Origin of the sequence: Synechococcus sp. CCY 0621 (genome assembly GCF_019038465.1) — a bacterium.
Taxonomy (GTDB): domain Bacteria; phylum Cyanobacteriota; class Cyanobacteriia; order PCC-6307; family Cyanobiaceae; genus Cyanobium.
This window is the reverse complement of sequence record NZ_JAFKRH010000014.1, coordinates 55,089-165,696: the sequence shown is the minus strand read 5'-3', so window position 1 is coordinate 165,696 and position 110,608 is coordinate 55,089. Positions and strand designations below refer to the sequence as shown.

Genomic DNA, 110,608 nt, shown 5'->3' with positions numbered 1-110,608 from the left:
GCCAGCTGCGCAACCTGGGGCAGAAATGGGCCTTCGAGCCCCTGCGCATCCGCCAGGTTCCCGGCGGCGCCGACTACCAGCGCTGCGAGGAGGCCGGCACCGACCTGGGCCAGCTGCTCACCAAGGCCAAGACCATCGCAGCGATGAAGTCCATCGATGGGGATCTGGACAAGGCCCTGGGGCGCCTCAGCGGCGGCCTCTACATCGTCACGGCTCGCCAGGACGACGAGGCCGGCAGCCGCAGCAGCGCCATGGTGGCCAGCTGGGTGAGCCAGGCGAGTTTCGACCCTCCGGGGCTCACGGTGGCCGTCGCCAAGGACCGGGCCATCGAAGCCCTGATGCAGGTGGACGATCGCTTCGTGCTCAACGTGCTGCGGGAGGACAACCACCAGCCGCTGCTGCGCCATTTCCTGCGCCGTTTCCCACCGGGGGCCGACCGCTTCGCCGGGGTGTCCATCCTCGAGGGCGTGGCCGCCGGCGGCCCTGTGCTGGGGGATGCCCTGGCCTACCTGGGCTGCCGTGTGACCCAGCGCATGGAAGGCCCTGACCACTGGATCATCTACGCGGTGGTGGAAGAGGGCAATGTGGCTGACACCACAGCCGCCACGGCCGTGCATCACCGCAAAGTGGGCAACCACTACTGATGACCACCTCCCCATCCGCGTCCGATCGGCGCGTCATCACCCTGCCGGTCGAACCCGGCCTGCTCTGCCTGCGCGGCCTCAGCCCGCGCCGCCTGCGTTTCGAAGTCGAGTACGGCCTCGAGCGGGGCACCACCGCCAACAGCTTCCTCTTCCAGCAGGACGCCTCCGGCGGCGCCCCGGTGCTGGTCCATCCACCGGGGGCCTCCTTCGCCACCCCCTTCCTGGAGCAGCTGGCCCTGCTGGTGCCGGCCGACGCGCCCCTCAAGGTGGTGGTGGGACACGTCAACCCCAACCGGGTCGCCCTGCTGAAGCAGCTGGCGACGGGCTGGCCGGAAACGGTGCTGGTGGCCTCCAATCCCGGCGCCCAGGTACTCGCCGAACTCTGGGAGCAGCAGCGGCCCGGCCAGGCCAGTGAAGCCACCCCAGCCGACCCGGTGCCCCTGCCGACGATCGAGGTGGTCAAGCAGGAGACCAGCCGCACCCTCGCTGACGGCCATGTCCTCACCCTGCTTCCCACCCCCACCCCCCGCTGGCCCGGCGGCCTGATCGCCTTCGAGTCCACCACTGGGCTGCTGATGAGCGGCAAGTTCTTCGCCGCCCACCTCTGCACCGAGGACTTCGCCGAGGCGAACCGCACCAGCACCGAGGAGGACCGCCGCTATTACTTCGACTGCCTGATGGCGCCGATGGCCCGCCAGGTGGAGACGGTCGTCGACCGGCTCGACGAACTGCCGATCCGCACGATCGCCCCGGGCCACGGCCCGGCCATCGCCCAGAGCTGGCGCAGCCTGCTGGCCGACTACCGCCGCTGGGGGGAGAGCCAGGAGCGGGCCAGCCTGTCGGTGGCCCTGCTGTATGCGAGCGCTTACGGCAACACCGCCGCCATCGCCGACGCCCTCTCCCAGGGGGTGGCCCGCAGTGGCGTTCGAGTCGAGAGCATCAACTGTGAATTCGCACCCGCCGAGCAGTTGCTGGAGGCGATCCACTCCTGCGACGCCCTGCTGATCGGCTCCCCCACCCTCGGGGGCCATGCGCCGACACCGATCGTCTCGGCCCTCGGCACCGTGCTGGCCGAGGGGGATCGGGCCAAACCGGTGGGGGTGTTCGGCAGCTTCGGCTGGAGCGGTGAGGCCATCGACCTGCTTGAAGGCAAACTTCGCGACGGAGGCTTCCAGTTCGCCTTCGATCCGATCCGGATCAAGTTCAGTCCCGATCTGGCCACCCTGCGCACCCTGGAGGAAACCGGCACCGCCCTGGGCCGTCGCCTGCGGAGCCAGCATCGCCAGGCCCAGCGGCGCAGCACCGGCGGAGGCCTGAGCGAGAGCCGCACCAACCCGGCGATCCAGGCCCTCGGCCGGGTGGTGGGTGCCCTGTGCGTGGTGCTGGCCCGCAAAGGGGATGGGCCTGAGGCCATCGGTGGAGCGATGGTGGCCAGCTGGGTCAGCCAGGCCAGCTTCAGCCCCCCAGGCTTCACCGTGGCCGTGGCCAAGGACCGGGCGATCGAGAGCCTGCTGCACGTGGGTGACGCCTTCACCCTCAACGTGCTGGCGGCCGGGAAGGAAAGCGGACCGATGAAACAGTTTCTTCAACCCTTCCCCCCGGGGGCCGATCGCCTGGCGGGCCTGGAGCTTGAAGCCACTCCCAGCGGACAACCGCTGCTTCAGGAAGCCCTCGCCTGGTTGGAGGCCCGTGTCAGCCAACGGATGGAATGCGGCGACCACTGGCTGCTCTACGCCGAGGCCCTCAGCGGCGACCTGCTGGATCCGGCCGCCACGACCGCCGTGCACCAGCGCCGCAGCGGCGCCAGCTACTGAGCTGGCGGCCTAGGCCGCGTGGGGCGGCGTGGGCGAGCCGCCGCCCGCCTGGAAGGGCAGCACGAGGGTGGCCCAGTGGTCGGGCCGCTCGGGGCGACTGCGGCGGGCCCGGCGCACCCCGAAGGGCACCCGCACCACGTTGGTGCCATCCACCCGTTGGCTGGCCTCCGGCAGACCGGGCACAAGGGCGCCCGGGCCCGGCTCACCACCTGAGTTGTCGTTGCCGTTCATGAACCCCATGAAAATGAAAGGCTTTTGCCATCGCCGCGAAGGGATGGCACAGCAATGATGCGCCATGGCGGGGGGAAAAGGTACCGGCGGAACACTCAGGCGGCCAGTTCGGGGATTGCCACCTCTTCCACGCTCGGACAGGTGCAGACGAGGTTCCGATCGCCGAAGGCGTTGTCGATGCGGGCGACCGCCGGCCAGAACTTGGCCTGCCGCTGGCTCTCCCCGGCGGGGAAGGCGGCCTCACTGCGGCTGTAGGAGCGATCCCAGTCGTCGGCGGTGACCGCCGCCAGTGTGTGGGGCGCCTGTTTGAGCGGGTTGTCGAGGGGGTCGGCGGCGCCGGTCTCGATCGCCCAGGCCTCGCGGCGGATCCCCTCCATGGCTGCGCAGAAGCGGTCGATCTCCGCCAGCGACTCGCTCTCGGTGGGCTCCACCATCACCGTGCCGGCCACGGGCCAGCTGACGGTGGGGGCATGGAAGCCGTAGTCCATCAGCCGCTTGGCCAGATCGTCCACCTCCAGGCCGCAGCTGCGCTTGAGGGGCCGCAGGTCGAGGATGCACTCGTGTGCCACCCGGCCGCCCCGGCCCCGGTAGAGCACCGGGAAGTGGGGCTCAAGACGCTCGGCGATCAGGTTGGCCGCCAGCAGGGCCACCTGGCTGGCGGTGCGCAGGCCCGAGCCGCCCATCATGCGGATGTACATCCAGCTGATCGGCAGGATGCCGGCACTGCCCAGGGGCGCCGCCGACACCGGGCCGATGGCCTGATCCCCCGCCCCGCTGGCGCTCGCCGCAGCCAGGGGGTGGGAGGGCAGGAAGGGCACCAGGTGGGCCGCCACGCCGATCGGCCCCACCCCGGGACCACCGCCGCCGTGGGGGATGCAGAAGGTCTTGTGGAGGTTGAGGTGGCAGACGTCGGCGCCGTAGAGGCCGGGCTTGCAGAGGCCCACCTGGGCGTTGAGGTTGGCCCCATCCAGATACACCTGGCCGCCATGGTCGTGAACGACCTGGCAGATGCGGCGGATGCCGGTCTCGAACACCCCGTGGGTGGAGGGGTAGGTGACCATCAGGGCCGCCAGGTCGGCGGCGTGGGCGACGGCCTTGGCCTCCAGGTCGGCGATGTCGATGTTGCCCTGGGCGTCGCAGGCCACCGCCACCACCCGCATCCCGGCCATCACGGCGCTGGCCGGATTGGTGCCGTGGGCGCTGGTGGGGATCAGGCACACCTGGCGATGGCCCTCGCCCCGGCTGCGGTGCCAGGCCCGGATCACCATCAGACCGGCGTACTCCCCCTGGGAGCCGGCGTTCGGCTGCAGGGACACCCCGGCAAAACCGGTGATCGCCCCCAGCCAGGCCTCCAGATCGGCCACCAGGGCTGCGTAGCCGGCGGTCTGGTCGGCGGGGGCGAAGGGATGGATCTGGCCGAAGGCCGGCCAGCTCACCGGCGCCAGTTCGGCGGCGGCATTCAGCTTCATGGTGCAGCTGCCCAGGGGGATCATCCCGTGGACCAGCGACAGGTCCTTGCTCACCAGGCGCTGGATGTAGCGCAGCAGTTCGGTCTCGCTGCGATAGCGGTGGAACACCTCCTGACGCAGCCAGGGGCGCTGGCGCAGGGGCACGCCATCGAGCAGCTCCGCCAGGGGCCGGGCCTCGAAGGTGGAAAGGCCGGCCCGCAGGGCCGCCTGGGCCGCAGCAGCAGCGGTGGCCTCCGGCGCCAGGGCGCCCACCAGGGCGGCCAGCTCCTCGGCCGTGGAGAGTTCATCGAGGCAGATGGCCAGGGCGTCCTGGCCGTCGTCGCCGCGGACGCCGCAGCGGAGGTTGAAGCCGGCGGCCACGGCCCGCTGGCGCAGGGCGGGGGCTGCAGCGGTGCGCACCACCACGGTGTCGAAGCCGGCGCCCGGATCGGCCGGCAGGCCCAGGGCGTCCAGGGCCAGCACCAGGCCCTGGCGCAGGACGAGAAGGCGACGGGCGATGGCCTCGAGGCCATCGGGGCCGTGGTGGACCGCATAGAAACTCGCCATCACCGCGAGCAGCACCTGGGCGGTGCAGATGTTGCTGGTGGCCTTGTCGCGACGGATGTGCTGCTCCCGCGTCTGGAGGGCCAGCCGCAGCGCCGGGTTCCCCTCCGCATCCTTCGACTGGCCCACCAAACGGCCTGGGATCTGGCGCTTGAAGTCCTCCCGGGTGGCGAAGAAGGCGGCGTGGGGCCCGCCGAACCCCATCGGCACCCCATAGCGCTGCAGGCTGCCGACGGCGATGTCGGCGCCCAGCTCACCCACCGGGGCCAGCAGGGCCTGGGCCAGGGGATCCACGGCCACCGTGCTGATCACGGCGCCGGAGCGGGCCGCCGCCAGCAGCGGAGCGGGATCCCAGAGCCGGCCCTCGACGCCGGGCAGCTGCAGCAGCAGGCCGAAGACGTCCTCGCCCAGCGCCGGATCGGCAGCGGCGCTGAGGGCCTCGGCCTCGAACGTCTCGATCACGATCCCCAGGGGCTCGGCCCGGGTGTGGAGCACGGCGAGGGTCTGGGGCAGGACGGCCCGGTCGACCAGGAAGCGGCGGGCGCCGCGGCGCGTCGTGACCGCCGCCGCCATCGCCATCGCCTCGGCGGCGGCGGTGGCCTCATCCAGCAGGGAGGCGTTGGCGATCGGCAGCCCCGTCAGCTCGCTGACCAGGGTCTGAAAGTTGAGCAGGGCCTCCAGCCGCCCCTGGGCGATCTCCGCCTGGTAAGGGGTGTAGGCGGTGTACCAGCAGGGGTTTTCCAGCACATGGCGCTGGATCAGGGCCGGCGTCGCCGTGCCGTGGTAGCCGAGGCCGATGAGGCTGCGCAGCACCTGGTTGCGGGAGGCGAGCGCCCCCAGCTCCTTGAGGGCCTGGGCCTCCGGGCAGGGGAGCGGCAGGCCGACCGCAGCCTCCTCCGCCGTCAGCAGGATGTCGGCGGGAACGACCTCGGCCGCCAGCTGATCGAGGGAACCGAGGCCGAGCTCCGCCAGCATCCGTTGCTGATCCTCGGAATCCGGACCCAGATGCCGGACCAGGAAGGAGGCGGACACGGGCGTTCGGGCTGGAGGTGGCGGGATCCTAAGGACAATCAGCCCGCCTGCACCTTGGCCCCGTAGGTGGCGGCATCCATCAGCTCGTCGAGCTCGCCGGGGGCCCCCAGCCGCACCAGCAGCAGCCAGCCCTCCCCGTAGGGATCGTTCTGGAGCTCCTCGGGGCTGGCCAGCACCGCCTCGTTGCGGGCCTCCACCGTGCCGCTCACAGGGGCCATCAGATCCTCCACCGCCTTGACCGATTCGACGCTGCCGAAGCTGGTGCCCCGCGCCAGGGCGGCCCCCACCGCCGGCAGCTCGACGAAGACGATGTCCCCCAGCTGATCGACGGCGAAGGAACTGATCCCGAGCCGCACCAGGTCACCCTCCGGGCGCACGTATTCGTGGCTCTCGGAGTAGCGGCAGTCGTCGGGGAAGGAGTGCGCCAAGGCCGGTGCGATGCGGAGAAGCGGTCTTCAGTCTGACCGAGCGGCGGAGACCGGAGCCTCCCCCGCGTGCCCAACGTCCGCCACTTTCCCCAGGGCGGCCAAGGCGCGCTCCAGGGCCAGGGCCACGTGGCCGTGGTGGGTACCGCCCTGGGCATAGAGCACGAACGGCTCCCGCAGCGGGCCATCGGCGGAGAACTCGCTGGTGCTGCCGTCGATGAACGTGCCGCCCGCCATGACCAGATCACTGGCGTAGCCGGGCATGGGGGCCGGCACCGGATCCAGGTAGGCCCCCACAGGAGACAGCTGCTGGAACGCCCGGCACACGGCGATCAGCCGATCGGGATGGCCGAGCCGCACCGCCTGGATCACGTCGCTGCGTTCGGCACCGGGGGCGGGGTTCACCGGATAGCCAAGGCCGCTGAACACCTCAGCCACCAAGTCAGCGCCGATCAGGGCCTCGGACACCATCTGGGGGGCCAGGAACAATCCCTGGAACAGCAGCCGGTACTGATCGAACCCCGTGCCCCCCTCGCTGCCGATGCCCGGGGCGGTGAGGCGGCAGCAGGCCATCTCCACCAGCTCCCGGCAGCCGGCCACGTAGCCCCCCGTTGGCGCGATGGTGCCGCCGAGGTTCTTGATCAGGGATCCGGCGATCAGGTCGGCCCCCACGGCGGTGGGTTCCTGCTCCTGCACCAGCTCGCCGTAGCAGTTGTCGACGAAGCAGACGCAGTCGGGCTGAAGCGCCTTGACCCGTTCACAGAGGCGCCCGATGCTGGCCACCGACAGGGAGGGGCGCCAGCTGTAGCCACAGCTGCGCTGGATCAGCACCATCCGCGTCTGGGGGGCGAGCGCGTCCTCCAGGGCCGCTTCGTCCACCCGGCCGTCGGCGGTGAGGGCCAGCTCGTCGTAGCGGATGCCGAACTCGGCCAGGGACCCCTGGCCCTGCCCCCGCAGGCCGATCACTTCCTCGAGGGTGTCGTAGGGGCGGCCAGTGAGCGCCAGCAGCCGGTCCCCCGGCCGCAGCACCCCGAACAGGGCGGCGGTGATGGCATGGGTGCCGCTGACGAACTGCAGCCGTACAGCGGCGGCTTCGGCCTGCAGCACCCGCGCGAAGACCCGGTCCAGCACCTCCCGGCCCAGGTCGCCGTGGCCATAGCCGCTGACCGAGGCGAAGTGGTGCACCCCCAGGCGTTCGGCGGCGAAGGCCTCCAGCACCCGGCCCAACCGGGGCCGCACGGCGGCCGTGCGGCGGGCCGCCACCGGGGCGAGCCGTTCGAGGGCGGCGGCCACCGTGTCGGCAGGGCTGGAGCCGTCGCGCAGACCTGGAAGAACGTCCCCCAAGGGCTGACAATCGGCGGGGTCCACTCTGCCATCGCTGCCGTGGGCCAGGATGGGGGCCGGACTCTCAGCCCACAGCCCCCTTCCACCGGAGAAACGTTTGGTCGCACGATCCGAAGCCTTCCGATCAGGCCAGAGCGCCGAAACCGTGCGCGTCCCCCGGCAGGAATCCAGCCACTCGCGCAAGAAAGCCCAACTGCTGGCGGCCATGGAAGGGCCGAGGCCGCCCCTGCCAGCGACCCAGCGCAAATTCAAGAGCGGCACCACCGGCTTCATGCTGGCCATCCATGTAGGGGCGGTCTTCGCCCTGCTGCCGCGCTTCTGGAGCCTGCAGGGGGTGATCGTGCTGGCAGTTTTGTACTGGGCCACGGTGCTGGGGGTGACCCTGGGGTTGCACCGACTGGTGGCGCACCGGGGCTTCGAAGCCCCCCGCTGGGTGGAGCGGCTGCTGGTGCTGATGGGCACCCTGGCCTGCCAGAGCGGCCCGATCGAATGGGTGGGCCTGCACCGCCACCACCACCTCTTCTCCGACCAGCCCAACGATCACCACGACGCGGCCCGGGGTCTCTGGTGGGCCCACAGCGAGTGGATGCTGCACAAGATCCCAGCCCTCACCGAGATCCATCGCTTCACCGGCGACATGGAGAAGGATCCCTTCTACCGCTGGCTGGATCGCTGGTTTTTGCTGCTGCAACTGCCCCTGGGGGCCGCCCTCTACTGGTACGGCAACTGGGCGAACATTCCTGGAGGCGGCCTGGGGCTGGTGCTCTGGGGCATCCCCCTGCGCCTGGTGCTGGTGTATCACGTCACCTGGCTGGTGAACTCCGCCACCCACGCCTTCGGCTACCGCAACTTCGACTGCCCCGACCGCTCCCGCAACTGCTGGTGGGTGGCCCTGCTGACCTTCGGTGAGGGCTGGCACAACAACCACCACGCCTACCCCCACTCGGCTCGCCACGGGCTGCGCTGGTTCGAGTTCGACATCACCTGGCAGCACATCCGCGCCCTGCGGGCCCTGGGCCTGGCCAGACGCGTCCGCATCGCCCCCGTGTTCGGCCACCGCGGCGACGCTCCCGCCAGCGCCTGATCAGAGCTCCGCAGGGATCGCCGCCCCGATCTCCCTGCGGATGGCGGCCGCCAGATCGTCCGGGGCCTGCTCGGCGCCTTCCCCCTGCAGCCGCAGGGCCCGCTGCCGCAGCAGCTCCAGAAAACGGTCTGGGCCGAGCTCTTCCTCCCCCGCCGCCCCCAGGGCCGCCAGGGTGCGGCGCAGCTCCGGCAGCTCGGCGTCGAGTTCCACCGCCGTGTAGTCGCGCTGCCCGGCGATCACCTCGGCGAACCGTTCCCGGCGCTGGCGCTTGGCCACCGGATAGGCCGCCATCAGCCGGTCGCGGCAGTGGCGCCAGGGCCGGCCGGCGGTGAGCAGCTGGGCCAGGGCGGCGCTGAGTCCACCGGCCTCGGCGTCGGCGATGCGCAGGTCGAAACTGGCCGGCGGCTGGGAGAGGCCCACGAACACCTCAAGCAGGGCCCCGGGCCCCAGCACCCGCTGGTGCTCATCGCGCACCGGCAGGGCTGAACTGCAGAGGGCTTCGAAGAGCTCGGGGTGGGCCGCCAGCAGCGTGCGCGCAGACTCCGGCTCCAGCCGGCCCCCGGGGGCCTGGGCATCGAGCCAGAGGTTCACGCTCCCCAGGGCCAGGAACACCTCCGGGCCGGGGGAGGCCAGCTTGCCGTTGCGCAGCATCGAGAGCTGGGAGTTGTGCACCCGTCCCAGGTCGAGGGCCTCGGCCAGCATCGGCAGCACCCGGTGCGACCAGCCGTTGCGCTCGTGCCAGACCCGGATCAGATGGGCGAAGGCAATGCGGCCAGATACGAGTTCGTCTCGATACCCCACTCGATCTGGATTCGTATTGCTACCATCTTAATCACTCATCAGGAGCCCGGTCCTTCATGGCCGTCACCCCCCTCTCCCGCCCCAGCATCAAGCCAGGCGCCCCATCCGGCAGCCAAACACGCCACACCCGCCGCCCGGCCAGCATCAACCAGGGGGCCGACGCCCTGGTCCGGGCCAGGGGACTGCACGAGCCTCGCCGTGGCGAACCCCGCGGCGTCTCCCCCAAGGGCAACCGCTGGGGCACGATCGGCTACATGGCCGTGCTCCACATCCTGGCGGTGGTGGCCCTGCTGCCCCGCTTCTGGAGCCCCGGGGCCGTCGCCGCTCTGGTGGTGATGTATTGGGTCACCGCCTGCCTGGGCGTCACGATCGGCTACCACCGCCTGCTCTGTCACCGCTCCTTCCGGGTGCCCCGCTGGCTGGAGCGCTTCTTCGCCACCTGCGGCGCCCTCAGCGCCCAGCACGGCCCGATCGACTGGGTCGGTCTGCACCGCCACCACCACAAGTTTTCCGATACGGACGCTGATCACCACGACAGCAACAAGGGCTTCTGGTGGTCCCACATGGCCTGGATGTTCAACGAAATCCCCGCCATGGGGGCGGTGCCCCGCCTCACCGGCGACCTGGCCGCCGACCCCTACTACCGCTGGCTGAACACGCGTTTCCTGCTGCTTCAGGTGCCCCTGGGCCTGTTGCTGTTCTGGATCGGCTCCGTCACCGGTGCCGGCGGCTGGGCCCTGGTGCTGTGGGGCATCCCCCTGCGCCTGGTGATCGTTTATCACTGCACCTGGCTGGTGAACTCCGCCACCCACATGTGGGGAGAGTCCGTCCACGACAGCGGCGACAAGTCGAAGAACAACCCCTGGGTGGCGGCGCTGACCTTCGGTGAGGGCTGGCACAACAACCACCACGCCTACCCCCATTCCGCCCGCCATGGCTTCGGCCCCCGCCAGTTCGACCTCACCTGGCAGCACATCCGACTGATGCGGGCCCTGGGCCTGGCCACCCGGGTCCGCCTGCCCCGCGCCGCAGCCCCCGCCGGGTCCGTGTCGTAGGCTTGCCGATCGGATTTCAGATGGCTCAGCCGGGGCGTTGTCATGGTCAAGAAGCGTGTGCAGGTGGTCCTGAGCGAGGACATCCTTTCCCTGGGCAAGAACGGGGATCTGGTGGATGTGGCTCCTGGCTACGCCCGTAACTACCTCCTGCCCACCGGCAAGGCCCTGGCCGTCACCGCCGCGGTGCTGCGTCAGGTGGAGCACCGGCGGGCCAAGGAGGCCGAGCGCCAGGCGGCCCTCAAAGCGGAGGCCGTGGCCTTCCGCACCGCCCTTGACACCATCGGTCGCTTCACCGTCAAGAAGCAGACCGGCGGCGATGACGTCCTGTTCGGCACCGTCACCAACGGCGACGTGGCCGAGGCCATTGAGGCGGCCACCAAGAAGGAGGTCGACCGCCGCGTCATCACCGTTCCCGAGATCCACCGCACCGGCTCCTACAAGGTGCAGATCAAGCTGCACCCCGAGGTCGTCGCCGACGTCAACCTGGAAGTGGTCAGCTACTGATCAGCCAGCAGCGAACCGATTTTTTCCGCTCCGGACGCCAGAGTGATCTTCCTCAATGGCGCCCGATCCCGACCGATCCGGCCTTCTGTTCCGTGAGTCGCGTTCTGGAGTCCCGTCCATGGTGAGCGTGCCCCTGGCTGGATCCGATCCCCCCAGCCCCGACGGGCCGAAGCCAGCAGCCCGGCGAGCCGAACAGGCTGGTTTTGAGGCCCTGCCCGATTCAGTCCCGCCCCAGAACCTGGAGGCGGAGGAATCGGTCCTCGGCGGCATCCTGCTGGATCCCGATGCCATCGGCCGCATCGCCGACGTGCTGCGTCCCGAGGCGTTCTATCTCGGCGCTCACCGCGAGATCTACCGCACCGCCCTGATGCTGCACAGCCAGGGCAAGCCCACCGACCTCACGGCCATGGCGGCCTGGCTGGCCGACACCGGCCAGCTGGAGAAGGTGGGCGGCAGCGCCCGGCTGGTCGAGTTGGTGGAGCGCACCCTCTCCACCGCCTCCATCGACCAGGTGGCCCGCCTGGTGATGGACAAGCACCTGCGCCGGCAGCTGATTCGCTCCGCCAACGATGTGATCCGCCTGGGCTTCGACCAGAGCATCCCCATGGAGCAGGTGCTCGATGAGGCCGAGCAGAAGATTTTCGCCATCAGCCAGGAGAAGCCCACCTCCGGCCTCACCCCCACCGCCGAGATCCTCACCAGCACCTTCAACGAGATCGAGAGCCGCTCCCTGGGCACCGCCGTCGCCGGCATCCCGGTCAACTTCTACGACCTCGACGCCATCACCCAGGGCCTGCAGCGCAGCGACCTGATCATCGTGGCCGGGCGTCCTGCCATGGGCAAGACCTCGATCGTGCTCAACATCGCCAAGAACGTGGCCCAGCTGCACCAGCTGCCGGTCTGCGTGTTCAGCCTGGAGATGAGCAAGGAACAGCTCACCTACCGCCTGCTCTCGATGGAGGTGGGCATCGAGAGCGGCCGCCTGCGAACCGGCCGCCTGCAGCAGGAGGAGTGGCCCCTGCTCGGCCAGGGTATCAACAGCCTCGGCCAGCTGCCCTTATTCATCGACGACAAGCCCAATTCGGGCGTGCTCGAGATGCGCTCGCTCTGCCGGCGCCTGATGGCCGAAACCGGCAAGGAGCTCGGCCTGATCGTGATCGATTACCTGCAGCTGATGGAGGGCACTACCCCCGACAACCGCGTCCAGGAACTCTCCCGCATCACCCGGGGCCTCAAGGGCATGGCCCGTGAGCTGCACGTGCCCGTGGTCGCCCTCTCCCAGCTCAGCCGGGGCGTGGAGTCGCGCACCAACAAGCGCCCGATGCTCAGCGACCTGCGGGAATCGGGCTCGATCGAGCAGGACGCCGACCTGGTGCTGATGATCTACCGCGATGAGTACTACAACCCCGAAACCGCCGACCGCGGCATCACCGAAGTCATCGTCACCAAGCACCGCAACGGCCCCGTCGGCACCGTCAAGCTGCTGTTTGAGCCTCAGTTCACACGTTTCCGCAATCTTGCTGCATAGGGATACCCGCCGTATCCCGGCAGGGAAAAGCCCCCTAGGGTTGATGGGGGCTGTTCCAGTGGAAAGGTCTGGTGGAGATCATCTAATGGACATATCCGTGCAGCATCATTCCTTCTGGTTTTACGTTTTCGCCTTCTTCGCCATCATTCTGGCGCGCTATCTCGCCATGGCCGGCTTCGCCCACTGGCTTCTCTACCAGCGTCAGGAGGCCCGGGTCTCCGTTTTCAATGACATCCAGCTGTCCATCCTCTCCGCCGCCATCTTCTCCCTGGCCACCGCCCTGGTGATGACGTTGCAGGAGCAGGGTCTGACCCGTCTGCATGGCCAGATCCATTCCGACACCTGGTGGAGCCTGCCGCTCAGTTATGTGGCCGTGCTGGTGCTGCAGGATGCCTATTTCTACGCCACCCACCGGCTGTTCCACCAGCCGAAACTCTTCCCCTTGTTTCACCGGGGCCACCACCGATCACGCCAGCCCACACCCTGGACTTCCTTCGCCTTCGACCCCCTCGAAGCCGTCGTTCAGGCCCTGTTCCTGATCGCCGTTGTGCTGGTGATTCCCCTGCATTTCGCCACCCTGCTGGCTGTGCTCACCACGATGACGGTGTGGGCCGTGGTCAACCACCTGGGCCTGGAGGTGCTGCCGCTGAGCTTTCCCCACCACTGGCTGGGGCGCTGGGTGATCGGCCCCGCCCACCACTCCCTGCACCACCGGCGCCACGGCCATCATTTCGGGCTCTATTTCACCTTCTGGGACCGGGTGTTCGGCACCGAAGATCCCGCCTACGCCGCCTCTCTGCAGCCACCGGCGTCCATGCCGGCTCACCCAGGCTGATCAGGCGCCTCGCCACCCCCACCGGCCCCTGCCACGCCATACATTCAAGGGATGGCCCTGAGCGCAGCCCCCACCGAACGTTTCGACCTGATCGTGGTCGGCGGCGGCCATGCGGGCTGCGAGGCGGCCCTCACCGCCGCCCGGCTCGGGGTGTCCACCGCCCTGTTCACGCTCAACCTCGACCGCATCGCCTGGCAGCCCTGCAACCCGGCCGTGGGCGGTCCGGCCAAGAGCCAGCTGGTGCATGAGGTGGATGCCCTTGGCGGAGTCATTGGCCGGCTGGCCGATGCCACCGCCCTGCAGAAACGGCTGCTCAACGCCAGCCGCGGCCCTGCCGTCTGGGCGCTGCGGGCCCAGACCGACAAGCGCCAGTACGCCCGCCAGATGCTGCAGCTGCTGCAGCACACCCCCAACCTGGCCCTGCGTGAAGCCATGGTGACGGGGCTGGAAGTGGAAGGGGATCCCAACGATCCCGCCGGGGCACGGGTGATCGGCGTGAGCACCTACTTCGGCAGCGTCTATGCCGCCGGCGCCGTGATCCTTACCACCGGCACCTTCCTGGGCGGGCGCATCTGGGTGGGCAACCGTTCGATGGCGGCGGGCCGGGCCGGCGAACAACCGGCCGAAGGCCTCACCGAAGCCCTGGAGGCGCTGGGGTTCCGCACCGACCGGCTCAAGACCGGCACCCCCGCCCGCGTCGACCGGCGCAGCGTGGCCCTCGACCGGCTCGAGGAGCAGCCCAGCGACGCCGCCGATCGCTTCTTCAGCTTCGATCCCATCGCCCGGGTGAGCGGCGAGCAGATGGCCTGCCACATCACCCGCACCACGGCGGCCACCCACCAGCTGATCCGCGACAACCTGCACCTCACCCCCATCTACGGGGGCTTCATCGACAGCAAGGGGCCCCGCTACTGCCCGTCGATCGAGGACAAGATCGTGCGCTTCGCCGACAAGGACAGCCACCAGATCTTCCTGGAACCGGAAGGGCGCGACACGCCCGAGCTGTATGTCCAGGGCTTCTCCACCGGCCTGCCCGAATCCCTGCAGCTGGCCCTGCTGCGCACCCTGCCCGGGCTGGAGACCTGCGTGATGCTGCGCCCCGCCTATGCCGTCGACTACGACATCCTGCCGGCCACCCAGCTGGAGCCGACCCTGGAGACCAAACGGGTGCGGGGCCTGTTCTCGGCCGGTCAGCTCAACGGCACCACCGGCTACGAGGAGGCCGCCGCCCAGGGGCTGGTGGCCGGGTTGAACGCCGCCCGGCTGTTGGGGGGCCAGGACCCTGTGCATTTCCCCCGGGAGGGCAGCTACATCGGCACCCTGGTGGACGACCTGGTGACCCAGGATCTGAAGGAGCCCTATCGGGTGCTGACCAGCCGCAGCGAGTACCGGCTGGTGCTGCGCGGTGACAACGCCGATCGCCGCCTCACCCCCCTCGGCCACCAGCTGGGCCTGATCGATGAACGGCGCTGGCGCCTGTTCGAACAGAAGCAGGCCGGCATGGATGCCGAAAAGCGACGCCTGGAGACGGTGCGGCTCAAGGCCACCGATCCGGCCGCCAGTGCCGTGGCCGCCCTCACCGGCGCCGGCATCAACGGCTCCATCACCCTGGCTGACCTGCTGCGCCGGCCGGGCCTGCACGGCGAGGACCTGGTGCGGCTGGGGCTCTGTGACCCGGATCTGCCGACCGACGTGCGCGATGGCGCCGAGATCGACATCAAGTACAGCGGCTACCTGGCCCGCCAGGAACAGCAGATCGAGCGGGTCCGGCGCCAGCTCGGCCGGGCCATCCCCGCCGGCATCGCCTACGCCGGCATCGGCACCCTCTCGGCGGAGGCCCGCGAGAAGCTGACGGCCATCCAGCCCCGCAGCCTCGGGCAGGCCTCCCGGATTCCCGGCGTCAGTCCCGCCGATGTCAACGCCCTGCTGCTCTGGCTGGAACTGGAGCGGCGCCGGGAGCCACCGGGCCCTCGTCAGACCGCGGAACCATCGTTACAGTGACGCACGCCTTCGCCGAGGACTGCACGTGAGCCCCTCCCCTCGGCGCCCCCTGCGCGGCATCCCCACCTCCCGTGCCTACTGGGAGCTGAAGGCCGAGCAGATGATGAACCGGGTCTTCGACCCCGAGGCCACCATTGATCTCGATGTGGCGGCCCAGGCCGAGCCGCCCCCACCACTGCCGGTGGCCACCCCCATTCGACGGCTGCGGGGCCGCCCGGCCACTGCATCCCCTTCAGCGGCCCCCGCCCCGACCCGGCCCGACCGCCACACCCTGCTGCTGACGGCAATGGGCGGGGTCTGCATGATCAGCGTGGCCAGCTCGGTGCTGTATCTGACCCATTCCAGCCGCATGCAGCAGGCCCTCACCCAGGAGCGCAGCCTGTTGCTGGTGGAACGCTTACGCAGCCTCGGGCCGGCCAATCCGGCCCCACTCGGGGCCGTGGCTGGCACCAACCTGGTCAGCGGCGGGCAGCCCATGCTGCCCCTCTCTGGCGACCAGCTCCCGCCTCCACCGGAAGAACCCTGGATCGAGCAGCTGTCCCAGCTGCCCCAGCAGGAAGGGGCGAGGGCTCCGATCCTGCGGGTGCCGGTGAGCCCGAAACTGGCCGCCGCAGCCCCCCCCGCCAGCGGCGGCGGAACCTACCCCGAGCGCAGCGCCGCCCCGGTCGGTGGGGGCGGCCCCGTGCCGGAGCTGGTCGGTGTCGTGGGCTCCGCGGGACGCCCTGCCTCGGCGATCTTCCAGATGGGGGGAAGTTCCACCAGCGTCAACACCGGAGAAGCGATCGGTGGCAGCGGCTGGCGCCTCCGCTCCGCCGATGGCGATACCGCCCTGATCGAGCGCGGCGGCGAGGTCCGGCGCATCTCGATCAGTAACGGCTACTGACCCGAACAGCGACTGACCCGAGCCCCAGCCCGCCATGACCCCTGACTCCGGCGGCCTGTGGCCCTCTCCCGGCTTTCTGTGGCAGGCCAGCGCCGCCGAACGCCAGGAGCTCCCTGCCGGCCGGGAGCTCACCGGTCCCTGGAAGCTGCTGCTGCTCGGTGACGGCAGCCCGACCCGGCACCTGCAGCTGCTTACGGGCCTTCCGGTGGAGGTCGAACTGATCGCGATGGCCTCCGAACCGGGGGGATCGCCAGGGGCTCCGGCGGAGGTGGCCCAGCTGGCCGAGCCCCTGCTGCGGCGACAGGTATGGCTCACCTGTGGGCCCCAGGCCCTGGGCTGGGCGGAGAGCTGGTGGAACCAGGCCGAGGCGGAGGCCCATCTGCAGGATCGCCGTCTGCCGATCTGGCGCAGCCTCTCGGCCGGACGGGCGGAGCTGTACCGGGAGGTGGATGGTTTCGGCCAGGTGCAGGAACCCTGGCTGAGGGAGCGTTTCGGCTGCGATGGCCCCTTCTGGAGCCGCCACTACCGCTTCTTTCGCCAGGGGAGGGAACTCACCGTGATCAGGGAGGTGTTCTCCCCGGCGCTGGAGCGCTGGCTGGGCCCGGCCGAAACCTGAATTGTTCGTAAAGTCTCATCAATTCGGTAACACCATGTGGCGGTTTCCTGTTGACGAATTGACGCTTCAGGGGTCACGGGCAGGATTCGGTTACTCGATTCCGTCTCCATGTCCGCCCGCCACAGCGCCCAGACCCCGCCGGGAGGCGACTGGCTCACCCTCACCGAATTGGGCCGCCGCTACGGCGTCTCTGCCGTCCACACCGGGAAACTGCTGGTTGCCTCCGGCCTGCGCCGCAGCAGCGGCGAGCCCACCCCCGAAGCCCTGGCGGCCGGCCTGGCCATGCGCCCCCAGCCCGGCCATCACCACTCCAGCCTCTGGCTGCGTCAGGGATGTGCCCCCCACCTGGAACGGCTGGGCCTGGTGCCCCAGGCCCAGCGCACGATGGTGAGCCTCTGGGCGGATCTGCTCAGTGCTCTTCAGAACGGCTCACCGTCGATCAGCATCTCCGCGGAGGAGATGGCCGATGACGTTCCCAGCGACCTGGTGAAGCCGGTCAACAGGGAATTGCGTCAGAGGGGCTGCAGCTTCCGGGTCAACCCGAAGCTCAGGACAACCGCAGTCCCTGGGCCTGCTTGCTCGCCTGCTCGAGCATCTGACGCAGCCGGTCCTCGTCGGTCGTGCTGAGGTTGGTGCGCAGCAGCTTGGCGTGGGGGGCGTGAACCCTCAGGCGCTCGATCAGCCGATCGGGGGTGGCATCACGCAGCAGCAGGCAGAGAGCCGCACTGCCGGGGGGCAGTGTTTCTCCCACCTCGCGCATGAAGCCGTCATTGATACCCAGATCGGACAGGGAGCCTGAAGCGGCCCCCAGACCCGCCCCCACGGCGGCCCCAAGCAGGGGGTTGAGGAACAGCAGGCCCACGAGGGTGCCCCAGAAGCCACCGCCGAGGGCACCCGCTTTGGTGAGGTTGAGCGACTGGTGCAGGCGGACCTTGCCGTCCGGCTCCGCTTCCACCACGACCGCATCCTCCAGGGCGATCAGTTCCTCCTTCTGGATCTCCACCAATTGACGCCGGACCTGGTCCGCTTCCGCCACGGACGGGAACCCAACAACCACCAGGCTGCTCATGGCCGACATGATCTCAATGACGAGGTATTCCTAACCCACTCCGGCCCGAACTGGCGGTGTCCATGGCTCAGGCACGTCGGCGGCTGGAGCGCGGCAGGGGCCGGCCGTCGGCTGGTGGGTTGGCCACAACTTCCGGCGGGGCGGAACGCTCGCCGCCCGGCGGACGTTGCCACCGGGGCAGGGTGAAGCTGGCGTCATCGGGCCAGTCGCCATCATCGGTGCTGGCGGTAGACGTGCTGGGACGGGGTTCAGGAGCCGGCGGCTGGGACGGGGCGGATCCGGACCGGCCGCGGCGCGAAACGGCCTCCAGCCCCTGGCGGCGCGGAGGGCCCGGAGGGGCGGGCTGCTGCTGCGGAGGCGGCGGTACAGGCGTGGTGCGTTCGGACTCCTGCCACGGTTCGCGCCAGTCGTCCCCGTCATCGAGAAGCCAGTCGAGTCGCCCCTCCACCCAGCGGCCGAGCTCGTCCATGCGGGGCCGCAGCGGGGGGCGGCGGTCGGCACTGCGTGGCGCCGGTCGGCCGCCAGGCCGTGAGCCCGCCACCCCCTCGACGAACTGGCGCCCAGCCGTCACCCAGCGGTCGACCCGTTGATCCAGCGGGTCGGTGCCGCCCCTTGGCCGCCGGGACGGTTCTCGCTCACGCGACTCTCGTTCTCGGGGATCACGGTCTCTGGAATCCCGTTCGTGGCCGTAGCCCTGATCCGTCGTAGGCATCAAACCATTTTAACGTCGCCGACCGGAGAGCCAGTGCTCCCGACCCATCCCCACCAGGGCAATGGTGAAGCCGCCCCATTCCAGGGTCCACAGAAACGTTGCCATCGGCCCCAACACCTGCGGCGAACCTAGGCGGTGTTGGGCTCGAACACCAGCAGACAACTCGCATCCCAGCGGCCGCCATGGAGGCGCTCGCAGCAGTGGCGGCAGGCCAGGCCCTGCCGGCGGCGCTGGTAGGGCGTCCGACTGCCGCAACACGGGCAGCAGGCGATCCAGCGGCTGGCAACCACCGGCAAGGGGTAGCGGTGCCGCAGGCTCACCTCAAAACCATCCTGGGCCTGGTTGATCGCCGCCATCCGGGCCCGGAAGTGGGGGCCATGCACCTCCCGCACCACCAGCACCCGATCCACCCAGGCGTGGATCATCTCGTGGCAGAGGGTGCCCAGGGTGGCCTGCCGCGGCAACGGTTCCAGCAGGGGCCGGGAGAGAACGATCTCGCAGAGGTCACGCCCCCGCCGGTAGAAACCGGCGGTGCGGGTGAGGCGGCCGTCGCTCCAGCGCACATCGACCAGCGGCCTGTCGTCGCGGGTGAGCTGGCCGTCGAAGTGTTCGCGATTGAGCCGGTGGAACAGGGGCAGCAGCGGTTCCAGGGGCATCGGCCCATTCTGGTGGGGTCGTCCGTCAGACTCTGCAACGCTGCGAACGGATGGGAACACCATGGACTGGGGACTGGCCCGCGACATCGGCACCAAGCTCCTGCTGGCGGGAGCCGGTGGCTTGCTTCTGTACTGGACCATCTCGGCGGTCCGGCTGGTGCTCAGCGCCCGGGGCATCAATCCGCTGATCAAGCAGTTCTTCACCCAGGTGGCCTCCGGCCAGGTGGACGGGGCCTACCTGCTCACCACCCGCAACTATCGCTCCCACGTCAACCGCCAGCAGTTCATCCGCTTCCTGGCCGGGCTGCAGCTCAACAAGTACCGCAACCTCAAGTCAGGCCGGCCGCGGCTGCAGGAGGGCCAGGTGATCCTGACGGTCAAGCTCAAGACCGACGGCAAGGAGGAACTCCCCCTCGACTTCACCTTCGTGAAGGTGGAGGAGGCCTGGCGGGTGGATCGCATCACCCGGCTGGCGGCCGCCTGAGCCGTGGCCCAAGCCCGGGCAGAAGAACTGCGGCGCCTGCTCAACCGCGCTGCCCATGCCTACTACGTGCTCGATGCTCCGGTCATGGAGGATCCGGTCTATGACCGGCTCTACCGGGAGCTGGTGGGCCTCGAGCAGGCCGATCCCGCCCTGATCCAGCCCGACAGCCCCACCCGCCGGGTGGGGGGAGCCCCGGCCGAAGGCTTCACGAGCGTGGCCCACAGGGTTCCCCTGCTGAGCCTCGACAACGCCTTTTCGCACGGGGACCTGGACGTCTGGTACGGCCGCCTGCTGAAGGTGCTCGACCGCGAACCCCAGGAGGGCGCACCGGCGCCGGCCCTGCCGATGGTGGGCGAACTCAAGATCGACGGCAACGCCCTGGCCCTCAGCTACGAGCAGGGGGTGCTGGTAAAGGCCGCCACCCGGGGGGACGGGGAGCGGGGCGAGGAGATCACCGCCAACGTGCGCACGATCCGCAGCGTGCCCCTGCGGCTGGAGCTGGCGTTGCCGCCGGCCTGGGTGGAGGTGCGCGGTGAGGCCTTCATCCCCGAAGCCACCTTCGCCGCCATCAACGCCGAGCGCGCCGAACGGGGCGAATCGCCCTTCGCCAACCCGCGCAACGCCTGTGCCGGCACCCTGCGCCAGCTGGATCCAAAGGTGGTGGCCGCGCGGGGCCTGTCGTTCTTCGCGTACACCCTGCACCTGCCCGGTGACTGGCAGGCCGGGCCCCGCAGCCAGTGGCAGGCCCTTGACTGGCTCAAGGAGGCTGGTTTCCGCGTCAATCCCCACTGCGCCCTCTGCCCCGACCTGGCGGCGGTGAAGGCCTTCTGTGACCACTGGGAGCAGGAGCGCCGCGGCCTGCCCTACGCCACCGATGGGGTGGTGGTGAAACTCGACGACCTGCGGCTGCAGGAGGAGGCGGGTTTCACCCAGAAGGCCCCCCGCTGGGCGATCGCCCTCAAGTACGCGGCCGAAGAGGCCCCCAGCCGCCTGCTGCGCCTCACCTGCCAGGTGGGCCGCACGGGGGTTGTCACCCCGGTGGCGGAGTTCGAGCCGGTACCCCTGGCTGGTACCAGCGTCAGTCGCGCCACGCTCCACAATGCCGATCGCCTGGCGGAGCTGGATCTCTGCGCCGGCGACACGATCGTGGTGCGCAAGGCCGGCGAGATCATTCCCGAGGTGGTGCGGGTGCTCCACGAGCTGCGGCCGGCGGGGGCCACCCGTCTGGTACTGCCCCCCATCTGCCCGGAGTGCGGCTCGGCGCTGGTGCGGGAGGAGGGGGAGGCGGCCACCCGCTGCGTCAACAACGGCTGCCCCGCCATCCTGCGGGGCTCCCTGCGCCACTGGGTGAGCAAAGGCGCCATGGACGTGGACGGCCTGGGAATCAAGTTGATCGAGCAGCTGGTGGACCGGGGCCTGGTGGCATCGATCCCCGACCTCTACCGCCTTGATGCCGCCCTGCTGGCCAGCCTGGAGCGGATGGGGGAGACCTCGGCCGCCAAGTTGGTGGCCGCCCTGGAGGCCTCCAAGCAGCAGCCCTGGCACCGGCAGCTCTACGGCCTCGGCATCCACCACGTGGGGGAAGTCAACGCCAAGGCCCTGGCCAGGGCCTTCCTCAGCGCGGCCGAGCTGGAGGCCGCCGCCCTTGCCGACGAAGACGGCGAGGGCCCCGATCCGCTCACGGCGGTCTTCGGCATCGGCCCCGAGATCGCCCAGTCCCTGCGGCAGTGGTTCGCCACCCCAGCCAACCGGGCGCTGCTGGAGCAGCTGGCGGTGCTGGGCTTCTCCCTGGCCGCAGCGCCGGCACAGGACGGGGGCGGAGGGCCGCCGACGCCCACACCCCTGGCGGGGCTGACCTTCGTGCTCACCGGCACCCTGCCCAGCCTGAGCCGCTCCGCCGCGCAGGCCCTGATCGAGGCCGCCGGGGGGAAGGTGAGCGGTTCGGTGAGCCGCAAGACCAGCCACGTGGTGGCGGGCGAGGAAGCCGGCAGCAAGCTCACCAAGGCCCAGGAGCTGGGGGTGAGCGTGCTGGATGAGGAGGGTCTCAGGGCGTTGCTGGGGACCGATCCGGTCTGAATGGTTTCCGCTCTTCCGGCGTCCCCGCCGTCATCAGTGGCCCGAGTGGAAGGGCTCGTCTGCCGTTGGGCCATGCGACGACGGCAACGGATCCTGTTCGTCGTCGTGGGCACAGAGCTGGAACGCAGCGCAACCGCCACTGATACAACTGGAATCGCAAGTTGAGCCCCAGAATGCCTGCGTGAAAGCCGATCCTGTGGCCGTCGCCCACCCCTTAGACCACGACATCAGTCTCGATCCGCCCGTGCGCCCCTCCAGGCCACCGGTGCTGTTGGAGGTGGAGCCGCTGCCTGAAATCCCAGGGGGACTGCGTCGCCAGCTCGCCCGTCACCAGTTGCTGCTGCCCCTGCTGCGCCAGTCGGTGATCGCCACCGCCGTGGCCAAGGTGACCCTGGCGGAGGAGGAGCGCCAGCAGGCCCAGCAGGCCTGGGGCGCCAGCCATGGCCTCCGCTCCGCCGAGGATCTGAAGAACCACCTGCAGCGGCACGAACTCTCGGAAGCCGACGTGCTCTGGCAAGCGGAGCTCCCCACCAGGATCGAACGCCACTGCCAGGAGCATTTCCTGCACCGCGCGGAGCAGCGTTACCTGGCCCGCAAGAACCAGCTCGATCAGGTGATCTACAGCCTGCTGCGGGTGGAGGACGGGGCCCTGGCCCGCGAGCTCTACCTGCGCATCGCCGAGGGGGAAGCCGATTTCGCCGAACTGGCAGCCACCTACGCCAAGGGGCCCGAACGCTCCACGCGCGGGGTGGTGGGTCCGGTGCCGTTGCTGCAGGCCCACCCCTCCCTCGCCGAATTGCTGCGCACCAGCCGCCCGGGGCAGCTGCATCCCCCCCTGCGCATCGACCGCTGGTGGCTGGTGGTGCGCCTGGAAACCCTCCGCTCGGCCAGCTTCGACGACGAGATGCAGAAGCGGATGGCCCGGGAGCTTTTTGAGGAATGGGTGGACCAGGAAGTGACCCTGCAACTGCGTCCGGGGCAGGGGCAATGACCTCCACCGTCCCCGGACGCACCGACTGGCTCACCCTGGCGCCCTTTGTCGGCCTTTCCGCCGCCGGCAGGGAGCGACTGCTGGCGGAAGCCCGCCCCTGCCGGTTCAGCGTCGGCGAAGACCTCAGCAACGCCGGCAGCATCGGCGATCGCGTCCTTGTGCTGCACGAGGGTGAGGCCCGACTGCTGGCGGAACGGGACGGACGGCCGTTCACCCTGGAGCGGCTGGGGCCCGGCGCCATCGTGGGGCTGGTGTCCCTGTTGCGCGCTGAGGGGATCGAAGCGGTGAGCGCCGCCTCCGACCTTCTGGCAACGGCGATTCCGGACACGCTGATGCTCGAGCTGCTTCTGGCCGAGGACGGTCTGCGGCAGTGGTGTGGCCGCCACCTCTGGACCGCCGAACTGCACCAGCTGCTGTTGCAACGGGAGGGGGCCACCGCGGGCCGCTTCGATCCGGCCCTCTGGCGGGAGAAGCTTGAGCGTCTGCGCCTGCGGGCCCGGGGCGTGCTTCCCACCAGTGACGGGCCCATCGCCCTGCAGGACGGCGACGAACTGCTCCTCGCCAGCGCCAACGTCCCCGACCTGGCCATCGGCTCGGTGCTGGCGGCGGCAGAGGCCCTGCCCCAGCCCCGTCCCCCCCTGCCCCTGCGGCTGCTGGCCCTGGCCCCCGCACCCGCCGTGGCGCCCAGCCCGGACATCACACAGGCAGGCCAGGCCATCGTCCCCATCGAGGCCGTCGCCGGCGGCCAGGCCCAGCCCAGCAGCCTCGATCTGGGTCAGGACCGGGCCGACCGCCACCTGGTCCTTGTGCGGGGCAACGGACCACTGGAGGAGACCCTGGCCTGCTTCCAGATGCTCGGCAAGCTGCTGGAGCTGCCCTACCGCCGTGACGCGGTGGACAAGATCCTGCGCGACAAGATGCGCCGCGGCCAGCCGCCGGATCTGCAGCTCTGCGGCCAGATCGCCGCCATGCTCGGCCTGCTGGTCACCGGCGCCAGGGTGCCGGCGGCCTCGGCCACCCGGCTGATCACCCCCTGCCTGGTGCCCTGGAAGGAGGGCTTCGCCGTCGCCACCGCCAGCAACGCCGCCGGCCTGCGGCTGGCCTCCCCGGCGGAGGGCTGGGTGCAGCTCAGCCCGGCCCAGATCGCCGAGCAGTACCCGGAGGGGCTGGAGCTGCTGCTGCTGGAGCGCAGCATCGACACCCCGGAGCAGACCTTCGGCCCGGGCTGGTTCTGGCCGGCCCTGAAGCGCTACCGGGGCATGCTGCTCCAGGTGCTGCTGGCCTCGTTCGTGGTCCAGCTGTTCAGCCTGGCCAACCCCCTGCTGATCCAGGTGATCATCGACAAGGTGATCTCCCAGCGCAGCCTCGACACGCTGCAGATCCTGGGGATGGCCCTGGTGGTGGTCACCCTGATGGAGGGGGTGATCGGCTCGTTGCGCACCTTCCTGTTCACCGACACCACCAACCGCATCGACCTGCGCCTCGGTGCCGAGGTGATCGATCACCTGCTGCGCCTGCCGCTCGGCTATTTCGATAAGCGTCCCGTCGGAGAGCTGGGCACCCGCATCGCCGAGCTGGAGAAGATCCGCAACTTCCTCACCGGTCAGGCGCTGATCACCCTGCTGGATGCGGCCTTCTCGGTGATCTACATCATCGTGATGGCGATCTACAGCTGGCTGCTGACCCTGATCGCCCTGGCGGTGCTGCCCATCCAGGTGGGGCTCACCCTGCTCGGGGCTCCCCTGTTCCGGCGCCAGTACCGCCAGGCGGCTGAGGAGAACGCCCGCACCCAGAGCCACCTGGTGGAGGTGCTCACCGGCATCCAGACGGTCAAGGCCCAGAACGTCGAGATGGTGAGCCGCTGGAAATGGCAGGAGCTCTACGCCAAATACATCTCCCGCACCTTCGAGAAGACGATCACCGGCACCTTCCTCAACGAGACCAGCTCGGTGCTCCAGAAGCTCTCCCAGCTGCTGGTGCTCTGGGTGGGGGCCACCATGGTGCTCAAGGGGGAGCTCACCCTGGGCCAGCTGATCGCCTTCCGGATCATCAGCGGCTATGTCACCCAGCCCCTGCTTCGCCTCTCCTCGATCTGGCAGAACATTCAGGAGTTGCGGGTGTCGTTCGAGCGCCTCGCCGACGTGGTCGACACCCCGGAGGAATCAAGCGAAGCCGATCGCGGCCACATTCCCTTGCCGCCAGTCAAAGGCGACGTGGTCTTCGAGAACGTCAGCTTCCGCTTCAACCCCGGCGGACCGGAAGTCCTCACCAACGTCAGCCTGCACGTTCCCCCCGGCACCTTCACCGGGATCGTGGGCCAGAGCGGCAGCGGCAAGAGCACCCTGATGAAGCTGCTGCCGCGGCTCTATTCCCCCACGAAGGGGCGCATCCTCGTGGACGGCTACGACATCGACAAGGTGGAGCTCTATTCCCTGCGCCGCCAGATCGGCATCGTGCCCCAGGACCCCCTGCTCTTCTCCGGCACCATCAGCGAGAACATCGCCCTGACCAATCCGGAGGCCCCCAGCGACGCCATCGTCGAGGCCGCCCGCATCGCCGGCGCCCATGACTTCATCATGGAGCTCTCCGCCGGTTACAGCACCCCCCTGGGGGAGCGCGGCGCCTCCCTCTCCGGAGGCCAGCGCCAGCGCATCGCCATCGCCCGCACCCTGCTGAGCCAGCCCCAGCTGCTGGTGATGGATGAGGCCACCAGCGCCCTCGACTACGACACGGAACGCCAGGTGTGCGACAACCTGCGGGAGGCGATGAGCCAGAGCACCGTGTTCTTCATCACCCACCGGCTCTCCACCATCCGCCGCGCCGATCTGATCGTGATGATGCACCAGGGCGCCATCGTCGAGACCGGCAGCCATGAGGAACTGATGGCCCTGAAGGGCCGCTATTTCGCGCTCTATCGCCAACAGGAGGCAGGCTGATGGTTCCCCCTACCCCAGGCAGCCTGCTGCGCCGGGCCCAGAACAGCCTCGAGCGCAGCATCCACACCGACAGCGACGACGTGGTGCTGCAGCAGTCGCGCTTCTGGGCCCGCTCGATCACCTGGACCCTGATGGGGGTCACCCTGTTCGGCCTCGGCTGGCTGGCCTTCGCCCAGACCGAGGAGATCGTCACCGCCCCGGGCAAGCTCGAGCCCCTGGGGGTGGTGAAGGACATCCAGATGCCGGTGGGCGGCGTGGTGGAGGAAGTGATGGTGAAGGAGGGCGAGCGGGTGAAGAAGGGCCAGGTGCTGCTGCGCCTCGACACCGAGACCACCCTCGACCGCCAGGCCAGCATGGAGCAGACGATCCGGTACAAGCAGCAGCAGCTGCGGCTCAAGCAGGTGGAGCTCGACCGCTACCTGCAGTTCAATGACACCGAGCAGCGGGTGCTGCGCCAGAGCCTGGTGCTGGAGAAGGACGTGCTCGGCCGCCTCGAGACCCTCAACAAGGAGGGCGCCACCGCCGAGCTTCAGTACCTCTCCCAGCGCAACAAGGTGCAGGAGGTGGAGGGCAAGCTCCAGGAGGGCCAGGTGGACCGGCTGCGCCAGCAGGCGATCCTGCAGCAGGGCATCCGCGAAATCCAGAGCGAGCTGGCCGACCTGCGCAGCAAGCTGACCGAGCTCAACGTCAACATCCGCTACCAGGTCATCCGGGCCCCGGAAGCCGGCGTGGTGTTCGAGCTCAAGCCCCGCTCCAGGGGTTTCGTGGCCCAGACCAGCGAGCCGGTGATGAAGGTGGTGCCCTTCGACAAACTGGAGGCACGGGTGGAGGTGCCCAGCCGGGAGATCGGTTTCGTCACGGTGGGCAAGGCCGCCGACATCAGCATCGATTCGTTCCCGGCCACCGATTTCGGTGTGCTGCAGGGCACCGTGCGGCGCATCGGCTCCGATGCCCTGCCCCCGGACCAGATGAACAACTTCTACCGCTTTCCGGTGGACATCCGGCTCAACTCCCAGCAGCTCAAGCTCAAGAGCGGCAAGGTGCTGCCCCTGCAGGTGGGCATGTCGCTCACGGCCAACGTCAAGCTGCGCAAGGTGACCTACCTGCAGCTGCTGCTGAGCGACTTCAAGGACAAGGCTGACGCCCTGCGGCAGATCTGAGCCGCTCCATGGCGAGGTAGTGGTCGGGGATGATGCGCGTGCGCAACCCCACCAGGGGCTCGAGCCACGGCAACAGCAGCCCGTCGAGGCCGCGGTTCACCAACCAGCCGGCCACACGGAAAGCCCGCCGCCAGCGGGCCTGCGGGGCGATCAGATGCAGGGCGCGCTGGTGCACCGGCCCATCGATGCAGACCAGCCAGGCCGGATCCATCCCCGCCTGCGCCATCGCCACCTCGAAGCTGCGGCGGCTGTGGAAGCTGATGTGCTGGCCGTTGCCGAAGGCGTAGTACCACCAGTCGGGAGCAGGAATCTCCCCCGCCTGGCGCATCAGGGTGGAGAAGACGAACAGGGGCGTGGCGCCCACCTCGTCACGCAGGAATCCGGGGGTGCCGGGCACATGTTCGATCACCTCGAAGGCGGTCTTGCAGCCGATCGGGCCATCGCCCGGGGGCTCGCAGAAGGGGCGGATCAGTTCCATGGCCGCATAGGCGTCGGTGCCGTGGAAATCGAAGCCGTGGTCGCGCAGCAGGCGCGGCAGCATGCCCAGGCCGGTGCCCAGGTCGCAGCCCGGCTCGCTGGGGCCAAAGCGACCCAGCCGGCCGATCACCAGCAGCAGCCGCAGCAGGCGCGAGGCGTGCAGGTTGCGGTCGACATAGCCGGTGTCGCCGTAGAAGGACTCCTCGTAGGCCACATCCAGCCAGGTGGGATCGGCCAGGAACAGGAAGTCGCAGCTGCCGCAATGGACGAGTTCCGCCGCCACCCGGGCCTTGCTCACCCGCTCCCGTCGCACCAGGGTCAGGCTGCTTCCGCCGCAGTTGGGGCAAGCGCCGGCGGAGGGGCTAGGGAGAGTCTCGGCCGTCACCATCGCTGGCCTGCATCGCAACGTGGGAGGCTACCCCGCGTTCCTCCAGGGCCAGCCGCACCTGGCGGCTCACCAGCAGCACCGCCGCCACGGTGGCGGCCACCCCCAGCAGGCGCAGGGCCCAGGTGACGCCATCGGCCGGGCCGGCCAGCAGCGCCGCAAAGCGGCTGGGATCGCCGGCCGCCGCCCCCAGGGAACAGAAGAGCACGGTGCCGGGGAGGATGCCGATCAGGCCAATCGAATAGTCCCGCAGGCTCACCTCACTGAGGCCGTAGGCCAGGTTGAGCAGGCTGAAGGGAAAAGCCGGCGACAGACGGGTGAGCAGCACCAGCACCAGGCCCTGGCGGCAGACCGCCCGCTCCACCGCCAGCAGCCGCGGCGCCCTGGCCAGGCGGCGTCGGGCCCAGCCCCGCCAGCGACCGCGCCCCAGCAGGAACACCGCCTGGGCCCCGAGGCAGGCCCCGGCGAACACCAGCACGCTGCCCCAGAGCGGGCCGTAGAGCACCCCGGCCAGCATCGACGCCCACACCCCCGGCAGCAGCAGGGTGACCCAGAGGGCATAGAGGGGCACGAAGGCCACGGCCCCGACGGGGGAGCGCAGCCAGGGCAGCAGGTGGTCCGGCAGCCAGAGCGGGTCCATGCAGCCACCGTATCGACCCTGCCTACGCTTGGGTCTGCTGCCCGTGCTGCCATGGCTGACCCCTCGGAGCTGGCCCAGCAGGTCGCCCGGGGGGCCCTGTTCCGCGGGCGCCATTGCATCACCGGCGACGGCGAGCCCCTGGAGGCCGCCGTGGGCGGCACGGTGCTCCCGGCGGGCGGTGGCAGCACGGTGGGCTGGCAGCTGTGCCGCAGCCACCAGGAACTGGTCCAGTCACTGCACGGCGGCAGCTCGCTGGGGATCGGCCTGGGCCCCCTGCAGCTGCTGCAGGCCAAGCAGGCGTTCCGCGACTCCCTGAAGACCACCGCCTTCAGCCTCTCGCTGGTGGTCTGGGCCCGCCAGGTGGCCGCAGCGCTGGAGGTGGACCAGACCCACCTGCTGGACGGACTCGCCGTGCCGGCAGACTCCGCCGCGCTGGAGGCCTTCGTGGCCCTGCACGGGGATGGTTTCGTGGCGGCGGCGGAGGTGGGCGGGGAGTGCCACGGGGTGTTCACCTTCTACGCCCAGTCGCGGGAGCAGGCGCGGATGGTGGAGCGGCAGATCAGGGCGGGACTGGGCCTCGGCGGACTGTCCCTGAACCCCGCCCTGGTGGAGACCGTGACGGCGGTCGCCCGCACGGCTGCGGTGAATGTGGGCTTCCGGGTGCAGGTGATCGGCAGCCGGGCCCAGCCACCGGCCGAGGCCGCCTCCCTGATCCCCTTCGCCCGCGACTTCGCCGGGCTCCCCCTGGATCAGCCCGCCCTGATCGGCTTGCGAACCAGGGGCTACGAGAGCGTGCCCGCCATCGGCGCCGCCTTCGAGGCGGTGGCCGCCAACCGGCGGCTGTTCAGCGGCGACGCCTCAAGCGACGGCCTGCTGGAGCGTCGCGAGCGGGTGGTGGAACTGATCCACCAGATGGACTGGGTGGCGGACACTTACAGGCTCTATGCCGTGGCGGCGGACCCGAGGCTGGCCATCCAGCGCGCTGTTGCCACAGCTGACCTGGCGGCCCTCGACGCCTGCCGGGGCGCCTACGCCGCCGCTCCCACCGCTCCCCTGGAGCCACCGCCGCTGCCGTCCCTGGCCGCAGGCAGCCCCGAGCTGAACGTGACCCTGGGCGAGGAGCCGCCGATGGGGGGCGACGGCGGCGCCCCCTTCGCTTTCCCCGGACGGGCCGAGGCGATTCGCCAGCGGCAGCATCTGGTGGAGGTGGGGCTGCGCACCGGCTCGCGGGTGGATCAGATCCGGTTGCGTTATGCCGGCGAGGGGGATCCACGCGAGGCGGAGGTCCACGGGGGCGGTGGCGGCGGCGACCGGGGCCGCCTGGAGCTGGGACAGGGCGTGGTGATCCGCCGCATCGAAGCCCTCAGCGGCAGCCGCGTCGACCGCCTGTTCCTCACCAGCAGCGACGGCCAGCGGATCGGCGGGGGTGGCGAAGCCGGTGATCGCCCACTCGACTGGACAGTGCCGGCCGACAGCGTGGTGCTGGGTTTCAGCGGTCGCAGCGGCCGGGAACTCGATGGCCTGCGGGCCGTGGTGGCCCGTTTCGGGCCCCTGATCTGGCAGCCGCTGGAGGCGGAAGCCGAGGGGCCCTGAAGGCCAATCGATCAGATCAGCGGAACGGTCTGCCGGATCAGGTCGATCTGGCCACCCTCCACCAGGTAGCCGGAACCGTTGATGTTGCCGCCACCAAGGCTGTGGGCCTGGACGTTGGCCAGGAACATGCCGCCGGGGGCGGTTCCGTAGATCGTCGAGACATCAATGATCCCCGAAGATTCCCAGTTGCCGACACCGTTGCTGTTGGCGTCGGTGACCACACCGGGCTGGCTCTGGCCGTAGGCGGTGGGGACGGCGGTGCGGTCGATCTGGGCCCAGCGCAGGGCTTCGCCGGTGGAGCTGCCGGTGATCGGATCAATCGCCAACTTCCAGATCGAGGCTTCCTGGGTACCGAAGTTGCCGAGGGAGGTGTCGGTGCCGCCGCCGTTGGCCCGGTCCTCCTGGATGTAGGCATGGCCATCGGCGCTGATGGTCATGTTGTCGGGATTGCGCAGACCGGTGGTGGGATCCACCAGCAGGTCGCCGTCGTAGACGACCTTGAGCACCGAGTCGCCAGGACCGGAGATCAGGCCATTGCTGCCGAAGGCCTCACCGAAATCCAGGGTGTAGACGTTGCCGTACAGATCACCTTTGTTGAAATCAGTGGTGCCGGTGGAGACGAACACCGCCTGCTGACCGTTGAGCGGGTTGACCTCACCGTCCTCGATCCGGCTCAGCTGCAGGGCACCGGCGCCCACTGCCAGCTGGCGAAGCGCCGGAGCGCCCAGTTGGGTGTAGTTGCCATTGAGGCTGGCCAGGTCGACCCAGGAGCCATCGATGGCCGTGTTGAGGCCGTTGGCCTGGGTGAAAGCCCGCAGGTCGGAGGAGTCGGGGCCAGCGCTCACCCCGTCCTCGGCGAGAGCCGTGGTCACGTAGGTGTAGAGCGTGCCCTGGTTCTGGGCCAGGCCGTTGCGCTCCAGGAAGCTGGCGTCAGCGGCTGAGCTCTTGGTGCCGACCCACAGGTAAAGGGGCGCCTTGGCATCGTCGAACAACAACACGGACACGGTGTCCACACTGCCCGTATCGATGATCGTGGCGGATTCCCAGGTGCCCTTGCCAAAGCCCACCACCTCATGGATGGCACGGCCGTCGACATCGAGAGCGAAGAAGGAACCACCGTCACCGCTGAATTCCTCTTCGCCCACGAGATAGATACGGTCGGCGAAGCCGATACCAGCACCGAAGCTGTTCGCTTCCACCAGATTGGCCGCACAGAACCGCTTGAAGCCCGCGGCACCCAGATCGGCAGCCTGATCAATCGCAGCGTCGGCGCCGTCGAGGTGGATGCTGTCGTAAGCCAGACCACCTCTGAGCACTTTGCTCTGGTAGCCGTTGGAAGCGTCATCATCGACGTCCTTGTCGATCACCAGGCTGCTGACGCGAGCACCGGTGAGCCCACCTTCAACACCCGGCAGAAGATAGCCATAGCCGCGATCAGCACCCAGCTCACTGTTAACCAGCAGGGTGAAGGTGCCGTCGCCATTGTCGTAAGCACCCTGGCCATCAAAGATGCCCGTGGGAGCGAAGACGCTGTCGCCGGGGTTCAGCCCGTTGGTGAACTCGCCATTGGTGATCAGGCTGGTGATCGAAAGCTCGGGACCACCAACCACATCCTTGAGCATGGTGGAGGTGAAGGTGCCGGCACCGGCCACCGGAGGAGCAGCGATCAGGGCCTCGAGATCGAACACGTTGAGGGTGTTCGACACCTCGTTGGACACGATCAGCTGGGACCGGCCGGTGGGACTCTGCTTGGCGTCCACCACGTGCAGCCCCTCCGGGGAGATGCTGCCGGCGATCACGGTGCTGGTGACGAAGCTCACCGCGGCTGGATCGGTGACATCGAACACCGCCAGCATCGAGCTGCTGGTGCGCTCCATGCTGACGATGGCGTAGCTGCGGCCCTTCATCTGGGCCACCACCACGCCCTCGGGCTCAACTCCCTTGTCATCACTGCGGCCGTCGGCATACATGCCGGCGGCCACGGCAATGGTCTGCAGGCTGTTGCCGCTGTCCCAGAGCAGGGCGCCGGTGTCAGCGTCGAAAAGGCTGATGCTGCGGCCACCGAAGGTGGTGATGCGATCGGGGCTGCCGGCCGTGGCGTCGTCCGTCAGCCGCCTGACCCGATTGGCGTTGCCGGAGCCGCGCGCCTCATCGGTGTAGGTGACAACGACATCAGGGGCTGTTCCCTGGGTGTACTCGCGGCCATCGCCTTCGTTGGCCGTGACGAAGTAGTCCTTGCCCTTGACGCTGTAGGCAGCAATGCCATCAGCCATGCGCAGACCTTCGTAGTTCTGGCCCAGCAGGGGCCTGAACAGGCTGGTGCTGCCGGTGGGGTTGTCCCGATCGGTCAGGTCGACGAGCTGGTTCTTGAAATCAACCGCGCCGAGGGCAAAGATCGTCTCAATCGCGTTGGTCTTGAGGTTGACCTTGGCAACGCCGTTGTTCTCCTGCAGGGTCACATAGGCATAGTTGCCCAGGATCGAGACGTACTCCGGCTCGATGTCGGTGGCCTGGGTGGTGCCGGCAGGGCCAGAGATTCGGAGGCCCGCGGGCAGGGTGAGTCCGGCGAAATCAAGCTCGGTGTAGGAGAACCTGAGATTCGCCTGACCCTTGATGTCGATGATGCCGATGCTTCCGACAGGATCCTTGCCGCCCGCGACGCCGTAGCCCGTGATCGGTTCGCCCTCGTTGGCGATCACCAACTTGGTGCCCTTGTCGTTGAAGGCGATCGAGTCGGGCAGGTAGCCGACCTGAACGTCCTGCAGGAAGGTCAGACCGCCCTCCGCACCCACGCGGTAGAAACGAATCACCCCCTTGCCGCCGTTGCTGCTGTAGTCGCTGGGGGAAAGGGCCACCGCCAGCAGATTGCCGAAACTGGCCACCGACTGGGAGTTGTAGCCCGTCAGCGTCACCCGTTCTTCCAGGGTGATCGCTGACGGATCGGTGGCGTTGGTCACCTGCAGGGTGCCGCCACCCCCACTGGAGACCACAAACATCTGACCACGGATGCTCACGGTGGTGGAGATTTCGCTCTGGAACTGCTCGCCCGGGGTCGCCTGGGGAGACAGGTCCAGACTTCCCAGCAAGGGTTGGGCCGGCGCCGGCTCAGGCCGACCGGGGAACGCCTTGCGGTTGGCCACCGCCGCTGCCGCAGGACCCACGTACGGCTGACTGCTGGCGGTTAGCTCTTCAGGCAGGATCCATTTGTTGGCGGGACCCTTGGCTTTGCTGGAGGCAACCATGGAGGCGGAGGAATGTTCACTGCAAACAACCATCACCCAGACCCCCCACCACCTCGGTTAAGGATTGGGTTGGGAATCGGCGAACAACACCGTCCAACGTGATCCCGGATACGGGAAGGTCACGTGTGAAATCAAGGAAATCTGGTATGGCTGATGACCTCCGTTCCATCAGGCGATGTCGCCGGGGGCCATGGCGCCTCAGTCCCCCAGATCCACCAGCCGCTGCCGCGCCAGGGCCGCCTGAGCCTCGGCTTCGGCCAGGTTGGCCTGGCACTCGGCCACCACCTCCGGCGGCGCCTTGCCGGCGAAGTTGGGGTTGGCGAGGCGGCCGGCCAGGCCGCTGATCTCCTTGGTGGCCTTGGCGATGTCCTTCTCCAGGCGGGCGCGCAGGGCGTCGAGGTCGACCAGGCCCTCCAGGGGCAGCAGCACCTGCAGCTCGCCGCTCACCGCCGCCAGGGCCCGGGCCGCCGGCCGGGCCGCCGCCGCTGCCGGATCCAGCACGGTCACGCTCTCCGCCTTGGTGAGGGTGGTGATGTCGTCGCTGCCCTCCCGCAGCACCGCCGCCAGCTCCTGGCGGCCGGTGATGAACAGCACCGGCGCCCCCTGGGAGGGCTTGAGGCCCGCCACGGCCCGCAGGTTGCGCACCACCCGGGTCGCCTCGATCAGCTCGGCGAACGAAGCCTCCAGAGCTTGATCGAGGGCGGCGCTGTCGGCCGCCGGCCAGGGCTGCAGGGCCAGGAAGGTGCCCTCGGGGGTGCCGGTGAGCCCATGCCAGAGCTCCTCACTCAGGTGGGGCATCAGCGGGTGCAGCAGCACCAGCAGCTCCGCCAGCACCTTGGCCAGCACCTGCCGGGCGACGCGCTGGTCGGCCAGCACCTCGGCGGTGAGGGGCTCTCCTTCGGCGGCGGGACGCGGGTTGAGGCGCCGCTTGAGCAGCTCGATCGTCCAGTCGCAGACCTCGTTCCAGGCGAACTCGTACAGCCCCTTGGCGGCTTCCCCCAGGCCGTAGCTGGCGTAGCGCTCGGCCGTCTCGCGCTTCACCCGCTCCAGCCGCGACAGGATCCAGCGGTCGGCGAGCTGCAGGTGCGCCGGATCCGGGGCGCCCAGGCTGGCAGGCGTTTCACCGCCCAGGTTCATCAGGGCGAAGCGGGTGGCGTTCCAGAGCTTGTTGGCGAAGTTGCGCGCCGCCTCCACCGTGGCGGAGCTGCCGTCGTTGCGGTCGTAGTCGAGGCGGATGTCCTGGCCGGCGCCAGCCACCTCCCGCACCAGGGCGAAGCGCAGGGCATCGGCGCCGTAGCGCTCGATCAGCGGCAGCGGATCGATGCCGTTGCCGGCGCTCTTGCTCATCTTGCGGTTGTTCTCGTCCCGCACCAGGCCGTGGATCATCACGTCGGCGAAGGGCATCCAGGCCTTGCCGGCGCCGAGGGGCTGCATGGCGCCGGCCAGCATCGTCATGCGGGCCACCCAGAAGAAGATGATGTCGAAGCCCGTCACCAGCACGCTGGTGGGGTACCAGCGGGCCAGATCGGCGGCCTCCGTCTCGGGCCAGCCCAGGGTGGAGAAGGGCCACAGGCCACTGGAGAACCAGGTGTCGAGCACGTCCGGGTCCTGCTCCAGCTGCAGCGCCCGGCCCGCGGCCCGGGACGCCGCGCCGTGGGCCGCTTCTGCCTTGGCGGCGGCCTGGGCGGCATCGCGGGCGACCACGTAGGGCGTGGCCTCGGTGATCACGCCACCGGTTTCACTCACCACGAACCAGGCGGGGATGCGGTGGCCCCACCACAGCTGGCGGCTGATGCACCAGTCGCGGATGTCGGTGAGCCAGTCGCGGTAGACCTTCTCCCAGCGCTCCGGCACGAAGCGGGGCGCGCCACCATTGAGGGCCTCCCGGCAGCGGGCGGCCAGAGGCTCAGCACGCACGAACCACTGGGTGGAAAGCAGCGGCTCCACCGGCACCTTGCCGCGGTCGGAGAAGGGGACGCTGTGGCGGTGGGGCTCCACTTTCACCAGGAAGCCCTCGGCCTCCATCGCCGCCACCACCGCCTTGCGGGCCTCGAAGCGGTCCAGGCCGGCGAAGCGCCCCGCCGCCGCGTTCATGCTGCCGTCCTTGGCCATCACCGTGATCAGGGGCAGGCCGTGGCGGCTGCCGATGGCGAAGTCGTTGGGGTCGTGGGCGGGGGTCACCTTGACGCACCCCGTTCCGAAGGCCGGATCCACGTGCTCATCCGCCACGATCGGGATCTGCCGTCCCACCAGGGGCAGGGTGATCGTCTGCCCCACCAGGGCGGCGTAGCGGGGGTCGGTGGGATGCACCGCCACGCCGGTGTCGCCCAGCAACGTTTCGGGGCGGGTGGTGGCCACCACCAGGTGGTCGGTGCCATCGGCCGCCGCGCCGCCGCTGAGGGGATAGCGGAAGTGCCAGAGGTGGCCGTCGAGCTCCTTCATCTCCACCTCCAGATCGCTCACCGCCGATCCCGAGGCCGGGCACCAGTTCACCAGGTACTCGCCGCGGTAGATCAGCCCCTGCTCGTGCAGGCGCACGAAGGCCTCCACCACCGCCGCGCTCAGGCCCGGATCGAGGGTGAAGCGCTCCCGGCGCCAATCCACCGAATACCCCAGCCGGCGCAGCTGGCCCACGATCGTGCCGCCGCTCTCCCCCTTCCAGGCCCAGGCCCGCTCCAGGAAGGCGTCGCGGCCCAGATCATCCTTGCTGCCGCCCTCGGCCTTGATCTGCTTCTCCAGGATCGTCTGCACCGCGATCGAGGCGTGGTCGGTGCCGGGCAGACACAGCACGTTCCTGCCCTGCAGGCGCTGGAAGCGCACGATCGTGTCGATCAGGGCCGTCTCGAAGCCGTGGCCCATGTGCAGGCTGCCGGTCACGTTCGGCGGTGGAATCACCACCGCGAAAGGCTCACCACCGGCGCCGGGATCGGGGTGGAAGGCGCCGGCCTCCTCCCAGGCCGCCTGCCAGCGTGCCTCGGTGGCGGCCGGGTCATAGGTCTTGGGGAGGGCGCCGTCGGGGCTGGGGGCGGCTGAGGCCTCGATCACGGCAGGCGGGGGAAGATCTGCCCATGCTCGCAAAGGGGGCGGGTTCACCCTGCCTCCAGCCCCGACGTCATTCCTGCCACTGGGAGCAAGGCGGCACCACTGCTGGACTCGATCGCCGATGGCGTCAGTCCAGGGTCGTGGGGGAGGAAGACCTCCTGGCCAAAGACGTTCTGCACCACGAACAACAGCACGAAGCCGATCACCGCCGCGATCAGTGGCGTGGTGACCCAGCCGGAAGCGATCCCGCCAAGAACCCCCCAGCGAATCTGGCGCACCCCCTTGAACCCCTGCAGCAGGCCGATGCCGAGCACCGAACCGACCACTGCCTGCGATCCCGACACCGGCAACAGCGGAATCGTTGGCAGGCCCAGACTCGCCAGCAGGCTCTCCAGCGCCGTGGAGGAGAAGAGGAACAGCACTAACGAATGGGACACGACCACCACGAAGGCAGCCAGCGGCGAGAGGGCCAATAGGCCGTCGCCCACAGTCATCATCACGCGTCGTGAGTAGGTATACACGCCCACGGCCACGGCGATGGCGCCGATCAGAAACAGCTGCTCCACTGACGAAACACTGAAGCGTCCAACGGTGAGGTCACGGAAGGGTGAGGCCTCCACGAAGAAGCCCATCACATTGCCGATGCCGTTGGCGCCGATCGCATAGGAGCCGAAGATGCCCGCCAGGATCAGACCGGTGCGGGTGTTGCGATCGAGGCAGAGCAAGTGGGGCTGACTGAGGCGGATCCACTCCACCAGCAGCTTGTAAAGCAGCATCGCGAAGATCGCCCCGAGCACCGGTGAGATCACCCAGGTGGCCATGATCCGGCGCAGGGTGCCCAGGTCGGTGGGGGAGCCGCTGAACAGGTTCCAGCCAATGATCGAACCCACCACCGCCTGGCTGGTGGAGGCCGGCAGGCCCACCTTGCTCATCCAGGCCACCGTGACCGCGGCCGCCAGGGCGGCCGTGAAGGCGCCCGGCAGGGCGTTGATGGCGCCCAGCTGTCCCAGTCCCTCGGCTGCGCCGGTGCCGCTGGTGACCGCGCCGATGATCACGAACACGCTGCAAAGGAAAGCGGCGGTGGAGAAGCGGATCATCCGTGTAGCCACGGCGGTGCCAAAGGCGTTGGAAGCGTCGTTCGCCCCCATCGACCAGCCGAGGAACAGACCGCTAGAGAGGAAAATCAGAGTAACGATCAGGGACACCGTGGAAGCTCCTGCTCAGAGCGAGCGCTTGATCGCGAAGATCGAAAGGTCGTCGCCGATGTTCTCCGCCTTGTCAGCCAGGGAGTTGATCATGGCCACGGCCTCACGCAGCTGGGAACGTTGCTCAAAGCTGAGTTCGGTGGCAAAAATCCTGCGCTTGGTCCGCCAGGCGAGCTTGTCGGTTTCATCCTCGAACACCCGCACTTCGTTGATGTGGTCACGCACAGCAGCCGGCGTACGGAAGAACATGCGGGCCGCCACCACCACGGCCTGCACGCAGCGGATCGCCATGGCGGTGAGATCGGCGAAATCCTGACCGAATTCCGGCAGGCCGCGCGGCTGAACGATCATCAGCTCCTGGAAGTTGTCGCCCATCTCGTCGAGCAGTTCGAACAGGCTGCCGAGCAAGCTCAGCACGTCGCCGCGGGCATCGGGCAGCAGCATCTCGGTGTAGAGCATCGTGACGATCGTGCGCCTCAGTTCACTGCAGCTGCGCTTGATCTCAATGATCTGATTCAGCTTCTCCAGGCAGATCTCCGGCCCTTCACTGGTGGTGAGATAGGCCTTGATCCCGATCTCGACGACGATCACACCCTCGGAGATCTTGTCGAGAAACTCATCGATCAGGCCAACCAGAAACCTGGTTTTACCGAATAGCGGTGGGGTTTCGCTGGACACTGGCCTCACCCTCAAACGCGCCTTGCGCCCTTGCACAGTAGGGGGCGTGGATCACCGCCTGCACGCCTGCTGAAGGTTCGTTGCAACCTCAGCCTGCGGCACGGCAGTCGCCGGGTGACGCCGGACAAGCCAATCCCGCACCGGCAGTTGCCCGATGGGCTCAAAGCGGGATCGATCTTCGTGGCCCTGGGCTCACGTGCCGAGGATGTTGATGGCCCTGGCCGCGATCACGGCGATGGTCAGCAGGGAGATGGAGCTTTCGAGCATCATCAGCAGCATGGCCCGGGCGCTGAGTGGGATGGCCCCGGTGGGGCTGAAGGCGGTCGCCGTCGAAAAGCCCAGGAACAGGTAGTCGATGAACGTGGGGCGCCAGTCCGGGCGGACGGCATCGGGCACCCCCTCCTGGGGAAAGAACCAGTCCGCGCGGATGGGCAGACGATTGAGCCTCGCCTCGGGGCCACCGCGATCGACATGCCAGAACGCCAGAGAGAAGGTGACCACGTTGGAGACCCAGATCGCGACCCCGGAGGCGAGCAGCTCAATGGCAGTGAGCTGTCCTCGGCCAAACAGCATCTCCTGAATCAGTACAGCCAGATTCGCCAGCGTGATGCCGCCCACGGCAGCAACGAAGAGCCAGGTGGTGACGCGCTCGATGCGCAACCAGCTGCGGCGGCCGGCCGTCAGTCCAACGGCCAGCATCGGGATCAGAACGGTGGCGAAGAGGATAACGTCGAAGCCGTAGGGAAAGAGCCGGAACCGGCTCGGCAGCCCCCTCTCCAGCACCCAGAGGATGACCACCGCGAGCGCGGCGGACCAGCGCAGTTCGATGCGCAGGGATTTGACGGACTTGCTCTGGGTCATGCCGACTACTGCCGCGCCAGGATCATGCGCATCTTCTCTTCCTGCGACTCCACAGATGTGCCGGTCACATCCACCATCGCCCGCTTCACCGTCCCGGCGAAGGCGAAGGGTGGCTTGTAATCGGGCATGGTGGGTGAACCAGGATCGGCGCCCACCGCCGCCCCCGCCGCCAGGCCCAGGCTCAGGGGAATCGTGACCGGCAGATGGCCCTCACCCACGGCCTGGCCATCCACGAACAGCTTGATCGCCGCTGGGGTGCCCTTGCCGTTGGCGATGTCGGCCGGACCCGTGGGGGTGAACTCCACGCTGAAGATGTGATGGCCGCTGGGAATCGACGCCGTGGACGTGATGCGGAAGTGACTGTCGGCCACATAGTTGTAGCCGTAGGTGAGAAGGCCGTTCTGCACATAGAACGCAAAACCACCGTCGTTGCCCCCCATGCTGAACAGCACCCCATCGGCTCCGCCTTCGGGCACCAGGGCCTCCACCGAGATCGAGTGGGACCGGTTCATCACCCTGGGGGCCGCGTTGGTGGGCACCACCTGGGTGCCGGGGTAATAGACGTAGCGCTGTCGATCGGCGGCGATCTGGGGCCGCTCCACCCCGAAACGCTGGGTGCCGCGGCTGTCGATCGGCAGCACGTTGTACTTGCCGGCCTCCACGTACCACATGCCGATCATGGCGATGAGGCGGTCGCGCTCGCTGGCGGCCAGGTCGTTGGTTTCAGCGAAATCCTCCTCGAGGTTGTAGAGCTCCCAGCCGTGGGCGTCGAGCTGGATCAGCTGGTCGTAGGAGATGGGATCGCCGAACCTGCGGCCCGATTCGCTGAAGGAAGTGCCCGGCCAGGGGCAGACCGCACGCCAGCCCTGGTGATACAGGGAGCGATGGCCGAACATCTCGAAGTACTGGGTGATGTGCTTGCTCGCCGCAGTGGCCTCGTCGAACGAGGAGACCAGGCTGAAGCCCTCGATCGGGCTCTGGGTCACCCCCCGGATGGTGGTGGGCGCCTCGATCCCCAGGGCATCGAGCACGGTGGGCACCATGTCGATCGCATGGGCGTACTGGCTGCGGATCTCCCCCCTGGCGTTGATGCCTTTCGGCCAGCTCACGATGAAGGGATCGCTGGTGCCGCCCCGGTAGGTCTCGCGCTTCCAGCGGCGGAAGGGGGTGTTGCCGGCATGGGTCCAGCCCCAGGGGTAGTGGTTGAAGTACTTCGGTCCGCCGATGTCGTCGATGGCGGCCAGGTTCTGCTCCAGGTTTTCCGGCACGTTGTTGAAGAACTTGCCCTCGTTCACCGATCCGGTGGGTCCGCCCTCGGAGCTGGCGCCGTTGTCGGAGATCACCATGATCAGGGTGTTCTCGTATTCGCCCAACTCCTTGAGGAACGCGATCAGCTCGCCGATGTAGTGGTCGGTGTGCTCCAGAAAGCCGGCGAACACCTCCATCATGCGGGCATACAACCGGCGCTCATCGTCCGAGAGAGAGGCCCAGTCCTGCACGTCGGGATCGTGGCGGGAGAGAGTGGTGTTCGGGGGAATGAGACCCAGCGCCTTCTGGCGGGCGAACGTCTGCTCGCGGTAGGCGTCCCAGCCGTCGTCGAATTGACCCTTGTATTTGTCGGCCCATTGCTTCGGCACATGGTGGGGCGCATGCATGGCGCCGGTGCAGAAGTACATGAAGAAGGGCTTGTTCGGCGCCACCTGCTTGGCATCGGCGATCATCGCCTTCGCCTTCTCCACCAGATCCGGCGTGAGGTGATAGCCCTGCTCAGGAGTTGTCTCAGGTTCCACCTGGGTGTTGTCGCGCACCAGCTCGGGGTAGTACTGGTGCGTGTCACCGCCGAGGAAGCCGTAGAAGCGCTCAAAACCCCTTCCCAGGGGCCAGCGGTCGTAGGGTCCGGCGGCGGAGGTGGCCTCCGCAGGCGTGAGGTGCCACTTACCCACGGCATAGGTGTTGTAGCCCTTCTGCAGCAGAATCTCGGAGAGGAAGCCGTTCTCGAACGGGATGTAGCCGTTGGAGCCTGGGTAGCCCATTGACCCCTCGGTGATGCAGGCCAGCCCGTTGGAATGGTGGTTGCGCCCCGTGAGCATGCAGGAGCGTGACGGCGAGCAGAGCGCCGTGGTGTGCATGTTGCTGTAGCGCAGCCCATCGGCCGCCAGGGCATCCAGATGCGGCGTGGCGATCGGACTGCCGTAGCAGCCGAGCTGCCCGAAGCCCGTGTCGTCCAGAACGATGTACAGCACGTTCGGCGCACCCTCCTTCGCCCGGTTGGGCTCGGGCCAGGCCGGGGTCGACACATCGGCGGTGCGGCCGATCACACCGGGGAAGGCGGTGCCGGGCTTGTATTCGTTGAGGGGCATCGGGGACGTCGCAGCGGCAGTGGTCTTGTTGAGAACGCTAATCAGAGCCTTCTGGGCTAGCCCATGGCCCGCGAAATCGTTGTAAACGTCCTCCCGAGCTGCCATCTCAGCCGGCCACGTGTCTCGTCACCTCGTCGGAAGGGGGGCGTGCGGCATGCGAATGGCACAGCAAGAAGCCTTCGGATCGATGTTGTGGTCATCGCCAGGTTGACCCTGGTGTTGGCGATCAGAATGCGGATCCGATGGCGAGTATTTCGTGGCCCGCACAAGGATTCGGGCCTGGAATGATCTGAACCTCTTGCTGCGAACTTCACCGCCTCCACATGGTGGTCCTGCCAGTGGAATTCGGGCCAGCCGGGTCATGAATGTGGGCGAGGTTCTCGGCAGGCGCAGGGGGGAGGCGCGGGTCGTGGGCCCGTGGTCGCAAAACGCCGCTCCCCCTAGCCTCCAGCCATGGGCGATGGCTGGGAATCACGGCTGGAGCGCTGGCGGCAGGCGGGCCTGATCGACCCCGCAGGCGCCGAGGCCATCCGGGCCTGGGAACGGGCCCAACCCAGCCCCCAACGGCTGCGGGTCCCTGTACTGGTGGCCGTCGCCCTGGGGGGCGTGCTGGTGGCCGCCGGTCTGCTGCTGTTCGTCTCCACCCACTGGGAGGCCCTTGCGCCGGCGCAGCGTTTCGCGCTGCTTCTGGCCCTGGTGGTGGGACTGCACGGGGGCGCCGCCGCTGTGGAGGAACGCTTCCCGCCCCTGGCCGTGACCCTGCACGGGGTGGGCACCGTCACCCTGGGGGCCGGCATCTTCCTGGCCGGCCAACTGTTCCACCTGGAAGCCCACTGGCCCCTGGGGCTGCTGCTTTGGGGCCTGGGCGCTGGCCTGGGCTGGGGATTGCTGCGCCAGTGGCCCCAGCTGGCGCTGCTGGCCCTGGTGGGGCCGGCCTGGCTGATCAGCGAATGGCTGATGGCCGTTAATGGAACCACCCAGGGACTCCAGGGGGGATCCGGGGATCCAACGGCTGTGGCGGCGCCGGTGGCGGGCCTGCTGCTGCTCAGCCTCTCCTATCTGGGGGCGCCGACAGGACCAGGTCCCACCGCGCCGGCGCGACGGGTGCTGCTCTGGCTGGGTGGGCTGGGCCTGCTGCCGGCGGGCCTGCTCTGGCACCTGTTCACCCACTGGGCTCCGGGCACGCCGCCCCCGCCCCTGCCCCTGCTGCTGTCGCTCTGCGGCTGGGCCGTGGCCCTGGGCACCCCCCTGCTGCTGGGCCTGCGCCTGCGGGGGCGGCGCGCCTGGCCGCTGGGGGTGGCGATCGGCTGGCTGCTGCCGGGGTTGGCGATGGCCTGGGGGAGCCATCAGGACGCCGGTGTGTTCACCTACCTCTGGTGGGCCGTCGGCGGCCTGTTGCTCGTGGCCTGGGGAGTGATGGATGGCCGCTCCGAGCGGGTCAACTTCGGCGCTGCCCTGATCGCCATTGACGTGCTGACCTTCTACGTCTCCCAGGTGATGGACAGCCTGGGCCGCTCCGCCAGCCTGATCGGCCTGGGGGTGCTGTTCCTCGGCGGCGGCTGGGGACTGGAGCTGCTGCGCCGCCGGTTCGTGGCCCGCGCCCTGGGCAGGGGGACCCCATGATCCCCGGGCCGGGGCGGGGCCTGCTGGTGGGCCTGCTGCAGGGCGGCCTGCTGCTGATCCTGGGGGGCCAGCTGCTGCTGGATCGGGCCACCCGGCCCCGGGGCTGGATCCTTACCGAACCGGTGGATCCCCATCTGCCGATCCGGGGGCGTTACGTGAACCTGGGCCTGCTGGTGCCTGCCCCCGAGGTGCCGGCCGGCCAGGCCAGGCCCTGGTCGGGCGAACGGGTGGTGCTGTCCTCCGAGGCGGGGCAGGTGCGGGCGACCCTGACCACGGATGCCACCCCCCGCTCCCGGAGCCTTGCGGCGTCACCGCAGGGCGAACGCTGGCGGCTGGGGCCATCGGTGGCCTTCTTCATTCCGCCCGGGGTGGCGGATCCCTCCCGCCGCCCGCCGAGCGAGCAACTGTGGGTGGAGGTGACCCTGCCGGCGCAGGGTCCTCCCCGGCCGATCCGGCTGGGGGTGAAGCGGGGCGACGGACCCATCACCCCCCTGGTGCCGCGCTGAAGCGACCCAGGCCGTCTGCCGCTTCAGCGCATCAGAGCCAGCTCCCCAGGGAAGGGGGTGTGGCGCAGCAGCGCATCGAGGCCGAGCTGCTCGCGCCAGGTGGCAATGGGTGTCGACCAGCCCTCCTCCCAGCGCATCGCCAGCAACCGGGGGCCGAGGCGTCGGGCCACCTCCAGGCCGAAGCGGATGCCATCCCAGATCAGGGCGTCCTCCTCGGGCGCCAGGAAGCCATGGACCATCCAGGCCGAGAGCACGGCGACCGACCCCGGCTGGCGCAGGGCGGAGGCGTAGTAGGCCGAGCCGCTGGCCTCGCCGGCCACATCGGACGGAATCGCCAGAACCACGTGGTGGAGATCATGGGTGGCCCGCAACCGCAGCTGCAGGTAGCTCCCCGGGCCGTCCATCTGGCTGGTGTCCGGCGGCGGGACAGCGTGCAGACCCAGGCGATCGAAGCGCTCCTGGTGGAGCCGGCCCAGGCTGCCGGCAGGCAGTTGCCGCAGCTCCTCGCCCCCTGGCCAGGGACCCCAGTACTGCTCCTCCGCCAGGGCCCGAAGCTCGGTGTCCTTCAGCAGTTGCTCCCTGCCCAGTTCGCCGAGGGGCGAAGCCGTCAGCAGATCCAGCATCGGCAGGGCGTGGGTGAGGGTGTGCTGCGGATCGCGAGCCGTCTCCAGAACCCCCACGGCCGTGCGCAGGGCCCGGTGACGCAGGGCGGGATCGATCTTCATCGCAGAGACGGGCCAACAGCTGGACGTGGGGCCATTCTCCCCATTTCTGCCCGCCTAACCTCCGGCCATGGCCACCGCCCCGCCGCTGGAATTCCTGCCTCCCCAGCTCGATGGCCGGGTGCTGGCGGTGGGGAGGCTGGTGCTGCCGCTCTGGCTGCGGTGGCGCTGCCGGATCGATGCGGTGGAGGTCGAGGGCATGGCGTCGCTCGTGGAGGCGATGCGCTCCTTCCAGGCCAGGGAGAGCCGGCTGCTGCTCGCCTTCCGGCACCCCAGCCTCGATGACCCCCTCAGCATGGCCCAGCTGCTGTGGGTGGAGCTGGCGAGGGCCGGGCTGCGGCAGGGCCTGAACTTCGATCCGGCCCCCACCGGCCAGTTCCTGTTCGACCGCGGCATCCCCCTCTGGGCCGGGCCGGCGATGGGCTGGCTGTTCACCCACCTGGGGGGCGCCTCGATCCAGCGGAGCAAGCTGGATCTGCCGGCCCTGCGCACGGCCAGGCGCCTGCTGCTGGACGGCCCCCACCCCTTCGCCCTGGCGCCGGAAGGGGCCACCAATGGCCACAACGAGTTGCTCAGCCCCCTGGAGCCCGGCACCGCCCAGCTCGCCTTCTGGACGGCGGCCGACCTCGCCGACGCCGGCCGTCACGAACGCATGGACCTGCTGCCGATCGGGCTGCAGTACAGCTACAACACACCGATCTGGGGGGCGATCGAGGCGCTGCTGTGTCGCCTGGAGGAGGGGGCAGGACTGGCTCCCGATCCCAGCCACGACCTGGCCGCCGCCCGGCTGCTGGAGCGGCTGGTGCGGCTCGGGGAGCGCATGCTCGAGCAGATGGAGGCCTTCTACCGCGACAAGGTGCACCTCTGCCTGCCGGACGGGGACGTCCCGGGGGCGGAGGCCGCCACCACCCCCTTCGGGCCCCGGCTGCAGCGGTTGATGGATCTGGCCCTGCGGCGGGTGGAGCTGTCCTTCGGGCTGCAACCCAGCGGCAGCCTCACCGACCGCTGCCGGCGCCTGGAGCAGGCGGGCTGGGATCGGCTCTACCCTCCCCAGCCAGCCAACGCAGCGCCCCTGAGCCCCCTGGCCCAGGGCCTGGCCGACCGGCTGGCGGCGGAAACCGAGGCGCAGCTGTGGCACATGCGCGTGGTGGAGTCGTTTGTTGCCGTGAGCGGCAGCTATGTGGGCGAGCGGCCCAGCCAGGAGCGCTTCGCCGACACGCTGCTGCTGCTCTGGGACACCCAGTGCCGGATCCAGGGCCAGACCGCCAACCAGCGCCCACGGCTGGGCCGGCTGCGGGCGCGGATCAGCATCGACGCACCGATCGTGGTGGACGATCGCATGGCGGACTACCGCCGTGATCGCCGCCAGGCGGTGCAGGCGCTCACCGAGGAGCTGGCCCTCCGGCTGCAGCGGCTGATCGTGCCCTCGGCGCTGGGGTAAGCCTCAAGCGGCGGCAAGACGGGCCACGTAGGCATCCAGCGAACCGACATTGATCCAGCCGGTGGCGATGGTCTTGGTGTGGCTCTGGCTGATGCGGCCCCGATGCAGGTGGGACAGGCTGGCGGGAAAGATCGCCAGCTTCCCCTTGACCGCCTCGACGTGGTGGTCCTGCCAGTGGAATTCGGTGCCGCCGTCCGGCACCGTGTTGAGGTAGAGAATCCAGGCCAGCACCCTGCGGATGGGCTCGGTGGCCTCGTCGCTGGTGTTCCAGTCGCAGTGCCAGCTGTAGAACCCCTCCCCTGGCGCGTAGCGCTGCAGGTTGAAGATCGGATTGACGAACAGGGAACGCTCCGGACAGCAGGAGAGGAACAGGGGGCGCTCGGCCAGGTAGCGCTTCAGGCCAGCGGACACACCCCGCATGATCACGTCCGCCAGGCCCTGGGCCTCGGGGTCGGAGCGGTCGAGCCACACCAGGCTGATGTCGGTGGAGATCTTGCCGGGATCGCCCTCGGCGTCGCCGCCCGGTTCGGCACCGAAGGAGAAGGCGACCCCGCGCCGCTGCAGGTCGGTGCGGCGGTCGAAGAAGGCCATCGCCGCATCGGCCAGGGCCACGTAGCCGGGATCCTCGAAGCTGCCGATCAGCCGCATCCGCGCCCGGGACCACAGGGACATGGAACCTAGAACGGAGGCCCGAAGACCACCGGAGGTGTCCTCGGTGTCTTGACGGGGCCCGCGGGATCGGCAGAGTGCCGCCAGACGCCTCCCCCAGACCGTCCTGCCCATGACGCCGTCGCCGCGGAAACCCCAATCCCCCCAGCGCCAGCTCCAACCTGGCCATGGGCTTCTGGGCCTGGCCCTGGGGGCCTGGGCCGGCGCCGTCCTGCTGGCCGCGGGCGCCCCCTCCGACGCAGCTCCGTACCGGGTCCGGACCCTGGCGACGGGGCTGGAGAATCCGCGGGGGCTGACGATCGCGCCGAACGGCAACCTCGTGCTCAGCGAAGCGGGCCGGGGCGGCAGCGGCCCCTGCCTCGTCGCCGGGAGCCGCAACACCCTCTGCTACGGCACCACCGGGGCCGTGGGCCTGTTCGACCGCTCCACCAACATCTATTCCAGGGCGCTCACCAACCTGCCATCCCTGGCGGTCCAGTCCTCCCCCCTGTTCCCCGAGGGAACGGGCCTGGCGGACCTCGCCTTCAACGGATCCGGCCAGCTCTTCGGCGTCTTCGGCTTCGGTGCCAACCCCACCCTGATCTCTGGCGCGGGCAGCTCCCTCTTCGGAAAGACGGTCGCCATCGACCTGGCCACCGGCAGCCTGACGCCCCTGGCCGACATCGCCGGTTTCGAAGCGGCCCAGAACCCCGACGGCAAGGATCTCAACAGCAACCCCTTCGCCCTGGTGGTGCGCGGGGACGACACCTACGTCACCGATTCCGGCGGCAACAGCCTGGTGAAGGCCGACGGCGCCAACCAGGTGTCGCTGGTGAACGTGTTCCCGGAGGAGCTCGTCACCTCCGCCCAGGCCGTGCCCACCGGCATGACCATCGGCCCCGACGGGGCGCTGTACATCACCCAGCTGTCCGGCTTTCCCTTCGCCCCCGGGAGCGCCGATGTCTTCCGCTACGACTTCATCAACCCGGTGACGACGTTCGCCGGGGGCTTCAGCAACCTGATCGACATCGCCGCCGGACCGGATGATTCGCTTTACCTGCTCCAGTACAGCGATGACTTTTTTGGCCCCCCGTCGGGCAGCATCCTGAAGCTGGGCCTTGATGGCAGCATCCGCACGATCTTCGACGACCTGGTCAGCCCCACGGGGCTGGCGGTCGGACGCGACGGCACGATCTACGTGGCCAACGATGGCGACGGGGTGAACGGCCAGCTGCTCGCCCTCACCCCGGTGCCGACGCCCGGCCCCCTGCCCCTGCTCGGCCTCGGCGTCGCCTTTGCCCAGTCCCGCCGCCTGCGGCGTCGCTGCGGAGTCTTCAGCCGTTCCCTGACTGCCATGGCACCGCCAGCAGCGCCTCCAGCGACTGCCACAGACGACGATCAGGCGTCACCCGTGCACTGAGGCCGACGGCCTGGAGGGCGGCGGCCCCCCGCTCCGGAGCGATGGACCCCGCCGGACCGAAGTCGACGTCGCGACCGGCGTCCAACGGCAGCAGCAGCACCTGCTGCTCGGCCGGATCGGCCATCACCCGCAGGTTCAGCTCGGGCAGCTCCCGCTCGAAGAACAGCCGCCGCATCCGGGCCGTGAGCGCCGGACCCAGGGCAGCCGCGAAGGCCTCCAGGGCCCGGGCCTCGCCGGAGCAGCCACAACTGAGGGCCAGCCAGATCATCAGCTTGGCCCAGCTCTCGGCCGTCCACAGGGGCGGGAAGCTCTCGCGATGGCCGCGCACCAGCTCGGCGATGGCGAAGTCGAACAGGGTGCCCTGCAGGGAGGCCACCGATGGCAGGGGTTCCTGATCCATCCCTCCATCCTGACGGCCAGGCGGCAAACTGCACAAGCAACGTCCGTCCCTGGAGACGCCCGATGGCCCTCGATCTGAATGATCCTGAGCTCGAGTTCGCCGATCTCGTCACCGCCTACCAGAGCTGGGTGATGGCCGTGATCAACGACGAGAAGCTGGGGGGCGAGAAACTCCTCACCGACGACATCGCCGACGACGCCCTGAACGCGATGCGTTTCCTGCCGGATGTGGTGACCAGCGCGATCGAGACGACCCTGGCGCGGGTCTACGACGTGGACCCCGACGAACTCGCCGAGCTGCTCTACCCGGAGGACTGATCCATAACGGCAGGGGTGCCCGCCGCAGCGAACACCCCTAGCCTCCCGGTGTGATTCCCTTCTGCCGCCGCTCCTCCTCCCCACCTGCTCAGGCCCCGTCCGGTCAGGGGCGTTGGCCGGTGGCCATCCAAGTGATCGCCGCAGGGCTTCTCCTCCCGTTGGTGACCGTCCTGGGGGGGTGCCGGGGCCAGCGCCTGCAGCCCATGCTCCGCCCCCTTGAGGGCACGCTGTACATCGCCGTCGGGGTCAGCCAGGAGGCCCTGGACACCGAACTGCAGAAGGAAGTACGGGAACGCACGGCCCTGCTGCAGGCCTCGTTCCGCACCCTGCAGCCGCGGGTTCGGCTCCAGGTGGAAACCTTTAACGAGGAAAGGCTGCGCAATGAACTCCTTGTCCGCAACCGGACGGGCCTGAGCCCCGACCTGCTGCTGGTGAACGAGTCCACGGCCCAGGAGCTGGCCCGGGAACGGCTGATCAGCACCGTGTCCTTCCCGGCCACGGTTCTGGATCAGCTGGATGCAGGCTCCGTGAGGCGGGTGCGGCGCTCGGATGGAACCCTGACGGGCCTCCCCCTGGAGCTGCAGCCCCTGGTGGCCTGCTTCGATCGGCGCAGCGTCAAGCGCAGCCCCGCCACCCTCAGCGAGCTATTGGCGTTCAGTGCCAAGGGAATGGAGGTGGGGCTATCTCTCGATGCGGTGAGCCTGGTCTGGACCCTGGGCCCGCTTGGGGCGATCGACGCCGTGGGAAACCTGCTGGCCGGCGCACCGGCGACCCCGGCGATGCGGACCAGCCTGAATGGCTGGCTGCAGTGGTTGCGCGCGGCGGACCTGCAACAACACGTCACCGTTTACCCCACCGAGACGGAACTGCTGAAGGAGCTGATGGTGGGGACCCTCGACTGGATTCCCTGCCGCAGCATCAACATCACCCGGCTCCGGTCGCGCCTGGGCAGGAACCTGGGCGTGTCCCCCCTGCCCTCCGGCCCCTTCGGCGCCGCCAGCCCGATCACCCGGGAGCGGGTGCTCGCCTTCGGGGTCAACTCCAGTCCGGACCAGCGCCAGCTGGCCCTGGCCCTGGCCCGATTCGCCATCAGTCCGCTGCACCAGCGAGACATGGTCCTGCGCAATCAGTACGTGCTGCCGGTGAACCGGAACGTGGCTCCTCCGGTGAGCAGTTCCTCCGTGGTGGCCGCGATGGTGGAGGGGCGACAACAATCGATTCAGAGCTCGACACTTCGCCTGGAGGGGAAGACCAGCAAAAGCCAGAGGGACGCCTGGCAGGCGCTGCTCACCCGCTTCCTGTTTGATGACCTGAGCCAGCAGGACGCCCTCAAGGGCCTGATCCAGCTGCTGGGAAGCGAGAGGTCCAGATGAACCTGCTGCTCCTGGAGATCGTCGGCTGGTTCGGCTACCTGCAGCGCATCGAGGTGCGCGTCCAGGTGATCCTGCTGCTGCTCGTGTTCCTCGGCCAGGGCCCCCTGGGCCGGCGGCTGGCCCGCCGGTTTCCCCCGGCAGGGCGTCCGAAGGTGATGATCCCCAGCCTGCTGGGCCTGCTGTCGCTGGCCCTTGGGCTGGGCGGCCAGCCTTACGGGCTGCTGTTGCTGGGGCTGTTGCTGTACCTCGGCTGGCTGGGCCTGGGAGGGGTGCGCCTGCTGCTGGGCCGCTTCATCCAGCCCCAGCAGATGCAACTGCTCGAAACCCGGCTGATCCGCCCGGCGTATCTCCTGGTCGCCGTACTGCTGGTGATCCGGGTGTTCGACAACCCCCAGGATCTGGCCCTGATCCCCATCGGCGAATGGTTCGGCTCGGAAGTGACCCTGGGCAGCTTTTTGCTGGCGGTGGTGATCCTGTATGTGCTGGCCATGGGGACGGGACCGCCGGCCCAGGGGATGGCCTGGCTGGTGCAGCGCAGCGTGGGCATCAGCAACGGCAGCCGCCGCGCCCTGGCCCTGATGATTCGTTATGCGGCAGTGGCTTTCGGAATCGTCTGGGCCCTCGATCACGTGGGATTCAACCGCACGGCGATCCTGGCGGTGGCCGGCGGCCTCTCGGTGGGCCTGGGCTTCGGCATCAAGGAAGTCTTCTCCAATTTCGTCAGTGGTTTGTGGCTGCTGTTCGAGGGATCGGTGCGGCCCGGTGAGGTGCTGTTCATCGATGGTGATCCGTGCGAAGTGCGCAGCCTCGGCCTGCGCGCCGCCGTGCTCTGGCGCGACCGTGATAATGCCGAGCTGGTGATCCCGAACCAGACGTTCTTCACCAGCACCACCGTGACCTACACGGGCAGCGACACGCTGCGGCGCAGCCAGGTGCTGGTGAGCGCGGCCTACCACCATGATCCGGAGGAGGTGATCGCCCTGCTGGAGGCGACGGCCCGCAGCCAGAAACGCATTCTTCCCAACCCGGCGCCCAAGGGCCTGTTGCTCCGCTACGGCGATTCCTCCATCGACTACGCCCTGCGCTTCTGGATCGCCAATCCGATGGATAACGTCTCCATCTGCAGCGAAGTCCAGGCCGGCATCTGGCGGGCCTTCCGGGACCGGGACATCGAGATCCCCTTTCCCCAGCAGGTGCAGTATCGGGTGGAGGGTCCACCGAAGAGCTGACGGGGATGGCGGACTCAAGGTTAGCCCGCGCGGCCGGATTGCGTCCCTACGGCCATGGCCACCGATCGGTGGGGAGAGTACAGCCGCCGACACGAGAGCGGCGGCAATGCATAGGGACGGAGGGCGCGGAGAGCCGCACCTGGGCCAACTGGCGATCGCAGGCCCAAGTTGTACAATTTCACCCAATACCAACCGCCATTGCATCATGCTCAAAGGTGCCGATCTGCTCGCCAAGGTGAAAGAGCTCGGAGACGCTTCAAAATCGGATCTGGTGCGCAGCTGCGGCTACGTGAGCACCAAGAAGGACGGCAATGAAAGGCTGAACTTCACGGCTTTCTACGAAGCGCTTCTCGATGCCAAGGGGATCAACCTCGGCGACGGCGTAGGCAAGGCCGCCACCAAGGCCGGCCGCAAACTCGGCTATACCGCCAAGGTTCAGTTCAACGGCAACCTGCTGGTGGGCAAGGCCTACACCGCCATGCTGGGCCTCGAGCCGGGCGACGAGTTCGAGATCAAGCTGGGTCGCAAGGCGATTCGCCTGGTGCCGGTGGGCGGCTCCGACGACGACGAGTGAACCGATCGTGAACGGCAGCTGGCCTGTGAAGGAATGTTCAGACCTGCGCTGTAGCCGTTACTGCTGATCTAGAACGATCTTGTGGAGCAGGGAGACCGATCAACTCCCCACTGCTTTCGCAATGTAACCCCCTTGGGCCCGCCCCGAGGGGGTTACGCATTTGTAGGGACAGAACGACCGCCATGTGACTTGGAATGCACACCAAGGGGGTTCTCGTCAATCATTCTGCAACTTTCTGTTACGTTTAGGGCTGATGCGTGGTCTGACCCATGCCTTACCCCACCCCCCATTCCTCCGCAGCTCCCCACCCTGGCGGCTTCGTACAGCTGAGCAGTCGCCAGGGCGGCACCTACCAGGTCATCAGCATCGACGAAGAAACCGACAGCTGCTGGGTGCGGCGCTGGCCCCTGACCCGTCACGGATCCCCCGCCTTCTCCGTGGCCCTGCCGGACCTCCGCCCCCTGCAGACGACGGGCCGCTGAACCTTTTCCCCTTGCCCTGAAACGGAGCACTCCCATGATCCCGATGGGTTTCGTCGTCACCTCACGCCTGTTCTGTCGGGCCGGTCGCCTGGTGCTGCTGGCGGCTTCCCTGGCTCTGGTCGGCGAGGCCCTGGCCCACGCTGCCTCCTGACGGCAGGGGAGCCCGGGCAGCCTGGGTACCCTGGGCCGATGGCCGTGGACATGACGGAGGGATCGACCCTGGTGGACCTGCTGCAGCTGCCGTTCATGCAGCGGGCGCTTCTCGGCGGGCTGTTGAGCGGCGCCCTCGGCGGGGTGCTGGGAAGTTTTGCTGTGCTGCGCCAGCTCTCCTTCTTCAGTGACGCCCTGGGCCATTCCGCCCTGCTCGGCATCACGCTGGGAATCCTGCTGGGCATCGATCCCACCCTGGTGCTGATCCCCTTTGCGGTGCTCTTCGCCCTGATGACGAACCAGCTGGTGCAACGCAGCCGCCTGCCGGCGGATGCCCTGCTGAACATCGTCTACTCCTCATCGCTGGCCATGGCCGTGGTGGCCCTGAGCCTGCTGCGGGTCTACAAGGGCGGCATCCAGCAGCTGCTCTTCGGCGACATCCTGGGGGTCACCTGGCTCGACCTCGGCCTGATCGGGCTCCTGCTTGTCGTCACCACCGGCTACCTCACCCTCACCCGGCGCGACCAGGTGCTGCTCACCCTCGACGAACCCCTGGCCCGTTCCCGAGGGGTCGCGGTCTCCGTGCACCGGCTGCTGTTCCTGATCCTGCTGGCCGTGGTGGTGGCCATCTCCGTCAAGGCCGTGGGGGTGCTGCTGATCAGCGCCTTCGTGGTCATCCCCGCCTGCGCCTCGCGGCTGGTGAGCCGCCGCTTCGACACCTATGTGGTGCTGGCCGCCGGGCTGGGGGCCGCCTGCGCCGTGCTGGGCCTGCTGCTCTCGGCCGCCTTCGCCCTGCCGTCGGGCCCGAGCGTGGTGATCGCCCAGCTGGTGGGCTTCCTTACCGCCCTGGCGCTGGCTCCATGGCGGGGAATGGCGGCGCCAGGTGGCCGGTCTTGACCCAGATCAGGCAACCGCTGTGGCTGAAGGGGGCATGGCGGCTGCCGGGCGGGTTGCGTAGCCAGGTGCCCGCCGGATAGGCACCCTGCTCGTCTTCGAACACCCCGTCGAGCACGAAGATCTCCTCGCCCCCGGAATGGGCGTGGAGAGGGAAGCGGGTGTCCGGCTGCCAGCGCACCAGGGCCACCTGTTCGGTCCCGAAGCCGTGCAGGGGCAGCACGGTCAGTCCAGCGACCAGGCCAGGCACGAAGACAGAGCGCCGGGTGTCGATCACGACCCGTGTCTGGTCGGCCGGATCCATCTGCCGCAGTTTCACCAGGATGGTGCATCCGGCCGCACTGAAGGGGGCATGGGCGGAGCCGACCGGGTTGCGCACGTAGGTGCCCGGGCCGTAGTCGCCGTGCTCATCGGAAAAGACACCTTCAAGCACAAGGAACTCTTCGCCGCCGCCGTGGTGATGGGGGGAAAAGCTGCTGGCGGGGGCGTAGCGGACCAGCGAGGTGGCCCGGGCGACCTCGCCGCCGTCGCGATCCAGCAGGCGCCGCTCCACCCCGGCCAGGGGGGAGGGGAGCCAGGGCAGCATGTTGCTGTCGACGACGGCCCGTTGGCCCAGATCGGCATGCACGTCCGTAGAGAAGGGAAAGACGGCCATGGATCAGATCGAACTGGTGAGCACCATGGGTCCCCTGGGGACCGTGCCGGTGGGGTCGCCCTCGACGCTGATGCTGACACCGCTGGCCTCGCTGGTGGGCGACAGGGGGATGGGCATGGCCACCTGGCCGCGGGCGTTGGGCACGAAATGGACGCATCCCACGGTCTGTCCCTTCACGGTGGCCCAGAGCCGGTAGGTGTGATGGGGCGGCAACGCCGGCAGGTCGGTGAGCTTGAGCAGGTTGTGGGTGCGGTTGCCGGTGACCAGCACCTCCCCCGAGGCCGTCTGGCCAGGCTGCACCGCCTGCAGGGGCAACATCCGGCGTTCACCGGGCAGGCCGGGTGGCGGCAACTGCCGCTGCAGGTCTGCCAGTTGCTGGCGGGTCTGGTAGAGCTCACCGCCCAGCAGCAGCAAGCCGACGGCCAGCAGGGAGGGGCCCAGCCAACGCCGCCACTGACCCAGCTGGGGGCGGGGTTGCAGCAGTCGCCGGCGCAGGGCGGCGGGAGGCTCCGCCGTGGCCGGCAGCGCCAGCGGCAGCAATTCCAGGGTGGTGCTGAACTCCTCCAGGCGCAGGCGTAGCTCGGGCCGCTGCCGCAGCAGCACGGCCAGCTGCTCCCGCTCGGCTTCTTCCAGGTCTCCCAGGGCATGGCCTGCCAGGAGGGCGTCGATGCGGTCGGCGTCGGCGGGGATGGTGTCGGGTGTCATGGCTGGTCGGGCGAGTCGTGGAGCAGGGCGCGCAGGCGGATCAGCCCCTGGCGGGCGCGGGTCTTGACGGTGCCGAGGGGCAGTTTCAGCAGGGCACCGATCGCGGACTGGCTCAGGCCTTCGTAGTAGGCCATCTCCAGCACCTGGCGCTGGTTGGCGGGGATGGCCGCGAGGGCGCCCCGCACCCTCTCCGCCAGATCCTCGGCCTCAGCGCTGTCATGGGGCGTGGCCACGGCCGCTGGGAACAGGTGCTGTGACCAGCGTTGCACCAGCTGCCAGCGGTTGGCGCGCTGGTTGAGGCGGTTGATGGCCATCGAGCGCGTCAGCAGCAGCAGGTAGGCGAGCACCGGCCCCCGGGCCGGGTCGTAACGCCCCTGCTGCCAATAGCGCAGGAAGACGTCATGGGTGAGGTCTTCGGCTTCGTGGCTGGAGCGGCACAGGCGCAGGGCCAGGCGGTACACCGGAGCGCTGCAGGTGTCGTACAGCTCCGCCAGATCGCCGCCATCGTCGGACGGGCCCTGGAGGGCCCCCCGCTGGGGCGAACGGCGGGGGGGAGCGTCGGCGTCGGAGGGTGTCACGACCGGGGGGGCATTCGGCGGGGTTGCCGTTCTTCGGATACCGGCGAGGGATCCGATCGGATGGGGCGGGGCCAGCGACTGACGCCCACACCGGCCAGCACCAGGGCCGCGCCGCCCAGCACCGGGCCGCCCAGGGGCTCCCCCAGCAGCAGGGCGGCGCTGAGGACCGCCACCACCAGGGCCAGGGAGCCCCAGAGGGAGACGACCGCCACGCTGCAGCGGCGGTAGGCCTGGCGCAGGGCCAGTTCCCGGCCCAGGGACAGGGTGATGGCATAGAGCCCGATCACACCCACCACCCACCAGAGACGCAACAGCAGGAAGTGGTGCGGGCCGAACAGCACCAGCGCGATGGCGCCGAACACCAGGGCGCTCAGCAGGGTGGGGGCCCCGACGGCCACCGCCGCCGGCCAGCGGTGGCGGGCAACGCTGCGGCCGCTGACGGCCGAGCCGGCGAAGGCCAGCACCCCCACCAGGGCCCAGGCGATGCCGGTGGCGTCATCCATCCGGCCGCTGGCCATCGCCATGGCCGCCTGCGGCAGCAGCAGACCGGCGCCGATCAAGGCCAGGCTGAGCCAGAAGCCAGGGGGCAGGGCCTCCCCCAGCAGCCAGCGTGCCAGCAGGGCCGAGACGGGCAGCACCAGGGCAAACAGCAGGGTCTGACTGATCACCGACAGGGATTCCAGGGCGAAGTAATAGGCCACGGGCCCGAGGAACAGGCCCAGGCCGCCATGGAGGGCCAGCAGGCGCCGGTCGGCGGGGCCCAGCCGAGCCAGATCGGCGATCAGGGTGCGCCGTCCAGGCAGCAGGGACGCCAGGGCGACCGTGAGCTGGGCCAGGAAGAACACGTTGCAGAAACTGATCGGGTTCTCGCCCTGCACCGGATTCGCCAGGCCATGGTCCTGCAGCCCCTTGAGCACGGTGGCATCCAGCCCCCGCAGCAGCACATAGAGCAACAGCGGCAGCTGACCCGGGATTGGCCACAGTGTCCTGCCCATCGGAATCGGCACCGTCATCTGCCCAGGATGGAGCGCTCCTACTGTTCTGGGCGTCGGCATCGGGTTGTTTTGCGCCTCCCCACCGTCCTGAGCCAGCTGTCGCGGCCGGCGCACAGAACGCTCGACCACCAGCGCAGCCCCTGGACCAGCCTCTGGCGCCAGCCGGTGTCGATGGCGATGCGGATGCCCTGGCCGGTGTTCTTTCTGGCGATGACGCTGATCTACCTGGCGGAGGTGCTGGTCTTCGCCCTGGCGTTTCAGCTGGATCCCGGCCATGTGCAGGCCGACGGCGTGGTGGGGGTGCCGGATGGCGGCATCTTCGCGCTGCAGAACCTGTTCAGCGCCAGCTTCCAGTCCGCCATGGTCAGCTCCCCTTACACCCTGGGCCTGGCGGCGGGCCAGCGAATGGTCGCCATCCTGACCACCGCCATGGTCACGGGACTGTTCTTCCTGCGCTTCACCCAGGTCGATTCGCCCCTGCGATTCAGTCGGCAGCTGTGCCTCAGCGGCTGGCCCGATGGTCACCTCAGTTGTCGCTTCGTCACCGCCGACCCCAGCTACTGGCTGAAGGTGACCTACGCCATGGTCCTGTTCGTGGATGAGGAGATCGAGCCCGGGGTGTGCCAGCGACGCATCCATCCGCTGCCCCTGCTCAACGCCGCCACACCCCAGCTGCATCTGACGGCCGTGCTGAGCCACCGGCTGACGCCGGACAGCCCCCTGCTCCAACTTGGGCTCGACGCCATCGCCAGGGCCAGTGGGGCCGTGATGGTGCTGGTGGAGGGCTCCGACGAGGTGACCGGATCGTCCCTTCTCCAGGTTCACCACTACCGGTTGGAGGACATTCTCCGGGGCCGTACCTTCGCCGATCTGGTTTCCGCGGACAGCCAGGGGCGGCGCCGGGTGGATTTCGGGGCCCTTGACCGCACCGTGCCGATCGGCTGAGAGAACCCCCAGTCCAATCCGATCCAGCGGCTCACGGGTAACTCGTGGTGAACGGGGGCCGTGCCGCTTCGCTGCCCGGTCCCCTGACTCGCCACTCTCGCCACACCCCCGATGTCACGCTCCTCCAGGGCACTCCTCCGCACCGGCGCCCTCACCGTGGTCGCGGCCGCAGCGCTCTTCGGTGTTGCCCTCCACGCTGCACCGCTCCAGAGCCCCCTGCTCGCCCAGATGTCCCCCACCATGGGCGGACCATCCAAGGGAATGGGGATGGCCATGGCCAAAGGCAGCTTCCGCAAGGCAGAGGCACCCGTGAGCGGTGGCTTCACCATCAGCGAGGAAGGCGGCAAGAAGGTGCTCACCCTCAGCGGCGACTTCAAGACCAACGACATGGCGCCTGATCTCTGGGTGGCCTTCAGCCCCTCCGCCGCGCCCCTGGCCATGAGCAAGGCCCCAGCCTTTCCCCTCAAGCCCGGCAGCTACACGCTGCTCTCGAAGCTGAAATCCAGCAAGGGGGCCCAGAGCTACGTGATCCCCGCTTCGATCGATCTCAAGGCGCAGAAATCGGTGCTGATCTGGTGCCAGAAGTTCAACGCCACGATGGCCTGGTCTCCCCTGAAGCCCTGAGCAGCGGATGGACGCCGTCTCACCCAGGCCAAGCACCCCCTGGCGGCCTTCGAAGGGGGAGTCCCCCGGCTGGGACGATTGCTGCATGTGCTGGTCGGCACGGTGGTGGCGCTGGCCACGCTTTGGCGGGTGAAGCGGCCCCTCTACCGAGTCAGCTTCATCCTCTTTGGTGGGCCAGCGACAACCCCCTCGATCCGGTCTCCTGGCAGTCGCACTTCTGGGGTGGCATCGGTCTGGTCGGCCTGATCCTGTTCTCGGTGGCTACCGGCCCGAGATCCACCGGCACCTGCGCTGGCGGCGGCTGCACATCAGCGCCATCGCCCTGACGGCGCTTGTGTTCCTTGCCCAGGGACTCACCCGGCCCAGGGATCTGCTGGAGATGCCGCTGAGCTGGCGGAAACCCACCGTCCACGCCTGTGACGCCAGGGCGATGCTCGGCTCGGCCCTCGCTCCAGCGGTGGCTCCCGCTGCCCCTTGAGGGCATCGCGACTGACCCCACGGGCCACGGTCATTCCTTTTCCCCTCCCACCATGGTCCTGCCCCTTCTGGCCTATCTCGCGGGCCTGCTGACCATCCTCAGCCCCTGCATCATGCCGGTGCTGCCCTTCCTGTTCAGCCGGGTGGGGCATTCCTTCCGGCGCAGCGCTCTGCCCCTTCTGGCCGGCATGGCACTGACCTTCGCCGCCACGGCAAGCCTGGCGGCCGTGGGCGGCGGCTGGGTGGTGCAGGCCCACCAGTGGGGGCGGATGGCAGCCCTGGCCGCGCTGGCCCTGTTCGGGCTCGCGCTGCTGTGGCCAGCCCTGGCGGATGTCCTCAGCCAGCCGCTCGTGAAGCTGGGCGCCGGGCTGTCCCGGCGCTCCGATCAGGCCCAACAGCGGGGCGAGGCCGTCGGCGCCTCGGCCCTGCTGGGGGTGGCGGTGGGGCTGCTCTGGGCCCCGTGCGCAGGGCCCATCCTGGGGCTGATCCTCACCGGAGCGGTCCTGCAGGCTGGCAGCGCCGGCACCGCCCTGCTGTTGCTGACCTACGGCCTGGGTGCTGCCACCTCCCTGGCGGTCGCCCTCCTGGCCGGCGATCGACTGGCCGCGGCCCTGAAGCGCACACGCGGGGCCAGCCTCTGGATGCGGCGCGGGCTGGGGGCCGCCGCGTTGGCGGCGGTGGGGGTGAGCGCCCTGGGTCTGGAGCAGGCCTCCTTCGCCGGCTGGACCCTGGCCGACACCAACCGGCTCGAGCAGGCCCTGCTCACCCGGATCCCGGCCGCTGATCCCGGCGTGGCGAGCGCTCCAGCCATCAGCCGCCTGCCGGTGCTGGGCACGCTGCCGCCCTTTCCGAAGCGGGCCACCTGGCTGAATTCGCCGCCCCTCAGCCGCGACCAGCTCTGGGGGAAGGTGGTGCTGGTGGACATCTGGACCTACTCCTGCATCAACTGCCTGCGCACCCTGCCCCACGTGCGGGCCTGGGCCAGCAAGTACAGGAACCATGGCCTGGTGGTGATCGGCGTTCACACGCCGGAGTTCGCCTTCGAGCGTGACCTCGGCAACGTACGCGCGGCCGTCCGCCGGTTGGGCCTCACCTATCCGGTGGTGATCGATAACGATTTCGCCATCTGGAAGTCCTTCCGGAACACCTACTGGCCTTCGTTTTATTTCATCGATGGCCAGGGCCGCATCCGGCATACGCATTTCGGCGAAGGCGCCTACGACACCTCCGAACGCACCATCCAGGAGCTGCTGCGCGAAGCCGGCCAGAAGGACGTGCCCACCGGACTGGTGCGGCCCTGAGGGCCAGGCTCGTGCTCAGAGCCCTGCGAACCACTCATAACCCTTGTCCTCCCAGGTGCCCAGCCGTTCACCCAGGCTGGTCATCAGTTCGAGGCCGGTGACCCACTTGCTCTGCTTGTAGCCGAGCTTGATGGGGCTGGCGAGGCGCACAGGAGCGCCGTTGGCCACCGGCAGCGGTGCTCCGTTCATGTGGGTGGCGAGCAGGGTCTGGGGGTGCAGCGCGGAGGCCAGATCCCAGGTTTCAAAGTACTGATCGGCCGATCGAATCGCCAGATAGGCACCCAGGGGAGAGGGGCCGGCCAGGGCCAGCACATCGGCCAGCCGCGGTCCGGACCAGGCCACGATCGCCGCCCAGCCCTCCACGCAGACGTGGCGGATGACGCACTCCTGCTGGGGCAGCGCGGCCAGGGCCGCCAGATCCAGCTGTAACGGACGGCTCACCACCCCGTTCACGGCCAGCCGGTAGCTGCCAGGCGCCATTTCGGGCGTGCCGTTGAAGCTATTGATCAGCAGGGCAGCGGGCTCCACCTGGCTGCGACGGAACTCGGGCAATCTGCGCTTCCCCTGCAGCAGCGCCTCGATCCGTTCGTTCAGTGGCTGGGTGGCCTCCCCCACCGTCTCGCTCCAGCCGTTGAGGGCACAGCCCCCGAGCAGCAGGGAGGAACCGCCGCCGAGCAGCAGGCCCAGGGACCGGCGGCGACTCAGGGGGTCGGAGGGATCAGCCATCTCAGTGGAACATTCTTCAGAGGAGCCGCGTCAGAGGAACATCGCCCGCAGCAGCCGCAGGCCTCCCACCCGCCAGGAGAGCACCACGTGCGCCACCAGCAGCAGGGCGATGGCGGGGATGGTGGCCAGGTGGCACACCCGCAGCGTCTGCCAACTGGAGTGACCTACCGGCTCGGCGAAGGCGAACAGTGACACCAGCCACCCCAACTGGGCCGGTTTGTACATGGCCAGTCCTGTGATCAGGCTGAAGGCCAGCACGATCAGCATCAGGGTGTAGGTGATCCGGTGGCTGGCCAGGCGCCGCCTGGGGGGGCTGACGCTGGCGCGCAGGGTGACCAGATCGCCTCTGCCGGCGAGGCGCCGATGGCGCCGGCGCAGCAACAGGCCGATCCAGAGCCCCACGTTGGCGGCATACAGACCCATGACAGCGAAGTGCCAGTCGCGGCCACCGGCCAGCCAGCCGCCAAGGGTGAACAGTTCCGGTACGGTGGCTCCCTCCCGACCGCCGAAGACCGGATTGGCGTTGTAGATCTCCAGCCCGCTGGTGGCCATCAGCAGGAGCAGCAGCAGGTTGAAGCCATGGAAGGCCCGCGTCCACAGGGGGCTGGGGCCTCGGGCAGGGGAGGGGGTCGTGGCGATCACTGACGGACAGGTGCAGGATCCATCGCCAGTGTGATGGATGTCTTGGTGACCGCTGCCACACGGTTGGCAGAGGCGGATCGCGACAATGATCCAGACGTCTATGCCCCGGTGGCCTGAGATGACCCTCCGGGCCAATCCGTCGACAGCCGAAGGCCGACCCCCTCCTGTAACCAGGATGGATTCGCCTGCTGCTCGGCGCTGGCTGGGGCAACTGCGGGCCTCGCTGCAGGGCGAGCGGGAGCGCGGCAGGGCCTACCAGCCGACGTTTACCCGCCACCACCTGACCTTCTCCTGGCTGGGGGCCCTGCTCTCGCTCGGCCTCCTCGGTGGCCTCAGCGCCTGGAGCGGCTACCTGCTGATGGCCGCTCCGCTGGGGGCCTCCTCAGTGCTGCTGTTCGGCCATCCCCGCAGTCCCCTGGCCCAGCCCCGCAACATCGTGCTGGGCAACGGAGTGGCGGGGGTGATCGCCTGGCTGGTGGTGAGCGGCGGCTGGGACGGCGTCTGGGGGGTGGCCCTGGCGGTGGGACTCACGATCGTGGTGGGACAGCGGTGCCGCTGCCTGCATCCGCCCGCCGGCGGCGTGGCCTTCCTCGGGGTGTTCCTCAAGGCGGGCATGGGATTCGTCCTGTTCCCGGTGCTGTCCGGATCCGTGCTGCTGGTGCTGCTGGCCTGGCTGTTCAGCCGAGGGGTGAAAGGCGCCTCCACCTACCCGGTGCACTGGCTCTGAGCAGGGGGGTCAAGGCCATGGTTAACCATGGAGGCGGCAACAGCGCCGCAGCGGACAAGCCTCAGGCGGTCTGAAGCTGATCCAGCTGCTGCTGGAGGCGTTGCTTCATGCGGTGCTGCACCAGGTTGCAGAGCTCCTCCACCAGCTCGGTGTCGGCCCGGTAGATGAGCCGGACCCCGTCCCGGTCGCAGGTCACCAGGCCAGCCCGCTGCAGCTGGGACAGCTGGCGGCTGATGTGGGACTGGCTGAAGCCGGTGGCCTCGATCAGATAGGCGACATCGGCCGAACCCTGGCGCAGATGGCAGAGCAGCTGGAGCCGGGCCGGTTCACTCAGCAGGCGGAAGAACTGGCTGAACTCCTCCAGCAGTTCGGGACTGGGAATGGAACCGGGGCCGGCAACGACCATGGCAGAAGGGTATGTCGCTAGAGGAATTATGCAGGGTTTCCCGAGCCGTGGCCCAAGCCAGATCGGTTCCGCAACGGAGCTGGCCGCTGCGGGACGCTGCATCGCAGCCGCATCCACTCTTTAGTCGTTGTATGCGTGTATGGTCATAGCAGCCAGCCCAGCTTGTTTCGATGGCGTCCGTCCCTCCGTTTCCGCTTGACGCCGCCGCCGGCGGGGCACAACTGCTGTTCCGCCAGCTCTTCGACGCCGAAACCGGCACCTTCACCTACCTTCTGGCCGATGTGCCCTCCGGCGAAGGGGTGCTGATCGATCCGGTGTACGAACAACACCCCCGCGATCTCTCCCTGGCGCGGGAACTGGGCATCGATCTGGTGGCCTGTCTCGACACCCACGCCCATGCCGACCACGTGACCGGCAGCTGGCGGATGCACCAGGCCACCAGCTGCGCCATCGGCCTGGCCGCCGCGGCCCGCGCCAGGAACGTGACCCTGCCCCTGGCCCATGGCGAGCGGGTGCGCTTCGGCGGCCGCCATCTGGAAGTGCGCGCCACCCCGGGGCACACCGATAGCTGCCTCACGTTCGTGCTCGACGACCGGAGCCTGGCCTTCACCGGCGACGCCCTGCTGGTGCGGGGCTGCGGCCGCTGCGATTTCCAGCAGGGCAATGCCCACACCCTCTTCCGCTCGATCACCGAGCAGATCCTCTCGCTGCCGGACCGGTGTCAGCTCTACCCAGCGCACGATTACAGCGGTCGCCAGGTGAGCTCGGTCGCCGAAGAGAAGGCCTACAACGCCAGGCTCGGCGGTGGTGCCGACGAGCGGGACTTCGTGGGCTACATGGAGAACCTGCACCTGCCCCATCCCCATCGGATCGCCGAGGCCCTGCCGGCCAACCTGCGCTCGGGCAGGCCCAGCGACGCTGACCACAGCCAAGAGGACGACTGGGGACCGGTCGAACGCAGTTACGCGGGCCTGCCGGAGGTGGCAGCCGCCTGGGTGGCCGCGCACCGCGACCAGCTGACCCTGGTGGATGTGCGCTCCGAGGCCGAGGTGCTCGGGCCCGATGGGCAGGTGCCGGGCTGCCTGGCCATCCCCCTGCCGGAGCTGGCAGCCCGCGCCGCCGAGATCCCTACAGGCAAGCCCGTGGTGGTGCTGTGCCATTCCGGCAGCCGCTCGGCCCTGGCCACCCAGGAGCTGCTGAAGCGGGGCCACAACCCCGTAGCCAACCTGCGCGGCGGCCTGCGGGGCTGGCAGGCCGAGGGCCTGCCGCTGGAGGTGCCGACCCCGACCCCCACCTGAGCCCGCAACACCCCCTTCCCCATTCACTCCCCCACCGTCAGAAGCATGACCACCACCACCCCGCGACGCTTTTCCCCCCGCGACCTCGCCGACCACCGGCAGGCCGTGCCGCTGACGCTGATCGACGTTCGCGAACCGATGGAATACGCCTCCGGGCACATCGCCGGCAGCCACAACATCCCCCTGTCACGGCTGGGCAGTGAGACCCTGCCGGAGGGCCCGCTGGTGCTGCTGTGCCAGAGCGGCAGCCGCAGCAGCCAGGGACTGACCAACCTGCTGCGCCGCGGCCATCCCCAACCCCTGGCGGAACTGGAAGGGGGCTTCGGGGCCTGGCAGGAAGCCGGCCTGCCCGTGCAACGGCACGCCAGGGCGCCACTGCCGCTGATGCGCCAGGTGCAGATCGTCGCCGGCGGCCTGGTGCTGGTGGGAGTGCTGCTCAGCCAGACCGTGGCGCCGGGCTGGATCTGGCTGAGCGGCTTGGTGGGAGCCGGCCTCAGCTTCGCCGGGATCAGCGGCTTCTGCGGCATGGCCCGCCTGCTGGCCGTGATGCCCTGGAACCGGGTGCATCCTTGAGTGCCGCCGTTCTGCTGCTGATGGCCGGTGGGGGTGCCCTGATCGGCTTCCTGCTGGCGGTGCTCGGGGCCGGCGGCTCGATCCTGCTGCTGCCCCTGCTGATCAGCGGCGCCGGGCTGCCCACCCGGGAAGCGGTGCCGCTCTCGCTGCTGGCGGTGACCCTGCTGGCGGTGGCCAACGCCGGCCCTTATCTTCGGCGGCGCCAGGTGGCGCCCCGGCCCGCCCTGCTCCTGGGGGTGCCGGCCCTGGCGGGCAGCTGGCTCGGAGGCACGTTGGTGAAGCACGGCCTGATCCCCGAGTCTGTGCAGCTGGCGGTGTTCGCCGCCGCCGCCCTGGTGGCGGCCTGGCTGCTCTCGCGGCGCCCCACCGGCACGCCGACCGCCCGGGCGCCCCGGTCGGGGGGATCGCCGCTGGCCCTGGCGGGCCAGGGGGTGCTGGTGGGCCTGCTGACCGGCATCGCCGGCGTCGGCGGCGGCTTCGCCATCGTGCCCTCCCTGGTGCTGCTGGCCGGGCTGCCGATGCCCCTGGCCAGCGGCACCAGCCTGGTGCTGATTGCCACCAACAGCCTCGTGGCCCTGGCCGCCCTGGGGCACTGGCCCACGGCAGGCCTGCCGCTGCTCGGCCCCCTGGTGGTGGGTGGGCTGGCGGGGGCGATCGGCGGCCAGGCCCTGGCCCCGCACCTGTCGGATCGTCACCTGCGCCAGGGCTTCGCCGCCCTGCTGGTCGGTTCGGCCCTGCTCACGGGCGCTGAAGCCCTCCAACGTCAAAACAACTCCATCTCCTCCCCCCACACCGTCCCGCAGCAGCGATGACCAAGCTCCTGTTCCAGTTCCGCCTGCAGAGCCGCCACGGGGCCGTCGGCGATGCCCTCAGCGTCGACTTCCGCGATGGCGAGCTTGAGCCCTGGCAGCCGCTGGAGCCCAGCCTGCAGACCCCCGGCTTTCGGCTGTACCTGCTGTCGCTGCTGCTCTGCCAGCACCACTACCTGGTGGCCAACGCCCAGGAGCGGCACCTGCCCCTGGCGGCGGTGGACGGACGGCTCAACGTGACCGCCTCCGCCGGCTGGATGGTCGAGTCGGTGAGTGGCACGTTCGAGGTGCGGCTGGAGGCGGCCGAAGGCGCGGTGACGCCCGAGCTGGATGCGCCCACCCTGGCCTTTCTGGAGCGGCGCATGAAGGTCTGTCCGGTGTCGCGGAATCTGCCCGGTACGGTGACCAAATCGATCGTGGTGCAAGCGGCGCGATGATCCGGGCTTACGAGCCGGCCGACTGGCCAGGGGTGTGGGCGGTGCTGGAGCCGGTGTTCCGGGCCGGCGAGACCTTCCCCCACGACCCGGCCATCGACAGCGACGCCGCCCGTCAGGCCTGGGTGGGGGCCGTCGCCGCCACCTTCGTGGCCACCGATGCGGACGGCGCCATCCTGGGCACCTACTACCTGCGCCCCAACCAGCCGTGCCTGGGCGCCCACGTGGCCAATGCCGGCTATGTGGTGGCCGAGGCCGCCCGGGGCCGGGGGGTGGGCCATACCCTCTGCCGCCACTCCCAGGAGGAGGCCCGGCGGCGGGGCTTCACGGCGATGCAGTTCAATCTGGTGGTGAGCACCAACACCGCCGGCGTGGCGGCCTGGAGCCGCAACGGCTTCCGCACCATCGGCCGGCTGCCCGGGGCCTTCCGCCATCCCCGCCTGGGGGAGGTGGATGCCCTGGTGATGTTCAAGACGCTGGCCTGAGCTCAGGGGGACGGGTGCTCCGCGCAGGGCATCCAGAGGGAGCCCATGGCGTGGGCCCCTTCGCAGCCGAGTTCCTTCGCCTTCCTCAGGGCCTCCTCGCGGCTGGGGTAGGCGTAGAGGTTCGGCTGGCCCTGGCCTGAGCTGTGGTTGTGGTGATGGTGCACCTGGCCGCTCGGGCTCCCCAGCCGGTAGGGGCCCATCCCCTCCATCCCCACCCACCAGACGCCCATCACGTTCACCCCGGCGATCAGGATGCCCATGCCGACGACGGAGGCATTGATCACCCCCATCGCCACCGCCCCCAGGCTCAGCACCCCCATCGGCACGACGCCGATGCTGATCACCCCCATGGGGACGATGCCGATCGAGATGATGCCCAAAGGGGCGATGCCGATGGCCACGATCTTCGGCCGGCCACCGCAGGCTGAGGGGCTCATCGCAGGAGGGGTGCCGCCGGAGGGAGGGGTTTCCGGCGCGACTGGGTCAGGCATCAGTGGGAGCCGTGGCCGGACGTCCCGCCTTGGGTTTCGCCATGGGTGGCACAGGGCATCCACTGGTTGCCCATCTTGTGGGCCCCGGTGCAGTTGAAGTGCTTGGCGGCAGCCTCGGCTTCAGCCTTGGTGGCGAACACCGCCTTCTGGGCGCCAGGGGCGGGCTGCTGGGCCAGGGCGGGGGCGCTGCCGAGGGCGGCCAGGAGGCCGGCGGCGGCCAGGTGGACGAGGGGCGGCCGAAGGCGCGACACGGCGGCTCCTGAAACGACAATCATTCTGGCAGTGCTGATCTCAGGGGGCGGGTTGCCGCTTCCCTGGCGCCGGTGGCCGGTTTCCAGGCCCCGTAGTCCCGCACAGCGTGGATGATCAGCACATGGTCCAAGGGAGTTCACGCCCGGCGGACCGCAGGGATCAGGCGCCTGCCGCAGAGGACAGCGCCAAAGCCGAACAAATACATCAGCAGGCTGTAGACCGCCGCCGGCACCGCCATGTCGGGGTTGTTGAGCAGGCCGGCGGTGATGGCGATCGCCAGGGTTCCGTTCTGAATCCCCACTTCGATCGCGATGCACACTTGCTGGGCCAGCGGCAGCCGGAACAGCTTTCCAGCCAGGAAGCCCCCCAGCATGGCCAGCACGTTGAGCAGGGCGATGGCCAGTCCCATCTGCGCCAGAAACCCCGGCAACTTGGGGGCTTCGCGGATGAACAGCAGCAGGATGATCAGCGCCAGCAGGCCCCCGGCCAGCCGGCCCATCTGCTTCTCCAGGCGTCGGGCTGGCCCGGGGAAGCGATGGCGGATGGCCATGCCGATGGCCGTCGGCAGCAGGGTGATCAGCACGATCTGCAGCATGGTGGTGCCGATCGGCAGGGTGATCGCGGCCCCTTCCCCCAGGAAATGCTGGAGGGCCAGGTTGGTGAACAGCGGAATCGTGACCACCGTGACGATGCTGCTCGCGGCCGTCAGGGTCACCGACAGGGCCACATCCCCCCGGGCCAGGTAGGTCATCAGGTTCGAAGACGGCCCGCCCGGGCAGACGGCCACGACCACCAGTCCCACCGCCATCGCCGGCTCCATGGGCACCACCAGGGCGATCAGGCCCCCCAGCAGCGGTAACCCAAGGGTCTGGCAGACGGTGCCCACCGCGACCGCCCTGGGGTAGCGCGTGATGCGCTGGAAGTCTTCGGGCTGCAGGCTGAGGCCCATGCCGAGCATGACGATGGCCAACGCCAGAGGCAGCAGGACCACCGTGAAAACGCTGCTCTGCATCAGCGGCTAGCCATGGCCTGAATCACCGTCGCCATGATTCTCACCCGCACCCAGCGGGGCACGGCGCCAGGATCGGCTGCATCAACGACCTGGCAGCGCGTAATGCAGCTCGGCCAGACCCGAACCGATCTGGCGCACCGACAGCAACCGCCAGGGTGGGTTGGTCACCCGACGGGGGAAGAGCGGCTTGCCCTGGCCAAGGGTGACCGAACCAATCTGGATGATGGCCTCATCCAGCAACCCGGCATCATGAAACTGGACGGCCAGTGCCCCGCCGCCGGCAATCCAGATGTTCTTCCCAGCCGCCACCTCCACCATCGTTCGGTGGACGTCCTGGACGCTGCCCTGAACGAAACGAAGATCGGCGCCCTCGATCGGTGGCAGGTCGCGATGGGTGAACACCCAGGTGGGCTGGGTGAAGGGCCAGGCGGAACCCGAATCCTCCACAACTTTGTCGGAATGGTGCAGCATCCATTCATACGTTGAGGCTCCCATGGCAATCGCACCAACCTGGGCAATGAAGGCCGGATAGCCCGCTTCCTTGACATCGCCCAGAGGGAACAGCCACTCCAAGGAGTCGTCTTCGGTGGCGACGAAGCCATCCAGGCTGGAGGCGGTGTAGTACTGCGTCGTCATGGCGGTCGTGAGACGCTGGTGGGCTGAGAATGCCTGACGCTAGGAGCTCGCGGGGGCCATCGCTCTCCGCGGAAGAGGTAACAGCGTGCTTGCCGCCCCCTGAACGACCCGCCACGGCAGACGGTGAAGCACGTCAGCAACACTCAGAAGGGCGCCGTCAAAGCCTTCTTGAACGTTCCAGTCCCGTCACCGGATAACGCCTTGGCATCGGGGTCAAGAATCAGCACCGGCGCACAGGGTGTCAGGTCAAACCACTCAAGGCTCACCCAAAGCACATTGGGGCTGGTTGTGAGCTCAAAGAAGTAGCACTTGTCGACGAGATTCATCACCGTGCGGTACTCCGTTTTGTCACGACCAAAGCCCTTGCAGGGCGCACCAAAGGGAACGGACACATGGCGGATGATGGCCAATAGTCCTGCAACAGCTTCCCGCTCGCTTTTTGGTTCAGGCAGCAACGCTGCAAAATAGGCTGCCCGCTGGAAGCGATCCGATGGCTTCACATTGCCAGGCAGGGGAGTGTCGCTGCTGGGTTTGGGAAAGTCCTGCTGCTTCACGAGCGCGATCTGCTGCTCGTCGGTGGGATCGTTCGTCAGGATTGGGTCGTCACGGCCGTGGTGCACCACCCGTTGTCCTTGACCCATGGGCCTCCACCATCACCACCTGCACCGTGCCGAGCAACGCCAGTGCCTCCTTGACCGTGGCGGCGCTAGCGAGCAGAAATTGCGCCCATAGTCCTGCCTGCAGCCCGGTCTTGGCTGGCTCCTAGTCATGAAAAACGGCAGTCCAGTCACGCTTCATGTCCACAACCAGCCAGCCGCAACCTGGAGCCTCCTTGAGGGCATTGACCAGCCTGCCAGTGCTTTTCGTCACGGCGTCGTAGGCATATTCGCGCTCACCATCGGTGTGGTGGACAAGCAGACCGAAGCTCGGTCGCGGATTGTTGATCGTGGTGTATTGCAACATCGCAAGGTCGCCATCGCTATTGCCGCAACAAAGAATCGGCCGCCTGCCGATGAACTGGTGAATCATCACTGGCTTGCCTTCCTTGTCGTTCACGAACAACTGATCGAGGGTTTTTGTCAGCACTGGCCCGCCATCACGGAGCTCAAACGTCGTCCGTGCCGTTGAACCCAGCACCTGCTCCGGGGGGATGCCGTAAACACGCTCCGCCCAGACGCGCATGAAATCCGTGCCACCACCAGAAACAATGAAGTTCTTGAAACCATTGGCCCGTAGATGGCGCAGCAGCTCCTGCATCGGCAGATAGGTGAGATCCACATAGGGCCTGCCGTAGCGCGGGTGGGTGGCCGAGGTGAACCAGGCTTCGACAGCAGCGTGGAACTCACCGATCGTCATCCCGGCATGGGTGAGTGCCAGGACCTGCATCAGACCTTCAAAGCGACGCCCTTTCAGGAGTGTTTCAACATCGCCGGCCAACGCGGCCTGGACCATGGGATCCAAGCCAAGTGCGGGTTCTTTCAGAACGCGACGACTTAATTGGTCGATGGAAAAGCAGCTTGGAACGGCATCGGATTCTCCGGCCAGAGCGTGCCATCGTTGTCATGGACTGCGATGCGTTCAGCCCTTGGAACGAAGCTGCCAGAGCCCTCCTCTGTCACCTTGGCGATGAACGCCAGCAGCCGTTGCTTGGTGGGGCCGTTGTTCCAGGAAGGCAGGGGATCAGCCGCTGAAGTGGCCATCAAGCGATCGTTGTGCAACAACATCATGAATGACTAGCATCCACTGCTGGTGTCGACCACGTAGTGCATTGTTGACACCGTGGGACAGTGCCAACCATTCAGGCCGATCGTGGCCTGCAAGATCCGACTCTTGATTGCAGCCCATCTGCAAATCCTCAGCCAGCCCATTCACCTCTTTAAGAGACTGGTTCTTCGTCCTCTAAGGCTACCCATACGTTGATCCCAGCGGCTCCATGGGCAAGGCCACCGTCTGGCTTCCCCCGCGTGCTCTGGAAGGGCAGGGAGCCATACCCGCCTAGCGTGAGAGGCCATGACCCAATCTCTGGTATTGCTGGCGAGTGAGTCGCGCCACGAGGCGCTGCTCGAGTGGCTTGATCGACAGGCCCTCGCTGTCGCCGGCTTTCCCCTGATCGCCACCACCGAACTGGCCGGGCGGCTCCAGGGCGATCCGCGCACATCTCACCTAACGGTCACGGCATTTGAGCCGCTCGCCGAGGGAGGCGACATCCGTCTGGCCGCCCGCGTGCTCGCCGGTGGCGTGGATCTGGTGCTGGCCTTCCTCGATCCGGAGGCGCCGCCGGGCACACCGCCCGACGCCCGGCTGCTGCTGCGCGCCTGTGATCTGGCCTCGGTCCCCCTGGCGCTCAGTTCCGCGACGGCCGATCTGCTGATGCGAGGCCTGGCCCACGGCCGGGCGGCCTACCTGATCTTCAATCCCGTGGCCGGCCAAGGGGATCCGAATGCCGACCTGGCCCTGATCCGTTCGATCCTCGAACCCCAGTTCCTCGTCACGGTGCTGCTCACCCGAGAAGGCGTTGACCCAGCCGAGCAGACCCGGGAACTGGTTGATCTGCTGCAGTCTCGCCCCGCCTCCGATGCCGACAACGTGATGATCGTGGCTTCGGGGGGAGATGGCACCGTCTCGGCGGTGGCAGGGGCGGTGGCAGGGACCGGCATTCCCCTGGGCGTGATCCCCCGTGGCACGGCCAACGCCTTCGCTTCGGCGCTCGGCATCCCCACCGACCTGCTCGGCGCCTGCGACACCATCCTGGCCGGCCACACCCTCGTCGTGGACACAGCCCTTTGCAACGATGTGCCCATGACCCTGCTGGCGGGGCTGGGCTTCGAGGCCGGAATGGTGGACCGGGCCACACGCGAGCTCAAGACGATGCTCGGTCCGCTCGCCTACGTGCTCGCCGGAGCGCAGCAGCTCGCGACCCAACAGCCGTTCCAGGCCCGCTTCGAGATCGACGGCCTCGTCACCGAGGTGCAGGCGGCCGCCATCACCGTGGCCAACGTGGCCCCACCCACCTCCGTTTTGGCCCAGGGCTTCGGGCGGGTGATCCCCGACGACGGCCTGCTGGAGATCACCATCGCCTCGCCCACCACGCGGCTGCAGGGACTCAATGCCCTCGCCTCTCTGCTGACATCCGCCGTGGTGCAATCGCCTGCCAACCACCCTGATCTGATCTGCCTGCGGGCCAGAGAGATCACGATCACCACCGATCCGCCCCAGAAGCTGGTGATCGATGGAGAGATGCTCGAGGCTGAAACCGTGACCTTCACCTGCGTGCCAGGTTCCCTCACGGTGTTCGCGCCGATGCCGCCACCGTGAACGGGGCCCCATGAACCTGGCCTCCGAAGCGGGGATCACCACCAAGATCCAGCGCATGGCTGAACGGGTGCGCTGGGGCCATCCGGAGCTCATCCGCCGCCGCATCGATCCCTGCCGCCTGGCCATCGAGGGGGATCCGATGACACCCGAAGCCTTTTCTTTCCTCGTGCTGGGCGACAGCGGCACCGGGCTGCATCGTCGCCACAGTCCCCAGCGGCGGGTGGCGGAGCAACTGCTCGCCCATGGCACGGACGCCCGTTTCCTGCTCCACACCGGCGACGTCGTCTACCAGGTGGGCTCCAGCGAGCAGTACCCGGATAACTTCATCCGTCCTTACCGCGAATGGATCGTGGGCGGTGAGGACTGGCGCCGGCTGCGCTACGACCAGCTGGTCTTTCGGGTGCCCTTCCTGCCGGTGGCCGGCAACCACGACTACTACGACCTCCCTGTGCCGCTTGGGCTGCTCGCCGGCCTGACGGGGCCGCCACGGCGACTGCTGCGTGCCTGGCTGGATCTGGATGTGGGCTGGCACGGCTCCTTCGTGGGTCAGGCCTGGGCACGTGCTTTCCTCGACGTGCTCAGCGCCGTGCCGGAGTCCGACCTGGGCGAGCATCTGAGCTGCACCCGCACAGCGACGGTCGATGGGGCCAGCTGCCTGCTCTACCGGCCCGGCCGTTTCACCCGTCTGCCCCACCGCTATTACACCTTCCGTTGGGCCGGGGTCGACGTCTTCGCCCTCGACTCCAACACCTTCAACCACCCGTTGCCGGCCGGCACCGACGACGGGGAGCTGCAACGGCGCCGCGAGCAACTCGACGCCGAACATTCGGATCTGCTGCGCTCCCTCAGCCCCTTGAGCAACGACGAGGACGCCCGCACGGATCGGGCCACCCTGGCCGAGCAGATCGATGAACAGATCCGTGACATCGACAAGCAGCTCGCCAGCAGCGCCTCCGCCCGTGCCGGACGGACAACCCCGGTCGACGAAGCCCAGCTCGACTGGCTGACCGAAGCCCTGATCGCCTCCTGGCGCAACCCTGAGGTGCGGGGGCGGATGCTGATGCTGCACCATCCCCCCTACGTCACCGAAGTCAGCAAGTGGGACCAGGGCCAGACCAGGGCCGTCCGCACCCAACTGCGCCGCGTACTCGATCGGGTCGCCGCCGCCCTCGGCGATCTGCCGGCCGGCCGGCCCCTGCTTGATCTGGCCTTGAGCGGCCATGCCCACTGCCTGGAGGTGCTCGACACCGGTGACACCGGCCACGGCGACGCCCATATCCCCTGGGCGATCTGCGGGGGCAGCGGCTACAGCCTGCGCCGCCAGAGGCCTGAGGGGCCCGAGCTGCTGGAGGGTCCACCCGGTGCCCAGCGTGTCGTGGCCCGCTCACGCCTCTTCCTCGGCCGCAGCGGCCGGGGTTCCAGGCTGCGTCGCGCTTACTCCGCACTGCGGGTGGAGGTGGCGGCCGGCACCCCCCTGCAGCTCACGCTTGTACCGCTGGTGGCGGAGAAGGCGGAGGGGGAATGGCGGCCCTACTGCGGGGCCGGCATCACGCTGTAGAACGGCTCACGCTTGCCCCGCCCCCATGGACCCCAGCGCGGATCTCTCCGGCCATTTCCTCCAGCTCGCCTGCGGCAACTGGGTCACCCAGATGCTGCATGTGGCCGCCGAACTGGCCGTCGCCGACCATCTGGCGGCTGCCGGGCCAGAGGGTCTGGCGGCGGAGGAGCTCGCCGACCGCTGCGGCGCCGATGGCGAGTCCCTGTTCCGGCTGCTGCGGGGCCTGGCGAGCCTGGGTGTGTTCGCCGAGAGCGAGAGCCAGCCGCGCCGCTTCGTGCTCACCCCCCTGGCGGAGCTGCTGCGCAGCGACCACCCCGGCTCCCTGCGCCAGTTCGTACGCATGCTCGGTGGTGAGCACTACGACGCCTGGTCCGACCTGCTCCACAGCGTCCGCAGCGGCGAAAGCGCCTTCCACCACCGTTTCGGCGAACCCGTCTTCGCCTGGTACGGCCACAACCCCGGGCGCGGCGCCATCTTCGACGGCGCCATGACCGACTTCTCCCGTGTCGAGACCGAGGCACTGCTGGCGACCTGGGATTTCAGCGCCTCCAGCCACCTGATCGACGTAGGCGGCGGCCGCGGTGGACTGCTGCAGACGCTGCTGCGCCACCACGGCCACCTGCGCGGCACCCTCTTCGACCAGCCGGCGGTGGTGGCGCCGGTGACGGTGCCGCCGGAGCTGGAGGGGCGCTTCAGCGTCGCCGGCGGCGATTTCTTCGCCCAGGTGCCGGCCGGCGGCGACACCTACCTGCTCAAGCACATCCTCCACGACTGGGGCGATGACGCCTGCCTGACGATCCTGGGCCACATCCGCGCCGGCCTGGCCCCCGGCGGGCGGCTGCTGATCCTCGAGCAAGTGATCCCCCCGGGGAACGATCCGGCCCCGGGCAAGCTGCTCGATCTGAACATGCTCGTGATGACCGAGGGCGGCCGGGAACGCACTCCCGCGGCGTACGCCGAACTGCTGGAGCGTGCCGGCCTACGGCTGGCGGGGATCCACCCGACGCCGTCACCGGTCACGGTGGTGGAGGCGGTGGCGGCCTGATCACAATGGGGGACCTGCTGCGCTCCGGCCTTGAGCCTCTCCATCGCCCTGCTCACGGTCTCCGACAGCCGCAGCCTCGCCGACGACCCCTCCGGCGATGCCCTGCAGCAGCGGCTGGAGGCGGCCGGCCACCGGCTGGCGGAGCGCAGCCTGGTGCCCGACGACCGCTACCGCATCCGGGCCGAACTGAGCCGCTGGATCGCCGACCCCGCCGTCCAGGTGGTGATCAGCTCCGGCGGCACCGGCCTCACCGGCCGCGACGGCACCCCCGAGGCCGTTGCGCCCCTGCTCGACAAGACCATCGAGGGCTTCGGCGAGCTGTTCCGGGTGCTCTCCTTCGAGACGATCGGCACCAGCACCCTGCAGAGCCGGGCCCTGGCCGGGGTGGCCAACGGCACGGTGGTATTCGTGTTGCCCGGCTCCCTCGATGCGGTCTGCACCGCCTGGGACCGGCTGATCCGCGCCCAGCTCGACGCGACCACCCGCCCCTGCAACCTGGTGCAACTGCTGCCGCGGCTGACGGAAACCTGATGCGGGCCTGCCTGCGGCGGCGGCGGCCCTGGCTGCTGGGGGGCCTGGCCCTTCTGCTGAGCGCCCTGCTGGGGTTGCCGGCCTGGTCAGGCATCAGCCCTGTTCCTGCCGCCGGTTCCGCGGCGGCGCCTGCCGCCCGGGAAGGCACCGGCCAGCGGTTTTCCGCGGGCAGCTACGAGCAGGCCAAGGTGCGGATCCTGGGGATCCCCGCCCTCACGGTGGCGGCGCCGGTGGTGGGTGATCAGGGCGACGCGCCCGATGCCAGCCGGCGTGCCTTGGTGATCGAGGGCAATCTCGACCTCCTCTACGACCCCACCACCCTGTGCAGCGACGGCGAGTGGATCGCGGAGGGAATCCTGCTGCAGGTGCTTGGCGCTCCCCAGGACCGGGCCTGCGTGAATTCCCCCCTCCAGGAACGTCGCCAGCGCAATCCCGCCGTGGCGGTGAACCGCCGCCGCCTGCCCGGCGGCGAGGTGGTGCTGGAGGCGGTGGTACCGGAGCGCAGCGAGCCGCTGCCGCTGCTCACGGTGACCTACGCCGATGCGGCCCTCAACGGCACCAACGCCTGGGATCTGGCGGAACGCTGGCGGCGGCGTCTTGAGAGCCGCCTGCTCTATGCGCGCCAGGCGACGGGGCCGGAAGCCATCACCCGGCGCTGGCGCACCCTTGTGGCGCTCCAGCTGGTGGTGCTCGCTTTCACGGTTCTCACCTTCTGGCTCTGGCGGCGCAACCGCCGGCGGCTTTCCAGCGCACCCTCCCGCCATCACCGGCACCTGCTCGGTCAGCTGCTGCTGGTGCTGGTGCTGGTCGAGCTCACGGCGTTGGTGGCCCTGGGGGTGATGGCCGTGCCCGGGAAGGTGCCCCTGGGCCTGGAGCTTCTCTTCCAGCCGTTGCTGGGGGGCCTCAAGTTCCTGATCCTCGGTGCGGTGGCCCTGCTGGGCCGCTCGCTGGCCACCTTCCTGCTCAACCAGTGGGCCGACGGCGCCAGGGTGGCAGTGGAGGAGCAGGCCCGGCGGGAGCAGCGCCACCGCAGCCTGGTGCGGGTGACCCACCGCCTGATCGATCTGGCCAGCCTGATCCTGGCGGGGCTCTGGATCCTGATCGACATCCCCGGGGTGCGGCAGGCCTCGGCGTCCCTGCTGCTGGCCGGTGGCGCCCTGCTGGGCGGCCTGGCGATCGTGTTCCAGGGGCTCCTGCGGGACTTCGCCGCCGGCCTCGCCGTGCTCATCGAAGATCGCTACGCCATCGGCGACTGGGTAGAGATCGGCGGTCTCGCCGGCGACGTGGTGGACGTGGGCGTCCTCAGCACCCAGCTGCGCTGCCTGGATCAGCGGGTGGCGGTGATCCAGAACAGCGCCTTCGACCGGGTGGTGAACCACACCAAACTGCATTCCGGCATGGAGGTGACGCTGCTGGTCTCGCACCGCTGCACCGCCATCGATCGGGCGCTGGCGGTGGTGGCCGAGGAGCTCGAAGCCTTTCGCGTCGATGCCAACTGGGGGCCGCGCCTGCTGGCGCCGCCCCTGCTGCGGGGCGTCAGTGCCACCGGTCCGCTCGGCATCACCGTGAGCATCCTGCTGACCACCGTCGCCGGCGAGCAGTGGGCCTGCTCCCGCGAGCTGAGAAGGCGGCTGGTGGCCCGCTTTCAGCAGGAGGGGATTCCCCTGGCCGATGGCCTCGAACTGGCCGGCAGGTCCTGATCAGGGTCGCGCCTGGCCGCGCGGATCGCGCCACAGCAGCAGACCCTGGGTGCGGACGGTGTGAAAATCGCTCGCCCGGCCATCCCCCCGGCCGGTGAGGCCCCCGTCTGGCGCAGCGATCACCGTGCCATCTTCATCGAAGAGCACGCTGTACTGATCACAGCACTGGGGGGGCAGGTAGTAGACCAACCGGCCCCGGTACAGGTAGCGCCACACCGTCTGCGGGGGGTTGCCCATCGGCTGGGTCTTCAACTGCCGGATCAGCCGCTGGAGCCACGGCGGCCGGGGCGCCGGGGCCGAGGCGGTGGGGGCGGCAGGGGTGTGGGGTTCCGCCAGTGTGTCGGATCCGATCAGGGCGGTGGCGGCAACAACCGCTGCACAGGCCGCCCCAAGCAGCGCCCGCCCCCGAGCCAGCCGTGGCGACGCCGCTGGGCTCCTTCTAAGGCTGGGGTTTGGCATTGCTGCCAAGGCTACGCTGAACCAGCCGAGGAAAAGTTCATGGCTTCATCGATAGCGAAGCATGAGACTTTCATCCGCCAGGCCATCGAACTCTCTCGCAAAGCTGCCCTGGAGTACGGCACCGGCGGGGCCTTCGGAGCGGTGATCGTCCGGGATGGCGTGGTCATCTCCCAGGGGATGAACCGCGTCGTGGCGAGCCACGATCCCACCTGGCACGGCGAGATGGAGGCGATCCGGCTGGCCTGCATCACCCTGCAGAGCTTCAAGCTGCCCGGCTGCATCCTCTACACCTCCGCCGAACCCTGTCCGATGTGCATGGCCACCTGCTACTGGGCGGGCATCGAGGCGGTGTACTACGCCGCCACGGTGGAGGACGCCTTCGAATACGGGGATTTCGACGATCGTCCGATCTACGAGCAGCTGGCCCTGCCGAAGGAGCAGCGCTCGATCCGGCTCACCCAGATCCTCAGGGAGGAGGCGGTGGAGGTGTGGAAGGAGTACCAGGCCAAGCCCGACCGGGTCCGCTACTGAGACCCCCGCGGCTCAGAGGGGAAGGGGGAGGATGAGGGGGCTCAGGTGCTGGTGGCGGACAGGGAGCGGAACAGCAGCAGCATCAGCCAGGCTCGCCAGGATCGCCGTCAGCGTGAGCCGCTGGCCACGCCGGCTGCTGGTGCCCTCCAGCCACGGCCGGCACAGCCGGCTCACCCAGGGCACCAGCCACCAGCCGGTGACGGCCACGCTGCAGACATTGGCCAGCAGCAGGCCGCTGGGACCATCCAGCGGCAGGGGCCGGAGCAGCACCAGCAGGTTCACCTTCCACACGGGCACCCGGCGGCGCACCGCTTCCCCCAGCCAGCGGGCATAGCCGTCCCAGTCGCCGTCCCCGGCGTAGCGGTAGCCGCCGCGCTCGGCCGGGCTGAGCAGGTTCCGCCGCTCCGGGCTGTCCATCCAGCCCAGGAAATCGACCAGGCTGGCGAAGGTCAGCGCCGATTCGTAGAGCAGCTCGCCGTTGTCGGCCTGGCCCAGGGACGTGGGCAGGCTTTCCTCAACGAAGCCCGGGTAGCCACGGGCCGCGGTCCGCAGCCGTTCCTCCAGCTCCAGGAAGCCGGTTCGGGCCGCCGGCGGGACGCGATGCAGGAACCGGTAGTGGAAGCGTGGGTCCGGCAGGTCGGGACTGGATCGCGTCGGAGGCATCGCAGCGGCACCGGGGCCGGCTCACCTTGGGGCATCCTCCGGGGGAGTGCCACGCCCGCGGGCGACCCATCAGGCCGCCCGCAACCAGCGGTGCCGGGCCCGGTCGCTGAGGTCCTCGCCGGCCAGGGTGAGCAGGGCGTAGACCGCCACCAGCGCCAGCAGCTGGTCCCAGGCAAAGGAGCTGAGGCTCTCCAGCAGCTGGCTGCCCAGCCCGGTCGCCCCCACCAGCCCCACCACCACCGATTCCCGCAGGATCACATCGGCCCGGTAGGCGCCGTAGGCCAGGTAGGGCCGGGCCAGGGCGCTGAAGCGGCCGTAGAGCAGGGCCAGCCGCGGCCCGCTGCCGCCGCAGGCCATGGCCTCCTCAGCGGCCGGGTCGGTGGCGTCGACACTCTCCAGCAACAGCCGCCCCAGCACCCCCAGGTTGTGGAAGCCCAGGGCCAGGGCGGCGGTGATCACCCCTGGCTGCAGCACGAACAGCAGAAGCAGGGCCGTCAGCGGCGGCGGCCACAGGCGCCCCAGGGCCCAGAGCAGCCGCAGCCCCTGCCGGGCCCAGCCCACCGGCGCCACGACGAGCAGCAGCAGCGGCGCCAGCCCCACCGCTAGGCAGGCCGCCAGGACGGTGAGCAGCAGGGTGCCCCCCACCAGCCGCGGCCAGGGCAGGGCCGCGGTGGTGGCCCAGTCGCCGCCGCCCAGGCCGGGCAGCGGCTGCCAGTTGAGCAGGGCCGCCGGGTCCACCCCCAGGCCGCGGCCCACCAGGGCGCAGAGGGGCAGCAGGGCCGCCAGGGCCAGCAGCATCTCGCGGCTGCGCTCGCCCACCCCGCGCCGGGCCAGCACGAACCGGCCGGGTACCAGCCAGCGCCGCCGCAGCAGGCTGATGCCCGCCTCCAGGGCGAGCATCACCGCCAGCAGCAGCCACAGGCCGCTCCAGAGTTCATGGAACTGCAGCGACTGCAGCGTCAGCTTGAGGTCGGTGCCGAGGCCCCCAAGGCCAAACACCCCCAGCAGGGTGGCGCTGCGCAGGGCGCACTCCAGGCGGTAGCCGCCGTAGCTGAGCACCCCCGGCAGCAGGGCGGGCCCCAGGGCCGTGAGCAGGGCCGCCGGCGCCGGGGCGCCCGCCGCCCGCAGGGCCTCCAGGCCGGTGGTGGGCAAGGCATCGAGCAGGTCGGACAGCACCCGGGCCACCAGGGCGCCGAAGGGCAGGGCGATCGCCAGCACCGCCACCGCCGGCTGCAGCCCCACCAGCTGGAGCAGCAGCAGCCCCCAGATCAGCTCATGGATCGCCCGGGGCAGGGCCAGCAGGCGGCGGATCAGCTCCGCCGGCACGCCGCTGCCCGTCAGGGTGCGCCACACGGTGCGGGAGCTAGCCACGCCCAGCAGCAGGCCGAGCACCAGGCTGCCGGCCCAGCCCAGCAGGGCCATGCCGACCGTCACCCCCAGCCCCTTCAGCAGCGAGGCGAGCACCACCGGATCCAGCGAGGGGGTCACCGCCGCCAGCGCGAAGCTGCCGATCAGCTCCCAGCCACCCCCGTGCAGCAGCGGCGGCAGCAGGACGGCCAGGGGCACCAGCACCAGGGCCGGCAGCAGCATCAGCAACGGCGCCGCCGGTTTCAAGGTGTCTCGCAAGGCGGGGTACCCCCGTAGAGGTCCGCCAGCAGGGCCTCGCTGACCTGCCCCACCGGCCCGTCGAACAGCACCCGGCCGTCCTTGAGGCCCACGGCCCGATCGAAGCCGTCGAGCAGGTCGGGCCGGTGCAGGCTCAGCAGCAGGGCCCGGGGGGCCGCCGCCTGAGCCAGCAGCAGGGCCAGCAACTCGCCGGCCAGGCGCGGATCGAGGCTGGCCAGGGGTTCATCGGCCAGCAGCAGGGTGGGCTCCTGGCGCAGCAGGCGGGCCATCGCCACCCGCTGGCGCTGACCGCCGGAGAGGGCCGTCACCGGTTGCTCCAGCAGGGCCGGATCCAGATCCATGGCCCGCAGGGCCGCCGCGCAGGCGTCGGTATCCAGCGGCAGCAGCAGGTTGAGCAGGGCCCGGGGCCAGCCCCAGCGGGCCAGGCGGGCGGCGTTGAGGTTCTGCTGGACGGTCAGCTCCTCGATCAGGCGCAGGTCCTGCCAGAGGGTGCCGATGCGGGCCTGCTGGCGCCGCCGGCCGCGGCGGGAGCGGGCTGGGGCCTGCCCTTCCCAGAGCACCGTGCCCGCCGCCGGCGCCAGCAGGCCGTTGGCCACCGCCAGCAGGGTGCTCTTGCCGGCGCCGCTGGCCCCCAGCAGCGCCACCCGCTCCCCGGGGCCCAGGCTCAGATCGACGTCCTCCAGCCGGGGCCGCTCGCGGCCGCGGACACAAATGCCCCGCAGCGCGAGCACGGCAGTGGGGGGGCCGGCGGCCATGGGAGACGTCAACAGCAAAGGCTCGATCCAGATTGCCAGTCGTCAGGCCTTGGCCCCTTGGTGCGTCAGGCCCGGGGGAACCCCAGCAGAATCAACCCATCGCCCCCCCGCACCCGCCGCCACCGATGACCTCCTCCAGCGGATCCAGGCCCTCGCTCCTCGATGGCATCGCCCGGGTGCTGCTCTGCCTGGTGTTTCTCCACGCGGTGATCGGCAAGCTGACGGGCTTCGCCGGCGTGGCCGGGATGATGGCCGGCCGGGGCCTGCCGATCGCGCCGGTGCTGCTGGCGGCAGCCATGGTGCTGATGGCCGTGGGTTCGGTGCTGGTGATCAGCGGCGTCCGGGTGCGGCTCGGGGCGATCCTGCTGCTGCTGTTCCTGGTGCCCACCACCTTGATCTTCCACAACGATGTGAGTGACCCCCAGGAGCGGATCGCGCTGTTGAAGAACCTCTCGATCATGGGGGGCCTGCTGCTGGTGGCCGAACGGCGCCCCTGAACGGTCCAAACCGCGACCACACGCGACGCCGTGGCCAGCCTGGGCGAGCATGGCCGGGCGGCATCCTGCTCCGGCCTCCCGGTCCGTTTCCATGATCTTCGCGTCGGCCCGCGCCTACATCCTTCTGTCGGTGGCGGCGGCGGTGGCCACCATCGTGCTCAAGACCGCCGCCTGGCGCTACACCGGCTCGGTGGGCCTGCTCTCGGATGCGATGGAATCCGGGGTGAATCTGGTGGCGGCCCTGGGGGCCTTCTGGGCCCTCAGCCTGGCGGCCAAGCCGGCCGACCGCACCCACCACTACGGCCACTTCAAGGCCGAGTACTTCTCCAGCGGCCTGGAGAGTGTGCTGATCGTGCTGGCGGCCCTGGCGATCATCCACGCCGCCGTGGGGCGGCTGCAGGCTCCTGAGCCCCTGGAGCAGCTGGGGCTGGGCATGGCCCTCTCCCTGGTGGCCACCCTGCTCAACGGCGTGGTGGCCTGGGTGCTGCTGAGGGCCTCCCGCCACTTCCACTCGATCACCCTGCGGGCCGACGCCCACCATCTGTTCACCGACGTCTGGACCTCCGCCGGCGTGCTGCTGGGCATCGGCCTGGTGAAGCTCACCGGCCTGACGATCCTCGACCCGCTGATCGCCATCGCCGTGGCGCTCAACATCACCCTCACCGGCTGGAATCTGCTGCGGGAGACGGCCACCGGCCTGCTCGACCGCTCGCTGCCCATCGACGAACAGGAGAAGCTGGAGGCGCTGCTGGCCTCCCATGAATCGGAGGAGATCCGCTTCCATGCCCTGCGCACCCGGGTGGCGGGTTCGCGCCGCTTCGTCGCCCTGCACGTGCTGGTGCCGGGCCGCTGGACCGTGCAGGCCGGCCATGACCTCTGCGAGCGGCTGGAAGAGGAGATCGCCGTCGCCTTGCCCCGCAGCGATGTGCTGACCCACCTGGAGCCGATCGAGGACCCCAGGGCCTGGGAGGACCAGGGGTTCCGCTGGGAGGAGGGCTGAGCCCCATACGATCCAGCCAGCCGTCGCACCACCACCCCGTCCCCATGGCCACCGTTCTGATCACCGGCACCAACCGCGGCATCGGCCTGGAGTACTGCCGCCAGCTCCAGGCCAGGGGCGACACGGTGGTGGCGGTCTGCCGCACCCCGTCGCCGGAGCTGGAGAGCCTGGGGGTCCGCATCGAGGCGGGGATCGACCTCACCGACGAGGCCGCCATCGACGCCCTGGTGGAACGGCTCGGCCCGCTTTCCATCGACGTGCTGATCCTCAACGCCGGCCTGCTGGAGAGCACCAGCCTGGACAACCTCGATGTCGAGAGCCTGCGGCGCCAGTTCGAGGTGAACGCCATCGCCCCCCTGCGGCTCACCCAGGCCCTGCTGGGCCATCTGAGCCAGGGCTCCAAGGTGATCCTGATGACCAGCCGCATGGGCTCGATCGACGACAACAGTTCCGGCGGCGCCTACGGCTACCGGATGTCGAAGGTGGCGCTCTGCATGGCCGGCAAGTCCCTGGCCATCGACCTGCGCCCCCGCGGCATCGCGGTGGCCCTGCTCCACCCCGGCCTGGTGCGCACCCGCATGACGGGCTTCAGTACGCAGGCCATCACCCCCGAGGAGTCCGTGCGCGGCCTGCTGGCCCGCATCGACGCCCTCAGCCTGGAGACGAGCGGCACCTTCTGGCACGCCAACGGCCAGCTGCTGCCCTGGTGAGGCCCTACGGCAGGGCCAGCTGCAGCTGCAGGGGCTGCCCCGCCCGCCGCAGGGTGAGGCCCAGGGGCCGGCCCACGGGGTGCGCGGCCACCCGCTCGATCACCTGACGGGCATTGCTCACCGGCTGGCCGTCGATCGCCGTGATCCCATCGCCGACCCGCAGGCCGGAGCGCTCCGCCAGCGAGCCGGGGGCCACCTGGCGGATCTCCACCCGGCCGGCGTGGGTTTCCAGGTACACCCCCAGCCGCAGGCCCGCCGGCGGTGGCGTCACCACCCCGTACACCGCCGTCGCCAGAGCCGGCTGCAGCACCGCGCAGTCGAGGTTGTCCTCCCAGGGCAGCAGCCAGGCCGCCTCCACCAGGCCCAGGGCCCGCAGCTGATGGGGCACGCCGTGGCCGCCGGCCAGGTGGCCGTTGCCGATCAGGGCCACCACCGGGGCCCCGGGGCGCCGGCGGCGCTGCTCGGCGATGGCCTCGGCCATGGCCCGGTCCCACAGCAGCTGGCTTTCCACGAAGCGGCCGAAGGAGGGATCCTCCAGCCCCGGCATCCCCTGGCCCTTGCTGGGCAGGAAGGGATGGTGTTGCCAGAGCCGGTGCAGCTGGGCCCGGTAGGCCGCACTGGCCGGGGCCGGTCGCCCCACCCCCTCCCGCTCGCTGGCGGGCACCGCCGCGAACCCCTCGGCCCGCACCCGCCGCACCAGCCGGCGCTCCACGTTCAGGGCCAGCAGCGGCACGCGCCGGTCGCGGGCGAAGCGCAGGATCGGCAGGTAGAGGTCGGCGTCGTAGCCCCAGATGGCCGGCCAGTCGAGGGCGTCGAGGAAGGCGCGCTCCTCCAGGGTCCCGGCCACCCAGCGGTCGAGCACCGGCTGCAGCCGGCGCGGCACCATCTCCAGGCCGAGGCTGAGGCCGGGGCTGCGCTCCTGCAGCGCCTGGAGCGTGGCCAGCTGCCAGCGGTGGTGGGCGGCGCTGTCGTGGCGCTCCCCCAGCAGCACCACCGGACGCCGGGCCAGGCGATCGAGCAGCTCGCTCGCCGCCACCGTGCGGGGACCGGCGGCGCTGGGCTCCACCCAGGCGCCCGCGGGCACACAGGCGCTGGCGGCCGCGGCCCCAGGCGCCCCCAGCAGGGCGGCCAGGCCCAGGGCCAGCCCGGCGGCCCCGGTGCTGCGGCGGTGCCAGCGGCCGAGGGGGATCAGCGGATCTTGCCGATCTGACGGCCCACCTTCTCGATGGGGCTGTAGGCCGCCGCATTGGCGGGGATGAACCGCTGGGCGCCGAACAACGCCAGCACCTCCTTCTGCCTGGGGTTGGTGGGGCGCCAGCTGAGGATCGCCGACCTCATCTTGGCGGTGAAGCCCTTGCCGAAGCGCTTGTCGAGATCGGGCTGGGCAATCCAGTGGTAGTTGGGATAGCCGGGGGTTTTCCAGATCGGCACCACCTTGGCGCGGTTGACCTTGCCCTCGCTGAGGCTGCTGCGCCAGACCTCTTCGCTGACGGCGCCGGCCTGGTAGGCGCCGCTCTGCACCAGGGCGATCGTGGCGTCGTGGCTGCTGCTGAAGCCGGGGGCACCGCCGGCGAAGTCGCTCAGCTTGACCCCGGCCTGATTCAGATAGAACTGGGGCATCAGGCGGCCGGAGGTGGAACTCTCCGAGCCGAAGGTGAAGCGCTTGCCCTTCAGCTCCGCCAGCCCCTTGACGTTGCTGATCGGCTTGAGGCCGCTGCTGGTGTTGGCGATGAAGACGCTCTGGAACGACGCGTCGATGTCGCGCTGGGCGATCACCACGGCGCCGGGCTTCTGCAGGCGCGCCTGCACCCCGGTGAGGCTGCCGAACCAGACCAGATCCAGGCCACCGGTGCGGAACGCGGTGACGGCGGCGGCATAGTCGACCACCGGCACGTAGACCACCTTCACCCCCAGCTGACGGCTGAGTTCATTGGCCACCAGCGGGTAGAGCCGGTTGAGCGTCTCGGGCTTCTGGTCGGGGATGGCTCCGATGCGCAGCACCTTCTGGCTCTGCTGGGCCGCCGCCGGAGCCAGCAGGCCGGGAAGGGGGGCGGCGGGGGGCGCCAGCAGCGGCAGCAGCGCCAGCGACACCCCCATCAGGGCGGCGCTGGCGGTGGAGCGGATCCGGAGATGCATCGGGAAGGGCTAGGGGTGTCGGCCGTTGCTCCACTATGGCCATCAGGTGGGTGCCGACCCCCGGCCTTCGTCATCGCCAGACGCCCCCGTCCCTGCCGCGAGCCCCATGGCGCCCTGCCTTCCCATCGATGCCTTCCTGACGGCAGGCGGCGCGGTGCTCGACGTGCGCACGCCGGCCGAGTTCCGCCAGGGCCACATCCCCGGGGCCGCCAACCTGCCCCTGTTCAGTGACGCGGAACGGGCCGAGGTGGGCACCCTCTACAAGCAGCAGGGCCGCCAGGCCGCCGTGCAGCGGGGCCTGGCCCTGGTGGGTCCACGGATGGAAGCCCTGGCCGCCGAACTGCTGGCCTGGAGAGAACGCTCGGCCGGGGCGCCCCTGCGGCTGCACTGCTGGCGCGGCGGCATGCGTTCGGGCAGTGTCGCCTGGCTGGCCCAGCAGCTGGAGCTGCCGGTGCTGCTGCTGGAGGGGGGCTACAAGAGCTACCGGCGCTGGGTGCTGGAGCTGTTCGAGCGGCCCTGGCCCGTGCGGCTGTTGGGGGGACGCACCGGCAGCGGCAAGACCGAGCTGCTGCTGGCCCTGCAGGGGCTGGGGGCGGCGGTGGTGGATCTGGAGGGGCTGGCGCACCACCGCGGCAGCAGCTTCGGCGGGCTCGGGCTGCCGGAGCAGCCCAGCAGCGAGCACTACGAGAACCGACTGGCCGCCGCCCTGGCCCCCCTGGCCGGGGCGGAACAGATCTGGCTGGAGGCCGAGAGCGCCATGGTGGGCCGCTGCCGCATTCCCGCCGGCCTGTGGCGCCAGATGAAGGCCGCGCCGGTGCTGGCGGTGGAGCGGCCCCTGCAGGAGCGGGTGGCCCATCTGGTGGCGATCTACGGAGCCCAGGATCCCCTCGCCCTGGCGGAGGCCACCCGGCGGATCGCCAAACGGCTGGGACCCCAGCGCACCGCCCTGGCCCTCGAAGCGATCGAGCAGGGCGACTGGGCCACCGCCTGCCGGCAGATGCTCGACTACTACGACCGCTGCTACGACCACGACCTCGATGGCCATGTCTGTTCGGCGGTGGATCTCGGCGGTCTGGCGGCGCCGGAGGCCGCCCGCGAACTGATCAGCCGGGGGCTGGTGACGTTGCAGCAGCCCCCCTCCAGCTAGACCACCCGCCCGATCACCGCCGCCGCCCCGAAGCCGGCGGCTGGCAAGGCCGCCAGGACCGCGGGCGCCGCCGCCGCCGGCAGCGCCGCCAGCAGCGGTCCGCAGGTCTGGGGATCGATCAGCAGCCCCGCCAGGGCGGCCGATGCCGCGAGCCGCACGGGACCCTCCAGCAGGGCCAGGGCGGCGGCGTTGGCGGGGGCCAGGGTGCTGGCGTAACCCCGCTCCAGCAGCTCCAGGGCGCCGTCATAGGCGGGGATGGCGGCGGCCTCAAGTTCCACCGCCACCCCCGCGCCGCTGGCCGCCAGCATCTCGCCGAGGTGGCCCAGCAGGCCGAAGCCGGTGATGTCGGTGCAGGCGCGGCAGCCGTGGGCGGCCAGCAGCGGCACCAGGGGCGCCTGGCTGCGCTGCATCGCCCCCAGCAGCGCCTCGATCCAGGCGGGCGCGGCGGCGCCGGCCATGGCGGCGGCGAACAGCACCCCGCTGCCCAGGGGCCGGCTCAGCAGCAGGACATCGCCAGGGCGCAGCGGCCCCTTGCCCCAGTGGGCCGCCGGCGCCACGCGGCCGTTCACGGTCAGGGCCAGGGCGAGCCCCGCCCCGTCGCGACCCTCCAGGGTGTGGCCGCCGACCAGGGCGGCCCCGAGGGGCTCCAGCACCGAGCACACCCCGGCCAGGGTCTGCAGCAGCAGCTCCTCCTGCACGGACGCCGCCGCCTCCGGCACCGTCACCAGGGCCTGCACGCTGTCCACGGCGGCGCCGCTGGCCCAGAGGTCGCTGCAGGCATGCAGGGTGGTGAGCCGGCCGTTCAGCCAGGGGTCGTCCACCAGGGCGGGGAAACCATCGACGCTCTGCAGCAGCAGGCTGCCGTCGACACAGGTGGCCACGAGGGCCGCGTCTTCCGGCGCCGGCGCCCGGCCGCCAGGGTCAAGCCTGGCCAGGGCAGAAGCCAGGGGGGCGGCCCCCAGCTTGGCGGCACAGCCACGGCAGACCATGGCGGCCGCGGCCATCGGCTGGAGGGCGGCGAAGCGGGCCATGAAGGCCCGGTCGATGCGCTGCTTCCAGCGCCAGATCCAGCCTGAAGGCCCCATGGCCACGGGCCCGAAAAAGGCCAGGGCCCGGGGGCCATCGGCCTGCCAGCCGCCGTCGCCCAGCAGCTGCAGGGCCCGCGCCTGGGGCCGCCAGGGCCGCAGCGACCTGGCGGGCTCGGCCAGGCTGCGGCGCAGATTCTCCGCCAGCACCGGGGCCGCCCGCACGGCCCACACCCCCGAGGGGGGCCGGGGATCGGCGGCGATCAGGCCGCAGTCGCCGCTGGCGAACAGGGCCGGATGGCCGATCACCGCCAGGCTGGGGTGGGTCAGCACCCGGCCGCTTTCGGGGTCCACCGGCAGGCCGGCGGCCGCCAGCCAGGCGGGGGCGCGGCTGCCGGTGCAGGCCAGATCGGCCGGGGCCTCCGCCGGGGCCCGCCGTCGGATCGGGATGGCGGCCTGGGCCAGCAGCCGTTCGCCGGCCCGGTTCGCCGCCCCCGAGCCCAGGTGCAGGGACTCCCCCTTGAGCAGCAGCTCGCAGGCGATCCCCCGGGCCCGGAAGGCCAGGGCCAGCTCCACGGCGGCGGCCCCGCCCCCCCGGATCACCAGGGGTTCGCCGGCGTTGCGCCGCTCCGCCCAGGCCAGGAAGGGCTCCAACGGCTTGACGGCCATCGCCTCCCCCGCCGACCCTGCCGAGGTGGCGGTCACGGCGCCCAGATCGAGGCTGAGCCGGTCGAAGCGCAGGGGCGGACGGCCCGCCAGCCGCAGCTCCCGGGCCGTCGGATCCAGCCCGGTGATCTCCGCCTGCACGAACACGACCCCGGCCAGGATGCAGAGGCGGCGCAGGTCGATGGCGGCGGCCTGCAGGGGTTCCAGCCCGGCCACCACGGCGGGCAGCAGGCCCGAATAGAGGGCGGTGCCGTGGCGACTCACCAGGGTGATGCGGGTGTGGGGCGGCCGCGTGCGCGGGCGCATCAGCCAGCGCCGCAGCACCAGCACGTGGCTGTGGCCGCCCCCCGCCAGGATCAGGAGGTGGCGCTCGGGAGCGGCGTTCATGGGCTGGGCGCCGGGACCACCCTGGCCTGGAAGGCCGCGATCGCCGTGGGCAGGGTGGGGAAGAACAGGCGCGCCCCGATCTTCTCCACCAGGCCGGCCCGTTCGAGCTGCGAATAGAGGTCCTGCTTGACCCGAACCAGCGCGAACGTGATGCCCCGGGCGGTCAGCTCCCGCTGCAGCTCCTGGAGCACGTCGGCCGCCGTGATGTCGATCTCCACGATGGCCTCGGCATTGAGCACGAACCAGGCCACGGGCTGGGACTCGGCGGCGATCGTCTCCAGCACCCGCTGGCGGAAATGCTCGGCGTTGGCGAAGCAGAGCGGGGCATCGAACCGGAACAGCACCAGCCCCGGGATGGTGCGCGCCCCCTCCCAGTCGCGCACGTCGTGCAGGCCCGCCAGACGGGGCACGATCCCCATGACGGCGTCGTGGGGGCGCACCAGGCGGGCGAACAGATCGATCACCGACAGCCCCACCGCCAGCGCCACGCCGGTGAGCAGGTCGGTGGCCAGAACCCCCACCAGGGTGATCAGGGCGAGGCGGAATTCGCTGGGGCGGAAGCGGTAGAGCCGCAGGAATTCGGGGATGTCGATCAGGCGCAGGGCGGCATAGATGACGATCGCCCCCAGCGCCGCCGTGGGGAACAGAGCCAGCACCGGCCGCAGCCACAGCAGCACCGCCAGCACCACGGCCAGCGCCACCAGGGAGAACAGCTGGGAGCGGCTGCCGAGGGAGTCACCGATGGCGGTGCGGCTGCCGCTGCTGCTGACCGGAAAGCCCTGCATCAGGCCATTGCCCAGGTTGCTGGCGCCGAGAGCCAGCAGTTCCTGGTTGGCATCGATGCGGTACCCGCCGCGGGCGGCGAAGGCCCGGGCCGTGAGCACGTTGTCGGAATAGCCAACCAGGGCAATGCCCACCGCCGCCGTCAGCAGATAGCGCAGCTGGGCCGGCGACACCCCAGGCGGCAGCGCCGGCTGGGGCAGTCCGGCCGGAATGGCGCCGATCACGGCCACGCCGCGCTGATCAAGGTGGCCCACCGCCACCACCGCCATCGCCAGCAGCACCGCCAGCAGGGGGCCCGGGGCCCGGGGGAAGCGGCGCTGCACCAGCAACAGGAACACCAGCACCCCGAAGGCCAGCAGCAGGGTGGGCCGGTGGATCTCCCCCAGCCGGCCCAGCAGCTCCAGCAACTGGGCGGGGCTGGAGTCGGCCTGCAGCTTCATGCCGCTGATCCGGCCCAGTTGGCCGCCGATCATGATCAGGGCCACGCCGCCCAGGTAGCCCACCAGGATCGGCCGGGAGAGCAGATGGGCCAGGAACCCCAGCCGGGCCCAGGCGCCGGCGCAGCAGACCAGTCCCACCAGGAGGGCCAGCAGGCTGCAGAAGCCGGCGTAGGCGAGCGGGTCCCCCGCCACCAGCGGCCCGACCGCAGCGGCCGTCATCACGGCGGTGGTGGACTCGGGCCCCACCGAGAGCTGGGGCGATGACCCCAGCAGGGCATACAGAAGAAGCGGCGGCAGGATCGCCCACAGCCCCGCCACCGGGGCCAGACCGGCCACTTCGGCGTAGGCCATGCACTGGGGCACCAGGTAGGCGGCCACCGTGACACCGGCCAGCAGATCGGGCCGCAGCCAGCTGCGCTGGTAACCCAGCAGCTGCGCCAGGCCCGGCAACACCTTGGCCAGGCGTTCGCGCGGCTCCATCAGCGTCCCCCGTGGCGGCTCATTTGCGGCGCAGCGGCAGCACCTGGCTGGGGCAAAGGTCCTTGTCCTCCTCCACGCCCTTCATGCCGGCGAGCACCCCTTCCAGGTCGTCCTTGGTGGAGGGATCGCCGCTGATGATGTCCAGCTGCGCCTGGGCCAGCTTGGCGCGGGTGGCGGTGGAGATGAAGCCGTCCTTTTCCAGGTTGCAGAGGGCACTCATGTAACCGGAGCCCACGCCCACCATCACCATGAACTCCTCCCGGGGGCTGAGCTCCCCACCCTGGGGCTGGGCCTCGGCGAGCCGCGGCGTCGTGTCGAGGAGCGCCAGGAGCATCAGGGCGAAGGAGGTGGGCATGCCGGAGCCATGGCTTTGCCGTCAGGGTAGGGGCGTACCACAGTCCGCAAAACCTCAACCGATCAGCCCTCGGCCACGCACGATCGCCAGGACATAAACGCCGTACAAGGTCAGCAGCAGCCAGCCGCGCCGGCGTTGCAGGATGTCAGACCCTTTGGGGAGGATCAGCAGCAACAGCGCCGCGAGGCCGAAGCCAAGGACCAGCTGCACCTCCTGGACCGGTACGGCGATCGGGGTGATGGTGGCGGCGACGCCCACCACCCAGAGCCCGTTGAAGATGTTGCTGCCGAGGATCGTGCCCAGGCCGACCTCAGCGTGGCCCCGCCACGTCGCGATCAGCAACGTGGCCAGCTCCGGCATCGAGGTGCCGATCGCCACAAGGGTGGCGCCAACCAGGAAGGCATCGATGCCGAAGGACTGGGCAAGACCCCGGGCCCCCAGCACCACCAGCCTCCCGGCGACCAGCAGAAGCCCCAGGCCGACGACACAGAACAGGACGGCAGTCCACCCGCGCCGCTCCCCCCGAACCACTTCGGCGACGCTGCGTTGCCGACGCACCTCCAGCACCACGCCCGTCATCCAAAGAAGGAAGACAACCAGAAGCAGGGCGCCATCCAGCCGCGAGAGGCTGCCGTCGAGAAGCAACAGCCCTGTCAGCAGCGGGCCGGCCAAGGCCACCGGCAGATCGCGACGGGCGCTCTCCGCAGGCATGCGCTGGACTGAGATCGCCACCGTGAGGCCCAGGATCAGGGCCACATTGACAACGTTGCTTCCGAGGGCATCCCCCAGCGCGATCTGGGGCTTGCCTTCGAGCGCCGCCATGGTCGCCACCGACAACTCCGGGCTGGATGTGGCAAAGGCCGCCACCGTGGCCCCGACGATCCCGGGTGAGAGGCGTGCCCAGTGGGCCAGGCCCACGGCGCCACGCACGAAAAGCTCCCCGCCCACACCGGCAGCCAGGACGCCGGACCCGAGGAACAGAAGGTCAGCGGTCGCCATGGGGACTCCGATGGCTGGACAGGGAGCGTATGGCGGCTGGCTCAGGCCTCCTGGTACACCGACACGTAGACGGTTCCCTTCTCCACGAGCGGCAGCAGCCTGTCGCGCAGATCCTCGTTGTGCAGCCGCACGCAGCCCAGGGTGGCGTGGAGGGGCTGGCGCGGCGCCCAGGCCCCGGGCCAGCCGCAGGCGGTGCCGCCGCCGTGCACCATGATCCCGGCCCGGCCGAAACGCCGCTCCTGCATCTCCAGATCCTCCAGATCGAAGCTGTACCAGCCATAGCTGCAGCGGTCGGCGGAGTAGGTGGGGCTGGGATCCTGCTCGTAGTCCCGGTAGACCTTCTTGGCGATCCGGTAGACGCCCGGCGGCGTGTCGGTGGAGGTGTCCCGGTACTGGTCCTCCCGGCCCTGACCGCGCGCCAGGGCCGGGATCTCCCAGAGCAGCCGGCCCTCCACGTCATAGGCCCGGGCCGTCTCGCTGACGTCATTGACCACCACATGGCTGTCGGATCCGCTGAAGCCGAAGTCCTGGGGGGTCTTCTTCGGGCCCACCAGACCGGGCAGGGTGAGGGAGGGGGGGGCGGCCGCCCGCTCTGGCACCGGCATGGCTCGGGCCGCTGCAGCGGCCGGAGCATCAACCTCCTGCTTCAGCCGCTGCTCCCAGGCTTCGCAGTCGGCCGGGGTGCGGATCTCCCGCTCCGCCTGGGCGCAGGCGGCGGGGGGCTCCATGCCGCCCCACACCAGCCCCTCGGCCCGGCGACGCCGGCCCAGCCCCACCTCCACCGTCTCGCCGGGATTGCGGTAGAGCATCAGGGCCGCGGGAACGGCCCCCCAGCGGCGCTCCCGCAGGTGCCGATCCAGGGTGTCGTGGTACCCATCCCCGTGGAAATGGGCGCCGTTGTTGTAGGCGAAGCTGCAGAGGGCGGCCCGCTGCCGATCCCCCATCTCCGCCCAGAAGGGGATCGTGGCCTCGAGCACCTTCCAGAACCGCTCGCGGCAGTTGTGCCCGTAGAGCGCGTCGGCCTGCTCCTGGGTGATCACATCCCCCAGCCGGATCGGGGAGCCGTCCTGGTAGAAGGTGCTGCCCCAGCCGATGGTGATCGGGGCACCGCCGGTGCGGGGATCGGGGTAGGCCTGGAGCCGGCAGCCTTCGTAGTAGTGGTTGAGCTCCGCCACCTCCGGGGGCAGCGCCCCCCCGCCGGACGCCGGCAGCCAGGCGTCATCGGGAACGATGAAGCGCACGGGGTTGAGATAACGCTGCTCGCCGTCCGGCAGCGGCACCGTGCCCCCAGGACAGGTGTAGGGCCCCGCCAATCGCACGATCGCCAGGTCTGTGCCGGGGGCCGGCCGCACCCAGGCCACGGCGATGCGGGAGCCGGCCGCCACATAGGAATCGGCATCGGCGGCGGCGGGGCTGGGGCTGAGCCCCGCGTCCTGGCGGGCGGTGATGTACGGCATCAGAGGCTTCCCCCCAGCCGGATCCGTTCCAGGGGCGTCAGGGCCGGGGCCGGCGGAGGCACGGGGGTGGCTGCGCTGACCTGGATCGGGGTGCGGCTTCGCTCGATCTCGGCCCGCAGCCGCTCCACCTCCTCCAGCAACGGACGCAGGCGGGGATCTTCCGTTGGAGTGGGAGTGAGAGTGGCGGCCGCAGCGGGCTGGCGGTCCATGGAGCCGGAGACAGCGTCGAGCACCAGCTCGCGCAGGCCGGAGCTCTTGAGGTCACCGAGGCGCTGCTCGGCGAACTTCTGCAGCACCTTGGGGGCGAAGGCCGCCAACAGGAAGGCGAAGCTGATGACGATCCCGGTGTCGTCCCGGGGCGGGGAGGTGAGCGTCTCCTGGCCGGACGAATCCCTGGTCAGCATCGGCGCGCTGCGCACCATGGTGACCGCGGCGAAGCCGATGGATGCCAGCAGGGCCAGCAGACACATCAACCGCATGGCGGACCGGTTGCCTGGGGATTCCTCCAGAAACCCGGTCGTCGATCCGGCGGCACGGGTAGGGGCTGTCATGGGGGCGCCGAATGGCACGCACGGGCTGGTCTCATTGTGAGCCGATCCACCCGGGTGTCTCCAGGACGTCCGGTTTCTTGATCTCGATCCCACTCCTACATTCGGAACCTACGCAGTAGCGGCGGATGGAAGGACTCTCCCCCGAGGCCGGTGCCAACTCCGGTGGCCAATGCCCCTTCCTGCACGGCACACTCCGCGGCAGTACGGCCGGGGCTCGCTCCAACCGGGACTGGTGGCCGCGGCAGCTGAACCTGGCGGTGCTGCATCAGCACTCGCCCCTGGTCGATCCCATGGGCGGCGGCTTCGACTACGCCGCGGCGTTCCGCACCATCGACCTGGAGGCCCTGCGGCAGGACCTGTTCGCGCTGATGACCAGCTCCCAGGACTGGTGGCCGGCCGACTACGGCCACTACGGGCCGTTCTTCGTGCGCATGGCCTGGCACAGCGCCGGCACCTACCGGATCCACGACGGCCGCGGCGGCGCCGGCTGCGGCACCCAGCGCTTCGCCCCCCTCAACAGCTGGCCCGACAACGGCAACCTGGACAAGGCGCGGCGGCTGCTCTGGCCGATCAAGCAGAGGTATGGCAGCGCCCTCTCCTGGGCCGACCTGATCATCTTCGCGGGCAACTGCGCCATTGAATCGATGGGCCTGCCCACCCTGGGCTTCGCCGGGGGCCGGCAGGACGTGTGGGAGCCGCCGATCGACATCGACTGGGGCCCGGAGACCGAATGGCTGGGGGACAAGCGCTACAGCGGCGACCGCGAGCTGGAGGATCCGCTCGGTGCCGTGCAGATGGGGCTGATCTATGTGAACCCGGAGGGGCCCAACGGCGAACCCGATCCCCTCGCCGCCGCCCGGGACATCCGCGAGACCTTCGCCCGCATGGCGATGGACGACGAGGAGACCGTGGCCCTGATCGCGGGGGGCCACACCTTCGGCAAGTGCCACGGGGCCGGTGATCCAGACCTGGTGGGGCCGGAACCCGAGGCGGCCAGCCTGGAGGAGCAGGGGCTGGGCTGGCGCAACCGCTTCGGCAGCGGCAAGGGTGACGACACGACCACCAGCGGCCTGGAGGGCGCCTGGACCGCCAACCCCGTGCAGTGGGACGGCGGCTACTTCGACAACCTGTTCGGCTACGAGTGGGCGCTGGAGAAGAGTCCGGCCGGGGCCTGGCAGTGGCGGCCCACCGATCCGGCGGCGGCGGACACCGTGCCCGATGCCCACGACCCGTCGAAGCGCCACGCGCCGATGATGGCCACCACCGATCTGTCCCTGCGGGTCGATCCGGCCTACCTGGAGATCTCCCGGCGGTTCCATGCCAACCCCGAGCAGCTGGCGGAGGCCTTCCGCCGCGCCTGGTTCAAGCTCGTGCACCGGGACATGGGGCCCCGCTCCCGCTACCTGGGCAGCCTGGTGCCGGAGGAGGTGATGCCTTGGCAGGACCCGATCCCCGCCGTCGACCATCCCCTGGTGGACGCTGGCGACATCGCCGCCCTCAAGGGGCGGATCCTGGCGGCGGGGCTGCCCGTTTCCCAGCTGGTGGCCACCGCCTGGGCCGCGGCCGCCAGCTTCCGCGGCTCCGACAAGCGCGGCGGCGCCAACGGCGGCCGCCTGCGCCTGGCCCCCCAGAAGGACTGGGAGGTGAACCAGCCCGCCAAGCTGGCCCGGGCCCTGGAGACCTTCGAGGCGATCCGCCAGGCCTTCAACGGCTCCCACCACGACGGCAAACGCATCTCCCTGGCCGATCTGATCGTGCTGGGCGGCTGCGCCGCGGTGGAGGAGGCGGCCCGGCGGGGGGGCCACGCGGTGGCGGTGCCCTTCACCCCCGGGCGCATGGATGCCTCCCAGGAGCAGACGGACGTGGCCTCCTTCGCCGTGCTCGAGCCGAAGGCCGACGGCTTCCGCAACTACCTGCGGCCGGGCCTGCCGGCCGCCGCCGAGGAGCTGCTGATCGATCGGGCCCAGCTGCTCACCCTCACCGCCCCGGAGATGACCGCCCTGGTGGGGGGCCTGCGGGTGCTCGATGCCAACCACGGCAAGTCACGCCACGGGGTCTTCACCCATCGCCCCGAGACCCTCAGCAACGACTTCTTCGTGAACCTGCTCGACATGGGCACCACCTGGACGGCGACCTCCGAGGCGGAGGACAGCTTCGAGGGCCGCGACCGCCATACCGGCGACCTGCGCTGGACCGCCAGCCGCGTCGACCTGATCTTCGGCTCCAATGCCCAGCTGCGGGCGATCGCCGAGGTGTACGCCGCCGCCGACGGCGCGGATCGCTTCGTGCGTGCCTTCGTGGCCACCTGGACCAAGGTGATGGACCTGGACCGCTTCGAGCTGGGGTGACCCCCTGAGACCGTGGGAGCCATGAAGTGGTGATACGGCGCACCCGCCGCGACTCCGGATGCGCGGGCGAGACCAACAGGCGTGCGTCGCCGACCAGGCACCCTCACGGTTGAACAGGAGGGCGAGCCGTCCGCCGATGCTTCCGACATTGGCGGTTGACCTCGAACTGCCGCACCCGAGCATCAAGCGGGACCTCCTCCAGTGGATCCTGGACAGCGAAGCCGGCATTGTTGACGAGGCCCACCTGGGGCGCGCCGGCGAGGGCGGCATCGCGTTCAGCCATGGCGGCCAGGCGGGAGTCGTTGTCGGTGACGTCGAACAGGAGCGGGTGAAGGAGAGGGGCCTCGGGCTCCACCCTGGGCAGGGACAAGGTGAGGTGGACCGGTGCTCCCTGCCGCAGCAGAGGCCCATCCGGGCGCCACGATGGAGCAACGCCACTACCCCGACGGCGGTGCGCTTTGGCCAGCAAGCTGACCCTCAACGCCCAGAACCTCGAAACCCTCGGTGCCAGGCGCCTGGCGGAGCTGCTGATCGAGCTCAGCAGCGGCAATGCCGCGGCCAAACGGCAGCTGCGACTGGCGCTGGCGGCGGGCAGCAGCCCGGCGGAGGCCGCGAGGGAAGTTCGCAAGCGGTTGGCCAGCATCGCCCGCTCCACCACCTACGTGGACTGGCGCAAGCGCAAGGCCCTCGTGGCCGACCTCGACAGCCAGCGCTGCGCGATCACCGGGCCGATCGCCGAAGCCTCCGCCGCCGAAGCGGTGGAGCTGCTCTGGCGCTTCCTGGATCTTGCCGATGGGATCTACGAGCGCTGTGACGACAGCAGTGGCACGGTGGGCGCCGTCTTCGAACGGGCCATCGACGATCTGGCCCGACTTGCCAGAGCCAGCCAGATGGATCCGATCGCCCTGGGCGAGCGCTGCCTCGAAGCAGTGCATGACAACGGCTACGGGCAGTACGACAATCTCATCACGCTGCTGGCGCCGGCCCTGGGCGAGGCGGGGCTGGCGTACCTGCAGCAACAGCTCGCCGCCATCGGCCCCGACGTGAGCTACAGCAGCTCAACTCTGGCCCTGCAGGCCATTGCTGACGCCCGCGGCGACGTCGATGCCTACCTGGCCACGTTCGATGCCCGCGCCCGCCGGCAGCCGGCGATCGCGGCCGAGATGGCCCGGCGACTGTTGGCCGCGGGGCGGCCCGAGCAGGCCCTGGCGCTGCTGAATGACGCGGACACCGCTGGCCGGCGCTGGGTGGACGAGGCCTGGGAGCAGTCCCGCATCGAAGCGCTCGAGGCCCTGGGGAGGACGGAGGAGGCCCAGGCCAGCCGCTGGAGCCATTTCGAGCGCTCGCTCTCGCTGGACCAGCTGCGCGCCTACCTCAGGCGACTGCCGGATTTCGAGGACGTGGAGGCGGAGCAGCGGGCCCTAGCGCTTGCTGCCGACCATCCCAGCGGCCTGCAGGCCCTGGCCTTCCTGCTGCAGTGGCCCGCGGTTTCCGAGGCCGCCGCCCTGGTGCTGCGGCGCCACAGCGAGTGGGATGGGGAGAGCTTCGAGCTGTTCAATGCCGGCGCCGAGCGGCTGGCCGGCCGCCATCCCCTGGCCGCCAGCCTGCTGCTGCGACGGATGATCGATTTCGCCCTCGACCACGCCCGGGTGAAGCGCTACAGGTACGCCGCCCAGCACCTGCACAGCTGCGCCCTGCTCGACGCCGCCATTGATGATTACGGCGAGCACCCGACCCACCGGGCCTACGTGGCGGAACTGCGCGAGCGGCATGGACGCAAGTGGGGGTTCTGGCAGGACGTGGACCCTCAGGACCCCAGCGACTAGCGCCTGACGTCGGTCCGGGCCTCCCTCAGGCGGAACGCCTACATTTCAGCCATGGGCCCGCTCCTCTCCGCGCAACCGCCCCCGGAACGCCGCGAGGCCATCGGCCGGGCCGGCCTGGGCAGCCTGCTGGCCATCGCCGCCGAGGGCGGGCCTCCCAGCCCGATCGCCCTGCGCACGATCACCGCCATCCGGGACCACCTGATCCGGCTGCCCATCCCCCTCGATTCGCTGGCCCCTCTCACGCCGGAGCAGCTGGCGGCGGCGGTGCCCGAGAGCGAATGGCGTCAGCGGATCCTGCGCGGCATGACCGTGCTGGCCCTGCTCGAGGACGAGCCCGGTGAGGCCCGCCTTGCCCGGCTGGAGGCCACGGCCCGGGCGCTGCAGATCGATGCTGCCCCGGTGCAGGCGTTCCGCCACGTGCTCGAGCACCAGTTCAACCTGGTACGCCTCGACATCGCCCGCCGCAGCTTCCAGCGGGGGGCCGCCGCGGCCTACCTGCGCGATGAGGGCCCCGCCGGCGCCCTGCAGATCGCCCGCTCGATCCTGAAGCGGGAGGATCCCGCCCTCGCCCATCGGTACCGGGCCCTGGCGGACTTGCCCCACGGCAGCCTCGGCCGGGCCTACCTGGCCTTCATCGATGCCAACGGCTTCAGCGTTCCCGGCGAGCTGGGCGGGCCGCCGCCGCCGGTGGTGCGCCACGACTGCTGCCACGTGCTCGGCGGCTACGGCACCTCGGCGAGCGAAGAGTGCGGTGTGCTCGGCTTCCAGGCCGGCTTCGGCCGCAACGACCCCTTCTTCACGATCCTGTTCGCCCTGGCCCAGTTCCAGCTGGGCATCGGCTCGACCCCGGTGACGGCGGCCGAAACCGGCCAGGCCGATCCGGAGGTGATCTTCCGCGGCCTGGAGCACGGCCTCGGCGTTACCCGCGACCTGATCAGCGACTGGGATCCCTGGGACGACTTCCCCCTGCCCCTGGAGGAGGTGCGTCGTAAGTACGGCATCCGCCCGCGTCAGGCGGTCTGAGGCGCCGACGGGAGCGGCGGCTCCGCTCGGTGGAACTCCACGTAGAACCGCACGCCGGGGCCGGGCTCGGCCTGGTGCCGCTGGGTGGGTGCCACGATGCCGGGCCGTTCGGGCGTCAGCAGCACCAGTTCCTCGTGGGGCTCCAGGAACCGGAACGGCAGCGAGCCCTCCAGCACCACGACCCGGGCCCACACCCCCGCTCGGGTGCTGTGCTGCGCCCGCAGACCCGCCGGCACGGTCTCGGCGTCGAAGGTGGGCGTGCGTTTGTAGGGCGTCAGGCCACCGGGCAGATCAGAGCGCATAGGTGTCTGCCCGTAGCCGCAGGAACGCTCGCACGGCCGGATCGTCCGTCAGGGCGATGGCGCGCCGGTAGGCCTGCCGGGCCGCGCCGGCCTGGCCGGTGCACTGCAGCAGGTGGGCACGCAGCGCCCACCAGGGCTGGTGCTCCCGCAGGGCCGGCTCGGCGGCCGCCAGAACGTCCAGTTCGGCCAGGGCGACGGCCTGGCCCGCCAGCTCGGCCAGCACGGCGATCCGGCTCACCCGGCCCCCCGCACTCGGGGCCAAGGCCAGCAGGGCGTCGTAGAGCCCCAGCAGGGCCGGCCAGTCGACCGCGCCGCTGACGGCGCGGTGGGCATGGAGCGACTGGATCGCCGCCTCCAGCTGGAAGCGCCCGGGCCGGCCCGCCTGCGAGGCCTCGGTCAGGGCCGCCTCGGCTTCGGCGATCAGGGCGGCATCCCACTGCTCCGGCTCCTGCTCCAGCAGCGGCACGTAACTGCCGTCGGCGGCCCGCCGGGCCCCGTGGCGCGCCTCGCAGTGGAGCAGCAGGGCGAGCAGGCCGCGGGCCTCCGGCTCCTCGGGCAGCAGGGCGGCGCACAGCCGCGCCAGCAGCACCGCCTCCTGCGCCAGCCCCCGGTTACGGGCGTCGCCGCCCTCGCCATTCCAGCCGGTGGTGTAGGCGGCGTAGATCGCCTGCAGCACCGCCGCCGAGCGGGCCGGCAGCGCCTCGACGTCCGGCAGCACGAAGGGGATGCCGGCGTCGCGGATCTTGGCCTTGGCCCGCACCAGCCGCTGGCCCATGGTGGCCGGCGCCACCAGGAAGGCCGCCGCGATGCGGCTGGCGGTGAGGCCCAGGACGGTCTGGAGCATCAGCGGGGCCTGGAGGCCCGGATCGATCGCCGGGTGGGCGCAGAGAAACAGCAGCCGCAGCCGCTCGTCGGGAATCTCCATGGCGTTCTCAGGCGTTTCCGGATCCAGGCCGGGGGCCGCGGCGTCCAGCTCGGGCAGCAGCTGCTCCAGGGTCCGGTCGCGGCGGGCCCGGTCGATCAGACGCCGCCGGGCCACCACCAGCAGCCAGGCTTCGGGGGCCCGGGGCACCCCCTCGCTGGGCCAGCGCCGCAGGGCGGCGAGGAAGGCATCGCCGAGGGCGTCCTCCGCCGCCGCCACGTCGCCGCAGCGGGCGGTGAGCCAGGCCACCAGCTTGCCGAAGGACTGGCGTGCCGCCAGCTCCGCCGCCCGCCGCCCCTCCATCTCAGGGGGCTTCCATGGCGAGCACGGGCCGGACCTCCACGGCGCAGCGCTCCGCCGCCGGGCAGCGGGCGGCCCAGGTGAGGGCCGCGTCGAGGTCGGGCACATCGATCAGGAAGAAGCCGCCCAGCTGCTCCTTGCTATCTGGGAAGGGCCCGTCCTGCACCTGCCGCTCCCCATGGCGCAGGCGCACGGTGGTGGCGGTGTGGGTGGGCTGCAGGGCCTCGCCACCGGCCATGTGGCCGGCCTCGGCCAGGGCCCGGGAGTAGGCGGCATAGGCCGGCATCAGGCCGGGACGGTCGGCGAAGTCCTGCTCGCTTTCGTAGATCAGAACGGCGTACTGCATGGTGGGGACTCAATAGGTTGGTGGGGGACACACTCCCGAAGGGCCTGCGTCATCTCCATGACGGACGGCGGGCCGCCATTTCGACAGAATCAATCCATTCCGCCCCACCCCGTGTGCCCTCCATGCCCAAGGTCGAGATCTACACCTGGCGCTTCTGCCCGTTCTGCATCCGGGCCAAGCAGCTGCTGGACCGCAAGGGCGTGGCCTACGAGGAATACGTGATCGACGGCGACGAGGAAGCCCGCGACGCGATGGTGGCCCGGGGCAGCGACGGTCGGCGCTCCGTGCCCCAGGTCTTCATCGACGACGCCCATGTGGGGGGGTGCGACGACCTCTACACCCTGGAGCGCCAGGGCCGCCTGGATGCCCTGCTGGCCGTCGCCAGCTAGGGGGCGGCGCCCCCCTTCCATTCCGCCAGCTCCACGGTGATGCCCTCCGGACCGCGGAGAAACACCAGCTTGCGGTGGTGGAACTCCATGACCGCGTTGCGGAGCGCGACGCCACCGGCCTGCAGCCGGGCCACCGTGGCCTCCAGGTCGTCGACGGCGAAGCAGATGTGGTTGAACCCCACCCGGGCCAGGTTGTCCATGGCCGGCTCGGGGAGGGGGTCCGGGTGGCGGTAGTGCAGCAGCTGCACCTCCAGCCGCGGCGTGGCCCCTGCCAGCACGAGCGTCACGTGGTCCGCCTCAATGCCTTCCACCCCCATGTAGTCGGCGAACTGGGGCCCGCTGATCAGCACGGCCTTGTCCTCGACGAAGCCCAGCAGGCCGAAGAAGCGCCGGGCCGCCGCCAGGTCCCTCACCACGATCGTGACGTGGTCGATATGCCGAATCATGGGCGCTGCCTCGCTCCGCCGCTGGCCCGATTCTCGCTGTGCCCGTCGCCACTGGGATCCGGACATGGCCCCAGCCCCCCACCCATGGAGCCCAGCGGCCAGAGTGAGGGCCAACTCCGGCCGGCCCCATGAGCGACGACGCCAGCCCCGCCGATGCCGCCATGCCAGCCCAGGGCGGCGGCTGGCCCCTGATCGAGGGCTGGGCCCGCGCCACCCTGACCCCGCAGGGCCCGAAGCTCTGGCAGACCCTCAACCACCGCAGCGCCTGCCTCTCCTGCGCCTGGGGCACCGGCGGCCAGCACGGCGGCTTCGTCGACGAGCTGGGGGAGCCGCTGCAGCGCTGCCTCAAGAGCGTCGAGGCGATCATGGCCGAGCTGCAGCCGGCGGTGCCCGATGGGGTGTTCGGCACCCGCAGCCTGGTTGAACTCCAGCAGCTCTCCTCGATGCAGGCCGACCGCCTCGGCCGCCTCAGCCACCCCCTGCTGCTGCGCGAGGGCGGCAGCCACTACGAGCCCATCGGCTGGGACGACGTGTTCGCCATCGCCGAGGCCGCCTTCCGGCGCCCGCCGGAGCGGGTGGCCTCCTACAGCTCGGGCCGCTCCTCCAACGAGGCCGCCTACCTGCTGCAGCTGCTGCTGCGGGCCATGGGCTCCAACAACCTGGCCGACTGCTCCGACCTCTGCCACGCCCCCTCCACCGTCGGGCTCAATGCCGTCTTCGGCTCGGGCACCTCGATGGTGAGCCTGGAGAGCCTGCAGCAGGCGGATTGTGTGGTGCTGGTGGGCTCCAACGCCCCGGCCAACCACCCGCGACTGATGAACGAGCTGATCAAGCTGCGGCGGCGGGGCGGCACTGTGATCGTGATCAACCCGGTGATCGAGGTGGGGCTGCTGAAGTTCGGCTCGCCGGCCTTCCCGGTCTCGTCGCTGCAGGGGGGCGCGGAGATCGCTTCGCTGTTCCTGCAGCCCGTGCCGGGCAGCGACACGGCCGTGTTCCTGGGCCTGCAGAAGGCCCTGCTCGAGGCCGGCGCCGTGAAGCGCGACTTTCTGGCCGCCCACGCCGAGGGTTGGCAAGCACTGCTGGAGCAGCTGGAGCACACCTCCTGGGAGGCGATCACCGGCAGGTGCGACCTGAGCCGTCAGGAGCTGGAGCACGCCGCCGCCGTGATCGCCGCCGCCCGCGGCGTGGTGTTCGCCTGGGCGATGGGGATCACCCACCACGCCAACGGCATCGACAACGTGCAGGCGATCGCCAACACCGCCCTGCTCAGCGGCAACGTGGGCCGGCCCGGGGCCGGCACCATGCCGATCCGGGGCCACTCCAACGTGCAGGGCTTCGGCTCGATGGGGGTCACCGTCAAGCTGCGGTCGGAGATGCAGCAGGCCCTCGAGCAGCTGCTGGGCCGGCCCCTGAGCCGGGTGCCGGGCTATGACACCCGCGCCCTGATCGAGGCCGCCGATGCCGGCCACGTCGACAGCCTGCTGTGCCTGGGGGGCAACCTCTGGGGCGCCAACCCCGACAGCGGCGAGGCGAAGCGGGCCCTGGGCCGGATCGACACGATCCTGTACCTGGCCACCAAGCCCAACCAGGGCCATTTCCACGGCCTGGCCGCCCGCCAGACCCTGGTGCTGCCGGTGTTCAACCGCTTCGAGACGCCGCACCGCACCACCACCGAATCGGGCAACAACTACGTGCGCCTCAACGAACCCGGCACCACCCACCTGCAGCGGGCGGACCTGATCAGCGAGGTGGCGTTCCTGGCCGAGCTGGCCCGGCGGCTGATGGGCACGGATCCGATCGACTGGGGGCGGCTGCAGGATCCGTCCTACGTGCGGGAACTGATCGGCCGCACCGTGCCCGGCTACGGCCCGATCGCCCGCATCGATGCCACCCGGCAGGAGTTCAGCGTCGAGGGGCGCCTGTTCGACAGTCCCCACTTCCCCACCCCCAGCGGCCGGGCCCGGGTGGCGCCCACCCCCCTGCCCGAACTGACGCTGCCGGGAGCGGAGCACTTCGGTGGCCTGGGGCCCGGGGAAACCGGCCTGGTGCTGGCCCTGGTCACGGCCCGCAGCTACGGCCAGCACAACACCGTCGTCTACAAGGCCGGCGACAGCTACCGGGGCATGCCCCACCGCCACACGATCCTGATGAACCGGGCCGACCTGCGCCGCTGCGGCCTGGCGGCCCACCAGCGGGTGACGGTGCAGGGGGAGGCGGGCGCCCTGGAGGACGTGGAGATCATCCCCGGCGAGATCCGCGAGGGCGCGGCGCTGATGTTCTACCCGGAGGTGAACGTGCTGATGAAGGCCGTCATCGACCCCCGCTGCGGCACCCCGGCCTTCAAGCGGGTGCCGGTGCTGGTGCGGGGGGCGGTGGCCGCCGGCCATGGCGGCTGAAGTGCCGGAGGAGGCGGCGCAGGCAGAGGCGGCGGCGGAGCGGGAACGGCTCGCCGCCGACGATCGCCGCGAAGCCCGCTGGCGGCGCTGGGGTCCCTACCTGAGCGATCGCCAGTGGGGCACGGTGCGGGAGGACTACAGCGCCGACGGCAACGCCTGGGAGCATTTCCCTTTCGAGCAGGCCCGCTCCCGCGCCTACCGCTGGGGGGAGGACGGCCTGCTGGGCCTCTGCGACAACCACCAGCGCCTCTGTTTCGCCCTCGCCCTCTGGAACGGCCACGACCCCTTCCTCAAGGAACGGCTGTTCGGGCTCGGCGGCCCCCAGGGCAACCATGGCGAGGACGTCAAGGAGATCTACGTCCACCGCGACAGCACCCCCAGCCACAGCTGGATGCGGGGGCTGTACCGCTACCCCCATGGGCGCTTCCCGTACGAGGAGCTGGTGGCGGAGAACGGCCGCCGCGGCCGCGACGCCCCCGAATACGAACTGCTCGACACCGGCATCTTCGCCGGCGACCGCTTCTGCGACATCGAGGTGACCTACGCCAAGGCGGCCCCGGACGACATCCTCATCCGCCTGAGCGTCACCAACCGCGGCCCTGAGCCCCATACCCTGCACCTGCTGCCCACCCTCTGGTTCCGCAACACCTGGAGCTGGGGCGGTAACGAACCGCGCCCCTCGATCCGGTCCGTCCCGCCGGAGCCGCGTGCCCCCGGATCCTCCAGCCCCGTGCCCTGGCGGACCCTGGAAGCGAGCCACCCTGAGATGGGAACCTTCTGGCTTCACGCCGAGCAGCAGGCCGTGGCTCCCGAAGGGTCGGGGGCCGGCCAGCCGGAGCTGCTGGTCACCGACAACGAGACCAATGCCCGGCGGCTGTTCGGCGCCGCCAACGCCGGCCCCTACGTCAAGGACGGCATCAACGACCGAGTGGTGGCGGGCGCGCGGGGGGCGGTGAACCCTGAGGGGGTCGGCACCAAGGCCTCGCTGCACTACGTCCTGCCCCTGGCGGCGGGGGAAACCCGGGTGCTGAAGCTGCGGCTGGTGGATCGCCGGCTCACGGACGACCCCCTCGGCGCCGACTTCAAGGCCATCTGCCGGATGCGGCAGCGGGAGGCCGACGCCTTCTACGCAGACCTGGTCCCGGCCGGGCTGCCGACCGAGCTTCGCGAGCTGCAGCGCCAGGCCTTCGCCGGCCTGCTCTGGAGCAAGCAGACCTACCTCTATGGGATCCGGGACTGGCTGGCGGGGGATCCGGCCACCCCACCGCCGCCGGCCCACCGCCATGGCCGCAACCACCTGTGGCAGCACTTCCATGCCGACGACGTGCTCTCCATGCCCGATGGGTGGGAGTACCCCTGGTTCGCCGCTTGGGACCTGGCCTTCCACTGCGTCCCCCTCGCCTTGGTGGATCCCGGCTTCGCCAAGCACCAGCTCGACCTGCTGACCCGGGAGTGGTACATGCACCCCAACGGCCAGCTGCCCGCCTACGAATGGGCCTTCGGCGACGTCAACCCGCCCGTCCACGCCTGGGCCACCTGGCAGGTGTACAGCCTGGAGAAGCGGGCCACCGGCAGCGGCGACCGGCGGTTTCTGGAGCGGGTGTTCCAGAAACTGCTTCTCAACTTCACCTGGTGGGTGAATCGCAAGGACGCGGAGGGCAACAACATCTTCCAGGGCGGTTTCCTCGGACTCGACAACATCGGTGTGTTCGATCGCAGCGCCCCCCTGCCCACCGGCGGCTTCATCGAGCAGGCCGATGGCACCAGCTGGATGGGCATGTTCTGCCTCAACATGCTCACCATTTCCCTGGAGCTGGCACAGGAGAATCCCGTCTACGAGGACATGGCGACGAAGTTCTTCGAGCACTTCCTCTACATCGCCGCGGCCATGAATGCCCACGGCAACGGCGGCAACAACCTCTGGGACGACGAGGACGGCTTCTTCCACGACGTGCTCCATCTGCCCGACGGCCAGCGGCTGCCGCTGAAGATCCGCTCGATGGTGGGGCTGATTCCCCTGTTCGCTATCGCCATCCTCGAGCCCGATGTGCTCGAGCGGCTACCGGCCTTCCGGGAGCGGCTGGAGTGGTTCATCCAGCACCGACCCGATCTCAAGGTGAACGTGGCCTGCATGGAGACCAAGGGGCAGAAGGCCCGCCGTCTGCTCGCCCTCACCTACCTCAGCCCCAACCGCTTCGTGGCGGAGGACCGCTTCCGGCGCATCCTGGCGCGCCTCTTCGATCCGGCCGAATTCCTCGGCGACCACGGCATCCGCTCCCTCTCCCGCCACCACGCCGACCACCCCTACGTCTTCTCTTTCGAGGGTCTGGAGCACCGGGTCGGCTACGAGCCGGCGGAGTCGCGCTCCGGCCTGTTCGGCGGCAATTCCAACTGGCGCGGCCCGGTGTGGTTCCCCGTCAACCATCTGCTGATCGAGGCCCTGCACCAGTTCCACCGCTACGCCGGTGACGGCTTCCAGGTGGAATGCCCCACGGGCTCCGGCCGCTGGCTCAGCCTGCAGCAGGCCGCCGACCTGATCACCGACCGACTGATCGGACTGTTCCTGCCGCGCCCCGACGGCCCACCACCGGCCTACGGCGCCACCGCCGCCTTCCTCACCGATGCCGAAGGGCGTCGCCTGCACCTGTTCCACGAGTACTTCCACGGCGACGACGGCACCGGCCTGGGTGCCAGCCACCAGACGGGCTGGACGGCCCTGGTGGCCCAGCTGATCCAGGACCGGAGCCGGCGCATGGCCGAGGAGCCACCTGGCGCCCATCAGCCCCCCAGGTAGGCCATCTCCGCCGGCGCCGGCCGCCGCTCAGCCGCCTCCTGCCGCTCCTCGCTGTAGCGATCGCGGCGCTGCAGCCAGAGGCGGCGCAGCGCCTGCTCCAGACCGGCGGCTTCGGCGCCGGGCCGCAGCCAGGGCTTGAGGTCGGTGCCGTTGGCGGCGAACAGGCAGCTGTAGGCCACCCCGTCGGCGGTGATCCGCAACCGGTTGCAGTCGCCGCAGAAGGGCGCCGTGATCGAGGCCACCACCGCCAGGTGCAGCCCATCCCGGTCGCGGAAGCGCCAGCGGCCGGCGGTGCCGTGGGGGGTGCGGCCCACCGGCTCCAGCGGCCAGGCCGCCCCGATGCGGGCCACCATCTCGGCCGCCGGCAGCACCTGCTCCGGCTCCCAGCCGTTGCGGTTGCCCACATCCATGAACTCGATCAGGCGCAACTCCAGCCCCTGCTCCCGGGCCAGGGCCGCCAGGGGCAGCAGCTGGTCGGCGTTGCCGGAGCGGGTGATCACCGCGTTCAGCTTCAAGGCGCCGCGGGCCGGATCGAAGCCGGCCTCCCGCGCGTGCCGGATCGCCGCCAGCACCTTCTCCAGCACGGCGTCACCGGCGGCCGGGCTCCCCAGGCCGGCCATGCGGGCCACGCTGGCGCCGTCGGTGCCATCGAGGCTGAGGGTGATCCGGTCGAGCCCCGCCGCCTTCAGCTGCCGGGCCCGCTCGGCCCCCAGCAGCACGCCGTTGCTGGTGAGGGCGATCTCCCGCAGGGCGCCGCGGGGATCATTGGGTTCGCGCTGCCGCAGCGGCTGCAGGGCGGCGATCAGCTCCTCCAGGCGCCGGTGCAGCAGGGGCTCACCGCCGGTGAGGCGCAGGGTGTGCACACCCAGGCCCACGGTCGCCTCCACCAGCGCCACCCGTTCCGCCAGGGTCAGCAGGTCGGGCGGGTCCTCGAGATCCGGGCAGCAGTAGGGGCAGGCCAGGTTGCAGCGGGCCGTCAGCGACAGCCGCAGCACCCCGAGGGGCCGGCCATGCAGATCCAGGGGACGCTCCGCCATGGCAGGAAAGCTAGGGCCACAGGCCGGTGGCGTCGTCGGGCCGGTTGGCATTGCGGAGGCCCGCGGCCGGCAGGGCCACCGGCACCACCACCTCGCCCGCCAGCCAGTCCTGCAGGCGCCGGCCGCCCGCCGCCGTGAAGGCACCCAGCCGCTGGCGGCGGGCGGCGTGGGCGGGGTAAACCCCCAGCAGCGGCTGCAGCCGCAGGCCGTCATGGGCCAGGTGGATCGGGGCGGGGCCAGGGGCGGCGGCCGTGACCTCCAGCAGGGCCTCGAGGGCGGCGGTCTCCAGCCAGGGCATGTCCACGGGGCAGAGCAGCAGGTCTTGATCGGGGTAGAGCGCCATCAGACGCTCGAGGGCCAGCAGCGGCCCCTCCCGGGGCGGCGGCTCCTCCAGCACCGTGATCGGCTGTCCCCGCCCGTCCCGCAGGGGCCGCGCCAGGGCGTGGTGGGCCCGGTGGTGGCTGAGCAGGGTGATCGGCAGCGGCAGCGCTGCCAGTCGCCCGAGGCTGAACTCCAGCCAGGTGCCCCCGGCGGGGTGGGGCAGCAGGGCCTTGTCCGTGCCCATGCGGCGGCTGACGCCGCCGCTGAGCAGACAGGCCCGCAGGCCGCTCATGCCAGCAGGCCGAATTCCGCCAGGGCCCGCGGCAGGTTGCGGTGCTCATGGCCCGGATGGCTGAGCTTCACCAGGGCGAAGCGCTGCAGCTCATCGAGCTCCCCCCAGGCGTGGGGGGGCAGGGTCAGCCCCAGCTGGCGGCAGGAGGCGAGCAGCACCTCCGGGGGGGCGTCGTTCCCCTGCCAGGGCGCACCGCAGGCGGGCTCGAGCCGGCCGGCGAGGCCGGCGGCCATCACAGCCGTGCGCTGCGCGAGCCAGTGGTCCAGCGCCGCCAGGGCCTCGGCGTCGTCGGGCCAGTCGAGCAGCCGCTGCCGTTCCCCCTCGTCGAGGTCGCTCCAATGCACCAGCTTCAGCTTGACCCCCACCAGGTCGAGCTTGCGCCGCACGGCCATCGGAATGCAGCGCAGGTCGTCGACGAAGTCGGCCTCGAAGCCGAAACAGTGGTCGTGGCGGCCCATGCAGCCGGACCCGGGGGATCTGCACCCTAGGCAGCGGGGGGCGGTGCTTCAGGGCTCAATCGAGTTGCAGCACGCCCCTGGTGCGCTGGCGGCGCTGCTGGTCCTGCTGCTCGAAGCGCGCCAGGCAGTCCCCCTGGGGCACCAGGACGCAGCTCACGTACTCGGAGGCGTCGATCAGGGCGGCCCTGATCGCCTTGCCGGCCGGGGTGCGCTGGGCCTGGGCCTGGTTGCTGCCGAAATTGAGCGTACCGGCGGCACCGGTGAGGGCCTGGCCGGTGCGACCCATGTTGGGTGCCATCCAGAGGGCCAGACCCGCCGCCGGCAGCAGATTGACCCCACTGGAGCTGGCGCTGGCCGTGTTGCTGGCCCGGCCTTCCACGGTGCGCGAGCCGATCACCTCGCCGGTGCTGCTGTCCACGACGCGGATGTCGATCGCCACGTAGTCCTTGGTTTCCACGTCCTGGTTCTGCTTGCCGAAGCCGAGCAGGCCGAAGCTGCTGCCCGATTGCTTCTGCTCCACGTTGGTTTCGTAGGAGGTGACCGTGCCCAGCACGATGTAACGCGCGCCGCGCATCTGCCCCTTGCGGGCGGCGTCGGGCCCTTTCTTGACGATCCCCAGCTCGGCCAGCTCCTGTTCGGAGAGCACGTCCTTGAGCTGCTTCCGCTCCACCACCTGCAGCGTGCCCGTGCCCTGCAGTTCGTTGGCCAGGGCGGCAGCCAGGTCGTCGGCCACCGGGCCCTGCCACCACCACGTGGGCTGGGTGACGGTGTTCTTGAAGGCCGGCACCGAAACGGTGGGCCGGGCCATCGGCGGGCGGCTCTGGGCCAGCGCGGTGGGCGGAAGGCCAGCAAGGACGGCGCCGAGGCTGACACCGAAGGCGACATGGCGGGCGATACCGCCCAGGGTCAGCCTCTGCACGATCGACGACGTGGCCATGGCGCTCCGTCCTGAATCTGGGCCCGATGAGGGTGCCATTCAAGCAAGTTCCAGCAGCCGTTGGGCCTCCGCCCCAGTGGGGTGACGGGCCTCTCCAGCGCTGGAACTGGCCCAACGCCTGCGGGCTTTCGTAGCCGATCTCACCGTGGGACCCCGCCAGGATTAGGTTCACTGAAGAGACCGCAGAGGCTTCTGACGAAGTCGCCCCCATGACCGCCACCGTCCCGTCGAGAGACGAGCTGCAAGGCCGCCCACCCAGCGGGGCCGCCCAGGGGCCCCGTCCAGCTCCGATGTTTGAGCTGATCCCCTACGAGAAGTTCCGCGACACCCCGTCGGTGCGGTTCTTCGATATCACCGTGCCCACGTCCAACAAGCGGGATCTGGTGGTGCATTCGGGCCCGGCGATCAGCCCGCCCGACTGTCAGGAGTCCGGCAGCTGGCAGTTCTATCTCCATCCCCATCAGGAAGACAACCTGCTGGCCATGCACGGCGGCCGCACCTTCTTCCTGGTCAACCTGGGCTGGAACTACCCATATCACATTGTTCGCCTCGACTGCGGCGGCGACATCCTGCGCATTCCCCCCGGCACGTTCCACCGTTCCGTCTCTGATCCTGATGGCTCCCTGGTGCTCAACCAGGCCGTGCGCGAGGAAGGCGCCAGCGTGGTGCGCGAATTCCGCGTTTACAACAGCCACCGGATCCCACGGCTCTTCGCGGTGACCTCCAAGACCGCCCCCCTGCCCAAGCTGCACGGGGTGAGCTGGTAGGCGCTGGTTCAGGTTGCGGCAGCGACCCGCAACAGGGAGCCGAAGGCGTCGGCGGACATGGGCCGGCCCAGCAGGTGCCCCTGGAACTGGTCGCAGCCGAGGTTCTGCAGCATCCGCAGCTGCTCACGGGTTTCCACCCCTTCCGCCAGGGTCATCAATCCCAGCTCCTTGGCCATCACGATGGTGGCCTTGACGATGGCCAGGTCGGCATCGTCATTGCCAAGGCGGTCGACGAAGAAACGGTCGATCTTGAGCTTGTCGAGGGGCAGGGAATGGAGCATGGCCAACGAGGAATAGCCCGTGCCGAAGTCATCGATCGCCAGGCTGAAACCGCTCTCGGCGAGCTGCCGCAGTTGTTCGCCGGCACGGCCTGGATCGTTGAGCAGGGCCGTTTCGGTGATCTCCAGTTCGAGGTTCTCGGGCAACAGGCCGTAGTTCTGCAGCGCCCCGGCCAGCAGCTCGGCCAGGGAGGGGCGCTCGGCCCCCAGCTGCAGGGCGGAGATGTTGATCGCCAGCTTTCCCGGCCGCAGCCCCTGGCGATGCCACGCGTGCAGCTGCCGGCAGGCCTCCTCGATCACCCAGAGGCCGATGGTGTGGATCTGGCCGGTCTTCTCCGCCAGCGGGATGAAGACGTTGGGGGACACCATCCGGCCGTTCTGGTCACGCCAGCGCAGCAGGGCCTCGGCCCCGGCGATCCGGCTGCCGCCCCGATCGATCTGGGGCTGGTAGAAGAGGCGCAGCTGCTCCCGATCGATCGCCCGGCCAAGGCTGAGCTCCAGCTCGAGGCGTTCGCGCAGCTGCAGGCTGATCTCCGGGGAGTAAAAGCGCAGCTGGTTCTTGCCGTGCTGCTTGGCCTCCATCAGGGCCGTGTTGGCGCAGCGCAGCAGGGTGTCCGGGTCGGAGCCGTGGTCGGGGGCCAGGGCCACCCCCAGCGAAGCGCTGGGCTGGACCGCCAGGCCCGT

Annotated in this window: 109 protein-coding genes (2 of these 109 only partly in view); 54 read left to right on the top strand and 55 right to left on the bottom strand. The window is 69.9% G+C overall.

Going from position 1 to position 110,608, the window contains the following annotated elements; all coding sequences use genetic code 11:
- Together KUG43_RS04700 and KUG43_RS04695 are read left to right on the top strand one after the other, a co-directional pair.
- Window positions 1-644: the final stretch of a diflavin flavoprotein gene (locus KUG43_RS04700; RefSeq protein ID WP_286194385.1), read on the top strand. It extends 1,132 nt beyond the left edge of the window; only the last 644 of its 1,776 coding nucleotides appear in the window; its start codon lies beyond the left edge, outside the window; it ends in the stop codon at window positions 642-644.
- Entirely contained in the window at window positions 644-2,458 is a 1,815-nt protein-coding gene (locus tag KUG43_RS04695; protein ID WP_216906601.1) for a diflavin flavoprotein, read from the top strand. Before KUG43_RS04700 ends, KUG43_RS04695 begins: the two co-directional genes overlap by 1 nt.
- 9 nt (window positions 2,459-2,467) lie before the next feature.
- Here KUG43_RS04695 and KUG43_RS04690 read toward each other — a convergent pair whose 3' ends face one another.
- The 4 genes from KUG43_RS04690 to KUG43_RS04675 all read right to left on the bottom strand — a co-directional run bounded on the left by KUG43_RS04690 (window position 2,468) and on the right by KUG43_RS04675 (window position 7,502).
- Window positions 2,468-2,689 carry a hypothetical protein gene (locus KUG43_RS04690; RefSeq protein WP_216906599.1) on the bottom strand — a complete coding sequence of 74 codons (222 nt, stop codon included), beginning with the start codon at window positions 2,687-2,689 and terminating at the stop codon, window positions 2,468-2,470.
- 95 nt (window positions 2,690-2,784) lie between these two features.
- Entirely contained in the window at window positions 2,785-5,676 is a 2,892-nt protein-coding gene (gene gcvP / locus KUG43_RS04685) for an aminomethyl-transferring glycine dehydrogenase (protein ID WP_502988578.1), read from the bottom strand.
- A 95-nt stretch (window positions 5,677-5,771) separates the two neighbouring features.
- Window positions 5,772-6,161 (bottom strand): glycine cleavage system protein GcvH, encoded by a 390-nt coding sequence (gcvH, locus tag KUG43_RS04680; protein WP_216906595.1) that lies wholly within the window; start codon window positions 6,159-6,161, stop codon window positions 5,772-5,774.
- A 27-nt stretch (window positions 6,162-6,188) separates the two neighbouring features.
- The gene (locus KUG43_RS04675) at window positions 6,189-7,502 is read right to left on the bottom strand and encodes a methionine gamma-lyase family protein (RefSeq protein WP_286194384.1); all 1,314 of its coding nucleotides are present in this window, start codon (window positions 7,500-7,502) and stop codon (window positions 6,189-6,191) included.
- Between the two features lie 205 nt (window positions 7,503-7,707).
- Between KUG43_RS04675 and KUG43_RS04670 the strand changes: the two genes are divergently transcribed.
- Window positions 7,708-8,586 (top strand): acyl-CoA desaturase, encoded by an 879-nt coding sequence (locus tag KUG43_RS04670; protein WP_216906790.1) that lies wholly within the window; start codon window positions 7,708-7,710, stop codon window positions 8,584-8,586.
- Here the strand turns inward: KUG43_RS04670 and KUG43_RS04665 are convergent, their stop codons facing one another.
- Window positions 8,587-9,387: a DUF8644 domain-containing protein gene (locus KUG43_RS04665; RefSeq protein WP_216906593.1), complete on the bottom strand. Its 801-nt coding sequence runs from the start codon at window positions 9,385-9,387 to the stop codon at window positions 8,587-8,589. It lies immediately after the preceding gene.
- A 56-nt stretch (window positions 9,388-9,443) separates the two neighbouring features.
- Here KUG43_RS04665 and KUG43_RS04660 point away from each other — a divergent pair, with 56 nt between their 5' ends.
- From KUG43_RS04660 to KUG43_RS04625, 8 genes are all read left to right on the top strand, one after another.
- Entirely contained in the window at window positions 9,444-10,442 is a 999-nt protein-coding gene (locus tag KUG43_RS04660) for an acyl-CoA desaturase (RefSeq protein WP_216906591.1), read from the top strand.
- Window positions 10,443-10,484: 42 nt separating this feature from the next.
- Complete coding sequence (rplI, locus tag KUG43_RS04655; RefSeq protein WP_216906589.1) at window positions 10,485-10,946, top strand: 50S ribosomal protein L9; 462 nt, start codon at window positions 10,485-10,487, stop codon at window positions 10,944-10,946.
- Between the two features lie 118 nt (window positions 10,947-11,064).
- Window positions 11,065-12,474 carry a replicative DNA helicase gene (gene dnaB, locus KUG43_RS04650; RefSeq protein ID WP_216906587.1) on the top strand — a complete coding sequence of 470 codons (1,410 nt, stop codon included), beginning with the start codon at window positions 11,065-11,067 and terminating at the stop codon, window positions 12,472-12,474.
- A gap of 97 nt (window positions 12,475-12,571) precedes the next feature.
- Window positions 12,572-13,309 (top strand): sterol desaturase family protein, encoded by a 738-nt coding sequence (locus KUG43_RS04645; RefSeq protein ID WP_216906585.1) that lies wholly within the window; start codon window positions 12,572-12,574, stop codon window positions 13,307-13,309.
- Window positions 13,310-13,360: 51 nt separating this feature from the next.
- A complete protein-coding gene (gene mnmG / locus KUG43_RS04640) occupies window positions 13,361-15,310 on the top strand; it encodes a tRNA uridine-5-carboxymethylaminomethyl(34) synthesis enzyme MnmG (RefSeq protein WP_216906583.1) in 1,950 nt (649 codons plus the stop codon).
- A gap of 25 nt (window positions 15,311-15,335) precedes the next feature.
- Entirely contained in the window at window positions 15,336-16,193 is an 858-nt protein-coding gene (locus tag KUG43_RS04635; protein ID WP_216906581.1) for a hypothetical protein, read from the top strand.
- Between the two features lie 34 nt (window positions 16,194-16,227).
- Window positions 16,228-16,809 carry a chorismate lyase gene (locus tag KUG43_RS04630; protein ID WP_216906579.1) on the top strand — a complete coding sequence of 194 codons (582 nt, stop codon included), beginning with the start codon at window positions 16,228-16,230 and terminating at the stop codon, window positions 16,807-16,809.
- Between the two features lie 108 nt (window positions 16,810-16,917).
- Window positions 16,918-17,436 (top strand): hypothetical protein, encoded by a 519-nt coding sequence (locus KUG43_RS04625; protein WP_216906577.1) that lies wholly within the window; start codon window positions 16,918-16,920, stop codon window positions 17,434-17,436.
- Here KUG43_RS04625 and KUG43_RS04620 read toward each other — a convergent pair.
- From KUG43_RS04620 to KUG43_RS04610, 3 genes are all read right to left on the bottom strand, one after another.
- The gene (locus KUG43_RS04620; protein WP_216906575.1) at window positions 17,357-17,878 is read right to left on the bottom strand and encodes a DUF1269 domain-containing protein; all 522 of its coding nucleotides are present in this window, start codon (window positions 17,876-17,878) and stop codon (window positions 17,357-17,359) included. The genes KUG43_RS04625 and KUG43_RS04620 overlap by 80 nt on opposite strands.
- Before the next feature lie 67 nt (window positions 17,879-17,945).
- Complete coding sequence (locus tag KUG43_RS04615; protein ID WP_286194383.1) at window positions 17,946-18,590, bottom strand: hypothetical protein; 645 nt, start codon at window positions 18,588-18,590, stop codon at window positions 17,946-17,948.
- Between the two features lie 128 nt (window positions 18,591-18,718).
- The gene (locus KUG43_RS04610) at window positions 18,719-19,246 is read right to left on the bottom strand and encodes a SprT family zinc-dependent metalloprotease (RefSeq protein ID WP_216906573.1); all 528 of its coding nucleotides are present in this window, start codon (window positions 19,244-19,246) and stop codon (window positions 18,719-18,721) included.
- 61 nt (window positions 19,247-19,307) lie between these two features.
- Between KUG43_RS04610 and KUG43_RS04605 the strand changes: the two genes are divergently transcribed.
- From KUG43_RS04605 to KUG43_RS04585, 5 genes are all read left to right on the top strand, one after another.
- Window positions 19,308-19,730: a hypothetical protein gene (locus KUG43_RS04605; protein WP_216906571.1), complete on the top strand. Its 423-nt coding sequence runs from the start codon at window positions 19,308-19,310 to the stop codon at window positions 19,728-19,730.
- A gap of 3 nt (window positions 19,731-19,733) precedes the next feature.
- Entirely contained in the window at window positions 19,734-21,806 is a 2,073-nt protein-coding gene (ligA, locus tag KUG43_RS04600; RefSeq protein ID WP_216906569.1) for an NAD-dependent DNA ligase LigA, read from the top strand.
- A 181-nt stretch (window positions 21,807-21,987) separates the two neighbouring features.
- Complete coding sequence (locus tag KUG43_RS04595; RefSeq protein WP_353617931.1) at window positions 21,988-22,797, top strand: peptidylprolyl isomerase; 810 nt, start codon at window positions 21,988-21,990, stop codon at window positions 22,795-22,797.
- Window positions 22,794-25,733 carry an ABC transporter transmembrane domain-containing protein gene (locus KUG43_RS04590; protein ID WP_216906567.1) on the top strand — a complete coding sequence of 980 codons (2,940 nt, stop codon included), beginning with the start codon at window positions 22,794-22,796 and terminating at the stop codon, window positions 25,731-25,733. The genes KUG43_RS04595 and KUG43_RS04590 overlap by 4 nt, the downstream gene beginning before the upstream one ends.
- Entirely contained in the window at window positions 25,733-26,893 is a 1,161-nt protein-coding gene (locus tag KUG43_RS04585; protein ID WP_216906559.1) for an HlyD family secretion protein, read from the top strand. The genes KUG43_RS04590 and KUG43_RS04585 overlap by 1 nt, the downstream gene beginning before the upstream one ends.
- Here the strand turns inward: KUG43_RS04585 and KUG43_RS04580 are convergent.
- Together KUG43_RS04580 and KUG43_RS04575 are read right to left on the bottom strand one after the other, a co-directional pair.
- The gene (locus KUG43_RS04580) at window positions 26,859-27,758 is read right to left on the bottom strand and encodes a class I SAM-dependent methyltransferase (protein WP_216906557.1); all 900 of its coding nucleotides are present in this window, start codon (window positions 27,756-27,758) and stop codon (window positions 26,859-26,861) included. The genes KUG43_RS04585 and KUG43_RS04580 overlap by 35 nt on opposite strands.
- A complete protein-coding gene (locus KUG43_RS04575; RefSeq protein ID WP_216906555.1) occupies window positions 27,733-28,395 on the bottom strand; it encodes a TVP38/TMEM64 family protein in 663 nt (220 codons plus the stop codon). Before KUG43_RS04575 ends, KUG43_RS04580 begins: the two co-directional genes overlap by 26 nt.
- 51 nt (window positions 28,396-28,446) lie before the next feature.
- Between KUG43_RS04575 and KUG43_RS04570 the strand changes: the two genes are divergently transcribed.
- The gene (locus KUG43_RS04570) at window positions 28,447-29,988 is read left to right on the top strand and encodes a jacalin-like lectin (protein ID WP_216906553.1); all 1,542 of its coding nucleotides are present in this window, start codon (window positions 28,447-28,449) and stop codon (window positions 29,986-29,988) included.
- 11 nt (window positions 29,989-29,999) lie between these two features.
- On the opposite strand, the gene KUG43_RS04565 is transcribed toward KUG43_RS04570, so the two are convergent.
- The 6 genes from KUG43_RS04565 to KUG43_RS04540 form a co-directional block, all read right to left on the bottom strand.
- Window positions 30,000-33,230 carry a choice-of-anchor I family protein gene (locus KUG43_RS04565; protein ID WP_216906551.1) on the bottom strand — a complete coding sequence of 1,077 codons (3,231 nt, stop codon included), beginning with the start codon at window positions 33,228-33,230 and terminating at the stop codon, window positions 30,000-30,002.
- A gap of 198 nt (window positions 33,231-33,428) precedes the next feature.
- Window positions 33,429-36,275, bottom strand: coding sequence for a valine--tRNA ligase (locus tag KUG43_RS04560; RefSeq protein ID WP_216906549.1), 2,847 nt, complete (start codon window positions 36,273-36,275; stop codon window positions 33,429-33,431).
- Window positions 36,276-36,319: 44 nt separating this feature from the next.
- On the bottom strand, window positions 36,320-37,477 hold the full coding sequence (locus KUG43_RS04555; RefSeq protein WP_353617930.1) for an inorganic phosphate transporter: 1,158 nt from the start codon (window positions 37,475-37,477) through the stop codon (window positions 36,320-36,322).
- A gap of 15 nt (window positions 37,478-37,492) precedes the next feature.
- The gene (locus KUG43_RS04550; protein WP_353617929.1) at window positions 37,493-38,155 is read right to left on the bottom strand and encodes a DUF47 domain-containing protein; all 663 of its coding nucleotides are present in this window, start codon (window positions 38,153-38,155) and stop codon (window positions 37,493-37,495) included.
- Window positions 38,156-38,347: 192 nt separating this feature from the next.
- Window positions 38,348-39,016 (bottom strand): hypothetical protein, encoded by a 669-nt coding sequence (locus KUG43_RS04545; protein WP_216906539.1) that lies wholly within the window; start codon window positions 39,014-39,016, stop codon window positions 38,348-38,350.
- 5 nt (window positions 39,017-39,021) lie between these two features.
- Window positions 39,022-41,376 (bottom strand): arylsulfatase, encoded by a 2,355-nt coding sequence (locus KUG43_RS04540; RefSeq protein ID WP_286194379.1) that lies wholly within the window; start codon window positions 41,374-41,376, stop codon window positions 39,022-39,024.
- A 453-nt stretch (window positions 41,377-41,829) separates the two neighbouring features.
- Between KUG43_RS04540 and KUG43_RS04535 the strand changes: the two genes are divergently transcribed.
- Window positions 41,830-42,999 carry a DUF2157 domain-containing protein gene (locus KUG43_RS04535; protein WP_216906536.1) on the top strand — a complete coding sequence of 390 codons (1,170 nt, stop codon included), beginning with the start codon at window positions 41,830-41,832 and terminating at the stop codon, window positions 42,997-42,999.
- Window positions 42,996-43,505 carry a hypothetical protein gene (locus KUG43_RS04530; RefSeq protein ID WP_216906534.1) on the top strand — a complete coding sequence of 170 codons (510 nt, stop codon included), beginning with the start codon at window positions 42,996-42,998 and terminating at the stop codon, window positions 43,503-43,505. The genes KUG43_RS04535 and KUG43_RS04530 overlap by 4 nt, the downstream gene beginning before the upstream one ends.
- Window positions 43,506-43,528: 23 nt before the next feature.
- Here the strand turns inward: KUG43_RS04530 and KUG43_RS04525 are convergent, their stop codons facing one another.
- A complete protein-coding gene (locus tag KUG43_RS04525; protein WP_216906532.1) occupies window positions 43,529-44,230 on the bottom strand; it encodes a Coq4 family protein in 702 nt (233 codons plus the stop codon).
- Between the two features lie 67 nt (window positions 44,231-44,297).
- Here KUG43_RS04525 and KUG43_RS04520 point away from each other — a divergent pair, with 67 nt between their 5' ends.
- Complete coding sequence (locus KUG43_RS04520; RefSeq protein ID WP_216906530.1) at window positions 44,298-45,668, top strand: lysophospholipid acyltransferase family protein; 1,371 nt, start codon at window positions 44,298-44,300, stop codon at window positions 45,666-45,668.
- Window positions 45,669-45,671: 3 nt separating this feature from the next.
- Here the strand turns inward: KUG43_RS04520 and KUG43_RS04515 are convergent, their stop codons facing one another.
- Complete coding sequence (locus KUG43_RS04515) at window positions 45,672-46,316, bottom strand: 2OG-Fe(II) oxygenase family protein (RefSeq protein WP_216906782.1); 645 nt, start codon at window positions 46,314-46,316, stop codon at window positions 45,672-45,674.
- A 133-nt stretch (window positions 46,317-46,449) separates the two neighbouring features.
- Here KUG43_RS04515 and KUG43_RS04510 point away from each other — a divergent pair, with 133 nt between their 5' ends.
- Window positions 46,450-47,736: a ScyD/ScyE family protein gene (locus tag KUG43_RS04510; protein ID WP_216906528.1), complete on the top strand. Its 1,287-nt coding sequence runs from the start codon at window positions 46,450-46,452 to the stop codon at window positions 47,734-47,736.
- Here KUG43_RS04510 and KUG43_RS04505 read toward each other — a convergent pair.
- A complete protein-coding gene (locus KUG43_RS04505) occupies window positions 47,651-48,136 on the bottom strand; it encodes a protein phosphatase (RefSeq protein ID WP_216906526.1) in 486 nt (161 codons plus the stop codon). The two genes, KUG43_RS04510 and KUG43_RS04505, sit on opposite strands and share 86 nt — an antisense overlap.
- Before the next feature lie 62 nt (window positions 48,137-48,198).
- Here KUG43_RS04505 and KUG43_RS04500 point away from each other — a divergent pair, with 62 nt between their 5' ends.
- The 6 genes from KUG43_RS04500 to KUG43_RS04475 all read left to right on the top strand — a co-directional run bounded on the left by KUG43_RS04500 (window position 48,199) and on the right by KUG43_RS04475 (window position 53,158).
- Window positions 48,199-48,453 carry a hypothetical protein gene (locus KUG43_RS04500; protein ID WP_216906524.1) on the top strand — a complete coding sequence of 85 codons (255 nt, stop codon included), beginning with the start codon at window positions 48,199-48,201 and terminating at the stop codon, window positions 48,451-48,453.
- A gap of 203 nt (window positions 48,454-48,656) precedes the next feature.
- Complete coding sequence (locus KUG43_RS04495) at window positions 48,657-49,826, top strand: extracellular solute-binding protein (protein WP_216906522.1); 1,170 nt, start codon at window positions 48,657-48,659, stop codon at window positions 49,824-49,826.
- On the top strand, window positions 49,823-51,055 hold the full coding sequence (locus KUG43_RS04490; protein WP_216906520.1) for a mechanosensitive ion channel family protein: 1,233 nt from the start codon (window positions 49,823-49,825) through the stop codon (window positions 51,053-51,055). Before KUG43_RS04495 ends, KUG43_RS04490 begins: the two co-directional genes overlap by 4 nt.
- Before the next feature lie 205 nt (window positions 51,056-51,260).
- Complete coding sequence (locus tag KUG43_RS04485) at window positions 51,261-51,629, top strand: AbrB family transcriptional regulator (protein ID WP_015110192.1); 369 nt, start codon at window positions 51,261-51,263, stop codon at window positions 51,627-51,629.
- Between the two features lie 269 nt (window positions 51,630-51,898).
- Window positions 51,899-52,111 carry a DUF8657 domain-containing function gene (locus KUG43_RS04480; RefSeq protein ID WP_216906518.1) on the top strand — a complete coding sequence of 71 codons (213 nt, stop codon included), beginning with the start codon at window positions 51,899-51,901 and terminating at the stop codon, window positions 52,109-52,111.
- Between the two features lie 201 nt (window positions 52,112-52,312).
- Window positions 52,313-53,158 carry a metal ABC transporter permease gene (locus tag KUG43_RS04475; RefSeq protein ID WP_216906516.1) on the top strand — a complete coding sequence of 282 codons (846 nt, stop codon included), beginning with the start codon at window positions 52,313-52,315 and terminating at the stop codon, window positions 53,156-53,158.
- Here KUG43_RS04475 and KUG43_RS04470 read toward each other — a convergent pair.
- The 4 genes from KUG43_RS04470 to KUG43_RS04455 are packed head-to-tail and all read right to left on the bottom strand — an operon-like array spanning window position 53,100 to window position 56,088.
- Window positions 53,100-53,810 carry a cupin domain-containing protein gene (locus KUG43_RS04470; protein WP_216906514.1) on the bottom strand — a complete coding sequence of 237 codons (711 nt, stop codon included), beginning with the start codon at window positions 53,808-53,810 and terminating at the stop codon, window positions 53,100-53,102. The genes KUG43_RS04475 and KUG43_RS04470 overlap by 59 nt on opposite strands.
- Before the next feature lie 3 nt (window positions 53,811-53,813).
- Complete coding sequence (locus tag KUG43_RS04465; RefSeq protein ID WP_216906512.1) at window positions 53,814-54,515, bottom strand: anti-sigma factor domain-containing protein; 702 nt, start codon at window positions 54,513-54,515, stop codon at window positions 53,814-53,816.
- Window positions 54,512-55,093 carry a sigma-70 family RNA polymerase sigma factor gene (locus tag KUG43_RS04460; RefSeq protein ID WP_216906510.1) on the bottom strand — a complete coding sequence of 194 codons (582 nt, stop codon included), beginning with the start codon at window positions 55,091-55,093 and terminating at the stop codon, window positions 54,512-54,514. Before KUG43_RS04460 ends, KUG43_RS04465 begins: the two co-directional genes overlap by 4 nt.
- Entirely contained in the window at window positions 55,090-56,088 is a 999-nt protein-coding gene (locus KUG43_RS04455) for a DMT family transporter (RefSeq protein WP_216906508.1), read from the bottom strand. The genes KUG43_RS04460 and KUG43_RS04455 overlap by 4 nt, the downstream gene beginning before the upstream one ends.
- A 69-nt stretch (window positions 56,089-56,157) precedes the next feature.
- On the opposite strand from KUG43_RS04455, the gene KUG43_RS04450 reads away from it, so the two are divergent.
- The 4 genes from KUG43_RS04450 to KUG43_RS04435 all read left to right on the top strand — a co-directional run bounded on the left by KUG43_RS04450 (window position 56,158) and on the right by KUG43_RS04435 (window position 59,435).
- Window positions 56,158-57,033 (top strand): hypothetical protein, encoded by an 876-nt coding sequence (locus tag KUG43_RS04450; protein ID WP_216906506.1) that lies wholly within the window; start codon window positions 56,158-56,160, stop codon window positions 57,031-57,033.
- Window positions 57,034-57,144: 111 nt separating this feature from the next.
- Entirely contained in the window at window positions 57,145-57,657 is a 513-nt protein-coding gene (locus KUG43_RS04445; protein WP_216906504.1) for a DM13 domain-containing protein, read from the top strand.
- Window positions 57,658-57,826: 169 nt separating this feature from the next.
- Window positions 57,827-58,135 (top strand): hypothetical protein, encoded by a 309-nt coding sequence (locus KUG43_RS04440; protein ID WP_216906495.1) that lies wholly within the window; start codon window positions 57,827-57,829, stop codon window positions 58,133-58,135.
- Between the two features lie 52 nt (window positions 58,136-58,187).
- Window positions 58,188-59,435, top strand: a complete 1,248-nt coding sequence (locus KUG43_RS04435; protein ID WP_216906493.1) for a cytochrome c biogenesis protein DipZ — start codon at window positions 58,188-58,190, stop codon at window positions 59,433-59,435.
- Between the two features lie 15 nt (window positions 59,436-59,450).
- Here KUG43_RS04435 and KUG43_RS04430 read toward each other — a convergent pair whose 3' ends face one another.
- Window positions 59,451-60,161: a molybdopterin-dependent oxidoreductase gene (locus KUG43_RS04430; protein WP_216906492.1), complete on the bottom strand. Its 711-nt coding sequence runs from the start codon at window positions 60,159-60,161 to the stop codon at window positions 59,451-59,453.
- 30 nt (window positions 60,162-60,191) lie between these two features.
- On the bottom strand, window positions 60,192-60,803 hold the full coding sequence (locus KUG43_RS04425) for a cytochrome b/b6 domain-containing protein (protein ID WP_353617927.1): 612 nt from the start codon (window positions 60,801-60,803) through the stop codon (window positions 60,192-60,194).
- Between the two features lie 175 nt (window positions 60,804-60,978).
- On the opposite strand from KUG43_RS04425, the gene KUG43_RS04420 reads away from it, so the two are divergent.
- A complete protein-coding gene (locus KUG43_RS04420; RefSeq protein WP_216906490.1) occupies window positions 60,979-61,530 on the top strand; it encodes an HPP family protein in 552 nt (183 codons plus the stop codon).
- A 61-nt stretch (window positions 61,531-61,591) separates the two neighbouring features.
- On the opposite strand, the gene KUG43_RS04415 is transcribed toward KUG43_RS04420, so the two are convergent.
- Window positions 61,592-61,936 (bottom strand): ArsR/SmtB family transcription factor, encoded by a 345-nt coding sequence (locus KUG43_RS04415; RefSeq protein WP_216906488.1) that lies wholly within the window; start codon window positions 61,934-61,936, stop codon window positions 61,592-61,594.
- Between the two features lie 170 nt (window positions 61,937-62,106).
- Here KUG43_RS04415 and KUG43_RS04410 point away from each other — a divergent pair, with 170 nt between their 5' ends.
- Genes KUG43_RS04410 through KUG43_RS04390 form a run of 5 tightly spaced genes read left to right on the top strand, consistent with a single transcriptional unit; the run spans window position 62,107 to window position 65,535 of the window.
- The gene (locus KUG43_RS04410) at window positions 62,107-63,234 is read left to right on the top strand and encodes an MBL fold metallo-hydrolase (protein WP_216906486.1); all 1,128 of its coding nucleotides are present in this window, start codon (window positions 62,107-62,109) and stop codon (window positions 63,232-63,234) included.
- Between the two features lie 45 nt (window positions 63,235-63,279).
- Window positions 63,280-63,807, top strand: a complete 528-nt coding sequence (locus KUG43_RS04405) for a rhodanese-like domain-containing protein (protein ID WP_216906484.1) — start codon at window positions 63,280-63,282, stop codon at window positions 63,805-63,807.
- Entirely contained in the window at window positions 63,804-64,619 is an 816-nt protein-coding gene (locus KUG43_RS04400) for a sulfite exporter TauE/SafE family protein (protein ID WP_353617925.1), read from the top strand. The genes KUG43_RS04405 and KUG43_RS04400 overlap by 4 nt, the downstream gene beginning before the upstream one ends.
- Window positions 64,616-65,053, top strand: a complete 438-nt coding sequence (locus KUG43_RS04395) for a hypothetical protein (protein WP_216906482.1) — start codon at window positions 64,616-64,618, stop codon at window positions 65,051-65,053. Before KUG43_RS04400 ends, KUG43_RS04395 begins: the two co-directional genes overlap by 4 nt.
- Complete coding sequence (locus tag KUG43_RS04390; RefSeq protein WP_216906480.1) at window positions 65,050-65,535, top strand: GNAT family N-acetyltransferase; 486 nt, start codon at window positions 65,050-65,052, stop codon at window positions 65,533-65,535. The genes KUG43_RS04395 and KUG43_RS04390 overlap by 4 nt, the downstream gene beginning before the upstream one ends.
- A 2-nt stretch (window positions 65,536-65,537) precedes the next feature.
- On the opposite strand, the gene KUG43_RS04385 is transcribed toward KUG43_RS04390, so the two are convergent.
- From KUG43_RS04385 to KUG43_RS16900, 7 genes are all read right to left on the bottom strand, one after another.
- Entirely contained in the window at window positions 65,538-66,026 is a 489-nt protein-coding gene (locus tag KUG43_RS04385) for a DUF3721 domain-containing protein (protein ID WP_286194376.1), read from the bottom strand.
- Window positions 66,026-66,277: a DUF3721 domain-containing protein gene (locus KUG43_RS04380; RefSeq protein ID WP_502988574.1), complete on the bottom strand. Its 252-nt coding sequence runs from the start codon at window positions 66,275-66,277 to the stop codon at window positions 66,026-66,028. The genes KUG43_RS04385 and KUG43_RS04380 overlap by 1 nt, the downstream gene beginning before the upstream one ends.
- A gap of 137 nt (window positions 66,278-66,414) precedes the next feature.
- Window positions 66,415-67,290: a bile acid:sodium symporter family protein gene (locus KUG43_RS04375; RefSeq protein WP_216906476.1), complete on the bottom strand. Its 876-nt coding sequence runs from the start codon at window positions 67,288-67,290 to the stop codon at window positions 66,415-66,417.
- Window positions 67,291-67,371: 81 nt separating this feature from the next.
- Window positions 67,372-67,926, bottom strand: a complete 555-nt coding sequence (locus tag KUG43_RS04370) for a dihydrofolate reductase family protein (protein WP_216906474.1) — start codon at window positions 67,924-67,926, stop codon at window positions 67,372-67,374.
- 143 nt (window positions 67,927-68,069) lie between these two features.
- Window positions 68,070-68,567: a linear amide C-N hydrolase gene (locus tag KUG43_RS04365; protein ID WP_216906472.1), complete on the bottom strand. Its 498-nt coding sequence runs from the start codon at window positions 68,565-68,567 to the stop codon at window positions 68,070-68,072.
- A 121-nt stretch (window positions 68,568-68,688) separates the two neighbouring features.
- The gene (locus KUG43_RS04360) at window positions 68,689-69,378 is read right to left on the bottom strand and encodes an HAD family hydrolase (protein ID WP_286194375.1); all 690 of its coding nucleotides are present in this window, start codon (window positions 69,376-69,378) and stop codon (window positions 68,689-68,691) included.
- Window positions 69,379-69,419: 41 nt separating this feature from the next.
- Window positions 69,420-69,653, bottom strand: coding sequence for a hypothetical protein (locus KUG43_RS16900; RefSeq protein ID WP_286194374.1), 234 nt, complete (start codon window positions 69,651-69,653; stop codon window positions 69,420-69,422).
- Window positions 69,654-69,936: 283 nt separating this feature from the next.
- Here KUG43_RS16900 and KUG43_RS04355 point away from each other — a divergent pair, with 283 nt between their 5' ends.
- Genes KUG43_RS04355 through KUG43_RS04335 form a run of 5 tightly spaced genes read left to right on the top strand, consistent with a single transcriptional unit; the run spans window position 69,937 to window position 76,075 of the window.
- Window positions 69,937-71,241, top strand: a complete 1,305-nt coding sequence (locus tag KUG43_RS04355; RefSeq protein ID WP_216906470.1) for a diacylglycerol kinase family protein — start codon at window positions 69,937-69,939, stop codon at window positions 71,239-71,241.
- Between the two features lie 10 nt (window positions 71,242-71,251).
- Window positions 71,252-72,799, top strand: a complete 1,548-nt coding sequence (locus tag KUG43_RS04350) for a metallophosphoesterase family protein (protein ID WP_216906469.1) — start codon at window positions 71,252-71,254, stop codon at window positions 72,797-72,799.
- A 25-nt stretch (window positions 72,800-72,824) separates the two neighbouring features.
- The gene (locus tag KUG43_RS04345; protein WP_216906467.1) at window positions 72,825-73,844 is read left to right on the top strand and encodes a methyltransferase; all 1,020 of its coding nucleotides are present in this window, start codon (window positions 72,825-72,827) and stop codon (window positions 73,842-73,844) included.
- 30 nt (window positions 73,845-73,874) lie between these two features.
- A complete protein-coding gene (moaB, locus tag KUG43_RS04340) occupies window positions 73,875-74,375 on the top strand; it encodes a molybdenum cofactor biosynthesis protein B (RefSeq protein ID WP_216906465.1) in 501 nt (166 codons plus the stop codon).
- The gene (locus KUG43_RS04335; protein WP_216906463.1) at window positions 74,375-76,075 is read left to right on the top strand and encodes a mechanosensitive ion channel family protein; all 1,701 of its coding nucleotides are present in this window, start codon (window positions 74,375-74,377) and stop codon (window positions 76,073-76,075) included. Before moaB ends, KUG43_RS04335 begins: the two co-directional genes overlap by 1 nt.
- Here KUG43_RS04335 and KUG43_RS04330 read toward each other — a convergent pair whose 3' ends face one another.
- The gene (locus KUG43_RS04330; protein ID WP_502988577.1) at window positions 76,076-76,534 is read right to left on the bottom strand and encodes a DUF6970 domain-containing protein; all 459 of its coding nucleotides are present in this window, start codon (window positions 76,532-76,534) and stop codon (window positions 76,076-76,078) included.
- Window positions 76,535-76,573: 39 nt separating this feature from the next.
- Between KUG43_RS04330 and KUG43_RS04325 the strand changes: the two genes are divergently transcribed.
- Window positions 76,574-77,065, top strand: coding sequence for a nucleoside deaminase (locus KUG43_RS04325; RefSeq protein WP_216906459.1), 492 nt, complete (start codon window positions 76,574-76,576; stop codon window positions 77,063-77,065).
- 12 nt (window positions 77,066-77,077) lie between these two features.
- Here KUG43_RS04325 and KUG43_RS04320 read toward each other — a convergent pair whose 3' ends face one another.
- The 3 genes from KUG43_RS04320 to KUG43_RS04310 all read right to left on the bottom strand — a co-directional run bounded on the left by KUG43_RS04320 (window position 77,078) and on the right by KUG43_RS04310 (window position 80,109).
- Window positions 77,078-77,728 (bottom strand): putative antibiotic biosynthesis monooxygenase, encoded by a 651-nt coding sequence (locus KUG43_RS04320; RefSeq protein ID WP_216906457.1) that lies wholly within the window; start codon window positions 77,726-77,728, stop codon window positions 77,078-77,080.
- 69 nt (window positions 77,729-77,797) lie between these two features.
- Window positions 77,798-79,318, bottom strand: a complete 1,521-nt coding sequence (locus KUG43_RS04315) for a PhnE/PtxC family ABC transporter permease (protein WP_286194400.1) — start codon at window positions 79,316-79,318, stop codon at window positions 77,798-77,800.
- A 20-nt stretch (window positions 79,319-79,338) separates the two neighbouring features.
- Entirely contained in the window at window positions 79,339-80,109 is a 771-nt protein-coding gene (locus KUG43_RS04310) for an ATP-binding cassette domain-containing protein (protein ID WP_216906455.1), read from the bottom strand.
- Window positions 80,110-80,234: 125 nt separating this feature from the next.
- Between KUG43_RS04310 and KUG43_RS04305 the strand changes: the two genes are divergently transcribed.
- The 3 genes from KUG43_RS04305 to KUG43_RS04295 all read left to right on the top strand — a co-directional run bounded on the left by KUG43_RS04305 (window position 80,235) and on the right by KUG43_RS04295 (window position 82,316).
- Entirely contained in the window at window positions 80,235-80,606 is a 372-nt protein-coding gene (locus KUG43_RS04305; protein ID WP_216906453.1) for a DoxX family protein, read from the top strand.
- 91 nt (window positions 80,607-80,697) lie between these two features.
- Complete coding sequence (locus tag KUG43_RS04300) at window positions 80,698-81,606, top strand: cation diffusion facilitator family transporter (RefSeq protein WP_216906451.1); 909 nt, start codon at window positions 80,698-80,700, stop codon at window positions 81,604-81,606.
- Between the two features lie 44 nt (window positions 81,607-81,650).
- Window positions 81,651-82,316: an SDR family oxidoreductase gene (locus KUG43_RS04295; protein WP_216906449.1), complete on the top strand. Its 666-nt coding sequence runs from the start codon at window positions 81,651-81,653 to the stop codon at window positions 82,314-82,316.
- A 4-nt stretch (window positions 82,317-82,320) separates the two neighbouring features.
- On the opposite strand, the gene KUG43_RS04290 is transcribed toward KUG43_RS04295, so the two are convergent.
- Both KUG43_RS04290 and KUG43_RS04285 read right to left on the bottom strand, forming a co-directional pair.
- Window positions 82,321-83,400, bottom strand: a complete 1,080-nt coding sequence (locus tag KUG43_RS04290) for a ChaN family lipoprotein (RefSeq protein ID WP_216906447.1) — start codon at window positions 83,398-83,400, stop codon at window positions 82,321-82,323.
- A 104-nt stretch (window positions 83,401-83,504) separates the two neighbouring features.
- Window positions 83,505-84,452 carry a putative selenate ABC transporter substrate-binding protein gene (locus tag KUG43_RS04285; RefSeq protein WP_216906445.1) on the bottom strand — a complete coding sequence of 316 codons (948 nt, stop codon included), beginning with the start codon at window positions 84,450-84,452 and terminating at the stop codon, window positions 83,505-83,507.
- A gap of 106 nt (window positions 84,453-84,558) precedes the next feature.
- Here KUG43_RS04285 and mnmH point away from each other — a divergent pair, with 106 nt between their 5' ends.
- Complete coding sequence (gene mnmH / locus KUG43_RS04280; protein ID WP_216906443.1) at window positions 84,559-85,599, top strand: tRNA 2-selenouridine(34) synthase MnmH; 1,041 nt, start codon at window positions 84,559-84,561, stop codon at window positions 85,597-85,599.
- On the opposite strand, the gene selD is transcribed toward mnmH, so the two are convergent.
- From selD to KUG43_RS04250, 6 genes are read right to left on the bottom strand one after another with little or no spacing between them, the layout of a single operon-like run.
- A complete protein-coding gene (selD, locus tag KUG43_RS04275; RefSeq protein WP_216906441.1) occupies window positions 85,596-87,677 on the bottom strand; it encodes a selenide, water dikinase SelD in 2,082 nt (693 codons plus the stop codon). The genes mnmH and selD overlap by 4 nt on opposite strands.
- Window positions 87,674-89,380 (bottom strand): SulP family inorganic anion transporter, encoded by a 1,707-nt coding sequence (locus KUG43_RS04270; RefSeq protein ID WP_216906439.1) that lies wholly within the window; start codon window positions 89,378-89,380, stop codon window positions 87,674-87,676. The genes selD and KUG43_RS04270 overlap by 4 nt, the downstream gene beginning before the upstream one ends.
- 19 nt (window positions 89,381-89,399) lie before the next feature.
- Window positions 89,400-89,735, bottom strand: a complete 336-nt coding sequence (locus tag KUG43_RS04265) for a hypothetical protein (RefSeq protein ID WP_216906437.1) — start codon at window positions 89,733-89,735, stop codon at window positions 89,400-89,402.
- Between the two features lie 54 nt (window positions 89,736-89,789).
- A complete protein-coding gene (locus KUG43_RS04260; protein ID WP_216906435.1) occupies window positions 89,790-90,734 on the bottom strand; it encodes a sodium:calcium antiporter in 945 nt (314 codons plus the stop codon).
- Window positions 90,735-90,775: 41 nt separating this feature from the next.
- Entirely contained in the window at window positions 90,776-92,191 is a 1,416-nt protein-coding gene (locus KUG43_RS04255) for a glycoside hydrolase family protein (protein WP_216906433.1), read from the bottom strand.
- Entirely contained in the window at window positions 92,191-92,742 is a 552-nt protein-coding gene (locus KUG43_RS04250) for a hypothetical protein (protein ID WP_216906431.1), read from the bottom strand. The genes KUG43_RS04255 and KUG43_RS04250 overlap by 1 nt, the downstream gene beginning before the upstream one ends.
- Before the next feature lie 125 nt (window positions 92,743-92,867).
- Here KUG43_RS04250 and katG point away from each other — a divergent pair, with 125 nt between their 5' ends.
- The gene (gene katG / locus KUG43_RS04245) at window positions 92,868-95,090 is read left to right on the top strand and encodes a catalase/peroxidase HPI (RefSeq protein ID WP_216906429.1); all 2,223 of its coding nucleotides are present in this window, start codon (window positions 92,868-92,870) and stop codon (window positions 95,088-95,090) included.
- Window positions 95,091-95,193: 103 nt separating this feature from the next.
- On the opposite strand, the gene KUG43_RS04240 is transcribed toward katG, so the two are convergent.
- On the bottom strand, window positions 95,194-95,460 hold the full coding sequence (locus KUG43_RS04240) for a hypothetical protein (protein ID WP_216906427.1): 267 nt from the start codon (window positions 95,458-95,460) through the stop codon (window positions 95,194-95,196).
- Between the two features lie 88 nt (window positions 95,461-95,548).
- On the opposite strand from KUG43_RS04240, the gene KUG43_RS04235 reads away from it, so the two are divergent.
- Window positions 95,549-96,916 carry a DUF6880 family protein gene (locus KUG43_RS04235; protein ID WP_216906425.1) on the top strand — a complete coding sequence of 456 codons (1,368 nt, stop codon included), beginning with the start codon at window positions 95,549-95,551 and terminating at the stop codon, window positions 96,914-96,916.
- 51 nt (window positions 96,917-96,967) lie between these two features.
- Window positions 96,968-97,939, top strand: coding sequence for a hypothetical protein (locus tag KUG43_RS04230; RefSeq protein ID WP_216906423.1), 972 nt, complete (start codon window positions 96,968-96,970; stop codon window positions 97,937-97,939).
- On the opposite strand, the gene KUG43_RS04225 is transcribed toward KUG43_RS04230, so the two are convergent.
- Genes KUG43_RS04225 through KUG43_RS04215 form a run of 3 tightly spaced genes read right to left on the bottom strand, consistent with a single transcriptional unit; the run spans window position 97,927 to window position 99,809 of the window.
- Window positions 97,927-98,241, bottom strand: a complete 315-nt coding sequence (locus tag KUG43_RS04225; protein WP_216906422.1) for a TehB family protein — start codon at window positions 98,239-98,241, stop codon at window positions 97,927-97,929. The two genes, KUG43_RS04230 and KUG43_RS04225, sit on opposite strands and share 13 nt — an antisense overlap.
- Window positions 98,231-99,466: an RNA polymerase sigma factor gene (locus tag KUG43_RS04220; protein ID WP_216906420.1), complete on the bottom strand. Its 1,236-nt coding sequence runs from the start codon at window positions 99,464-99,466 to the stop codon at window positions 98,231-98,233. The genes KUG43_RS04225 and KUG43_RS04220 overlap by 11 nt, the downstream gene beginning before the upstream one ends.
- 1 nt (window position 99,467) lies before the next feature.
- Window positions 99,468-99,809, bottom strand: a complete 342-nt coding sequence (locus KUG43_RS04215; RefSeq protein ID WP_216906419.1) for a YciI family protein — start codon at window positions 99,807-99,809, stop codon at window positions 99,468-99,470.
- A 122-nt stretch (window positions 99,810-99,931) separates the two neighbouring features.
- Here KUG43_RS04215 and grxC point away from each other — a divergent pair, with 122 nt between their 5' ends.
- Window positions 99,932-100,198 (top strand): glutaredoxin 3, encoded by a 267-nt coding sequence (gene grxC / locus KUG43_RS04210; protein WP_216906417.1) that lies wholly within the window; start codon window positions 99,932-99,934, stop codon window positions 100,196-100,198.
- On the opposite strand, the gene KUG43_RS04205 is transcribed toward grxC, so the two are convergent.
- Window positions 100,195-100,644 (bottom strand): VOC family protein, encoded by a 450-nt coding sequence (locus KUG43_RS04205; RefSeq protein WP_216906415.1) that lies wholly within the window; start codon window positions 100,642-100,644, stop codon window positions 100,195-100,197. The genes grxC and KUG43_RS04205 overlap by 4 nt on opposite strands.
- Window positions 100,645-100,772: 128 nt before the next feature.
- On the opposite strand from KUG43_RS04205, the gene KUG43_RS04200 reads away from it, so the two are divergent.
- Together KUG43_RS04200 and KUG43_RS04195 are read left to right on the top strand one after the other, a co-directional pair.
- Window positions 100,773-103,040: an FdhF/YdeP family oxidoreductase gene (locus KUG43_RS04200; RefSeq protein WP_216906413.1), complete on the top strand. Its 2,268-nt coding sequence runs from the start codon at window positions 100,773-100,775 to the stop codon at window positions 103,038-103,040.
- Window positions 103,030-105,834: an MGH1-like glycoside hydrolase domain-containing protein gene (locus KUG43_RS04195; RefSeq protein ID WP_286194373.1), complete on the top strand. Its 2,805-nt coding sequence runs from the start codon at window positions 103,030-103,032 to the stop codon at window positions 105,832-105,834. The genes KUG43_RS04200 and KUG43_RS04195 overlap by 11 nt, the downstream gene beginning before the upstream one ends.
- On the opposite strand, the gene KUG43_RS04190 is transcribed toward KUG43_RS04195, so the two are convergent.
- From KUG43_RS04190 to KUG43_RS04175, 4 genes are read right to left on the bottom strand one after another with little or no spacing between them, the layout of a single operon-like run.
- The gene (locus tag KUG43_RS04190; RefSeq protein ID WP_216906411.1) at window positions 105,819-106,871 is read right to left on the bottom strand and encodes a GTP 3',8-cyclase MoaA; all 1,053 of its coding nucleotides are present in this window, start codon (window positions 106,869-106,871) and stop codon (window positions 105,819-105,821) included. The genes KUG43_RS04195 and KUG43_RS04190 overlap by 16 nt on opposite strands.
- 10 nt (window positions 106,872-106,881) lie before the next feature.
- Entirely contained in the window at window positions 106,882-107,484 is a 603-nt protein-coding gene (locus tag KUG43_RS04185) for a molybdenum cofactor guanylyltransferase (RefSeq protein ID WP_216906409.1), read from the bottom strand.
- On the bottom strand, window positions 107,481-107,942 hold the full coding sequence (locus KUG43_RS04180; protein ID WP_216906407.1) for a nitrate reductase associated protein: 462 nt from the start codon (window positions 107,940-107,942) through the stop codon (window positions 107,481-107,483). Before KUG43_RS04180 ends, KUG43_RS04185 begins: the two co-directional genes overlap by 4 nt.
- Before the next feature lie 55 nt (window positions 107,943-107,997).
- Window positions 107,998-108,879 carry a CsgG/HfaB family protein gene (locus tag KUG43_RS04175; RefSeq protein WP_216906405.1) on the bottom strand — a complete coding sequence of 294 codons (882 nt, stop codon included), beginning with the start codon at window positions 108,877-108,879 and terminating at the stop codon, window positions 107,998-108,000.
- A gap of 290 nt (window positions 108,880-109,169) precedes the next feature.
- Between KUG43_RS04175 and KUG43_RS04170 the strand changes: the two genes are divergently transcribed.
- On the top strand, window positions 109,170-109,646 hold the full coding sequence (locus KUG43_RS04170; protein ID WP_216906771.1) for a redox protein: 477 nt from the start codon (window positions 109,170-109,172) through the stop codon (window positions 109,644-109,646).
- Window positions 109,647-109,654: 8 nt separating this feature from the next.
- Here the strand turns inward: KUG43_RS04170 and KUG43_RS04165 are convergent, their stop codons facing one another.
- A protein-coding gene (locus KUG43_RS04165; RefSeq protein WP_216906403.1) for a putative bifunctional diguanylate cyclase/phosphodiesterase crosses the window boundary here: on the bottom strand, window positions 109,655-110,608 show its 3' portion. 903 nt of this gene lie beyond the right edge of the window; only the last 954 of its 1,857 coding nucleotides appear in the window; its start codon lies off the right edge, out of view — the gene reads right to left on this strand; the stop codon is at window positions 109,655-109,657.

Bases quoted from the DNA above. Each gene is read 5' to 3' on its own strand.
- KUG43_RS04695 (WP_216906601.1), top strand. From the start codon at position 644: ATGACCACCTCCCCATCCGCGTCCGATCGGCGCGTCATCACCCTGCCG.
- KUG43_RS04690 (WP_216906599.1), bottom strand. From the start codon at position 2,689: ATGAACGGCAACGACAACTCAGGTGGTGAGCCGGGCCCGGGCGCCCTT.
- gcvP (WP_502988578.1), bottom strand. From the start codon at position 5,676: ATGCTGGCGGAGCTCGGCCTCGGTTCCCTCGATCAGCTGGCGGCCGAG.
- KUG43_RS04670 (WP_216906790.1), top strand. From the start codon at position 7,708: ATGGAAGGGCCGAGGCCGCCCCTGCCAGCGACCCAGCGCAAATTCAAG.
- KUG43_RS04660 (WP_216906591.1), top strand. From the start codon at position 9,444: ATGGCCGTCACCCCCCTCTCCCGCCCCAGCATCAAGCCAGGCGCCCCA.
- rplI (WP_216906589.1), top strand. From the start codon at position 10,485: ATGGTCAAGAAGCGTGTGCAGGTGGTCCTGAGCGAGGACATCCTTTCC.
- dnaB (WP_216906587.1), top strand. From the start codon at position 11,065: ATGGTGAGCGTGCCCCTGGCTGGATCCGATCCCCCCAGCCCCGACGGG.
- mnmG (WP_216906583.1), top strand. From the start codon at position 13,361: ATGGCCCTGAGCGCAGCCCCCACCGAACGTTTCGACCTGATCGTGGTC.
- KUG43_RS04630 (WP_216906579.1), top strand. From the start codon at position 16,228: ATGACCCCTGACTCCGGCGGCCTGTGGCCCTCTCCCGGCTTTCTGTGG.
- KUG43_RS04625 (WP_216906577.1), top strand. From the start codon at position 16,918: ATGTCCGCCCGCCACAGCGCCCAGACCCCGCCGGGAGGCGACTGGCTC.
- KUG43_RS04620 (WP_216906575.1), bottom strand. From the start codon at position 17,878: ATGAGCAGCCTGGTGGTTGTTGGGTTCCCGTCCGTGGCGGAAGCGGAC.
- KUG43_RS04615 (WP_286194383.1), bottom strand. From the start codon at position 18,590: ATGCCTACGACGGATCAGGGCTACGGCCACGAACGGGATTCCAGAGAC.
- KUG43_RS04610 (WP_216906573.1), bottom strand. From the start codon at position 19,246: ATGCCCCTGGAACCGCTGCTGCCCCTGTTCCACCGGCTCAATCGCGAA.
- KUG43_RS04605 (WP_216906571.1), top strand. From the start codon at position 19,308: ATGGACTGGGGACTGGCCCGCGACATCGGCACCAAGCTCCTGCTGGCG.
- KUG43_RS04590 (WP_216906567.1), top strand. From the start codon at position 22,794: ATGACCTCCACCGTCCCCGGACGCACCGACTGGCTCACCCTGGCGCCC.
- KUG43_RS04585 (WP_216906559.1), top strand. From the start codon at position 25,733: ATGGTTCCCCCTACCCCAGGCAGCCTGCTGCGCCGGGCCCAGAACAGC.
- KUG43_RS04580 (WP_216906557.1), bottom strand. From the start codon at position 27,758: ATGGTGACGGCCGAGACTCTCCCTAGCCCCTCCGCCGGCGCTTGCCCC.
- KUG43_RS04575 (WP_216906555.1), bottom strand. From the start codon at position 28,395: ATGGACCCGCTCTGGCTGCCGGACCACCTGCTGCCCTGGCTGCGCTCC.
- KUG43_RS04570 (WP_216906553.1), top strand. From the start codon at position 28,447: ATGGCTGACCCCTCGGAGCTGGCCCAGCAGGTCGCCCGGGGGGCCCTG.
- KUG43_RS04565 (WP_216906551.1), bottom strand. From the start codon at position 33,230: ATGGTTGCCTCCAGCAAAGCCAAGGGTCCCGCCAACAAATGGATCCTG.
- KUG43_RS04545 (WP_216906539.1), bottom strand. From the start codon at position 39,016: ATGACCCAGAGCAAGTCCGTCAAATCCCTGCGCATCGAACTGCGCTGG.
- KUG43_RS04540 (WP_286194379.1), bottom strand. From the start codon at position 41,376: ATGCCCCTCAACGAATACAAGCCCGGCACCGCCTTCCCCGGTGTGATC.
- KUG43_RS04535 (WP_216906536.1), top strand. From the start codon at position 41,830: ATGGGCGATGGCTGGGAATCACGGCTGGAGCGCTGGCGGCAGGCGGGC.
- KUG43_RS04530 (WP_216906534.1), top strand. From the start codon at position 42,996: ATGATCCCCGGGCCGGGGCGGGGCCTGCTGGTGGGCCTGCTGCAGGGC.
- KUG43_RS04525 (WP_216906532.1), bottom strand. From the start codon at position 44,230: ATGAAGATCGATCCCGCCCTGCGTCACCGGGCCCTGCGCACGGCCGTG.
- KUG43_RS04520 (WP_216906530.1), top strand. From the start codon at position 44,298: ATGGCCACCGCCCCGCCGCTGGAATTCCTGCCTCCCCAGCTCGATGGC.
- KUG43_RS04515 (WP_216906782.1), bottom strand. From the start codon at position 46,316: ATGCGGCTGATCGGCAGCTTCGAGGATCCCGGCTACGTGGCCCTGGCC.
- KUG43_RS04510 (WP_216906528.1), top strand. From the start codon at position 46,450: ATGACGCCGTCGCCGCGGAAACCCCAATCCCCCCAGCGCCAGCTCCAA.
- KUG43_RS04505 (WP_216906526.1), bottom strand. From the start codon at position 48,136: ATGGATCAGGAACCCCTGCCATCGGTGGCCTCCCTGCAGGGCACCCTG.
- KUG43_RS04500 (WP_216906524.1), top strand. From the start codon at position 48,199: ATGGCCCTCGATCTGAATGATCCTGAGCTCGAGTTCGCCGATCTCGTC.
- KUG43_RS04495 (WP_216906522.1), top strand. From the start codon at position 48,657: ATGCTCCGCCCCCTTGAGGGCACGCTGTACATCGCCGTCGGGGTCAGC.
- KUG43_RS04490 (WP_216906520.1), top strand. From the start codon at position 49,823: ATGAACCTGCTGCTCCTGGAGATCGTCGGCTGGTTCGGCTACCTGCAG.
- KUG43_RS04485 (WP_015110192.1), top strand. From the start codon at position 51,261: ATGCTCAAAGGTGCCGATCTGCTCGCCAAGGTGAAAGAGCTCGGAGAC.
- KUG43_RS04480 (WP_216906518.1), top strand. From the start codon at position 51,899: ATGCCTTACCCCACCCCCCATTCCTCCGCAGCTCCCCACCCTGGCGGC.
- KUG43_RS04475 (WP_216906516.1), top strand. From the start codon at position 52,313: ATGACGGAGGGATCGACCCTGGTGGACCTGCTGCAGCTGCCGTTCATG.
- KUG43_RS04470 (WP_216906514.1), bottom strand. From the start codon at position 53,810: ATGGCCGTCTTTCCCTTCTCTACGGACGTGCATGCCGATCTGGGCCAA.
- KUG43_RS04465 (WP_216906512.1), bottom strand. From the start codon at position 54,515: ATGACACCCGACACCATCCCCGCCGACGCCGACCGCATCGACGCCCTC.
- KUG43_RS04455 (WP_216906508.1), bottom strand. From the start codon at position 56,088: ATGGGCAGGACACTGTGGCCAATCCCGGGTCAGCTGCCGCTGTTGCTC.
- KUG43_RS04445 (WP_216906504.1), top strand. From the start codon at position 57,145: ATGTCACGCTCCTCCAGGGCACTCCTCCGCACCGGCGCCCTCACCGTG.
- KUG43_RS04435 (WP_216906493.1), top strand. From the start codon at position 58,188: ATGGTCCTGCCCCTTCTGGCCTATCTCGCGGGCCTGCTGACCATCCTC.
- KUG43_RS04430 (WP_216906492.1), bottom strand. From the start codon at position 60,161: ATGGCTGATCCCTCCGACCCCCTGAGTCGCCGCCGGTCCCTGGGCCTG.
- KUG43_RS04420 (WP_216906490.1), top strand. From the start codon at position 60,979: ATGGATTCGCCTGCTGCTCGGCGCTGGCTGGGGCAACTGCGGGCCTCG.
- KUG43_RS04415 (WP_216906488.1), bottom strand. From the start codon at position 61,936: ATGGTCGTTGCCGGCCCCGGTTCCATTCCCAGTCCCGAACTGCTGGAG.
- KUG43_RS04410 (WP_216906486.1), top strand. From the start codon at position 62,107: ATGGCGTCCGTCCCTCCGTTTCCGCTTGACGCCGCCGCCGGCGGGGCA.
- KUG43_RS04405 (WP_216906484.1), top strand. From the start codon at position 63,280: ATGACCACCACCACCCCGCGACGCTTTTCCCCCCGCGACCTCGCCGAC.
- KUG43_RS04395 (WP_216906482.1), top strand. From the start codon at position 64,616: ATGACCAAGCTCCTGTTCCAGTTCCGCCTGCAGAGCCGCCACGGGGCC.
- KUG43_RS04390 (WP_216906480.1), top strand. From the start codon at position 65,050: ATGATCCGGGCTTACGAGCCGGCCGACTGGCCAGGGGTGTGGGCGGTG.
- KUG43_RS04385 (WP_286194376.1), bottom strand. From the start codon at position 66,026: ATGCCTGACCCAGTCGCGCCGGAAACCCCTCCCTCCGGCGGCACCCCT.
- KUG43_RS04375 (WP_216906476.1), bottom strand. From the start codon at position 67,290: ATGCAGAGCAGCGTTTTCACGGTGGTCCTGCTGCCTCTGGCGTTGGCC.
- KUG43_RS04370 (WP_216906474.1), bottom strand. From the start codon at position 67,926: ATGACGACGCAGTACTACACCGCCTCCAGCCTGGATGGCTTCGTCGCC.
- KUG43_RS04365 (WP_216906472.1), bottom strand. From the start codon at position 68,567: ATGGGTCAAGGACAACGGGTGGTGCACCACGGCCGTGACGACCCAATC.
- KUG43_RS04360 (WP_286194375.1), bottom strand. From the start codon at position 69,378: ATGGTCCAGGCCGCGTTGGCCGGCGATGTTGAAACACTCCTGAAAGGG.
- KUG43_RS16900 (WP_286194374.1), bottom strand. From the start codon at position 69,653: ATGATGTTGTTGCACAACGATCGCTTGATGGCCACTTCAGCGGCTGAT.
- KUG43_RS04355 (WP_216906470.1), top strand. From the start codon at position 69,937: ATGACCCAATCTCTGGTATTGCTGGCGAGTGAGTCGCGCCACGAGGCG.
- KUG43_RS04350 (WP_216906469.1), top strand. From the start codon at position 71,252: ATGAACCTGGCCTCCGAAGCGGGGATCACCACCAAGATCCAGCGCATG.
- KUG43_RS04345 (WP_216906467.1), top strand. From the start codon at position 72,825: ATGGACCCCAGCGCGGATCTCTCCGGCCATTTCCTCCAGCTCGCCTGC.
- KUG43_RS04335 (WP_216906463.1), top strand. From the start codon at position 74,375: ATGCGGGCCTGCCTGCGGCGGCGGCGGCCCTGGCTGCTGGGGGGCCTG.
- KUG43_RS04330 (WP_502988577.1), bottom strand. From the start codon at position 76,534: ATGCCAAACCCCAGCCTTAGAAGGAGCCCAGCGGCGTCGCCACGGCTG.
- KUG43_RS04325 (WP_216906459.1), top strand. From the start codon at position 76,574: ATGGCTTCATCGATAGCGAAGCATGAGACTTTCATCCGCCAGGCCATC.
- KUG43_RS04320 (WP_216906457.1), bottom strand. From the start codon at position 77,728: ATGCCTCCGACGCGATCCAGTCCCGACCTGCCGGACCCACGCTTCCAC.
- KUG43_RS04315 (WP_286194400.1), bottom strand. From the start codon at position 79,318: ATGCTGCTGCCGGCCCTGGTGCTGGTGCCCCTGGCCGTCCTGCTGCCG.
- KUG43_RS04310 (WP_216906455.1), bottom strand. From the start codon at position 80,109: ATGGCCGCCGGCCCCCCCACTGCCGTGCTCGCGCTGCGGGGCATTTGT.
- KUG43_RS04305 (WP_216906453.1), top strand. From the start codon at position 80,235: ATGACCTCCTCCAGCGGATCCAGGCCCTCGCTCCTCGATGGCATCGCC.
- KUG43_RS04300 (WP_216906451.1), top strand. From the start codon at position 80,698: ATGATCTTCGCGTCGGCCCGCGCCTACATCCTTCTGTCGGTGGCGGCG.
- KUG43_RS04295 (WP_216906449.1), top strand. From the start codon at position 81,651: ATGGCCACCGTTCTGATCACCGGCACCAACCGCGGCATCGGCCTGGAG.
- KUG43_RS04285 (WP_216906445.1), bottom strand. From the start codon at position 84,452: ATGCATCTCCGGATCCGCTCCACCGCCAGCGCCGCCCTGATGGGGGTG.
- mnmH (WP_216906443.1), top strand. From the start codon at position 84,559: ATGGCGCCCTGCCTTCCCATCGATGCCTTCCTGACGGCAGGCGGCGCG.
- selD (WP_216906441.1), bottom strand. From the start codon at position 87,677: ATGAACGCCGCTCCCGAGCGCCACCTCCTGATCCTGGCGGGGGGCGGC.
- KUG43_RS04270 (WP_216906439.1), bottom strand. From the start codon at position 89,380: ATGGAGCCGCGCGAACGCCTGGCCAAGGTGTTGCCGGGCCTGGCGCAG.
- KUG43_RS04265 (WP_216906437.1), bottom strand. From the start codon at position 89,735: ATGCCCACCTCCTTCGCCCTGATGCTCCTGGCGCTCCTCGACACGACG.
- KUG43_RS04260 (WP_216906435.1), bottom strand. From the start codon at position 90,734: ATGGCGACCGCTGACCTTCTGTTCCTCGGGTCCGGCGTCCTGGCTGCC.
- KUG43_RS04255 (WP_216906433.1), bottom strand. From the start codon at position 92,191: ATGCCGTACATCACCGCCCGCCAGGACGCGGGGCTCAGCCCCAGCCCC.
- KUG43_RS04250 (WP_216906431.1), bottom strand. From the start codon at position 92,742: ATGACAGCCCCTACCCGTGCCGCCGGATCGACGACCGGGTTTCTGGAG.
- katG (WP_216906429.1), top strand. From the start codon at position 92,868: ATGGAAGGACTCTCCCCCGAGGCCGGTGCCAACTCCGGTGGCCAATGC.
- KUG43_RS04230 (WP_216906423.1), top strand. From the start codon at position 96,968: ATGGGCCCGCTCCTCTCCGCGCAACCGCCCCCGGAACGCCGCGAGGCC.
- KUG43_RS04225 (WP_216906422.1), bottom strand. From the start codon at position 98,241: ATGCGCTCTGATCTGCCCGGTGGCCTGACGCCCTACAAACGCACGCCC.
- KUG43_RS04220 (WP_216906420.1), bottom strand. From the start codon at position 99,466: ATGGAGGGGCGGCGGGCGGCGGAGCTGGCGGCACGCCAGTCCTTCGGC.
- KUG43_RS04215 (WP_216906419.1), bottom strand. From the start codon at position 99,809: ATGCAGTACGCCGTTCTGATCTACGAAAGCGAGCAGGACTTCGCCGAC.
- grxC (WP_216906417.1), top strand. From the start codon at position 99,932: ATGCCCAAGGTCGAGATCTACACCTGGCGCTTCTGCCCGTTCTGCATC.
- KUG43_RS04205 (WP_216906415.1), bottom strand. From the start codon at position 100,644: ATGATTCGGCATATCGACCACGTCACGATCGTGGTGAGGGACCTGGCG.
- KUG43_RS04200 (WP_216906413.1), top strand. From the start codon at position 100,773: ATGAGCGACGACGCCAGCCCCGCCGATGCCGCCATGCCAGCCCAGGGC.
- KUG43_RS04195 (WP_286194373.1), top strand. From the start codon at position 103,030: ATGGCGGCTGAAGTGCCGGAGGAGGCGGCGCAGGCAGAGGCGGCGGCG.
- KUG43_RS04190 (WP_216906411.1), bottom strand. From the start codon at position 106,871: ATGGCGGAGCGTCCCCTGGATCTGCATGGCCGGCCCCTCGGGGTGCTG.
- KUG43_RS04185 (WP_216906409.1), bottom strand. From the start codon at position 107,484: ATGAGCGGCCTGCGGGCCTGTCTGCTCAGCGGCGGCGTCAGCCGCCGC.
- KUG43_RS04180 (WP_216906407.1), bottom strand. From the start codon at position 107,942: ATGGGCCGCCACGACCACTGTTTCGGCTTCGAGGCCGACTTCGTCGAC.
- KUG43_RS04175 (WP_216906405.1), bottom strand. From the start codon at position 108,879: ATGGCCACGTCGTCGATCGTGCAGAGGCTGACCCTGGGCGGTATCGCC.
- KUG43_RS04170 (WP_216906771.1), top strand. From the start codon at position 109,170: ATGTTTGAGCTGATCCCCTACGAGAAGTTCCGCGACACCCCGTCGGTG.